The following is a 107,238-nucleotide window of genomic DNA, read 5'->3' on the forward strand; positions in this document are numbered from 1 at the left end:
GGGGGCACGCCGTTGGTGGGGGGCTGGCCGGACGCCGCCGGCACCCCAACCGGGCGGGAGCGCCCGCATAGCCCGGACCACCCGCCCCCCGGCGGCCGCCGGGGCGGCTGATCCACCCGGCCGCCCCCGGTCCCCGCGGAGCCGGCGCCTGGCGCCGGATCCGCTTCGTTGTGTCCCCTCTTAAGGAAGACCTTTCATGCGTAACCAACACTATTGGATGGCGGTCGGCGGCCTGTTGCTGATCGGCGCGCCGGCGGCCCACGCCGCCGCCACCGACAACGGCCAGTTCAGCCTCTCCGCCGGCGCCGACTACAGCAGCGGCAAGTACGGCACCACCAGCACCACCGACATCTGGTCGGTGCCGTTCACCGCCGAGTACCAGTCCAGCAACTGGACCTTCAAGCTGGTCGTGCCGTACATCAACGTCAGCGGCCCCGGCAACGTGATCCCCGGCGTGGGCAAGACCAACAACGGCAACCCGCACGGTCGCGGCCTGGGTCATCTGGTGGGCGGCATCGTGAGCCCCGGCGGCACGGGTACCGGCACCACGACCACCAGCGGCTCGGCCTCGGGCCTGGGCGACGTGGTGGCCTCGGCTGGCTACCAGGTGTTCACCAGCAGCGACCAGACTTTCGGCGTCGACCTCACCGGCAAGGTGAAGTTCGGCACCGCCGACGAGAACAAGGGCCTGGGCACCGGCAAGAACGACTACGGCCTCTCGCTGGACACCTACAAGGTGATCGGCAACACCACCGTGTTCGGCGGCGTGGGCTGGATGAAGTACGGCAGCTCGCAGTACATCAAGCTCAAGAACGGCTTCAACGCGAACGTCGGCGCCCAGTACAAGCTGAGCGCCAGCGACAGCATCGGCGCGTACTACTACTACCGCGAGCGCATCGCCGAGGGCGGTGCGCCGCAGAGCGAGCTCTCCGGCTACTGGAACCACAAGCTGGGCGACAGCTGGCGGCTGCAGGCCTACGTGATGGGTGGCTTCGCCGACGGCAGCCCGGACTACGGCGCGGGTGCCACGCTGAAATACACGTTCTGAGCAAGCCCGCGGCGCCGCGCATGGCGCCGGCGCGCGGAGCAGGCGGCCGGTTCGTCCGGCCGTTTGCGTTTGTGGCTTGCCGGCAGGGCGGTACCTCGTGGCGCCGCAGGCACGTTCGCTGCCGCGCCAGCCGCATCTGCGCGGACGCGCTGAATGCCGTTGGCCGGCGCCGACACCACTGCCCGGGCGGTCGCTGCGCGGCGGCGGCCTGCATACGTATTCAAGGGGACGGCGCGACGGCGGGGCGGCAAGAATCGGAGGCTTGCAGGCGGGCACGCCGAGGGGAGAACGCGATGAGCGCAGTGGGCAGCGTGGAAGGGATGGGCGGGCAGCGCGCGACGGCGCGGGTGGTGTTGATCGCGGCGGCCGCGGCGCTGGGCGGGTTCCTGTTCGGCATGGACACGGCGGTGATCAACGGCGCCGTGGACGCGGTGCGCGCGGGCTTCGGCCTGGGTGCGGGGCAGATCGGTTTCGCGGTGTCCTGCGCGCTGCTGGGTTCGGCGCTGGGCGCCTGGTACGCGGGCCCGCTGGCGGACCGCTGGGGCCGCGTGCGCACCATGCAGGTGGCGGCGGCGCTGCTGGCGGTGAGTGCGCTGGGCTCGGGCCTGGTGCATGGCGTATGGGACCTGGTGCTGTGGCGCCTGATCGGCGGCACCGGCGTGGGCGTGGCTTCGGTGATCGCGCCCGCCTACATCGCCGAGGTGTCGCCGGCGGCGATCCGCGGCCGGCTGGGTTCGATGCAGCAGCTGGCGATCGTGCTGGGCATCTTCGCGGCGCTGCTCAGCGATGCCTGGCTGGCCGGCACCGCGGGCGGCGCGGAGAAAACCTTGTGGCTGGGACTGGAAGCCTGGCGCTGGATGTTCCTTGCCGCGGTGGTGCCGGCGCTGGTCTACGGCACGGTGGTGCTGGGCGTGCCGGAGTCGCCGCGCTACCTGGTGGCGCGCGGCCGGCTCGCCGAGGCGAAGGTGGTGTTGCGCGAGGTGCTCGGCCTGGCCGACGAGGCCGCGCTGGACGGCAAGCTCCACGACATCGGGCACAGCCTGCGCATGGAATACCGCCCCCGCCTCGCCGACCTGCGCGGCAAGTGCGCGGGCCTGCTGCCGGTGGTGTGGATCGGCATCGCGCTGTCGGTGTTCCAGCAGTTCGTGGGCATCAACGTGATCTTCTACTACTCGTCGACCCTCTGGCATTCGGTGGGCTTCAGCGAGGCGGACTCCTTCAGCATCACCGTGGCCACCTCGGTGGTGAACGTGCTGGTGACCCTGGTGGCGATCGCCCTGGTGGACCGGATCGGCCGCAAGCCGCTGCTGGTGATCGGCTCGGCGGGCATGACGGTGACGCTGGCGCTGATGGCGTGGTGCTTCTCGCAGGCCACCGGCAGCGGCGCCACGCTTGCCTTGCCGCACGGCACGGGCATGCTGGCGCTGGTGGCGGCGAACGCCTATGTGGTGTTCTTCGGGGTGAGCTGGGGTCCGGTGGTGTGGGTGTTGCTGGGCGAGATGTTCCCGAACGGCATCCGCGCGATCGCGCTGGCGGTGGCGGCGGCGGCGCAATGGCTGGCCAACTTCGCGATCACCAGCAGCTTCCCTGCGCTGGCCGAGCTGGGCCTGCCGTTCGCCTACGGCCTGTACGCGGCGTTCGCGCTGCTGTCGTTCCTGTTCGTGCTGGGCGCGGTGCGCGAGACGCGCGGGATGGAGCTGGAGGAAATGCGCGCGTAAGGTCTTGCGCGTCGCGACACGGTAGGATGGGGTGCTGGGCGGCGAGTCGCCGCCCGCGCCACGCATCGGGTCGCGGATGAAGGGAAAGGCCACATCGTTCGACATCGCCCATCTTGCCGGGGTCTCGCAGTCCACGGTGTCGCGCGCGCTGCGCGGCAGCCCGCTGGTCAGCGAGGAGACCCGGCGGCGCATCCAGTCCGCCGCCGACCAGCTCAACTACAAGGTGGACAAGAACGCCTCCAACCTGCGCCGCCAGCACACCGGCACGCTGGCGCTGCTGCTGTTCGAGGACCCCACCGCCGACGACTCGCACATCAACCCGTTCTTCCTGTCGATGCTGGGTTCGATCACCCGCGCCAGCGCGCAGCAGGGCTACGACCTGCTGATCTCGTTCCAGCAGTTCTCGCGCGACTGGCACGCCGACTTCGCCGGCTGCCAGAAGGCCGACGGCCTGATCCTGCTTGGCTACGGCGACTACCAGTCGCACCGCGACAAGCTGGAGAAGCTGGTGGCGCAGGGCACGCGCTTCGTGCGCTGGGGCGCAGTGCTGCCCGGCCAGCCCGGCGTGTCGATCGGCTGCGACAACCACGAGGGCGGCCGGCTCGCCACCAGGCACCTGCTTGAACAAGGCTGCCGGCGCATCGCCTTCCTCGGCGACGCCACGCCGCACTACCCGGAATTCCACGAGCGCTACCGCGGCTACGCGGTGGCGCTGCGCGAGGCGGGCCTGGCGGTGGACGGGGCGCTGCAGGCCGACGCCGAAACGACCGAGCGCGCCGGCTACGAGGCGGCGGAATGGCTGCTGGAGCGCGGCATCGCGTTCGACGGCATCTTCGCCGCCAGCGATCTGATCGCCATTGGCGCCCTGCGCGCGCTGGCCGAGCGCGGCATCGCGGTGCCTGACCAGGTGGCACTGGTCGGCTTTGACGACATCCCGATGGCCAGCTTCGTCAACCCCGCGCTCACCACGGTGCGCCAGGACACCGGCAAGGCCGGCGAGGTGCTGGTCGAACAGCTGCTGCGGCTGATCCGCCGCGAGGGCGCCGAGAGCGCGATGCTGCCGGCGGAGCTGAAGGTGCGGCGGTCGAGCCAGCGCCGCTAGCGCTTCACGTTGCCGTGCTCCTGGCGCTGGCATAACCTGCCACCAGCGCAGCCACGCGACGAGTCGGCGTGTCCCATGGAGCGTAGCCAGTCCCAATCGGCGGCCGAACGCGCCTTCGAGCGCATCGCCGAGGCGTACGTGGCACTGGGCGCGGACTGGCGCTGCACCTACGCCAACGCGGCGGCCTGCGCCTTCCTCGGGCGCCGTGCCGGGGAACTGCTCGGCAGGCACATCTGGACGGAATTGCCGGAAGACGCCAGCCGTCCGCTCCGCGAGGCCTGCGAGCGGGCGATGGCCGCGCAGCGGCCGCGCACGGTCGAGATCCGGCTCCAGCCGCTGGGCCGCTGGTTCGAGAGCCGCGTGCATCCCGCGCCCGACGGTCTCACGATCTCATTCCAGGACATCGACGAGCGCAGGCGTGGGGAGGAGCGCCTGCGCGCGCAGCAGCGCCTGATGGAGCAGGCCCAGCGGCTGGCCCGGGTGGGCAGCTGGAGCTGGGAAGTCGCGGCCAACCGGGTCGCCTGGTCGGACGAGCTGTACCGTATCTACGGCGTGGACCCGGCGCGGCACACGGCCACCTTCGAGGCCTACCTGGAGCGCGTGCACCCGGATGACCGCGCGCGCGTGCGCGACACCATCGAACGGGCGCTGCGCGAGGGCGGCACGTTCGAGTTCGAGGAGCGCATCCGCCGCCCCGATGGCGACGAGCGCGCGCTGTACAGCCGGGGCATGGTGGAAACCGATGCGGAAGGCCGCGCTGTGCGCATGCAGGGCATCTGCCAGGACGTCACCGAGCGCAAGCGCGAGGAGCGGATGGCCGCCGGCGTGCATGAGATCCTCTGCGGCATCGCCGCGCAGCGGCCGCTGGCCGAGAGCCTGGCGCGCATCGCCCGACTGCACGAGGAGCAGAACCCCGGCGCGCTGTGTTCGCTGCTGCTGCTCGACGCCGACGGCCGCCACGTGCTGCACGGCGCCGCGCCCAGCCTGCCGGAAACCTACAGCCGCGCCATCCATGGCATGGAGATCGGCGAAGGCCACGGTTCCTGCGGCACGGCGGCGTGGCGCATCGAGCGGGTGGTGGTGGGCGACATCGCCAGCCACCCGTACTGGGCGGACTATCGCGAGCTGGCGCTGGCACACGGGTTGCGCGCCTGCTGGTCGACGCCGGTACTCGGCAGCCACGGCGAAGTGCTGGGCACCTTTGCGGTGTATTACCGCGAGCCGCGCGAGCCGCGGCCGGCCGAGCTGGCCGACATCGACCGCATGCTGCCGGTTGCCAGCATCGCGATCGAGAGCGAACGCCTGCTGGGCCGACTGCGCGAACGCAACCGCTTCTTCGAGATGGCGCAGGAGGTGTTCTGCATCCTCGACCCGCGCCGCGGGCGGCTGGTGCAGTTCAACGCCTTCCTGCAGCACCTCACCGGATGCAGCGCCGACGAGCTGCGCGAGCGCAACTACCGCGAATTCCTGCTGCCGCTGCCCGGCAAGGAGTCGGCCAGTTCGATCCTGGGGCCCACTGGCTTCGGCGCGTCGGCGCGCGAGTCGATCACCCGCTGCGTGGCCAGGGACGGCAGCGAATCCCTGCTGGAATGGACCGCGTTCGCCACGCCCGATGGCTTGCTCTACGCCGTGGCGCACGACATCACCGCGCGTCGCATTGCCGAGCAGAAGCTGCAGCACGCGGCCAGCCACGACGCGATCACCGATCTGCCGCGCCGCCAGCAACTGGAACAGGCGCTCGCCGAACTGCTGCGGGACGGCGGCGCGCCGGTGTGGCTGCTGGTGGTGGGCCTGGACCGTTTCCAGGTGGTCAACGAGTCGGTGGGGCACCTGATCGGCGACGACGTGCTGCGGCGCGTGGCCGGTCGGCTGCGCGCGGCGCTGGGCGTGCAGTGGCAGATCGCCCGCATCTCCGGCGACCGCTTCGCGATGGCGGCCGGCGGCCTCGGCCGGCAGGCGGCGCTGGAGCTGGCCGAACGCCTGCGCAGCGTGGTGGCGCGACCGATCGAGGGACAGGATTACCGCCTGCTGCTCACCGCCAGCGTGGGCATCAGCCACTCGCCCGAACACGGCGACACGCCGGCGACGCTGCTGCGCAGCGGCGTGGCGGCGATGCTGCAGGCCAAGCGCGACGGCCGCGACCGCGTCGGCGAGTTCAGCGCGGCGGAGAAGCGTGCGCTGGAGGAGCGCGTGCTGCTGGGCAGCCGCCTGCGCGACGCCGTGCGCCGCGACGAGCTGGAGCTGTACTACCAGCCGCAGTACAGCGCGCTCGACCACGCGCTGACCGGGTTCGAGGCGCTGCTGCGCTGGAACTGCGGCGAGCTGGGACGGGTGATGCCGGCCCGCTTCATCCCGGTGGCCGAGGCGCTGGGCCTGATGCCAGAGATCGGCGGCTGGGTATTCGCGCAGGCGGCGCGGCAGCTGCGCGAGTGGCTGGATCGCGGCCACCGCGGGTTCACGCTGGCAGTGAACGCCTCGGCACAGCAACTGCAGCACCCGCGCCTGGTCGAGCAGGTGACCGCCGCGTTGCAGCGCCACGGGGTGCCGCCGGCGATGCTGGAGATCGAGATGACCGAGAGCGCGCTGATGGAGAACGTGTCGCGCGTCCGTTCCACGCTGACCGGCCTGAAGACGCTGGGCGTGCACCTGGCGCTGGACGATTTCGGCACGGGCTATTCCAGCCTCGCCTACCTGAAGCAGTTCCCGATCGACAAGCTGAAGATCGATCAGAGTTTCGTGCGCGAATTGCCGGACAACGTCAGCGACGGCGCCATCGCGCAGATCATCATCGAGCTGGCCCACCAGTTGCACATGCTGGTGGCGGCAGAGGGCGTGGAGACTCCGGCGCAGGCCGCCTTCCTCGCCGGCCTGGGTTGCGACGAGCTGCAGGGCAACGGCCTGGGCGCGGCGGTGCCGGCCATCGAGGCGGTGAGGTCCTTCGTCGCGGCGCGCGGCGCCTCCTCGGCGTGAGCGCCGTGTTGGCTGGCGCGGGTGGTCGGCCGGCGCGGCGTCAGGCCGCCTCGCCCGCGCCGGCGGGCGTCTCGCACGGCTCCTGCACGCGCAGCGTGCACAGTCCCGCCACCAGCAGGCTGGCGCCGCCCAGCCCCAGCGCCCAGATCGGCTGGTCGCCGAAGAACAGCTTCAACAGCACGCCCAGCACGCTGGCCGCCATCAGCTGCGGAATCACCACGAAGAAATTGAAGATGCCCATGTAGATGCCCATCTTCGCCGCAGGCAGGTTGTCCGACAGCATCGCGTAGGGCAGCGTGAGGATCGAGGCCCAGGCGAAACCCACGCCGACCATCGAGGCGATCAGCCAGTGTGGGTCGCGGATGAACAGGAACGACAGCAGGCCCAGCCCGCCCAGCCACAGATTGACCAGGTGACTCCAGCGCAGGCCGCAGGCGCGCACCAGCAGCGGGATCGCGATCGCCGCCAGCACGCCCACGCCGTTGTAGGTGCCCATCAGCACGCCGGCCCAGTTCGCGCCTTCGTTGTAGGCGGCGGAGGTGGTGTCGCTGCTGCCGTAGAAATGGCTGGCGACGGCGGGAGTGGTGTTGATCCACATCGCGAACATCGCGAACCACGAGAAGAACTGCACCCAGTTCAGCCGGCGCATCGCGCGCGGCATGCCGTACAGGTCGCCCATGATCTGGCGCAGCGCGCCCCGGCGGCGCGTGCGCGCCAGCCACACGAACAGCGCGCCGGCGCCGGCGAGGCCGCCGGCCAGCAGGTAGAGCTCCTCGCGCAGCGCGTAGTGCCGGATCAGCACCAGCAGCGCGACGCCCAGCAGCAGGAACAGCGCGCCGGGCTTCCACGCGTCCGCCACGGTCGCCGGTTCCTCCGCCACGTGGCTGTCGGCGAAGGACTCCAGCTGCTCCGGCGGATATTCGCGCGTGCTGAGGATGGTCCACAGCATCGCGCCGAGCAGCACCACCGCGCCTGCGTAGAAGGAATACATCACCGAGTGCGGCACCTCGCCGGCCGGCGCGGTGTTGGCCACGCCGAAGCGGGTGAGCACGTAGGGCAGGAACGACGCGACCACCGCGCCGACGCCGATGAACACGCTCTGCATCGCGTAGCCCAGCGGCCGCTGCTTCGGCGGCAACTGGTCGCCCACGAAGGCGCGGAACGGTTCCATCGACACGTTGAACGAGGCATCCATGATCCACAGCAGGCCGGCCGCTACCCACAGCGCGGGCGAGTTCGGCATCGCCAGCAGGGTCAGCGTGGCCAGCACGGCGCCGGCGAAGAAGTATGGCCGGCGGCGGCCGAAGCGGCCCCAGGTGCGGTCGGAGCAGTAACCGATCAGCGGCTGCACGATCAGGCCGGTGAGCGGTGCGGCGACAAACAGCACCGGGATCTGGTCCACGTTCGCGCCCAGCGTCTGGAAGATGCGGCTGACGTTGGCGTTCTGCAGCGCGAAGCCGAACTGGATGCCGAGGAAGCCGAAGCACATGTTCCAGATCTGCCAGAAGGACAGCTCGGGCTTGCGCGTCATGGAGCGCTCCCCGCGGCCGGCAGCGGCACGATGCGCAGCGCGCCCACGTCGGCGTCGTTCAGCGGGCCGCCGCTGCCGCCCGCGCCGCCGGTGTAGTGCGCGTTGTGCGCGAGGTAGCTCATGTTGAAGCCCCGTTCGAGTGCGAAGCGGCAATGCGCGCCCGCGTTGGCGCTGAATTGCGCGGTGGTGGACAGCTGCTCGCCGATGCTGTGCGGCATCACCATCGGCACGGTCTGCACCGGGCTGCCCTCGCAGCGGATCACGAGTTGCTTCACCGCGGCGGTGATGCCGGTGTTGATCGGGCCGTGGTCGTTGCGGTAGCGCAGCGCCACCTGGTAGCGGCCGGCGGCGGGCGCGATCCATGTGCGCGGCCAGTGGCCGTCGACGCTCGCGAACGGGCCTTCGCACCGCGACGGACTCTGCAGCGATTCGAGGTGGTCGGCGCCGGTCTGCGTGACGCTGAAGCACTGCAGTGCCTCCGCGGCGGGCACCGCGAGCGTACCGGCTATCGTGCCCACGCGTCGTCCGTTGAGGTAGAGCACGCCGGGTGCGGCGGCGTGCACCTGCCAGTTCGCGCCGTCGCGCGTCACCTCCGGTGCGGCCGGGGCGGGCGGCGCGAACGGCGGCACCTTGCCGCGCAGCGGGAGTTCGGCCACCTTGACCGCCTTCAGCCAGACCACGCTGTCGTCGCCGTGCCGCTCGACGCGGTCGGCCACCAGCAGGTTGCCGGCGAGCTTCTGCGGGCGTTGCAGCGTGATGCGGCCGCCCGGCAACTGCAGGCTGATCGTGTCCTTGTCGCCGAACAGCATCGGCACCAGCGCAACCGGCAGCTTCGGCTCGATGCGGCCGTCGGATTCGAGCCCGAACACACCCTCGCCCACCATTGCCAGGTAGCCGGCCACCGACCACAGCTGGCGCGGCGAATCCACCACCGGACCGCTGAGCTTGCCGTCGTCGACGTGGGTGGCCTCGGTGGTGAGTTCGTAGTTCTCCATGTTGGAGCCGGCCAGCGCGGCGCCACGCATGATCGAGGCGATCTCGAACGCGATGTGCGCGGGGTCGTCGAGCTTGCGCGCGGCGCGCAACGCGTAGGCGCTCACGAACGGCCAGATCGCGCGGTTGTGGTAGATCGGCTGGTCGGCGCGCTCGGGCCAGACCACCGGGCTGCCGGCCGGCCACACCGGGTAGTTCGCCAGCGCCTGGCGGGCACGGTCGCCGTCGGCCACGCCGCTGTCGATGGCGAACGCGATGCCGAGCAGGTCGTAGGTGTCGTACGGCGCGCCGTCGCCGCCGATGTAGCTCATGTACATGCCGCGGTCGTCGCGCCAGAAGTGCGCGTTGATCGCCGCCTTCAGCGCGTCGGCTTGCGCCTGGTAGTCCGCCGCACGCGCGTCGTGGCGTTCGCCCGCCAGGCGCGCGGCGAGCAGCAATGCCTGGTAGTGCAGCACGTTGGTGGACAGCGAGAACGACTGCGCGATCGGCACCACGTCGTTCTGCGTCCACGCGGGATAGGTCTGCTCGCGCCAGTCGAGGAAGGAGGTCTCGCCGCGATACAGGCCCATGCGCGCGTCGAACGCGTACTCACGATCCTGCGCCAGCGTGTTGGCGAGCGCCTGCCAGGTGTCGCCGGCGAACGCGGCGTCATCGAGCAGGTGGCGCGCGCCGAGGAACCACGCCACGCGGTCGGTGCTCACCGGCCAGCTGCCGCCCGAGCCGGTGTCCTGCATCGCGAAGGGTCCCTTCGGCTCGCCGGGCACGCGGGTATCGGAAAGCTTGAACAGCAGGCCGTTGCGCGAGCGAGCGGCGTCGTAGCGCCACAGGCCGAGGTCGATCGAGAACGACAGGTCGCGCGTCCACACGTACGGCCACTTCTCCCCGGTGGCGAAGCAGTGGCAGGGAATCGGCTGGTTGTGGTCGTAGGCGCCGTCGCGGATCGCGTCCACGGAGTCCTGCCGCAGGTCGTCCTGCGCCATCGCGTAGAGGCCGTCGAACAGCGGGCTGGCGGTCTGCGCCGCATACCGCGGCGCGGGGATCGTGCGCTTGCCGTGCGCGGCCCGCAGCAGGAAGCCGCCGCCGGGCTGGACCTGCACGCTGGCGCCCTGGCCGCGCCAGTGCAGGCTGTCGTGCCACAGCGGGCCATGCGCGGCGGCGGTCAGCGCCAGCATCAGGTTGCCGAAGATGCTCATGCGGCGGTCCTCCGCCGGGCGTGGCGCGCGATGGCGTGCGTGACGGTCTTGCTCATGTCGGTCTTCCCTCGATCCGGCCGACGGGCCGCGGCCTCATGCGCTGGCCCGTCGTCTGCGTATCAGCGGCCCCCCGTGGCCGGACGGCCGCAGGCACGTGCCTGCGGCCAGGTCCGGGGCCAGTGTACGCAGATATAGCCGTGCTTGTGTCGGAAACCCTTCCGCCGCGGGAAGGAAGGGGGCGGCTCATTGCGCCAGGATCACGCCGTAATGGCCCTCCACGTTTACCGTGACGTTGCCGCCGCTGACCGTGTACTTGTTGCCGGTGATCAGGTCGGTGACCTGGCTGCCGTTGGTCATGCTGAGCTCGTACACCGGCACCGTCACCGTCTCGGTGTTGCTGGTGCCGTTCAGGGCCACCGCGATGCGGTTGGTCTTGTCCATGCGGCCGAACGCGTAGATGTCGTGCGTATCGTCGGTGAGCAGGGTCATGAACGAGCCGGTGCGCAGCGCGGGGTACTGGTTGCGGATGCGGATCAGCTGCTGGGTCAGCGCCACCGCGGCGTTGCCGGTGGTGGCCTGGCTCCAGTCGAAGGTGCGGCGATTGTCCGGGTCGGCACCGCCCTGCATGCCGTACTCGTCGCCGTAGTAGATGGTGGGCGTACCGACGTAGGTCATCTGGAAGATCAGGCCCAGGTAGGTTTTCCAGATGTCGCCGCCGCAGCGCGTGGCGAAGCGCGAGGTGTCGTGGCTGCCCAGGAAGTTGGTCATGGTCTGCTGCACGTCGACGGGCAGGTCGGCGCGCGTGCCGTGCAGCCAGCTGTCGAGCTGGCTGGGCGTGAGCGAGGCGCTGTTGCCGCTTTCGTCCACGCCGCAGATCCACTCCGACACCGGCTGGGTGAAGCCGTTGTAGTTCATCGCGCCGTCCCACTCGGCACCGTCGTCGAGCCAGGACGAGGCGTCGCCCCAGTACTCGCCGATGATCGTGGCGTTCGAGTTCGCCGATTTCACCGCCGTGCGCATTTCCCGCATGATCTGGTGGTTGGTGGCGTCGCTGCCGTTGTTGCCGCCGGCATCGAGGTATTGCGCCGCGTCCAGGCGCCAGCCGTCGATGCCGTAGGGCGGCGCCAGCCAGGTCTGCACCACCGAGCCGGAGTTGCCGTAGATCTGGTTGCGCGTGGCCGAGCCGCTGGCGCCGTAGTCCAGCTTGGGCATGCTGGGGATGCCGAAGAACGTGGAGTAGCTGCCGGGCCAGCTCTGGAACGTGTAGTAGCTGTAGTACGGGCTGGACTGCGACTGGTAGGCGCCCTGCTGCGGGCAGGAGATCGAGCCGTAGCTTGCCTTGCCGAACCAGCAGCTGCTGTCGCCGCTGTGGTTGAACACGCCGTCGAGGACGAGGTAGCCGCGCGGCCCGTTGCTGCTGCTGTGCACGTCGCCGATCAGCTGCTGCAGCGTGCTGTTGCTGCCGAAGGCGGGATCGACCGTGTAGTAGTCCTGGGTGTCGTACTTGTGGTTGGTGGGCGAGGAGAAGATCGGGTTCAGGTAGATGATGTCCGCGCCCAGCGTGTTCTTGATGTAGCCCAGCTTCTGGTCGACGCCGGCGAGGTCGCCGCCGAAGAACACCTCGCTGTTGCAGCCGCTGACGTTGGCGGTGACGCCGGTGCCCCAGGCGTGTTGTTCGGTGGCGCAGCCGGCGTAGGTGTACTGGCCGTTGGTGACGTCGTTGGCCGTGTTGCCGTCGTAGAAGCGGTCGGGAAAGACCTGGTACATCACGCCGTTCTTTATCCAGGATGGCGTCGTGAAGCCCGGGACGACGAAGAAGTCGCCGGACGACGGCTCGCTGCCGGTGATGCCGGCCGCGTTGTACCAGGCGACCGCGCTGCCGTCGTTGATCTGGAAGCGATAGTACTTCTCCGACGAGCTGGCCGGGATGGTGCCCTGCCAGAGGTCGTAGGTGCCGGTGGCGTCGTTGGCCACCCAATGCATCGCCACCCAGTGGAACTGGCCGTCGGCGCTGTCGTAGTACTTGATGTTGGCGCTGGTGATGTCGCCCTTGTAGGTGCGGAAGGTGAGCGCCACCGGCGTGCTGGCGGTGGGTTCGGGGGCGCTGTCGTACAGCGGGCCCTGGTCGTGGAACAGGCCGGCCCATTCCACGTTGTTGTCGTTGCTGGCGGCGTGTGCGGCGGTGCTCCACAGCGATGCGCCGGGCAAGGCCAGCGTCAGGCACAGTGCGAGCGGCAGCCTGCGCAGGCCGTGGCGAGCGCGCTTCATCGGATGCTTCATCGAAACCCCTCCCGGATCGGACTGGGCGAATGCCGCCACGCTGGCCGGGGCCCAGGGCCGGCGTCTCCTCGCGTGGCGGCGATGGTGGCCTTGTCCGGCCGCGAAGCTCCCGTGCGCCGCGTGCTCATGCACGCGGCGCAGTCCCCCTCAATGCGTGGCGCCGGCGTGCAGCGTCAGCGCGCGTGCCGTGCCCGCGTCGAGCTTGAGCACGGTGAGCGGACCGTAGCGGTCGTTGCCGGCGACCCAGCCTTCGCCGTCGGCGGCGGCCAGTTCGGCCGGCGTCGCGTACCGACGCAGCGTCGCACCGCCGGCGTCGACGCTGCCGGCCGCGATGCCGTGCACGCGCACCAGCCAGCGGCTCAGCGCGGGGCGGTAGCTGCCTTGCGGCGCCGCGGCGCTGAAGCTCACGGTGTCGCCACTGCGCTGCGTGGCGAGGCGCTGCAGGTAATAGACGCCGCGCTGGTAGGCGTAGGTTTCGCCGTCGTCGTCGTAGTAGTCGAAGTGGCTGGTTGTGGCGGCGGGGAACACGTCCACCGCGACGACGGCAACCGGATGCTGGCCGACATGGTCCATCACCGGCTGGGTGGGGATGATCGCGCCGGCGCGGACGAACAGCGGGATGTCGCGCCAGGTCTTCGCGTCCGTCGCCACGGTGATGGTCTGGCCGCCCGGGTAGACCTTGCCGCTGGCCCAGTCGGTCCAGGTGCCCGCGGGCAGGTAGATGCGTTTGGAGGTCTGGCCCTGCTCGACCACCGGCGACACCAGCATCCAGTCGCCGAACAGCCAGGCGTCCACGTCGTTGCGCGCGGTCGCGTCGTGCGGCCAGGCGAAGCTGAGCGGCTGCACCAGGCCCACGCCCTGCGTGCTGGCGCGGTGCTGGTAGCTGTAGATGTAGGGCATGAGCGCGTAGCGCAGGCGGATCGCGCGCGTGGCCGCCGCCTCGGCCACCGGGCCGTAGCGCCACGGCTGGCGCTTCTCGTCGAGCTCGCCGTGCACGCGGAAGATCGGCGTGAACGCGCCGAACTCGATCCAGCGCGCGTAGTTCTCGTCCGAGGGATGGCCGTGGAAGCCGCCGCCGTCCATGCCCCACTGCATCTCGCCCACGTCGATCGCGCTGAGCATGCGCGCGCGCTGGCCGGCCATGCTGGCCCAGCCGGTGGGGATGTCGCCCGACCACAGGCCATAGGCGTAACGCTGCGCGCCCAGCCAGAAGTCGCGGTTGATCGACCACACGCGCTGGCCGGAATGCGCGCGCTGGCCATCGAACGTGGCGCGCTGCATGTTGAGGAACTGCGTGTTGCTCCGGGTGGTGTCGGCCTCGTCGTTCCACCAGCCCACGATGCCGGTATCGAAGCTGTGCGCGAGCTGCGGGCTGAACCACCACGCGCGCGCGGCCGGCTTGTCGAAGTCGATGTCCTTCACCGGCAGGTGCGAGAAGTAGTCCGGGCTGGCCTTCTCGCCGGGCAGCCACAGGTCGTGCGCGGTGGCGTAGCGGCCCTCCACCGTGTTCACGTGCACGCGCGGCTTCATGATGCCGGTCATGTGCACGCCGAGCGCGTCCATGTCGGCCTTCAGCTTGCCGCTGGCGCCGTCGGGGAACTTCACCGGGTTCCAGCTGAACTCGCCCCAGTCCTTGCCCCAGTCCTTCCAGTCGAAGTCGAAGGTGAAGGCGTCGAGCGGGATGTGCTTGGCACGGTAGGTGGCGACGATCCGGCGGAACTCGTTCTCGTCGATACCCCACTGGCTGTTGATGAAACCGTTGGCCCACTTCGGGAACAGTGGCGCGTGGCCGCTGAGGTCGGCCAGTTCGCCGAACAGCTCGGCGGGCGTGCCGGCGAGGAGGTAGTAGTCGGCGTCGGGGCGTGCGTACCCGCCGATGCTGATGCGCCCGCCGGCAAGGTCGAAGTCGGCGCCGTCGCAGTCCACCAGCACGCCGTAGCCCGCGCTGCTCCACACGAACGGCGCGCCGGCATGGCCCTGCTCGCCGGCCTTCGCCACCTGCCTGCCCTTGCGCAGCAGGCCGGCACCCGCGTTCTCGGTGGCGTTGTAGCCGCCGATGCCGTACAGCGCGTCGCCGGGCGCGTGTTCGAGCACGATGCGGCCCTGCGCCAGCGCGGCGAAGTCGGCCTGGCGCAGCAGCGGATGGCCCTGCGCATCGCTCACGTCGAGCTTGCCGCTGGCGCGGTGCCAGGTGGCGACGAGACGGTCGGAGCGCAGCGTCACCGTATCGCCGCTGCGCTGCACCTGCGGCTGGAACCGCGTCGCGCTGGCCGCGTGCGGGTCCATCACCAGGCTGGCGGGCGTGGCGCCGCCTTTCGGCAGGTAGTGCACGTGCAGCACGCCGGGCGCCGGCATCTGCAGCGCGAGCGTGCCGCTGCCCAGGGGCAGTTGCAGGCCGTCGCTGCCGGCGCGTTGCGCCGGCGCGGTGGCGGCGTCCGGCGCTGCGAGTGCGAGCGGGGCGAGGCCGAGGCCCAGCAGGACGGCCAGGGCGAACGCGTGCAGTTTCGGTGTCGTCATCGTGCGGTTCCGGGTTGGCTGGTCTGGTTTTCCCCCGCGCGCAGGCGGAGATCGGCGGTGGCGGTGCGGGCGCCGGGTGGCGCCCTGTCCGGCCCGCCGCTGCAGGCAGCGGCGGGCGCGTCGTCTATTGCAGGATCGCGCTGCCGTAGGCGGGCAGCAGCAGACGATCGCCGGCGATGCGGGTGCCTGGCAAGCTGTGCTTCAGCAGGCTGCGGAAGCGCGGCGCGGGCAGTGTCACCGTCTGCGGCTGGCCGGAGAGGTTGTGCAGCACCAGCACGTCGCCGTGCGCGTCGTGCAGCTCCCACGCGGCCACCTGCAGGTTGGCGTCGCGCCAATCGCGCAGCGCGCCGTCGCGCAGCGCAGGGACGTCGCGCCGCCACTGGATCAGCATGCGGTACCAGTTGAGCAGCGAATGCGGATCGGCCTGCTCGGTCTGCACCGACACGGCGCTGCCGTCGCCCGCGCTCCAGCCTTCCCACGTCGTCTCGCCCGCGCCCTTGCCGGCGCGGTACCAGCGCATCGGCTCGCGCAGGTGCGGGTCGGGCTTCTCGCCGCGCATGCCCAGCTCCTCGCCGTAGTAGACGAAGGGATGGCCGGGCAGGGTGAGCAGCATCGCGGCGGCGGTGCGCATGTGCTCTGGATTGCCGTCGAGCTGGCTCATCACGCGTTCCTGGTCGTGGTTCGACAGGAACGGCGCGTCGTCGAAGCGGCCGTTCGCGGCCTTCCGGTAGGCGTCGCTCATGCGCTGCAGCGTGGCGCCGAGGTCGCGGTCGCGCTCCTGCTGCGCGCTGTCGATCAGCCGCGTCGCCAGCGGGAAGTTGAACACCGCGTCCAGCGAGGCCATCCACGGCACCAGGTTGTCGGGGTTGTGCCGCGCCACCTCGCCGACCACCCAGGCATGCGGGTTCGACGCGTCGATGCCCTGGTGGAATTCGCGCCACCACGCGAGGTTCTTCTTCAGCGCGACCGGGTTGTCGCCGTCGGTCTCGCGGTCGTCGTAGACGTGCTGCGCGGCGTCGAGGCGGAAGCCGTCCACGCCCTTGTCCAGCCAGAACCGGCCCACCTTGATCATCTCGGCGCGCACGGCGGGGTTGTCGTAGTTCAGGTCGGGCATCTGCGCGGTGAACACGCCAAGGTAATGTGGCCTTGAAGCCGCCTGCCCGCCGCCTGCCGCATGCCAGAGCGGGCCGCCGGTGGCGCTGATCTGCTTGAGGTCGGTGGCCGGCGTGGCCCAGCTGTACCAGCCGTGGTAGGGGTTGTGCGGGTCCTGCGCGGCCTTGAACCAGGGCGACTGGTCGCTGGTGTGGTTGATCACCAGGTCGAGCACCACCTTGATGCCGCGCTGGTGCGCCTCGCGCACGAGCCGCTCGAAGTCGGCCATGGTGCCGTACTGCGGGTTGATCGCCTCGTAGTCGGTGATGTCGTAGCCGTGGTAGCTGGGCGAGGGGTTGATCGGCATCAGCCAGATGCCGTCCACGCCCAGCGACTTCAGGTAATCGAGCTTCGCGGTGACGCCGTTGAGATCGCCGATGCCGTCGCCGTTGGTGTCGTACCAGCTGCGCACGAAGATTTCGTAGTAGGTGTCGGAGGGTGCCTGCGCCGTGGCGGTGGCGGTGGCGGGTGCGGCGGCCAGTGCCGGCGTGGCCGGCAGCAGCAGCGTGGCGGACAGCAGGAGCAGACGGCGTAGCAAGGTTTTCAAGGGGTTTTCTGCCATGGTCAGGCCTCGGCGGGCGTGGGCGTGCCGCAGTGGCGCGCCACGAACTCCTGGTGCGGCGGCAACGTGCTTGCTGCGCGGCCGACCAGGGTGCGGATGTCGGCGAGGAACTGGTCGAGCTGCTGGTCGCCCAGCTCGTCGGCCAGCGGGTGGTGGCGCGCCGGCTCGATGCGCTGGCCCAGCAGCACCTGCAGCCAACCGGTCTCGGTGAACAGCTCGTCGGCCTCGCGGAAGATCATGCCGGCGCGGCGGAACAGCTCGATGCGGCGCGCCAGTTCCGGTGGTATCTCCATCGCACCACACTGCCGCCAGAATGGTGTGTCGGTGCGTTCGGTGGCCTTGTAGTGCAGGATCAGGAAGTCGCGCACCCGCTCGTATTCGAAGCGGGTCTGGCGGTTGTACTCGTCCGCCAGTGCCGGGTCGCAATGGCGGTCGGGGAACATCGCCAGCAGGCGGTTCACGCCCGACTGCACCAGGTGGATGCTGGTCGATTCCAGCGGCTCCATGAAGCCGGCGGCGAGGCCCAGCGCGAGGCAGTTGCGGTTCCACGCCAGCCTTCGCATGCCGGTGACGAAGCGCAGCGGGCGCGGATCGCCCAGCGGCTCGGTCTCCAGGTTGGCCAGCAGCTGCGCGGTGGCCTCGTCGTCGCTGATGAAGCCGCTGCAGTACACGTGGCCGTTGCCGGTGCGGTGCTGCAGCGGAATGCGCCACTGCCAGCCCGCGGTGCGCGCGCTGGCCTGGGTGTACGGGCGCATCGGCCCGCCCGGCGCGCTGCCCACCGCCAGTGCGCGGTCGCAGGGCAGCCAGTGCTGCCAGTTCTCGTAGCCGGTCCTCAGTACGCCCTCGATCAGCAGACCGCGGAAGCCGGAGCAGTCGATGAAGAAGTCGCCCTCGACCGTCGCGCCGCCGTCCAGCAGCAGCGACTCGATGTGGCCGTCGTCGGCGCGCAGGCGCACGTCGACCACCTTGCCCTCGATGCGCTCCACCACGCCGGGCTGGATGCGCCCGCGCAGGTACTGGCCGTACAGCGAGGCGTCGAAATGGTAGGCGTAGCGGATGCCGCCCAGCGGGCTGTTCGGCACCGTGTCCATCCGCGCGAAGCGGTTCCGGGCGGCAGCGGCCGCATTCAGCGAATGTGCCCACAGGCTCTGCGCGCCGGGCCGGCCGCGGCTGCGCAGCCAGTAGTGGTGGAACGGCGTCAGGCCCAGCGGCAGGCCCAGGTCGCCGAACGCGTGGATGTAGGAATCGCCCAGCCGGCCGAAGTCGTTGAGCTGCACACCCAGCTTGAAGGTGCCGTGCACGGCACGCAGCATGTCGTCCTCGTCGATGCCGAGGAAGCGGTTGATGTGCAGGATCTGCGGGATCGTCGCCTCGCCCACGCCGACGGTGCCGATCTCGGCGGATTCCACCAGCTTGATCTGCAGTTGCGAGCCCAGCGCGCGCGCCAGCAGGGCGGCGGTCAGCCAGCCGGCGGTGCCGCCGCCCACGATGACGAGCTGGCGGATGCGCGTGTCGCCGGTGTCGCCCATGCGCTGGCTCCTGTGCTGCCCGCCGCACGCGGCGGGGATGGAGAGAAAAATGCCCCGCCGGAATCCGCACGGCGGGGCATACGGGGAGTCAAGCTTGTCAGAACATCACTGGAACTTGTACGACACGCCCAGCGAGTAGGTGCGGCCGTAGCGTTCCCACATCAACACCTGACGCGGATCCTTGTTCTGGAACGTGGTGAAGAGCTTGTTCGACAGGTTCGAGCCCTGCGCGATCAGGGTCAGGCCCTTGAAGCGGCCGCTGTCGAACGTGTAGCTCACCTGGGCGTCGTAGGTGCTGCCGCCCTTCAGCGTCTGCTCGATGCGCGTGGCGCTGATGCCCGCCACCTCGCCCAGGAAGTCCGAGCGGTAGCTGTCGCTGATGCGCGCCTCGAAGCCGTCGTGCTGGTAGTACAGCGTGCCGTTGGCGACCCACTTCGACAGGCCCGGCACGGTGATCGGCGTGGCATTGCCGGAGTAGACCAGCGAGCTCTTGTTGCGGTTGGCGGTGAGGATCATGCCGAAGCCGTCCAGCGGCTGGGCGATCAGGTTGAACGGCAGGTTCAGGGTGCCCTGGATGCCCTTCACGTAGCCGTGGCCGTCGTTGGTGGGTCCGGAGACGATGCCGTAGGGGGTGCCCAGCTGGCTCAGCTGTGCCGGGCTGAGGGTGAACGGCAGGAAGGCGCTGAAGTCGTACAGGAAGGACGCGCTCGGGTTGATGTAGTCGTGCAGCCCGATGAAGTAGCCCGACACCGAGAAGTAGCCGCCACCGCCGCCGCTGCGGCACAGGTCCGAGTTCTTCTGGTCGGTGGAGTTGCACTGGTAGCCCGAGGCCGGCGCCGAGAAATAGTGCTCGTAGCTGACGTTGAAGTTGTCGGCCATGATGGGTGTCAGCTTCGGGTTGCCGCCCGAGGCGCTGAAGAACGCCTGGTTCGGGTCGGTGCTGGACAGGTGCGTGACGTTGCCGCTCACCCCGAGGCTGGCATTCATCTGGTCCATGCGCGGGCGGGCCAGCGTACGCGCGGCGCTGACGCGCAGATCGTCGTTGTCGGTGAAGCCGAAGATCAGGTTCGCGCTGGGCAGGTAGCGGGTGTAGCTGGTGCTGCCGGTCACCGGGATCAGCGTGATCGCGTTGCCGGTGATGGCGCTGCCTGGCGCCACGCGCTCGCCGGTGGCGCGCTGGGCGGTGTGCTGCATCTGCATGCCGAAGTTGCCGCGCAGGCTGATGCCGCCCAGGTAGGTGTCGATGTTGAACTGGAAGTACGGGGTGAAGACGTTCTCGTGCGTCTTCCAGTTCGGCGGCATGCCGGTGTTGGAACCGAACGTCGGCACGTTGACCAGGGTGCCGTTGTCGATCAGGGCGAACGGGTTGTAGCAGAGCTGCGGGCCGATGCCCATCCACGACAGCGGATCGCAGCTGCTGCCGCCCTGGATCGGCGCGCTCGTGACTGCGCTGCCGCCACTGATGGTGCCGCCGCCCAGGGTCAGGAAGGCCTGGTCGATGTGGTAGGTCTTGTTGCGGTTGCTGTTGCTCACGCCGAAGTCGACGCTGGAGAACGGACCGCTGGCGAAGCTGCGTTCCACCGCGATGCGCAGGTTGGCGAGGTAGTCGACGGTGCGCGGCGCGTTGATGAAGCCGGCCTGCACCACGTCGTTGCCGCCACCCCAGCCCTGCGGGTCGGTCAGCACCACGCCCTGGGTGTTGTCCAGCGACGGGTCGACGTACAGCAGGCCGTTGCCGAGCTCGCTGAAGCCGATGGTGTCGGTGGGGCCGCTCTTGTTGAAGCCGAAGCCCGAGTAGCTTTCCAGGTTCACGTCATGGCGCGTGGCGCGCGAGTAGTTCCCGTCGACGTCCACCGACCAGTTCTCGTTGATCGTGAACTTGTTGTCCCAGTTGAAGTTGTAGACCCGGGCGCTGGTGCTGTTGTAGTCGTTGCGGATCACGGGCGACACCCCGGTGTAGGTGCCGCTGGTGTCGAATCCGTTGGATGCCGTGGCCGAGGCGAGCGGGGCGCCGCCCCACCAGAGCGGCAGCTCCATGCCCTTGGCCTGCTGGACTTCCTTGAAGTTGTCGTAGGTGAGGTCGATGGTGCCGGTGTAGAACTCGTTCGGCTGCCACTGCACGGTGGCGAGCACGCCGTTGCGCTTCATGGTGTCGGTGATGCCGTAGTTCTTCGAGCCGCCCACCACGAGGTTGCCGTTGTTGTCGTTGGGATAGCCCCACGGCGCCTGGTGCTGGATCTGCGAGGGGTTGTCCTCGAGGTCCACGCCCAGGGTCACGCCGATCGTGTGGTCGGCGAACTGGTTCACCCACACGCCGTTGAGGTCGTGGCCCTTGTTGCTGACGCCCTTGCCTGGCGCCAGCTCGGACATGTCGTTCCAGATGTACTTGGCATTCACCGCCGCCTCGGGGCCGCTCTTCTCCAGCGGGCGGATCGTGTGCATGTCCACCGTTCCGGTGAGGCCCTGGCCGATCAGGTCGGCCTCGGGGCTGAGGTGCACCACCACGTTGTCGAACCAGCTCGACGGGTACTGGTCGAACTGCACGTCGCGGTTGTTCGAGGTGGACACCTGCTGGCCGCCGTTGATCAGCGCGGTGGAGAAGTCGGGGCCGAGGCCGTGGATCGTCAGCACCTGCGGGCGACCATTCAAGGTCTGCACCGCGAGGCCGGGCAGGCGGCCCAGCGTGTCGGCGATGGAGGTGCCGGGCAGCTTGCCGACCTGCTCGGCCGAGACCGCCTCGACGATGGTGCTGGCGTTCTTCTTCAGCGCCGTGGAGTTCTCGATGCTGCTGATGAAGCCGTTCACCTGCACGGCCTGCATCTGCTTCGCCTGCTGCTTCTCCTTGCGGCTGCTCTTGTCGGCCTTGGAGTTCGCGTCGGCGGTCTGGCCGCTGCTGGTGTTCTGCTGGCTGTCCTGCTGCTGCGCGGCGGAAGCCGGCGCGTTGGCGGCGCTGGCCACGGCGCACGTGCCGAAGCAGGCCGACGCGATCGCCATGGCCAGCAGCTTGTGTTTCATCAACATGTCTCGTCTCCCCACGAAATGGTCGGTGTCTGTCGTTGTCGCGGCGTGAACCGTCCGGCGATTCCATCGGCGGCAGTTGTCGGCAGCCGGCTTGCGCCTGCGCACCTCGTCGCGTGATTGCATGGTAGGCCGGCGTTTTCGGCGCGAACGATTCGTGCATACGTATTCATGGCACGGCAGGAACGCATTCGCTGCAGCGCAACATTTCGCTTCCGCGATGGTTCCCGCAGAGCGGCGCGGGGCGTGCGAAGCCGCGGCGCGCCTGCATCGGCGCGCCTCTCCGTCATCGAAATGAAATCGTTTGGACGTCCATCTGCAAAAGACGCATGACGCGGATGCAGCATCCATGAATACGTATGCAGCACTGTGCGGAACCGGCATGCCCTGCCACTAAGCTGGGCGCCGTTCGACGGCAGACGGCCCGGATGGCCGCCTGTCTCACGTCATGGGGTCCAGCAATGACCGACACACCGTGGTGGCGCGGAGCCGTCATCTACCAGATCTACCCGCGCAGCTTCCTCGACACCGACGGCGACGGCGTGGGCGATCTTCCCGGCATCATCGAGCGGCTCGACTACGTGGCCGGGCTGGGCGTGGACGCGATCTGGATCGCGCCGTTCTTCCGTTCGCCGATGGCCGACTTCGGCTACGACATCGCCGATCCCTGCGACGTCGATCCGCTGTTCGGCACGCTTGCCGACTTCGACCGCCTGCTCGCCGCGGCGCATGCGCGCGGGCTCAAGGTGATGATCGACCAGGTGCTCAGCCACACCTCGGAGGAGCATGCCTGGTTCAAGGAGAGCCGGCAGAGCCGCGACAACCCGAAGGCCGACTGGTACGTGTGGGCCGACGCGAAGGAGGACGGTACGCCGCCGAACAACTGGCTGTCCATCTTCGGCGGACCGGCCTGGCGCTGGGAGCCGCGGCGCGGCCAGTACTACCTGCACAACTTCCTCGCCGCGCAGCCCGACCTCAACTTCCACCATCCGGAAGTGCGCGCGGCCGTGCTGGACAACCTGCGCTTCTGGCTGGACCGCGGCGTGGACGGCTTCCGGCTGGATTCGATCAACTTCTGTTTCCACGACGCACAGCTGCGCGACAACCCGGCGAAGCCGAAGGAGCAGCGCACCGGGCGCGGCTTCAGCGCCGACAACCCCTACGCGTTCCAGTACCACTACTACAACAACACGCGGCCGGAGAACCTCGCCTTTCTCGAGGAGCTCCGCGCGCTGATGGACCGCTACCCCGGCAGCGCCACGCTGGGCGAAATCTCCTCGGAGGATTCGCTGGCGACGATGGCCGAGTACACCAGCGGCCGCCGCCTGCACATGGGCTACAGCTTCGAGCTGCTCACCGACGACTTCAGCGCCGCCTATATCCGCGACACCGTGCGCGCGCAGGAGGCGAAGATGAGCGAGGGGTGGCCGTGCTGGGCGATCTCCAACCACGACGTGGAGCGCGTGCTGAGCCGCTGGGGCAACGGCCACGCCTCGGCCGCGATGGCGAACCAGCTCACCGCACTGGTCTGCTCGCTGCGCGGCTCGGTCTGCGTGTACCAGGGCGAGGAACTCGGCCTCACCGAGGCGGAGTTGCCCTACGAGGCGCTGCGCGATCCCTACGGCATCGCGTTCTGGCCCGAGTTCAAGGGCCGCGACGGCTGCCGCACGCCGATGCCGTGGAGCGACGACGAGCACGCCGGCTTCAGCAGCGCCACGCCGTGGCTGCCGGTGCCGCCCGAGCATCGCACGCTGGACGTGGCACGCCAGCAGGCCAACCCTGCCTCCGCGCTCAACGGCTACCGCCGCTTCATGCAATGGCGGCGCGCCCAGCCCGCGCTGCGCCACGGCGCGATCCGCTTCCTCGACACTCCCGAGCCGGTGCTGGCCTTCGTGCGCGAGCTGGGCGACGAGCGCGTGCTGGCGGTGTTCAACCTGTCCGCCGCGCCGGTGGAGTTCGCGCTGCCGTTGCCCGGCGACCTGCAGCCGCTGGATGGCCACGGCCTGGTCGCCGGCACGCTCGACGGCGAGCGCCTGCGCCTGCCGGCCAACGGCAGCCTGTACGCACGGATCCTCTAGCACCGCGGCGCAACCCTGCTGCCAGCCTCTGTCAGCAGCATCGGACCGGCGGGATGGGCTTTGCGCACGGGCGCAGGCATCATGGCGACCCCTCTTCGCCGGTCATCGCCCGTGTCTGCGCACACCTCCCGCGCTTCCGTGCTGTTCGCGGTCGGCATGCTGCTGGTCAGCATGGCCTCGTACCAGCTGGGTGCCGCGCTGGCCAAGCAACTGTTTCCCGCGATCGGCGCACAGGGCGCCACGGCCTGCCGGCTGGGCCTGGGCGCACTGATCCTGCTGCTGGTGCGGCGGCCGTGGCGCTCGTGGCAGCGGGGCCGCGACCTGCGCGCGCTGTGGGGCTACGGCCTTTCGATCGGCGTGATGAACCTGGTGTTCTACCTTTCGCTGCGCACGATTCCGCTGGGCATCGCGGTGGCGCTGGAATTCACCGGGCCGCTGGCACTGGCACTGTTCGGCTCGCGCCGCCTGCTGGATTTCATCTGGATCGCGCTGGTGGTGGCGGGCCTGCTCCTGCTGCTGCCGTTGCGGGGGCAGGCGCACGCGCTCGACCCGGTCGGGGTGCTGTACGCGCTGGCCGCGGGCGTGGGCTGGGTCTGCTACATCGTGCTGGGTCAACGCGCCGGCAGCGCGCATGGCGGCGACGCGGTGACGTGGGGCACCTCGATCGCGGCGCTGCTGGCGATCCCGGTGGGCGTGGCGCACGCCGGCAGCGCGCTGTTCGATCCCGTATTGCTGCCGTTCGCGCTGGGCGTCGCCCTGCTCAGCTCGGCCTTGCCGTATTCGCTGGAGATGATGGCGCTGACCCGCCTGCCGACACGCAGCTTCGGCACCCTGCTGAGCCTGGAACCGGCCTTCGCCGTGCTGGCCGGCGTGGCGCTGCTCGGCGAACATCTCAGCCTGCTGCAGTGGCTGGCGATCGCGGCGATCATCGTGGCGGCGGCGGGCACGGCGCTCAGCGTGCGCCGGCCGGTGGCGGAGCCGCTGGTGAATTGAGGGCGGGGCTTGTGTGCGCTAGCGCTCGCCCTCGGTTTTCTGGCTTGGGCGTTTGCTGACGCAAGTAACGAAGCAGTTTCGAGCGCCTGCCGGCGCCCGGGTGACTTTTCTCTTGCGTGGCCAAGGGAAAAGTAACCACGAGAGAAGGCCACCCCGGTTGGTGCTTGCCGTCCATCCATGCCGCTGCGCGGCACGCCGGCGAAGCGTTGACGCGCGTGCCTTTCTCCCTCTCCCTTTTTGGGGGGGGCGGGGCGGGGTGAGGGGGGGACTCTTGCTCGTGCGTCTTCGCCAGCGACAAAGCGGTTTCGTCCACCTGCCGGTGGCCGAGTGACTTTCTCTTTGCGTGGCCAAAGAGAAAGTCACCAAAGAGAAAGGCCACCCCGGTTGGCGCTTTCCGTCCATCCATGGACGGAAAGTCCGTGAGGCGGGCCCGGGCTTTTCGAGCGGGCTCCTGCCCGCGCGAAAAGGCGAGCCCATCCGTGGGCTCGTCCGCTGCGCGGCCTCTTCGTCCCCGCCTCACCGCCGCCCAGGGGCCCCGGAGTAGCAGTGCGCTCCCAGCGCGCAGAAGCAACCTCAACAGCAACAGCCAGGGCGAGACGAACGCAAAGCCAAAGCGGCGCACCGCGCCGCGAGGCTTTGCCCCCTCACCTCAGTTCCCAGATACGTTGCGGCGTGGCCGCCCCGTCTATCGCGTAGGCGGGGCTGGTTCCAATCCCCTCGACACGTCGCGCTTGTGGTTCCGGCGGATCGAACCAGAACATTTCTCTTGGTTCCTTCTCTTGACCCCAGGCATCCTGCCCTCCGCCCTTGCGGGCCGGCTTCGCCGTTCGCCACCGCTCCTGCGGTGGCGTGGGCCAGCAAAGAGAAGGAACTCGGGCGCCGGCAGGCGCTCGAAACAGCTGTGTTCCTTGCGGCAGGCGTCCAAAACCGCTTTGTCGCTGGCGCCAGGCGTCCGAACCCGCCGTATCCCCTGCGACCAATGCAACGTCAGTGGGAAGGCATGTCAGCGTCCGCGGGCATGACGCCCTGCGCTGCCTCAGCGCCGCCGCGACCCCTTCAGGCTGCTGAGCGAGAAACTCGCCACCTCGCCGCCACCCGGCAAGCGCCGCGACTGTCCCGGCGGCGGACCCCAGGCATGGGCGGTCACCACTTCCCACGTGGCGGGAATGCGGCCGTCGACGCGCATCGCCTCGTAGGCGGCGAGCATGGCGCGGTAGTGCGATTTGCCGGTGAGGTGGCGTTCGCGTGCGGCGTCGGCGTGGGTGGCGCCCAGCCCGCGCAGTTCCTCCAGCAGCTTGCGCGGTTCGCTGTAGGTGAGCGTGTAGCGCGTCACGTCCAGCACCGGGTCGCGCAGGCCGGCGTTGATCATCGCGTCGCCGATGTCGTGCATGTCGAGGAAGCGGCTGACGTGCGAATGGCCGTCCACGGCGGCCCAGGCCGCACGCAGTTCCTTCAGCGTGTCGGGGCCGAAGGTGGAGAACGCGAGCAGGCCGCCGGGTTTCAGCACGCGGCAGCATTCGCCGAACAGTGCGGTGAGGTTGTCGACCCACTGGAAGCACAGGTTGGAGTGCAGCACGTCCATGCTGTGGTCGGGGAAGGGCAGGGCGGTGGCCTCGGCGCAGACGCGGCGGAACGGCTTGAGCCAGCCGCTGTGCGTTTTCGCCTCGCGCAGCATCGGCAGTGCGAGGTCGACCGCGATCACCTCGGCCTTGGCGTAGCGCTGCTTCAGCAGCGCCGTGCCGCGGCCGGTGCCGGCACCCACGTCGAGCACGCGTGCCGGCGTTTCCAGGTAGAAGCCCAGCCGGTCCAGCAGCGACTGCTGCACTTCGCGCTGCAGCGCGTCGTGCCGTTCGTAGCTGCGCGCGGCGCGGCCGAAGTTGCGGCGCACCTGGGCGCGGTCGAGATGGAATTCGCTCATGAAAAGCTGTCCAGCAAGGGTTGCAGCGCCCGCGCGACTTCATCGGCGTGCGCGACGAACGGCGCGTGGCCGGCGTGTTCGATCTGCGTGTAGTAGCCGTGCGACTGTCGCGCCGACCACTCCATCGCCTGCGGATGCACCAGGCGGTCGCGGCGGCCCGCGATCCACGCGCTGGGCTGGCGCAGTGCGGGCAGCCGGGAGCGCAGGTCGTGCGTCTCGAGGATGCGGATGCCTTCCTGCAGCACGCGCAGGTCGGGTTCGCCGTGGGCGAAGGCCAGTTCGCGCAGGCGCCGCAACTCGGCACGCGGGTCGGCACTGCCCATCGCCTCCAGTGCGAGGAAGCGGTCGATGGTGCCGTGGTAGTCCGTTTCCAGGTCCAGCGCGAGCTGGTGCACCAGCGGGCGGTCGCTGCCCCAGGGCCAGTCGTCGTCGCGCGCGAACTTTGGCGTGGCGCACAGCATCGCGAGGCCCTGCACCTGCTGCGGCCGTTCCAGTGCGCCGGCAAGCGCGACCAGTCCGCCCAGCGACCAGCCCAGCCAGATCGCCGGCGGCGTGGCGGCGGCGATCGCCGCGGCGCAGGCGGAGGGTTCCAGCGGCAACCCGCAATCGCGCGAGCGGCCATGGCCGGGCAGGTCCACCACGTGCATCGTGCAACGCGTGGCCAGCGCCTCCACCAGCGGCGCCAGCACGCCGCCGTGCATCGCCCAGCCGTGCAGCAGCACCAGCGGGATGGGACCGTGGCCTGCTTGTTCGATGAAGAGCTTCACGCCGCGCCCCAATCGGACCACGCGCTTCCTGCGATCGCTTCCTCTCCGCTTTGGGGAGAAGACCGAGGTGAGGGGCGGGTGCTCGCGGTGTTGCTGTTCAGAGCCAGCTTTGATGTGAGGTCATCGCAAGAGCCGCCCCACACCCCATCCCTCTCCCCGGAGGTTGGAGGTGGCCGATGTGCTGGCCTGAGGCCTGCATCCACCGCGCCGCGCCCGTCGAACACGAAGCAGTCTCCCTGCCAGTGCGCACCGTCGGTCAGTTCCAGGTACTTCAGGATGCCGCCCTCGAGCTGGTGCACGCGTTCGATGCCGAGGTCCTGCATGTGCAGCGCGGCCTTCTCGCAGCGGATGCCGCCGGTGCAGTACGACACCACGGTCTTGCCCGCGAAACGCGCGCGATCGGCGGCCACGGCGGCGGGGAAGGCGGTGAAGCTGGCAATGCGGTAGTCCACCGCATGCGCGAACTTGCCCACGTCGCACTCGTAGTCGTTGCGCGTGTCCAGCATCACGAGTTCGCGGCCGTCGTCGTCGTGGCCCTGGTCCAGCCAGCGCTTCAGCGTGGGCGCATCCACCGCCGGCGCGCGACCGCGTTCGGGGCGGGACGCCGGCACGCGCATGGTGATGATCTCCTTCTTCAGGCGCACGCGCAGGCGGCCGAACGGCACGCCGACGGAGACCGACTCCTTTGCTTCCATCCCGGCGAAGCGCGGCTCGCAGCGCAGCCAGGCCATGAACGCATCCACCGCCTCGCGCGGGCCGGCGAGGAACAGGTTGATGCCCTCGGGCGCCAGCAGCACGGTGCCCTTCAGCGCCAGCGCATGGGCGTGCCCGAGCACACGCTCGCGCAGCGCCGGCAGGTCGTCGAGGCTGACGAAGCGGTAGGCGGCGATGTTGACGATGGACATGGCGGGGAGGGAGACGGCGAGCGCGCCATTATACGGGCCGGCCCGCGGAGCCGCCCCGCGGCAGCGCGGCGAGCGCGTCCAGCAGGCGATCCACGTGCTCGTCCTCGTGCGCCGCGGAGAGCGTGATGCGCAGCCGCGCCTGGCCCTGCGGCACCGTGGGCGGGCGGATCGCGGTGACCAGCAGGCCACGCTCTTCCAGCCTCCGCGCGGCGTCCAGCGCGGCCTGCGCGTCGCCCAGCAGCAGCGGCTGGATCGCGCTGTGCGACGCCATCAGCGGCAGGCCGAGCTGTGCCGCGCCGCTGCGGAAGCGGGCGATCAGCGCCTGCAGCCTGTCGCGGCGCCAATCTTCGTCGCGCGCGATGGCCACCGCGGCGCAGGCGGCCGCGGCCAGTGCCGGCGGCATCGCGGTGGTGTAGACGTAGGGCCGCGCGAATTGCACGAGCCCATCGATCAAGGCGGCGGGGCCGGCCACGAACGCGCCGCTGCAGCCCAGCGCCTTGCCCAGCGTGGCCATCAGCACCGGCACCTCGCGCTGGCCGAGGCCGGCGGCCTGTACGCTGCCGGCGCCTTCCATGCCCAGCACGCCCAGGCCGTGCGCGTCGTCCACCATCAGCGTGGCGTGTTCGCGTGCGCACAGCGCGGCGAGTCCGGCCAGCGGCGCCGCGTCGCCGTCCATGCTGAACACACCGTCGGTGGCGAGCAGCGCGGCGGCCTCCGGACGGCTCTGCAGCTGGCGTGTGGCGGCTTCGACGTCGGCATGCGGATAACGCTTCAGCTCGGCGCCGGCCAGTTGCGCGCCGTCGAGCAGGCAGGCGTGGTTGAGCTTGTCCTGCACGCACACGTCGCCGCGCGCGAGCAGCGCCTGCATCGCGCCGAGGTTGGCCATGTAGCCGGTGGAAAACAGCAGCGCGCGCTCGCGCCCCGTCCACTCGGCCAGCATCTCCTCGAGTTGCGCATGTTCGCGGCGGTGGCCGCAGATCAGGTGCGCCGAAGCGCTGCCCGCGCCCTCATCGTCGGCCGCGCGCTTCAACGCGGCGATCAACTGCGGGTGCTGCGCGAGGCCCAGGTAATCGTTGCTGCAGAAGCCGAGCAGGCGGCGCCCTTCGCTTTCCAGCCAGGGGCCTTCCACGTGCTCGACGGTGCGCAACCGGCGACGCAGGTTCGCGCGTTCGCGTTCAGACGTCTGGACGGCCAGGCGCTCGAGCAGATCAGCGCGAGTCATGGGCATTCATGGTTGAAGAGCGACCCCGCCCCAACCTTCCCCTGCTTGCAGGGGAGGGGTGATTCACGCCGCCGCACTGCAGCCGCACCCGTGCCCGCAACCCGCCGGGGCGGCTTCCATGATGTCCGCATGCACGGTGCCTGTCTCCTCGACCACTTCCATTGCATGCAGGTCGAGCCGACGGAACAGCGTGCGGTCGTGCTCGGTGTCCGGGTTGCCGGTGGTGAGCAGCTTCTCGCCGTAGAAGATCGAGCCGGCGCCGGCGTGGAAGCACAGCGCCTGCACCGCGTCGTCCATCTGCTGGCGGCCGGCGGAGAGGCGCACGATGGACAGCGGCATCAGGATGCGCGCCACCGCGATGGTGCGCACGAACTCGAACGGGTCGAGCTTCTCCGCGTTGCCCAGCGGCGTGCCCGGCACCGGCACCAGCTGGTTGATCGGCACCGAGTGGGGATGCTCCGGCAGGTTGGCCAGCGCCTGCAGCAGGCCGGCGCGCTGCTCGCGCGTCTCGCCCATGCCCACGATGCCGCCGCAGCAGGTCTTGAGGCCGGCGTCGCGCACCTGTTCCAGCGTGGCGAGGCGGTCCTGGTACTCGCGGGTGTGGATGATCTCGCCGTAGAACTCCGGCGCGGTGTCGATGTTGTGGTTGTAGTAGTCGAGGCCGGCGTCCTTGAGCTGCTGCGCGTGGCCGTCGCCGAGCAGGCCCAGGGTGGCGCAGGTCTCCAGGCCGAGGTCCTTCACCGCGCGCACGATCGCGGCCACCTTGGGGATGTCGCGGTCCTTCGGCCCGCGCCACGCCGCGCCCATGCAGAAGCGGCTGGCACCGGCGGCCTTGGCGGCCTTGGCGCGCGCCAGCACGGCTTCGACCTCCATCAGCTTCTGCGCCGCGACGCCGGTGTCGTAGCGCGCCGCCTGCGGGCAGTAGGCGCAGTCCTCGGGGCAGCCGCCAGTCTTGATCGACAGCAGTGTGGAGACCTGCACCGCGTTCTCGTCGTGGTGCGTGCGGTGCACGGTGTGCGCGCGGTGCAGCAGCTCGTTGAACGGCAGCGCGAACAGCGCGACGACTTCCTCGCGGCTCCAGTCGTGGCGGACGATGGCTTCGGGCATGGGGTGGCTCCGTGGCTGAGGCCGCGAAGTGTGGGCGGCACACGTGCCGTCGTCAACTTCGAAGGCAGGCCATCAGGTTGACGAAAGCTGCCAAACGCCGGCCCGAAGCCGTCTCGCGGGAAGGGGCGGCACGAAGGCGCGCCCCGTCCCCTGCCTCACTTGCCCCTGGCCGCCTTCACCTGGTCAGCGGTGATCAGCCTGGCCTGGTTGCCCCACGAGGTGCGCTCGTGGTTCGCGATGTCGGCGATGTCTGCGTCGCTCAGCGCGGCGGCAAACGGCGGCATCACGCTGGGGTAGGTCGTGCCGTTGATGGCTACGCCGTGCAGGCCGTTGAGGATCGTGGCGATCTGCCTGGCGGGGTCTCCGCTCAGCACGGCCGGGTCGTTCTTGAGCGGCGGAAACGCGCCAGGCAGGCCCATGCCGGTGGCCTGGTGGCAGGCCGCGCAGTTCGTGGCGTAGAGCTGCGCGCCGCGCGCGGCGTCGAAGTTGTACGGGCCAGTGGCGGCGGCCGGCGGCGGGGTGGGCGCGGCAACGGCCGCCTTGCTGATATCCGGCTTGGCGACCGGCACACCAGCTGGCGCCTGCACGCTCAACACGCCGATCGCACCCAGCACGGCGTGCGCCATCGCGTGATCGACAAAGGGATACTTGCCGGGCTCATCCAGCTTGAGATCGAACACCGCGCCTTCGCCCGGGCCCACCGACCAGGTGGAAACGCCGTCGATCGCCTGCGCCGGGTTGCCGCCGGGGTAGACCTTGTCGAAGATCGCGCCGATCACGTGGAACGCGCTCCACAGGCTGGGGCCGGCGTTGACCATGTAGATGCGCACGAGCTCGCCAGGCCTGGCGGTCAGCGGATGGTCGCGGTACTGGAACGCGGCACCGTTGAACACCACTTCGTCCGGGCGCATCTCCTGCATCTTCTCGTAGTTGCCGGCCATCAGCTTGCCGGCCACCTGCTGGGTGTACCACTCGCCCTGCACCAGCACATAGCTTTCGGCAGCCGGCGGCAGCGGCGTGGCCGGATCCACGATGATCGCGCCGTACATGCCGTTGGCGATGTGCAGCAGCACCGGCGGCGTGCCGCAGTGGTAGAGGAAGGCGCCCGGCACCTTCGCCACGAACGAGAACTTGATCGACTCGCCCGGCATGATGTCCACGTAATGCAGGCTGGGCGGCGTGATCGCGGCGTGGAAGTCGATCGAGTGCTGCATGGTGCCGTGGTTGGTGAGCACCACGTTCACCGTCTGCCCCTGGCGCACGTGGATCACCGGCCCGGGCACGCTCTTGCCGAACGTCCAGGCCTGGTACTGCACGCCGCTGGCGATCTCCACGGTCTGGTCGGAAACCACGATGTTCACATCCGTGCTGGCGCCGGGAGCCAGCGGCGGCAGGCGGGCGTCACGGGCCGCGCCGAGCGGCCGGCTGGATGCCAGCGACAGCGGCGTCACCGCGGCGGCAGCCGTCGCGGGGCTCGCCGACTTCACGTGCATCGCGCTGTGCAGGCCGGCCAGCAGCAGCGCCACCAGCAGCAGCACGCCCGCCAGCGCCGGCGCCTGCACGCGCCAGGACAGATGCCGTACCTGGTCCAGCGGCAGGCTGTCGTTCCAGTCGGCGAACCTGCGCCAGCCCGGGTAGCGGCTTTCGATCAGGTAGTCCAGGCTGTACGGGCTGGGGCCGGAGCGCAGGTTGATGACGATCAGTGCGGCGAAGATCAGCACATAACTGATCGCCGCGCCGATGTTGTTCGCGCCCACCGAGTAGGGGCCACCGAAGCCTTCGGCCGTGCTCCAGATCAGCAGGCTGAACAGGATGCCGACGACGTAGGTGATCTTGCGCGCGAACCCCAGCAGCAGGGCCAGCGCCAGCGCGGTCTCGGCGATGCGCGTGGCCCACACGAAGAAGCCCGCGTGCGGCGTGACCAGGCCGATCCACAGCTGGAACCACCACGCCGACCATGCCGGCTGCCCGGTGGCGGCGTTGTGCAGGTAGCCCACGTAGTGGCTGGCGAAGTCGGACGTCCACGTCAGCGCCGCGCTCACGGCCCAGATGATGCCGAAGGCCACGCGCAGCGCGGTGCCGGCGACGGCCGGCCAGGTCGAAGGGGTGGAATTGCCGTCGTCGGGCGCGGCCATGCGAAGCCTCCGGGAATGGTTGGGTGGTTGGGTGCAGACGGGTGCGGTGTCGATGCATCTGTCCTCGACAGCGTCGGAGTGTACGGCGGTGGCGCCGGCGCCGGGAGACATGCCCCGGCGGGCTTGCCGTTACCATCGGCCGCAGGAACGGGAGGACGCATGGACAAGGCCGGCCTGCTGCAACCCTGGCACGCGCTGTCGCGCTGGCTGCTGCCGTTGCGCTGCCTGCTGTGCGGCGCTCCCGGCGAACAGGGCGTGGACCTGTGCGCGGCCTGCGCCACCGAGCTGCCGCGCAACCGCAGCTGCTGCGCACGCTGCGCCCTGCCGCTGCCCGCGCCGGCCGCACTGTGCGGCGAGTGCCAGCGTCACGCGCCGCCGTGGCAGGCGGCGTGGGCGCCGTTCCGCTACGGCTGGCCGCTGGACCGGCTGGAGTCGCGCTTCAAGTTCGGCGGCGACCTCGCCGCCGGCCGCACGCTGGCCATGCTGTGGCGGCGTGAGCCGATGCCCTTGCCGAAACCCGACCTGCTGCTGCCGGTGCCGCTGCACCGCGCCCGCCTGCGCCAGCGCGGCTACAACCAGGCCCTGGAACTGGCGAGGCCGATGGCGCGCCACTGCGGCCTGCCACTGCGCCACGACGCGTTGCTGCGGCGGCGCGGCACCGCCGCGCAGACCGAACTGGATGCCGTCGGCCGCCGCCGCAACGTGCGCGGCGCGTTCGTCGTGCGCGCGGGTGTTGCGCTGCCCGCGCACGTGGCGATCGTCGACGATGTGATGACCACCGGCGCCACCCTCGCCGAATGCGCCCGCGTGCTGAAGCGCGCCGGCGTGGCGCGGGTGGATGTGTGGGCGCTGGCGAGGGCGCCGTCGCCACGCGGCTGATGCCGGGTTCCTTCGCTGGCCAAGTCGCGCCGACCGCCGCTAGTATGGGACTCGGCCGATACAGCCTGCCGCCTGCACCCGCTTCGGGAACGGTGAATGTATCTGCGGCACACCGCAACTCCTTCGTCATGGCGAACGGATCGGCAACGCAGGCACCGATGCATCCACTTCGTTCGCCACGAAACGGAGGAGTCAGCATGCGCAACTATCTCGACGCCAAACTCATGGCGAAGCAGCTGCGTGAGCGGTTGGCAGAGAAATCGATAGAACTTGGTCACGGCGAATGCCTGGAACTGGTTGCGAGCCAGTTTGGTTATGCCGACTGGAACATGCTGGCGGCACGCATCGCGCTGACAAAACGACGCGACGCCGATGGCGAGACCGGCATCCGGTTCAAGGCGGCTGCACCGATTTTGCGCATTTTCTCGCGCGACAAGGCTCGCGAATTTTACCTGGATTATCTCGGTTTCCACCTGGACTGGGCCGATGCGCCGCTCACGGCCAATGCCGGCCCCGCGCCGCAGTACACGCAGATCTCGCGAGACAAGCTGGTGATCCACCTGTCCGAGCATCACGGTGATGGCAGTCCCGGTGCTGCCTGCTGGATCACCATGAAGGGAATCGACGCGTTCCATGCCGAACTTGCCGCAAAGGAGTATCCCAACATGCGTCCGGGAATCGAGCCGATGCCACCGCGGTTACGCGTGATGGAAGTGATCGATCCGTTCGGAAACCGCCTGCGTTTTGGCGAATTCACCAGCCGGCGAATCAGGGAGGACGGTAGCCCGGTCTGAGGTATCGCGCGAGTGCCGCAGGCAGGGTGCTCGCGCCGCTCAGCGTACTGCCAGCGCCAGCACGATGCCGATCCATACCGCCAGGCCCCACCAGTTGTTGTGGCGGAACGCCGCGAGGCAGGGGCCGCGCTCGCGCTTGCGGATCAGCCACAGCTGGTAGGCGAACAGGCCGGCGGCCACGAGCAGGCCCAGCCAGTACGGCCAGCCGAGGTGCGCACGCTGGCCCACGAACAGCATTGCCAGCAGCAGCGTCGCCATCAGGATGCCGATGATCGGCAGGTCGGCGTCGCCGAACAGGATCGCGGTGGACTTCGCGCCGGCCCGGAGGTCGTCCTCGCGGTCCACCATCGCGTACTCGGTGTCGTACACCACCGACCACAGGATGTTGGCGATGAACAGCAGCCAGCCCAGCGGCGGCACCGTGCCCTGCACCGCGGCGAACGCCATCGGGATCGACCAGCCGAACGCCGCGCCCAGCACCACCTGCGGCAGGTAGGTCCAGCGCTTGGTGAACGGATAGATCACGGCCAGCGCGGCACCGGCGAACGCCAGCCGGATCGTCAGCGCGTTGGTGAACAGCACCAGCACGAAGGCGAACGCGAGCAGCGCGGCGAACACGAGCAGCGCCTCGCGCGGCGTCACCCGCCCGCTGGCGATGGGGCGGCCCGCGGTGCGTTCCACCTGAGGGTCCAGCGTGCGGTCGGCGTAGTCGTTGATCGCGCAGCCCGCCGCGCGCATCGCGAACACGCCCAGGGTGAAGATCGCCAGCGGCTTCAGCGGCGGCCAGTCGCCTGCCGCCAGCCACAGCGCCCACCACGTCGGCCACAGCAGCAGCAGCGCGCCGATCGGCCGGTCCATGCGGGTGAGCACCAGGTAGTCGCGCGCCTTGCCGCGCCAGCGCGGCGGCAGGCGGCCCAGCAGCCAGTCCAGCACGCTGGTGGCGCGCGCCGAGCTGTCGGCCGGACGTGCGGCGGCCACGGCGGGCGCCTTCGCGATGCGCGGCGAAGCCGGGGGAGCTGATTTGCGCCGCTGGCGCTTGCGCGATGGGGAAGCCATCGGCGCAGTTTAGCGTGCGTGGGCGAGGGGCATGGCGTGATGCAGTACGGCGGAATGACAATGGAGTATCCCCGGCGTGCGGGCAGTGGTGTTCGCTTGCGCGCAGCCCACACATGTCGCTGCCGTGCGCGGCGAAACCCGCGGCCAGGCAGGACGCGGCGGCCCGTTTCGCGGGATGGGCAGGGAAGGCTGGAACCTGCTGTCTGGAGGCGGACCATGTTGGCGACAATCTCCGAAATCGTGGTGGTGCTGGTTGCGCTGCTGCATGGCTGTTTCCTGGTGCTGGAAATGTTCCTGTGGGACAAGCCGGCCGGGTTGAAGGCGTTCGGCCAGTCGAAGGAGCGCGCGGCGGCCACCGGGGTGCTGGCGGCGAACCAGGGCCTGTACAACGGCTTCATCGCCGCGGGGTTGCTGTTGGGCGTGTTCCACGGCGCGGCGGGCTACGGGTTCAAGGTGTACTTCCTGTCGTGCGTCGTCGTGGCAGGCATCTATGGCGCCGCCACGGCGAGCCGCGGGATTCTCTACGTGCAGGCGTTGCCCGGCCTGCTGGGCCTGTTGCTGGTGCTTCTCGCGCGCTGAACGCCGCGCCCCCCGCGCATCGCGTTTTCATCTGGCTGTAGGCGAATTTTCACAAAGCGGATTCACCATGCCGCAGGCCGTCGTCGACGGTCGTCGAATCCCCTGTCGCCACATGCGGCGTCCTCGCGAGGCGCGCCGCGAAGGATGCCTGCGCATGTTCAGCCGCCGTACCTCGATCCAACTGTCGGGCCTCGCCCTGGCCATCCTCGCGACCCTGCACGGCAACGTCGCCGCGGCAGCCGACGATGCCGCCGCCGCGCCGGCGGCCGCACCTTCCAAGGCCAATGCCACCGCATTGACCGCGGTGTCCGTGGTGGCGACCGGCGAGACGCGCCAGATCCAGACCATCGGTCGCAAGGACATCGAGGCGGCCGCGCCTGGCACCAGCGCGCTGAAGGTGCTCAACGAACTGCCCGGCGTGAACTTCCAGTCGTCCGACCCGTGGGGCGCCTACGAATGGTCCACGGCGATCAGCCTGCACGGCTTCGACCAGAGCCGCCTCGGCTTCACCCTGGACGGCATCCCGCTGGGCAACATGTCCTACGGCGTGAGCAACGGCCTGCAGGTGACCCGTGCGATCAGCTCGGACAACATCGCCTCGGTGCAGCTGGCGCAGGGTGCCGGCGCGCTGGGTACGCCGTCCAACACCAACCTCGGCGGCACCGTGCAGTTCTACTCCGCCGATCCGGACATGGAGCCGGGCGCGCGCTTCAACCAGACGATCGGTTCGGACAGCACGCTGCGCAGCTATGCGCGGCTGGATACCGGCGACTTCCACGGCTTCTCGATGTACGTGTCGTTCGACCACGCCAACACCGACAAGTGGAAGGGCTACGGTTCGCAGGAGTCCAACCAGGCCAACCTGAAGGCGGTCTACCAGTGGGGCGACGGCGACCGCATCAGCCTGTTCGTGGACAACTCGCGGCGCAAGGAATACGACTACCAGGACCTGTCGCTGACCAGCCAGCGCGTGCTGGGCTGGAACTTCGACTACTGGCAGCCGGACTGGAACACCGCGCTGCAGGCGGCCAACGCCTACCACACCAGCGGGCAATACAGCGGCGTTGCCAACGGCTACCCGGCCTCGCTGGCCGGCCTGCCGGCCGACTACGACTGGCTGGACGCGGATTACTACGCCGGCGGCGGCATCCGCAAGGACAACCTGGTCGGGCTCAGCGGCAGCTTCAACTTCGGCGAGAACCTGACCTGGAACGTGGGCAGCTACTACCACGGCGACCGCGGCGAAGGGCAGTGGGTGACGCCGTACACGTCGTCGCCGGCATCCGGCCTGCCGCTGGCCATGCGCACCACCGACTACGGCCTGGACCGCTACGGCGTGACCAGCTCGCTGCAGTACACCCTCGGCAACAACGACATCGAAGTGGGCGTCTGGGGCGAGAACTCCAGCAACCACGTCGAGCGCAACTACTTCAACCTCGCCGGCCAGTACACCGGCCTGTGGACGTTCTACGACGGCGAGACGCCGTTCCTGCGCGGCTTCCTGCAGCACTACACCTACGACACGCGCATGGCGTATGCGGAAGACACCCTGCATTTCATGGACGACCGCCTGACGGTCAACGTCGGCGCCAAGTCGCTGCGCTCCACCAGCACCGCGGATTCGCTGGTGGCCACCAGCGCGTTCGCGCAGGGCAGCATCAAGGCCAGCAAGGGCTTCCTGCCGCAGGCCGGCGTGGACTACAAGCTGGACGCGCGCCAGGACATCTACGCCTCGTACAGCAAGAACATCGACGCCTACGGCGCGCTGCCCTTCGCCACCTCGCAGGCGACGTTCGACGCCAGCAAGAGCACGCTCAAGCCGGAAGGCTCGCAGACGCTGGAGGCCGGCTACCGCGTGCACGGCGAAACCTTCGAGGCGGCGGCCGACCTGTACTACACGCGCTTCAGCAACCGCCTGCTGCAGACCACGCCGTGCTCGGCGGTGCAGACCTGCGCCAGCCAGCTCGACAACGTCGGCAGCGTGGACAGCAAGGGCGCCGACCTGTCGCTGATCTGGCGCCCCGTCGAGGGCCTGCGCTGGCTCAACACGCTGTCCTGGGACAGCTCCAAGTACCAGGACGACTACCTCAACGGCGGCGTGGTCGCCACCCGGGGCAAGTACGTGGTGGGCATCCCGAGCTGGATGGCCACCTCCAGCGTGAACTACCACGTCGGCGCCTGGGACTTCACGCTCGACGGCAAGTACACCGGCCGGCGCTACATCACCTACACCAACGATTCGCAGGTGCCGTCGTACTGGCTGTTCAATGCCGGCGCGAGCTACGACCTCGGCGCGCTGGCGGGCTTCAAGGACATCCGCCTGGCGCTCAACGTGACCAACCTCGCCGGCAAGCATTACTTCGCCACCACCGGCACCAACGGTTACGTCGCCGCCGACCCGAACGGCTACAACCAGACCCTGCAGGCCGGCGCGCCGCGGCAGGTGTTCTTCAACATCAACGCGCGGCTCTGACGCAAGCATGCGCGTGCCGGCCGATCCGCGCCGGCACGCGCGAGACGTGCGGCCCGCGCGCTGAAGCGGCGCCACGTCCACCGCACGCAAACCTGTTCGCGTCCTTCCATTTTCAGGGATCGCCATGAAACGTCGCCTGTTGCCCCTGGTCCTGCTGTTCGCGCTGGGCGGTTGCGCGCGCGATGCCGCGGTGTCGCATCTCGCCGTCAGCGGGGTGGTCGGCGGCGCGCTGCCGGTGGCGGGTGTGCCGGTCACGGCCACCGACCACGCGGGCCATCGCACGGTGTCCGGCGTGACGGACGCGCAGGGCCGCTACGCGCTGGTGCTCGACGGGCCCGGCCCCTTCGTGCTGACGGCACCGTTCAACGACGACGACGGCACCCCGGCCACCTTGTCCGCCGCCGTGGCGCCCGCGTCGGGCCAGGCATCGGCGGTGGCGAACCTCGACCCGCTCACCACCTTGCAGGCGCAGCGCGCGCTGGGCACGGTGCTGGATGGCGCACCGGACGCGGCGAAGATGGCCGGCCTCGACACCGCGCGCATCGCCGCGGCGGGGCGCGACGTCGCCACCGCGTTCGCGCCGCTGTACGCGGCGTTCCACGTGCCTGCCGACGCGGCGAAGGATCCCGCGGCCGATGCGTCGTTCCACGCCGATGCCGGGAATCCGCTGGGCGCGCTGTTCTCGGTGGTGCACTTCGACGTGCGCCGGGGCAGCGCCAGCATCGGCAGCGATGCCGACCGCGCGGTGGTCTCGGTGCCCGCGCAGGGCGCGCCTTCCGCCGCGGTGCCTGCGCGCGCGGTGGCGTCGGCGCAGGCGCTGGCGCACGGGCCGACCACCACGCCGATCCGGCACGTGATCGTGGTGATCGGCGAGAACCAGACCTTCGACGGTCTGTTCGGCGGCTATGCGCCACCCGCGGGGCAGTCCGTGCGCAACCTGCTGTCCGAAGGCATCATCAAGGCCGACGGCACGCCCGGGCCGCACTTCGCGCTGGCCGCGCAGAGCAAGGCCGCGCCGCTCAAGGTCTACACCCTGCAGCCCGCGCGTGCGGGCCGCTACGCCACGCTGCCCCAGCCGCTGCAGACCGGCGAAATGAATCCGGTGACGTTCCAGAGCGCAGCGGGCGTGCCGGACACGCGTTTCCCCGCCGACCTGCCCAACGGGCCGTTCCAGATCACCCGCTACGTGCCGTACCGCATCGACGGCAAGGACGCCTTGGCGTCGGCGGTGAGGACCGGCGATCCGGTGCACCGCTTCTTCCAGATGTGGCAGCAGACCGGCGGCGACAACGCCAAGCACGACATGTTTGCCTGGGTGGCCGCCAGCACCGGCCAGGGCGGCGACACCCCCGGCGTGAGCCCGGCCAACCCGGAGCAGGGCGGCGAGCTGATGGGCTTCATGAACATGTCGGCCGGCGACGCGCCGCTGTTCGACAGGCTGGCGCGGGACTACGCGCTCAGCGACAACTACCACCAGTCCATCATGGGCGGCACCGGCGCCAACTTCTTCGCCGTCGCCACCGCGGACGTGCCGTTCTTCAACCGGGACGGCAAGGTCGCCGTGCCGCCGGCCAACCAGATCGAAAACCCGGACCCGATGCCGGGCACGGCGGACTTCTACACCCGCGACGGCTACCAGGGCGGCTCCTACGTCGACTGCTCCGACCCCAAGCAGCCGGGCGTGGCGGCGATCCGCGCCTTCCTCGACGCGCGGCACATCGCCAGCAAGTGCGCGCCCGGCGCCTACTACCTGCTGAACAACTACAACCCGCCCTACGACATGGACGGCCGTCCGCAGCCGATCGGCCCGGACAACTACAACTATCCGCCGCAGACCGTGCCCACCATCGCCGAGCTGCTGGCGAAGCACGGGGTGAGCTGGAAGTGGTACACCGGCGGGCGCGACGCGGCGGACGTCGCCGCCGAGGCGGCCGCGCTGCACATGCCGGTGGCGAAGGCGCAGATGCTCCAGTACAACAACATCGGCGATCCGCTGGCGGCCTCCGCCAGGGTGATGGGCGATCCGGCGCTGAAGTCGGGCCTCGCCGGCCTCGCCACGCTCGACAGCGACCTCGCCCACCACACGCTGCCGGCGGTGTCCTTCGTGGTGCCGAAGAACCTCGACAGTGGCCATCCCGGCTATTCGGCGCCGGCCAGCTACGAAGCCTTCCTCAAGGACCTGCTGGCCAAGGTGCAGGCCGACCCGGCGCTGTGGGCGCACACCGCGATCCTGATCACCACCGACGAGGGCGGCGGCCATTTCGACACCGGCTACATCCAGACGCTGGACTTCTTCGGCGATGGCCCGCGCATCGCGATGCTCGCGGTGTCCCCGTATGCGCGCAAGGGCGCGGTCGACCACGCGTACGGCGATCACGCCTCGATATTGAAGTTCATCGAGCGCAACTGGCGTTTGCCGCCGCTGTCGCCGCGCAGCCGCGACAACCTGCCCGACCCGGTGACCGTGGCCGGCCATTCTTACCGGCCGATCAACGGCCCGGCGGTGGGCGACCTGATGTCGATGTTCCGCTTCTGAGCGCTCGCCGCAGCGACGGTCGCCGCAAGGCAGTGGCAGCCATGCGTCTTGTGCGCGGCAAGCGCGACGGGATCGCGCCCGCCATCGTCGCGACGCTGGCCTTGCTCGCCATCGGCCTTGCGGGCGCCTGCCTGCCGGCCGCAGCGCGCGGGCCGGCTGCCGAAGCACCGCAGGCAGCGCGCGATGCCGCCATCCGCCGCTGGGTGCGCTATCCGCCGGTGCCGTCGCGCCTGAGTCCGCAGGCCGAGCTGGGCAGGCAACTGTTCTTCGATACCGCGTTGTCCGGCTCCGGGCGGATGTCCTGCGCCAGTTGCCACGACCCCGCGCATGCCTATGGCCCGCCGAATGGTCGCGCGGTACAACCGGGCGGCAGGGACCTTCGCCACGCGGGCACGCGCGCGGTGCCCTCGCTGCGCTACCTCGACCACACGCCGCTCTTCAGCCTCAACGCATTCATCCCCGGCTCCGCAGACGCCGAATACGAAGGCCCCAGCGGCGGCTTCGACCGCGACGGCGCGGCGGCCTCGCGCCAGCAGCAGGCCGCCGGGCCGCTGCTCGATCCCAGCGAAATGGCCAACGCGTCGCCCGCCGCGGTGGTTGCCGCGGTGCGCGACGGCGCCTATGCGCAGCAGTTCGCGCAGGTCTTCGGTGCCGACGTGTTCCGCCATCCGCGGCAGGTGTTCGACGATATCGGCACGGCGCTGCAGGCCTTCCAGGCCGAGGACCCGAGCTTCCACCCCTACACCAGCAAGTTCGACGCGGTGATGTCCGGCCACGCGCGCTTCACGGCGCAGGAGCTGCGCGGCTACGCGCTGTTCAACGACCCGAAGAAAGGGAATTGCGCCTCGTGCCACATCGACGTGCCCGGCCCCGGTGGCCGACCGGCGGCGTTCACCGACTACGCCTACGAGGCGCTGGGCGTGCCGCGCAATCCGCAGATCCCGGCCAACAGCAACCCGCACTACTACGACATGGGACTATGCGGCCCCAGGCGGCATGATCTCGCGAAGCAGACGCCGTACTGCGGCATGTTCAAGACGCCGACCCTGCGCAACGTCGCCACACGCCACGTGTTCTTCCACAACGGCTACTTCCACACGCTGGACGCGATGATGCACTTCTACGTCGAGCGCGACACCGACCCGCGCAAGTGGTATCCGGTGGTGCGCGGCAAGGTGCAGAAATTCGACGACCTGCCGCCGCGCTACCGCGCCAACGTCGACCGCAGCAACGCGCCGATGGACCGCAGGCAGGGCGGCAAGCCCGCACTCGACGCGCGCGAGATCGCCGACGTCATCGCCTTCCTGAAGACGCTGGACGACGGATATTCCGACAAGGCGGGCGGAGTGCCGTAACCATTCGGTATGTGCGGGTTGCGATATCACCGTGCCGGGAAGCGCGCCGTATGTGTCTGTGTTGCGGTGCCTGGCGTAAGATCGTCACCCACAAGCACCATCACCATGGAGCGGCGATATGGTTCAAGCCTTCGATTTCATCAAGCGCAAGGCCGCGGCTGCGCATCTGGGATACCTGGTGCCACGGGCACAAGCATCGACATGAAAGCCAGCGACGCCTGCGCCGCGAAACAGCAAGGGCCATCATGATCGCGTGACTGAAAACAAGGGAGCTGTTTGATGAAGCCAAGACACTGGATCGGTCTATGCGCGCTGGCGCTGCTGTTCGCCGGTTGCAGCCAACCTGGATCGGACGACACAGGCAGCGCTTCGACTGCCGCGCCGGGCCGGCTGGCCGGTTGGTACTCCGTGGAGAAGGCCTTCAAGGATCCGCAGGCGCAGGCGCTGGCCCGCGCGGCGCAGGACAACAATGTCGCCGAAGTGCGGCGGTTGATGAAGGACGAGCACGTCAATCCGGACGTGCTGTTCAGCGACGACGGCGCGCGCACGCCGCTGGTGGCGTGGCCTGTGCTGACCCGAAGCCTGGCGGGCCTGAAGGCGATGCTGGACAACGGTGCCAACCCCAATGCGCGCGATCCGAAGACGAAGCAAGAGTGCGTTGGCACTTTCGGATGCGAAACCTTTCACGTTTACGACAACGCCATGGTTTACGCCGCCAAGGCCGAAGACCCGGCCTATCTTCAAGCATTGCTGGAGCACGGTGGCGATCCCAATACGCGCAACATCGATCAGGAGTCGCTGTTGTTCGGGGCCTACATCTGGCACAACCAGTGGCCGAACGTGCAGGTGCTGGTGGAGCATGGGGCAGACGTCAATGCGACGACCCAGGGGGCAACCATCCTTGGGGATTACACTCGTGAAGGCGACTTCAAGAAAGCCTATTGGCTGCTCCAGCGGGGAGCCAACCCGAAAGCACTCGATCCTTCCTACAAGCCACGTGCCGATGAAGTGGTCGACTACCTGATGGTGGACGACATTTACTGGTATCCCGCCAAACCGGATTTCATCGACGCCCAGCGGCAGTGCCAACATTGGCTGCGGGACCGTGGCATCGGGCGACCGCCAATGTCCAAATATTATCGTGAGATGCGCAAGCGCGTAGGAGCGCCTACCGAAGAAAAAGACATTCCTCTGCTGTAACCCACCCACAGATCAAGGAGCGACCTGATGCCTACCGAACTCGAACGCGAGCAAGCCGAACTGCAGCAACTACGCGGGGATGGCGACGCTGCCGCACAGCGCGAAGCGGACCAGTTGCAGAAGCTCTACCACGACCGCCAGATGGATAGTTTGGCCAAAGACGTGTACCACGTTGCCGCGGGGGACAAGGGTGGGCCGCCAGCCGGCTGGACACGGCTGAGCGAGCATCCGGAGTCGATGACACAGTATGCGGGGCGGTTGAATATTCCGGCAGCGGAATTGCGACGCACCTTGCACCCCGATGATTCGGGCTTCCGTGCCGAAATTTACCTGCCCGACGCCGCCCTGCAACGGGCGGGCTACCAGCCCACGCTTGCGTTCAAGGGCTCCTCCGGCAAGGTGAAGACGTCCGATGGCCAGACGCACGACACCACGGCGGAAGATTTCGGCGCCAACAACTTTCCGCAATCGGTCGGTCTGGAGACTGACTACTACGACCGTGCGATGAGTTTGGGCTACCAGCTAAAGCAAAATGGGGTGAACTTCGAAACCACCGGCCATAGCTTGGCCGGCGGAATGGCCGCGGCCGTTGCCGCGGTGACCGGCACGCACGCCACCACTTTCAACGCCGCCGGCCTCAATCCCGTCACCACCGAACGTTTCGCCAGGCAACACCCGGGTGTGGTGGTGTCCCACGACCTGCATCGCCTGATCACCAACTACCAGGTGCAGGGCGAGCTGCTCAGCGACGGCGTGCAGAACAACATCCACGACATGGACGCGCTGCGTCGCATGGAACTGGGCGCCACCCTGAAGGAGACCTGCGACATCCTGCAGCGGGTGCCGGAGGCGAACGCCCTGCTGAGGCGGAAGCTGAGCGAAGGCATGGATGCCAGGTACGCATCCTATGCTCCCGCGGCGGTGAGTGCGTTCGTGGACAAGGTCGCCACCGGCAACGTGGATCAGATGCTCCGCGACCTGCCATTGGCGGCCGGCGAGCAGCACGTGGTGACGGCGATGACGCGCGATGGCCACGGCAACCTGGTGCCGCGCGTGCAGGTGACCAGCCTGCCGGAAACCACCCGGCTGGCCGCGCCGGTGCTGGAGTCGCTGGCGATGGTGTCCGCCGGCGCGCGGTTCGGCGAACGCGGTGGCGAAGCGATGGCGGCCGGCGGACACCTGGAAGCTCAGGGGCTGCATGCCGCAGGGCGTGGTCTGGACGGCGGTGCGAATGCCTTGGGTAGCGGCGTCCATGCAGTAACGCAGGCTGAAGCTGCCGTGGCGCAGGCGGGCGAGCACGCCATCGGCGCCACGCTGGCACACGCGCGCATCGCGCAGGCCGAACTGACGGCGCAGGTCGATGAGGGACTGGGCCGGGTCAGGCAGTGGAGCGCCGACTTCGATGCGGCGCTGCTGCGAGGTACGGGTCATCTGCTACCCGAACAGGCGCAGCACGCCGCACAGGTCGCCGCCACACGGCTGGAACAGGCGGGCGTGGAAGCCCATCGTCAGGGCGCGATGGCCGCCGCGGCCGATCGCCAGGCAGGTCGGACCGATGCCATGGCGATCCACAGTGTCACTCGTGCGCTGGAAACAGCCACCGGTCGGGACGCAGAGGCTTACGGCGCCGCGCAGCAGGCCGTGATCGACGGCGCCGGCCACCAAGTGCATGGGGGACTGGACGCTGCCGCGCGCGGGATCGAAGACGCGACCCGGGCCGCACCGGCCGCATTTGGCACGGCCGGTGCGGTTGCCGGCCTGGGCATGGCGGGTGCGGTGGAACTGACGCCGGGCAACTTCCCGCGCCTGTTCGCCGCCGCCCAGGCCGGCCGCGCCGTCGCCGGCGGCAATGCGGTCGAGGCGTTCGAGCGTCATCTGATGGATACCATGACGCCGAGCCTGGATGCGCATATCGTGGCGAAGGAAAAGCAGGCGTTGCGGATGTTGCAGCACGATGCTCCGGCCCGAGCCGCCGAACCGGAAGTGCCCGGCGCTGCGCACCGGCAGCAAACGCGAAACGGCGTGGCAGCATGCGAGGCGCCATTGACGGCGCCGGCCGTGCCGGACCCTGCGCGCGATGATCCACGCCATCCTGCCAATGCCGACCACGCGCTCTATCAGGAATTGCGCGAACGCATCCCTGACGCCGGCGAAAAGCGCCTGCTGCAGTTCACCGCGGCCTGCCATGCGGGCGGACTCGACCACCGCAACCTCGGTCTGATCGCCTACGACGAACATCGCGGCGTCATGTATTTCATGCCTGCCGCGGAACCCAGGCCGCCCGTCGCGGTGGACGTGAAAGCACCCTCGCCCGAACCGCAGCAGTCGATTCAACATATCCAGCAGGCTGATCAGTTGCAGGCCCATATCCATGCCTTGGCCCAGGCCCACGGCACGCAGATGGGCCAACAGCAGGTTCCGGGTCCATGAGCGACATCTGGCGCGGAACGGCCTGACACCGCTGACGTCGCATGCCTCCGGGCACGGGAAGGTGCGCGCGGAGCAGGGTCGCTAGCCGGGCGATGCGGGACAGCACCGGCGCGGCCGATGGTCCGTCAGGGTGGCGGCACGGGCCAGTTGCCGCAATGGCAATCGGCAAGTTCCTGGTGTCTGGCAAGGTGTCGCCTTCATGCCGGTGACGCTCTACGATGTGTTTCCCCAAGAGCGGTGAGTGACGAAACCATGCTGCAATACGCGTTCAAGGTCATTGTCTCGGCGCTCGTCATCGTGGTCGTGTCGGAGCTCGGGAAACGCAGTTCGTTCTGGGGCGCGCTGCTCACGTCCTTGCCGCTGACGTCGCTGATGGCGTTCATCTGGATCTGGCGCGACACGGGCAACGTCGCGGCCATCGCTTCGCTGTCGCACGGCATCTTCTGGATGGTGATCGCCTCGCTGCCGCTGTTCCTGGTATTGCCGGCGCTGCTCAGGAACGGAGTGGCGTTCTGGCCAGCACTGGGGCTTTCCTGTGTTGTCGTCATCGGCATGTATTTCGCGCTGACGCGGGTGCTGGAGCGCTTCGGCGTGCGCCTCTGAGATTCCACGCAACTCCTGGGGAGCCGCCATGCCCACGTCGCTCGATCATGTCGCCCTGGTGGTGCGCGACCCCGCGCGCAGCGCGTCGTTGTTCGCGCAGTTGTTCGACGACGCGCGGGTGCAGCCCGGCGCGGGCGATCACGACACGCTGGTCTGGCTGGGTGGCGTGTGCCTGGTGCTGGTGCGCGGCACGCCGCAGGCCGCGCGCAACGGCGATCACATCGCCTTCGCGGTGGACCAGGCCGAGTTCGCGCGTTGTGCGGAGCGCCTGCGCGCGGCGGGTATCGAATGCCTGATGGCGCGCGGCGACAGCGCGCTGTATTTCGACGACTACGACAACCACGTGTTCGAGCTGGACGTGATGGCAGCCGGCTGACGGTGCGCCACGACGCCATGCCGGTCTTGGCTGGCGCATGGCATCGCGCTGTCAGGCCGGTGTTTCGCCGGCGTGTGCCGTGCCCAGCCGGCCGAGATCGCGCACCGCGCCGTTCGCCGCGTTCGAGGCCATCGCCGCGTAGGCCTGCAAGGCCACCGAAACCGGACGCGCACGGTTCGCCGGCTTCCATGCGCTGCGGCCGCGCGCGTCCATCGCGGCGCGGCGAGCGGCGAGCGCTTCTTCCGGCAGGTCGAGGCGGATGCTGCGGTGGGGGATGTCGATGGCGATGGGGTCGCCGTCCTCGACCAGCGCGATCAGGCCACCCTCGGCGGCTTCCGGCGAGACATGGCCGATGGAGAGGCCGGCGGTGCCGCCGGAAAAGCGGCCGTCGGTGATCAGTGCACAGGCCTTGCCCAGCCCCTTCGACTTCAGATAGCTGGTGGGGTAGAGCATCTCCTGCATGCCGGGGCCGCCGCGCGGGCCTTCGTAGCGGATCACCACCACGTCGCCGGCCTTCACCTTGTTGCCGAGGATGCCGCTCACCGCGGCCTCCTGGCTTTCGTATACCCTGGCCGTGCCGTGGAACACGAGGATGGATTCGTCCACGCCGGCGGTCTTCACGATGCAGCCTTCCGGCGCGAGGTTGCCGAACAGGATGGCAAGGCCGCCGTCCTGGCTGAAGGGATGTTCGGCAGAGCGGATCACGCCGTGCTCGCGGTCGGTGTCCAGCGTCTCCCAGCGCGCGGACTGGCTGAAGGCGACCTGGGTGGGCACGTTGCCGGGGGCGGCGCGGTAGAAGTGCTGCGTGGCTTCGTCGCTGCTGCGCCGGATGTCCCACTGCGCCAGCGCGTCGCCCAGCGTGGGCGCGTGCACAGTGGGGCGGGTGGTGTCGATGAGTCCCGCGCGGTCCAGCTCGCCCAGGATGCCCATGATGCCGCCGGCGCGATGCACGTCTTCCATGTGCACGTCGGCCTTGGACGGCGCCACCTTGCACAGGCAGGGCACGCGGCGCGAGAGGCGGTCGATGTCGGCCATGGTGAACTCCACGCCGCCCTCGCGCGCGGCGGCGAGCAGATGCAGCACGGTATTGGTGGAGCCGCCCATCGCGATGTCGAGGCTCATCGCGTTCTCGAACGCGGCGCGGTCGGCGATGCCGCGCGGCAGCGCGCTGGCGTCGTCCTCTTCGTACCAGCGGCGGGCGAGCTCGACGACCAGGCGCCCGGCGCGGCGGAACAGCTGCTCGCGGTCGGCGTGCGTGGCCAGCACCGAGCCGTTGCCGGGCAACGCCAGGCCCAGCGCCTCGGTGAGGCAGTTCATCGAGTTGGCGGTGAACATGCCGGAGCAGGAGCCACAGGTGGGGCAGGCCGAGCGCTCCAGCGTCGCCACCTCGGCGTCGCTGTAGCTGTCGTCGGCGGCGGCCACCATCGCGTCGATCAGGTCCAGTGCCTTCCTCGCGCCCTTCACCACCGCCTTGCCCGATTCCATCGGTCCGCCGGAAACGAACACGGCAGGGATGTTCAGCCGCATCGCGGCCATCAGCATGCCGGGGGTGATCTTGTCGCAGTTCGAGATGCACACCAGCGCGTCGGCGCAGTGCGCGTTGGCCATGTATTCCACACTGTCGGCGATCAGCTCACGCGAGGGCAGCGAGTACAGCATGCCGCCGTGGCCCATCGCGATGCCGTCGTCCACCGCGATGGTGTTGAACTCCTTGGCCACGCCGCCGGCGGCTTCGATCTCGCGCGCCACCAGCTGGCCGAGGTCCTTCAGGTGCACATGGCCGGGCACGAACTGGGTGAAGCTGTTGGCCACCGCGATGATGGGCTTGCCGAAATCCCCGTCCTTCATGCCGGTGGCGCGCCACAGGCTGCGCGCGCCCGCCATGTTGCGGCCGTGGGTGCTGGTGCGGGAACGGTAGGCAGGCATGCGGTTCGTGCTCCGTGGTTCTATGGGGATGTTCGGTGCGGATGTCGGTGGCGTCAGCTGCGCAGCAGCAGCCGGTAGGCGGCGTTGTCGCTCTCGTCGCAATGCGGGTAGCCAAGTGTCGCGAGGAAACGGCGCAGCGCGGCCTGTTCGTCGGCCGGCGCCTGGATGCCGACCAGGATACGGCCGTGGTCGGCGCCGTGATTGCGGTAGTGGAACAGGCTGATGTTCCAGTCCGGGTGCAGTTGCGCGAGGAAGTCGGGCAGCGCGCCGGGGCGCTCGGGGAAGTCGAAGCGGTACAGCCGCTCGTCCTGCGCCAGCGGCGAGCGTCCGCCCACCATGTGGCGCAGGTGCAGCTTGGCCAGCTCGTCGTCGCTGAGGTCGAGCACGGCAAAGCCCTGCGCGCGGAACGCGGCGGCCAGCGCGGCGCGCTCGTCGCGGCTGGCGGTCTGCACGCCCACGAAGATGTGCGCCTGCCGCGCGTCACCGATGCGGTAGTTGAACTCGGTGATGCCGTGCCGGCCCAGCGCGGCGCAGAAGCGGCGGAAGCTGCCGCGCTCCTCGGGGATGGTCACCGCGAACAGCGCCTCGCGCTGTTCGCCGGCCTCGGCGCGCTCGGCCACGAAGCGCAGCCGTTCGAAGTTCATGTTCGCGCCGGAGACGATCGCGGCCAGCGTGGCGCCCTGCAGCCCGTGCGCGGCGACGTACTGCTTCAGCCCCGCCAGCGCCAGCGCGCCGGAGGGCTCGGGCACGCTGCGGGTCTCCTGGTAGACGTCGCGCATTGCGGCACACAGCGCGTCGCCGTCCACGCGCAGCACCTCGTCCACGTGGCGGCGGCAGAGCTCGAAGGTGAGCGCGCCAACCTGCTTCACCGCGGTGCCGTCGGCGAAGAGGCCCACCTCGGGCAGCGTCACGCGCGCGCCGGCTTCCAGCGAGCGCGCCATCGCATCGGAGTCGGCCGCCTGCACGCCGATCACCTTCGTCTGCGGCGACAGCGCCTTGACGTAGCCGGCCACGCCGGCGAGCAGCCCGCCACCGCCCACCGGCACGAACACCGCGTCGGGCGGCGTCGACGACTGGCGCAGCAGTTCCATGCCTACCGTGGCCTGGCCGGCGATCACGTCGAGGTCGTCGAAGGGATGCACGAACACCAGGCCGCGCTCGGCCTCGATGCGCGCGGCCGCGGCCTGCGCGTCGCTGTACGAGTCGCCGGCGAGCAGCACCTCGACGAAGTCGCCGCCGAAGCGGCGCACCGCGTCCACCTTCACCAGTGGTGCGGTCACCGGCATCACGATCACCGCGCGGATGCCGAGCCTCGCCGCCGCCAGCGCCACGCCCTGCGCGTGGTTGCCGGCGGAGGCGGCGATCACGCCGTTCGCCAGCTCGGCGGCACCCAGCGCAGCCATCCTGTTGTACGCGCCGCGCAGCTTGAACGAGAACACCGGCTGCAGGTCCTCGCGCTTCAGCAGCACGCGGTTGCCCAGGCGCGCGGAGAGCAGTTCGGCGGGTTCCAGCGGCGTCTCGCGCGCCACCTCGTACACGCGCGCGGCCAGCGTGCGGCGCAGCAGGTCCAGCCCGGACGGCGCCTCGTCGGCTGTCGCCGGCGTGGCGAGGCGTGCGTTCATGCCGGCGTGGCGGTGGCCAGGCGGCTGCCGTCGCGGCTGCCCACCAGCGACAGGCTGCTCGCGTCCAGCACGTCCACCAGCTTGCGCAGCTGGCGCAGGATCTGTTCCAGCGTGCCCTCGTCGCCGTGCATCACCAGGGTGAGCTGCGACATCGCCGGGTCGTGGGTGGTCGCCACGGTGAGTGCGTCGATGTTGACGTGGCGCGCGGCGAACAGGCCCGCCACGCGCACCAGTGCGCCGGATTCGTTTTGCAGCAGGATGGACAGGGTGTGTCTCATGGCAACGCTCCGCATGCAGCGACGTGAACCTTCGTGGATGGAACCGTGCGCCCCGAGGGGGACGGGGAAACTCAGAACATCGACGTGGCCGGAGCCGCGCCGGTTGCGGCCGGCGCCTCGCTGCGCGAGGCGATGAACTCGCCGGTGATCATCTGCGCGTAGGTGGCGCCAGGTCCCACCATCGGATACACGCCGGCATCGGGGTCGATCACCACCTCCAGGAAGGCCGGACCGGGGCAGGCAAGGAAGTCGGCGATGGTGGACTCCAGCTGTGCCTTGTCGTCCAGCCGGCGTGCCCAGGCGAAACCGTCGGCCTGTGCGGCGAGCACGAAGTCCTTCTTGTGCAGGCTCTTGTCCGAGGCGGCGAAGCGGCGGCCGAAGTACAGCTTCTGCCACTGCCGCACCATGCCGTCGCCGCTGTTGTTGAGCACCACGATCTTCAGCGGCAGGCCGTAGGTGGTGACGGTCTCCAGCTCGCCGAGGTTCATGCGGATGCTGGCGTCGCCGTCGATGTCGATCACCAGCGCATCGGGCTGGGCGAACTGCGCGCCGACCGCGGCGGGCAGGCCGAAGCCCATCGTGCCCATCGAACCGGAGGTGAGCCATTGCCGCGGCGCGCGGAAGTCGAAGTACTGCGCCGCCCACATCTGGTGCTGGCCCACGCCGGTGCTGACCACGGCGCGGCCCCTGGCATGGCGGTTGATCGCCTCGATCACCGCCTGTGGCTGGATCAGCGGGTTCGCGCGGTCCCAGTCCATCGCGTGCGCCCGTTTCAGCGCGGCGACGTGGGCGTGCCAGTCGTCCAGCGCGGGGCGGATGCCGCGACCCTGGCCGTAGCGGGTCAGCCGTTCCAGCGCGACGCGCAGCGGGCCCACGTGCTGCCAGTCCACCGCCTTCACCTTGCCGATTTCGGCGGGGTCGATGTCGATCTGCGCGATGAACTTCGCGCGCGGCGCGAACTTCGCGGGCACGCCGGCCACGCGGTCGTCGAAGCGCGCACCCAACGCGAGCACGAAGTCGCAGTCCTCCACCGCATAGTTCGCATAGGCGGTGCCGTGCATGCCCAGCATGTGCAGCGCCAGCGGCTCGGTGCTGTCGAATGCGCCCAGACCCATCAGGGTGGTGGTGACCGGCAGGCCGAACGCGTCGGCGAACACGCGCAGTGCCACCGCGGCCTCCGCCGCGATCACGCCGCCGCCGGCGTAGACCAGCGGGCGCTTCGCCTGCATCAGCGCGTCGAAGAACGCGGCGCAGGCCGCATCGTCCAGTCGCGCTTCCTCCACCGCGCGCAGCCGTGCGCGGTAACCGGGAATGGGCAGGCGGCAGGCGCCGTCGAAACGCAGCGTGGCGTTCTGCACGTCCTTGGGCACGTCCACCACCACCGGGCCGGGGCGGCCGCTGCGCGCGATCTCGAACGCGGTGCGCAGCGTGGCTTCCAGCTGCGCGACGTCGGTGACCAGGAACACGTGCTTGGCGCAGGCGCCCATGATGTTGCTGACCGGCGCCTCCTGGAACGCGTCGCTGCCCAGCGACGAGGTGGGCACCTGGCCGCAGATCGCCACCAGCGGGATCGAGTCGGCCATCGCGTCGCGCACCGGCGTCACCATGTTGGTGGCGCCGGGGCCGGAGGTGACGATGGCCACGCCCACCTTGCCCGAGGCGCGTGCATAGCCCGCGGCCATGAAGCCGGCGCCCTGCTCGTTGGCGGGCACCACCAGCGGCATCGGCTCGCGGCCTTCGGCCGAAGCGTGGTCGGCGTTGTAGCGGAACACGGCGTCGTACACCGGCAGGATCGCGCCGCCGGAATAGCCGAACAGCACGCCGGTGCCTTCGTCGGCCAGTACCTGCACGATCGCCTCGGCACCGGTCATGGCGTGGCCGGCGAGCGGGTGCAGGTGGATGGCGGGGGCCGCATGGGCGGTCTGCGTGGTGGCGGTCACGGCGGATTCCTGGTGGATGGGCGGGGCTCCGCTCCCCTGCGTGCAGGGGAGGGAGACGAGTCAGTTGCGGATCAGCTCGCGCTCGACGGCGGGATGCACCGGCACGCCGAAGGTGGCGATGATCTGCAGGTCCTGCTCCAGCGTGGAGAAGCGCTCCCATGCGATGCCGTTCACGTCGGTGCTGCTGCTGAAGCCCGGCGCGTCGTCGTCCTCGAAGCCGAGCTGGCAGATCTGGCCGGCCTTCTCGGGTTGCTGGCGGATCGAGAAGTTGAGGATGTCGGTGCGCCACATCGCGTAGATGCCGTAGACCAGGGCCTGCGGCGGCTGGCCCAGGCGCTTGCTGTAGTCGGCGATGGAGGCGTCCAGGTCGGCGACGGCCAGGGCGATATGGAAGCGTTTCATGGCGTACCTCGTGTTGCTCGCGATGCGTGGTGGAAGGGGCCGCGCGGCGCGCGGCCCGGCGCCGGCGTCAGCCGACCTTCTTCAGCGGTTCGGCGGCCGGCTTCGGCGTGCCGGCCTGCAGCCAGGGCATGCGGGCGCGCAGCTTTGCGCCCACCTGCTCGACCGGATGCTCCAGGTCGGCCTGCTTGAACTTCTTGTAGTTCGGCAGGCCGGCGTTGTACTCGGCGATCCAGTTGCGCGCGAAGGTGCCGTCCTGGATGTCCTTCAGCACGCCCTGCATGCGCTGCTTCACGCCGGCGTCGATCACGCGCGGGCCGCTGACGTAGTCGCCGTACTGCGCGGTCTCGGAGACGAACTCCAGCATCTTGGTGATGCCGCCCTCGTAGAACAGGTCGACGATCAGCTTCAGCTCGTGCAGCACTTCGTAGTAGGCGATCTCGGGCTGGTAGCCGGCTTCCACCAGGGTCTCGAAGCCGGCCTGCACCAGCGACGAGGCGCCGCCGCACAGCACGGCCTGCTCGCCGAACAGGTCCGTCTCGGTCTCTTCCTTGAAGTCGGTCTTGATCAGCATCGCGCGGCCGCCGCCGATGCCGTCGGCATAGGCGTGCGCCTTCGCCTCGGCCTGGCCCGACACGTCCTGGTGCACCGCCCAGATGCACGGCACGCCGCGGCCGCGCTCGTACTCGGTGCGCACCAGCGCACCGGGGCCCTTCGGCGCCACCAGGATCACGTCGATGTCCTTGCGCGGGTCGATCTGCTTGAAGTGCACGTTGAAGCCGTGCGCGAACAGCAGCGCGGCGCCGGGCTTGATGTTCGGCTCGATCGCTTCCTTGTACAGCCTGGGCTGCACCATGTCGGGGGTCAGCACGGCGACCAGGTCGGCGCCCTTCACCGCCTCGCCCGGCTCGGCCACGGCGAAGCCCTCGGCGCGCGCCTTCTCCCACGAGGGGCCGCCCTTGCGCAGGCCGACCACCACGTCGAGACCGGAGTCGCGCAGGTTGAGGGCGTGGGCGCGGCCCTGGCTGCCGAAGCCGAGGACAGCGATGCGGGCCTTGGCCAGCGTGTCGTTGGTGGTGTGCGTGCTGTTTGAGGTCGGGCTCATGCGGTGACTCCTTCGTTGGCGGTGACGTGGTTGCGTGCGGTGGTGTGCGGTCGGGTGCGGCGGGTGTGGGTTGCCTCCCCTGCGCGCGCCACGGCGCCGGACAGGGGGCGGCGACGGAACCACGCTGGGGAGTGGGCGTTCGTCGTCGATGGCGCCGCGGACGGCGCGCAGGGGAGGGCAGGGGTGGCGCAGGCGTGACCGCCTTTGCCGTGAGGGCGCGGGCGCATGCTCAGCCGCATGAGCGTGCTCCGCTGAAAAAGGCGTGCTCGTTGCCGGCGTGGGCTTCCAGCGCAGCCAGCACGGCGTCGCGTACCTCGGCGGTGCCGGCATGGCCGCCGAGGTCGCGGGTGCGCGGGCCGTGCTGCAGCACGTGGTCGACGGCTGCCTCCACTGCCTGCGCCTCGGTCTCCAGCTGCAGCGAATGGCGCAGCAGCAGCGCGGCCGACAGCATCGCGCCGACGGGATTGGCCACGCCCTTGCCGGCGATGTCGGGCGCGGAGCCGTGGATCGGTTCGTACAGGCCGTTGCTGCCTTCGCCCAGCGAGGCCGAGGGCAGCAGGCCCAGCGAACCGGCCAGCGCGGCAGCCTCGTCGGTGAGGATGTCGCCGAACAGGTTCTCGGTGACCACCACGTCGTAGCTGGCCGGGCGGGTCAGCAGCAGCATCGCCATCGAGTCGACCAGCTGGTGCTCCAGCGTCACGTCGGGGTAGTCGGCAGCGACGCGCGCGACGGTGCGGCGCCACAGCCGCGAGGTCTCCAGCACGTTGGCCTTGTCCACCGAGGTGACGTGCCGGCGGCGGCCTCGCGCCAGCTCGAAGGCGCGGCGCGCGACGCGCTCGATCTCGGCCTCGGTGTACCGGCATTCGTCGGTGGCGTAGTCGGCGCCCCTGGTCTTCGCGCCGAAGTAGGCGCCGCCGGTCAGTTCGCGCACGAACAGCACGTCGACTTCCTTCAGCTTCCCGTCCTTCAGCGGCGACAGCGCGGCCAGCGCGGGATGCACGGTGAGCGGACGCAGGTTGGCGTACACGCCCAGCGCCGCGCGCAGGGCCAGCAGGCCCTGCTCGGGGCGCACCGGCGCGTTCGGGTCCGACCACTTCGGGCCGCCCACCGCGCCCAGCAGCACCGCGTCGGCGGACTGGCAGGCTTCCAGCGCGGCGGCGGGCAACGGCTCGCCGGTGGCGTCGATCGCAGCGCCGCCGATCAGCCGCTCGTCGAAAGAGAACGCGTGCTCGTAGTGCGCGGCCACCGCCTGCAGCACGGCGACCGCCGCGGCGGTGACCTCGGGGCCGACGCCGTCGCCGGGCAGGGTGACGATGTTCGCTTTCATGCATTCACTCCATTCGGTAGCGGCTTTTGTTGAGGAGTGCGGCCATGGATGGCCGCTTCTTGATCCTCGCGTTCACGGACGAACGCATCAATTAAGCCGGCGTTCTGCAGCAGGTAGCCGAGCTGGTCCACGCCGTGCAGCAGGCAATGGCGCGCGAACGGCTCCAGTTCGAAGCCGACGCGGCCGCCGTCGGGCAGCGCGATGTACTGGCCCTCGACGTCGATGGTCAGCTCGACGCCGGGGTGCGCCAGCAGCCAGCGGTGCTCGGCGGCGGAGATCACGATGGCGAGCAGGCCGTTCTTCAGCGCGTTGTTGCGGAAGATGTCCGCAATCTCGCTGCACAGCACCGCGCGGATGCCGTAATCCAGCAGCGCCCACGGCGCGTGCTCGCGCGAGGAGCCGCAGCCGAAGTTGCGGCCGGCCACCACGATGGCGCAGCCCTGCGCTTCCGGCCGGTTGAGCGGGAAGGCGGGGTTGTCGCTGCCGTCGGGCAGGTAGCGCCAGTCGTTGAAGCAGAGCCGGCCCAGGCCCTCGCGCGTGGTGGTGGTGAGGAAACGCGCGGGGATGATGCGGTCGGTGTCGATGTTCTCGTCCGACAGCACGGCGGTGCGCGAGTGGATGCGGGCGACGGGCTTCATGCAGCTTGCTCCTGCGTCAGGTACTCGCGCGGATCGGCAATGGCGCCGGCCACGGCGGAAGCGGCGGCGGTGGCGGGGCTGGCCAGCACGGTGCGCGCGCCCTTGCCCTGGCGGCCCTCGAAGTTGCGGTTGGAGGTGGAGACGACCAGCTGGCCCGGCTGCGCCAGGTCGCCGTTCATCGCGATGCACATCGAGCAGCCGGGCACGCGCCACTCGGCGCCGGCGGCGCGGAACACTTCGTGCAGGCCTTCCGCCTCGGCATCGCGGCGCACCGCCTCGGAGCCGGGCACCACCAGCATGCGCACGCCGGCGGCGACGTGGCGGCCGCGCAGCACGTGCGCGGCTTCGCGCAGGTCGGACAGGCGCGAGTTCGTGCAGCTGCCCACGAACACCACGTCCACCTTGGTGCCCTGCATGGGCTGGCCGGCGCGGCTCTGCATGTAGTCCAGCGCGCGCTGCTCCATCGCATTGCGCGCGGCGGGCACCGGCGCGTCCATCGCGATCGCCATGCCGGGATGGGTGCCGTAGGTGACGGTGGGCTTCACCGCGCCGGCGTCGATGCGCACCTCGCGGTCGTAGCGGGCGCCGTCGTCGGTCTTGAGCTGGCGCCAGTGCGCCACCGCGTGGTTCCACGCTTCGCCCTGCGGCACGCGCGGGCGACCCTTGAGCCAGGCGAACGTGGTTTCGTCCGGCGCGATCAGGCCCGCCCGCGCACCGGCCTCGATCGACATGTTGCACACCGTCATGCGCTCCTCCATCGACAGCTTTTCGATGGCCGCGCCGCGGTACTCGATGACGTGGCCGGTGCCGCCGTCCACGCCGATCGTGCCGATGATGTGCAGGATCAGGTCCTTCGCGCCCACGCCCGGCGGCAGTTCGCCGTCGACGTGGATCGCCAGCGTCTTCGGCCTGCGCTGCAGCAGGCACTGGGTGGCCATCACGTGGCTCACCTCGGTGGTGCCGATGCCGAAGGCCAGCGCGCCGAACGCGCCGTGCGTGGAGGTGTGGCTGTCGCCGCAGACGATGGTCATGCCCGGCCGGGTGGCGCCAAGCTCGGGGCCGATCACGTGCACGATGCCGCGCTCGGCGCTGTCCCAGCCGTGCAGTTCGACGCCGAATTCGCCGCAATTCTTCTCCAGCTGCGCCACCTGCGCCTGCGCTTCCGCGTTCGCGTACGGACGCGTGCCGTCGGCGTTTGCCGGCAGGGTGGGCGTGGAATGGTCCAGCGTGGCCAGCGTGCGGTCCGGGCGGCGCAGCTTGAGGCCGCGCGAGCGCAGCTCGTCGAAGGCCTGCGGCGAGGTGACCTCGTGCACCAGGTGCAGGTCGATGTAGAGGATCGCCGGGGTGTCGGCGGTCTCGGGCGCAACCACGTGCGCGTCCCAGATTTTCTCGAAGAGAGTCTTTGCGCTCATGCCGAGGCTTCCAGAGTTATTTCCTGCGCTCGTCCATGAGCGCCGGAGTTGAGTGATGAACCGTTGAGGGCCTGGTCAGGGACGACCGCGCTGGCAAACCCCGCCGCGCGGGTCGGGCCAACCAGCTCCAGCCAGCCCCACTTGTCGTGCGTGCGGCCGTCGAACAGGCCGAAGAACGCCTCGCGCAGCGCGCGCGTCACCGGGCCGGGCTTGCCGCTGCCCACCGGCTTGCGGTCCACCGAGCGCACCGGGGTGATCTCGGCGGCGGTGCCGGTCATGAACACCTCGTCGGCGGTGTACAGCGCTTCGCGCGGCAGGTCGCGCTCCTCCACCGCGATGCCCAGTTCGGCGGCCAGCGTGAGCACGCTGTCGCGGGTGATGCCGGCGAGGATGCCGGCGCTGGACGGCGGGGTGAGCAGCTTGCCGCGCTTGACCAGGAACAGGTTCTCGCCCGCGCCCTCGCTGAGCAGGCCGTTCACGCCCAGCGCGATGCCTTCGTCGTAGCCGCCGCGGCGCGCCTCCAGGCCGATCAGCTGGCTGGACAGGTAATTGCCGCCGGCCTTGGCCCAGCTCGGGAAGGTGTTCGGCGCGGGGCGGTGCCACGAGGACACGCAGACGTCCGCGCCGCGCTCGGCGGCGTCGCCCAGGTAGGCGCCCCATTCCAGCGCCATGATCGCCACCTCCACCGGCGCGCCATCCCTCGGCAGTACGCCGAGGCCGCCGGCGCCGCGGAACACGATGGGGCGCACGTAGGCCGACTGCAGACCGTTCGCGCGGATCACCTCGTGACAGGCCGCGTCGATCGCGGCTTCGCCGTAGCCGATCTCGATCTCGTACACCCTGGCCGACTCGAACAGGCGCCGCGTGTGGTCGGCGAGGCGGAAGTACGCCGGTCCGTTCGGCGTGGCGTACACGCGCTCGCCCTCGAACACCGAGGAGCCGTAGTGCAGCGCGTGTGCGCTGACGTGGACGCTGGCTTCGGCCCACGGCTTGATGCGGCCGTTGTGCCAGAGGAAGGGGGTGTTCATGCGGTGGCTCCCTGGGCCTTGGTGCTGCGGGGGGATGGGGTGGAAGTCGCTTGCTGCTGGGCGATGCGGTTGACGATGGCCAGCGCGGCCTGTGCTGCGGCCTCGACGATGTCGGTGCTGACGCCGTGGCCGTTCCAGTCGCGGTCGCGGTGGCGTGCGGTGAGGCGTGCCTCGCCCTGGGCGTCGCCGCCTTCGCCCACCGCCTGCACCTGGAAGCGGGTCAGTTGCAGCGCGGTATCGGTGGCGCGCTCCATCGCGCGCAGCACCGCGTCCACCGGACCGTCGCCCAGCGCGGCCTCGGCAACGGCGTGGCCGTCGTCGTGGACCAGCTTCACCGTGGCGGACGCGCCTGCGCCCAGGTGCGCGCTGGTGTCCAGCCGGGTCAGCCGCCACGGGCCGGCCGCATCGGGATCGCGGCCGCGCGCCAGCGCGTCCAGGTCGTCGTCGTGGATCTCGCGCTTCCTGTCGGCCAGCGCCTTGAAGCGGGCGAAGATGTCGTCCATGGCCGCGTCGTCCGGCGCGTGGCCCAGCGCCTCCAGCCGCTGGCGCAACGCGGCGCGGCCGGAATGCTTGCCCAGCACCAGCCGGGTCTCGGCGATGCCGACGTCCTCGGGGCGCATGATTTCGTAGGTGCCGCGGTGCTTCAGCATGCCGTGCTGGTGGATGCCCGATTCGTGCGCGAACGCGTTCTCGCCCACGATCGCCTTGTTGCGCTGCACGTTCTGTCCGGTCAGTTCGCTGAGCAGGCGCGAGGCGGGGTACAGCTTGCGGGTGTCGATGCGGGTGTCGGTGCCGAACCAGGCGCCGCGCACCTTCATCGCCATCACCACCTCTTCCAGCGAAGCGTTGCCGGCGCGCTCACCGACGCCGTTGATCGTGCACTCCACCTGGCGCGCGCCCGCGCCCACGGCGGCGAGGCTGTTCGCCACCGCCAGCCCCAGGTCGTTGTGGCAGTGGCTGGAGAACACCACGTGCGGGCCGCGCCGCACGTTGGCCAGCAGCCAGGCGAAGCGTTCGGCGATCTCGGCGGGCGTCATGTAGCCCACCGTGTCCGGCGCGTTCAGTGTGCTGGCGCCGGCGGCGGCGGCGGCCGAGAACACCTCGGCCAGGAACTCGGGCTCGGTGCGCATGGCGTCCTCGGCCGAGAACTCCACCTCGTGCGCCAGTTTCGCGGCGCGCTCGACCCCGGCGACCGCGGCGTCAAGCACCTGCTGTTTGCTCATGCCGAGCTTGTGTTCGCGGTGCAGCGGGCTGGTGGACAGGAACACGTGGATGCGCGAGCGCCGCGCATGCTCCAGCGCGCGGCCGGCGCTGTCGATGTCGCCCGGCACGCAGCGTGCCAGCGCGCAGGCGGTGGTGTGCTGCAGTGCGCCGGCGATCTGTGCGACCGCAGCAAAATCGTCCGGCGAGGCCTGCGGGAAGCCCGCTTCGAGCACGTCCACGCCGAGCGCCTCCAGCATCTGCGCCATGCGCAGCTTGGCGCGCCGGTCCATCGAGAAGCCAGGCGTCTGCTCGCCGTCGCGCAAGGTGGTGTCGAAGATGCGCACGTGTCCGGCGGCTACGTCGCCGTTGTCGCTGCGTTCGTTGTGCTGCGGGTTTTTCATCGCTGGCTCCGTTGCGGGACGGGCCTTCGGGCAACAAAAAACCCCGCGCCATTTCTGGTGCGGGGTTCTTCGGGTGTTTTCAGGTTCGTTTTCTAGCTACCTGGACACATGCCCTCAGCCCGCACCTCCGTTGGTAATAAGGAGTACGAGGGAAAGGCTAATAAGGCTCGGGGCAACAAGGAGCGCGCCGCGAAGCCGCAGCAGGCCGGCGACCGTCGCGAGACGGGTCATTTCGGCGATGCGGCGGTGGCTGTTGCGCTGCGGCATGTCATCGACACTACGTCAAGCCTTCCCGGCTTGTCAAACCTTTTTTCATGACAATTTTTCAGATGCGGGCTCAGGTGGAACTCTCGGACGTATGGGCGGCTAGGCGTCCATACGTCCGTACGGGCGACGCCGCTGCGCCATCCGGCGCGCCGCGGCTTGCCCCTGGATGATGCGAGTCGTCGCGAGCGCGGCGGCCGGTCGGGTCGGCGGTGTCGGACACGGGGCCGGGCGCCATGGAAGCGTTTTCCGGAAAATCGCCGATTTCCCCTTTTGACCGCTGGCGAGTGGACAAGCCGCTGACAGCAGCAGGCACGGCGATGCTGTGATGCGGCAAGGCGATGTTCCGCCGTTCCATCCTTGTTTCCATGGGTTTCGACCCATGGTTACGGCCATGCCGGCGACCTTTTGCCGTATTGCGGCACAGATACATGCCTACGTCACTTTACAAGCTCGCATGAAAACGTTTACGTTCGCCGCCCATGCGCCCGGGAAGCGCTCGGGCGGCGGGAGGAGCATCCAGGTGACGGCAACGATCAAGGACGTGGCACGCGAAGCCAAGGTCTCGGTGGCCTCGGTGTCGCGCGCCCTGAACGGCATGGGCGGCGTGACACCCGCGACCGAGCGGCGCATCCGCGAGGCGGCCGCGCGCCTGCGCTATGTGCCGCACGGCGCCGCCCGCAGCCTGATCACCCGGCGCACGCACACCGTGGGCGCGCTGATGCCCGACCTGCACGGCGAGTTCTTCTCGGAGCTGATCCGCGGCATCGACCTGGAAGCGCGCTCGCACGGCCTGCACCTGCTGGTTTCCAGTTCGCACAACAGCGCGGACGATGCGGCGGCGGCGCTGCGCGCGATGCAGGGCCGCGTGGACGGCATCGTGATCCTGTCCTCGCCGGGCGTGGATGCGGACTTCCTCAACGCCAACCTGCCGGAAGGCCTGCCCACCGTGCTGCTCAACAGCGACGTGAAAGGCGGCGCCGCAGCCGTGCTGAACATCGACAACTTCGCCGGCACCTACGCCATGGTGCGCCACCTGGCGGGACTCGGGCACACGCGCATCGCCTTCATCGCCGGGCCGAAGGACAACTTCGACGCCCGGCAGCGCGAGGCGGGCTTCCGTGCGGCGATGGCCAAGCTGGTGCCGGGTGCGCCGCCGACGGTGGTGCGCGGCGACTTCGGCGAGTCGTCCGGCTACCTGGCCGGCAACCAGCTGCTGGCGGCGAAGGCACGCCCGCAGGCCGTGTTCGCCGCCAACGACATGATGGCCGTGGGCTGCCTGCAAGCCTTCAAGGAAGCCGGCCTCGACGTGCCGGGCGACATCGCCCTGGCCGGCTTCGACGACATCCCGATCGCGCGCTACGTCACGCCGCCGCTCAGCACGGTGCGCGTGCGCATCGCGGAATTGGGCAAGAACGCCATGGATCTGCTGGCCGACCTCATGGAGCGCCCCGGACTGTCGGCAGCATCGGTGCATACGCTCGGCTGCGACATCGTCGTGCGCGATTCCTGCGGGGCACAACGGGGCGGAGCCACAACCATCACAACCAAGAGATCACGCCGTCCATCGACTCGATGACGGCATTGGAGGGGAGACCATGAGCAGTCACAAGCCTTTCAAGAAGCGCCTGCTTCCGGCAGCGGTCGCGGTGGCGATGGCCGCCACGGCGCCGGGCATCGTCTGGGCGCAGTCGGCGGACGCCACGCTGCGCGGCAGCGCCGCGCCGGAAACGACCATCACCGCCAGGAACATCGCTACCGGCGCCACGCGCGTCACCCGGTCGAGCAAGGACGGCAGCTTCGCGCTGGTCGGCCTGCCGCCGGGCACCTACCAGGTGGACGCGGGCGCGGGAATCAGCCGGACCGTCACGCTTTCGGTGGCCTCGACCGGCACCATCGACCTGCGGGCCGCCGCGCCGGCGGCGCCGGCACCGGCGGGCACCAAGACGCTGGGCGGCGTGACGGTATCCGCCACCACCCTGCCCGACGTGACCACCTCCGAGGTGGGCAACATCGTCTCGCTGCGCGACATCGCCGCGCTGCCGGCGGCTTCGCGCAACTTCCTGGAGTTCGCGGACATCGTGCCGGGCATGGTGTTCACGCGCGACGCCAACGGCAACACCAGCCTGCGCTCCGGCGCCCAGGCCAGCAGCAACATCAACGTGTACATCGACGGCGTCGGCCAGAAGAACTACGTGCTGCCCGGCGGCATCACCGGCCAGAACGCCAGCCAGGGCAATCCGTTCCCGCAGCTGGCGATCGGCGAGTACAAGGTGATCACCTCCAACTACAAGGCGGAGTACGACCAGATCTCCAGCGCGGCGGTGACCGCCGAAACCAAGTCCGGCACCAACGAGTTCCACGGCGACGTGTTCGGCAGCTTCACCAACACGCGCATGCGCGCGATGACTCCTTCGGAGGAGGCCGCCCACCACAAGACGCAGTCGCACGAGAAGGACTACGGCTTCGACCTCGGCGGCCCGATCGTGCAGGACATGGCGCACTTCTTCATCGCCTACGAGGGCAAGGAGTTCGACAGCCCCACCACCATCGTGCCCGGCGTCACCGGCGTCACCGGCTACCTGCCTGCCGGCGTGCAGTCGCAGCTGGGACCCGGGAGCCTGCCGTTCAAGGAAAACGACTGGTTCGGCAAGATCGACTTCGAGCCCACCGCGCACGACCGCTTCGAGGCGAGCGGCAAGTACCGCCACGAAACGTCGATCAGCGGCGTCGGTGGCGTGAGCACGGCCACCGCGGGGCTCAACACGATCAACACCGACAAACGCTTCGACCTGCGCTGGGATCACAGTGCCTACAGCTGGTTCAACCGCCTGCAGCTGACCTACGAGGATGCGTTCTTCACGCCGACGCCGATCGTCCGCGGCGCGGGCAACACCTACACGCTCACCGGCGCGCAGCTGAACACCACCATCCTGCAGACCGGCAACTCGCCGCTGGCCCAGCAGAACAAGGGCCAGAAGGGCCCGGCGATCCAGGACGACCTGACCTTCAACGACCTGGAGTGGAACGGTGACCACGTCATCAAGATGGGCTTCAAGTACAAGGCGGTGAAGCTCACCGCGCAGGACGCAGGCGATTCGAATGCATTGTTCAGCTACGCGGTGACGCCCGCCGGCACGGAGGCGATCCCGTACCAGGTGCAGTTCGGTTCGCCCACGCCCGGCATCAGCCCGGTGGCGACCAGCTCGGACAAGCAGTTCGGCGTCTACATCCAGGACGACTGGGCGGTGGACGACCACCTCACGCTGAACCTCGGCGTGCGCTGGGACTACGAGAAGACGCCCTCCTACCTCGGCTACGTGACCCCGGCGAACGTGGTGGCGGCGTTCCAGCAGCAGGACCCGAACGCGCCGGCCGGGCAGACCTACGCGCAGACGCTGGCGCTGGGCGGGGTGAACATCAACGACTACATCAGCACCGGCCACAACCGCCACGCCAAGACGAACGAGTGGCAGCCGCGCTTCGGCTTCTCCTACGACATCAACGGCGACCAGCGGCACGTGGTCTTCGGCGGCGTCGGCCGCTCCTACGACCGCGACCTGTACGAGTCGCTGCAGGTGGAGCAGACCAAGCAGTCGCTGTCGCAGCCCACGTTGTACTTCAACACGCCCGACGTACCCTGCACGGTCGGCGTGAACAGCTGCTATGCGTGGAACCCGGCCTACCTCGACATCCCCACCCTGCAGGGCCTGGTGGCCGGCAGCAACGTCGGCAAGGAAGTCGACCTGGTCACCAACAACCTCAAGGCGCCGTATTCCGACCAGTTCAGCATCGGCATGCGCAACCAGGTGGGCGACTGGAACACCAGTGCGACGCTGGCCTACATCACCAGCCACGACGGCCTGGTGTACACGCTGGGCAACCGCTACCCGGACGGCGCGTTCTGGAAGAACGGCAGCCAGCCCTGGGGCAACGGCATCCCCGGCTTCGGCAGCCTGATCATCGGCAACAACGGGCTGGAGACGCACACCAAGCAGTTGCTGCTGTCGGCCACCAAGCCCTACACGCACGAATCGCACTGGGGCGCGACGATCGCCTATACCTACTCGGACACCGAGCAGAACAACGACAACAACGATCCGACCGACCAGTACGCGTTCGACTACGAGTGGATCGGCAACTACCCGTTCACCGGCTCCGGCGTGGCCAAGCATCGCCTGGTGATGACCGGCACGCTGGATGGCCCGTGGGGTTTCACGCTGGGCGCCAAGCTGACCCTGGCCACGCCGATCCCCGACCTCAACCTCGCGTGCTACGGGGCCGCGCCCACCAACGTGGACAGCGGCGGCATCGCCGGCAGCGGCTGCCGTTCGGCGTCGGTCGCGCCACCGGGCACCGGGCGCTTCCTGATCGGCGGCAAGATCTTCGGCTACCGCGACCTGGACTTCCAGGCGACGAAGAACTTCAAGGTCTACGGCAACCTCGACGCCTACGTGCGCTTCGACCTGATCAACGCGTTCAACTGGCACAACTACACCAACTACCTGGAGAACTGGGGATCGAATAGCGCCTACAACCCGGTCGTGACCTACAACCCCACCGGCGACATCACGGGCTATCCGCGCACGGTCAAGCTCACGATGGGCGTGAGCTTCTGACCGCCGCGGCCGGGGTGCCCGGCGCACCCCGGCCGCGGCACCGGACCGGCTGCCGTCGAGGCGTTTCATGACCGACATGCGCATCAAGGAGATCGTCATCGCCGGCGGCGGCACCGCCGGCTGGATGGCGGCCGCGGCGTTCGCCAAGGTGCTCGGCAACGAGTGCACGATCCGGCTGGTGGAGTCCGAGGAAATCGGCACCGTCGGCGTGGGCGAAGGCACCGTGCCGCACCTCAAGCTGTTCAACAACCTGCTCGGCATCGACGACGTCGAATTCGTGCGCAACACCCAGGGCACGTTCAAGCTCGGCGTGCAGTTCAACGACTGGGCGCGGCTGGGCGACAGCTACGTGCACGGCTTCGGCGAGATCGGCCACGACATCAGCCTGCTGCCGTTCCACCAGTTCTGGATCAAGGCGATGCAGAAGGGTGTGGCCGCGGACATCGGCGCCTATTCGTTGAACACGGTGGCCGCGCCGCGCGGGCGGTTCATGCCTTCCGCGACCGACGTGCCCCCGAACTCGCCGCTGGCAAACGTCGCCTACGCCTACCATTTCGACGCCGGCCTGTACGCGCGGTTCCTGCGCGGCTACGCCGAGCAGCGCGGCGTGTGGCGCACCGAGGGCCGGATCGCCAGCGTCGAGCTGCGGCCGCACGACGGCTTCGTGGCGGCGCTGGTGATGGAGGACGGCGAACGCATCGAGGGCGACCTGTTCATCGACTGCTCCGGTTTCCGCGGGCTGCTGATCGAACAGGCATTGCATACCGGCTTCCACGATTTCTCGCACTGGCTGCCGTGCGACCGCGCCGTGGCGGTGGGCTGCGAACGGGTGGCGCAACTCACGCCGTACACGCGCTCGACCGCGCGACCGGCCGGCTGGCAATGGCGCATCCCGCTGCAGCACCGCACCGGCAACGGCCACGTGTACTGCAGCGTGCACATGAGCGACGACGAAGCCGCCGCCGTGCTGCTGGCGAACCTGGACGGCGAGCCGCTGGGCGAGCCGCGCCTGCTGCGCTTCACCACCGGTGCGCGCAAGCAGGCATGGAACCGCAACGTGGTGGCGTTGGGGCTGGCCGGCGGCTTCCTGGAACCGCTCGAATCCACCAGCATCTACATGATCCAGTCCGGCATCGCGCGCCTGCTGGAGATGTTCCCGCAGCGCGATTTCAGCCCGGTGCTGATCGAGCGCTACAACGCGCGCGCACGCTTCGAGTACGAGCGCATCCGCGACTTCCTGATCCTGCACTACCACGCCACCGAGCGTGACGACACGCCGTTCTGGAACTACTGCCGCACGATGCCGGTGCCGGAACAGCTCGACGGGTACATCCGGCTGTTCCGCGACAGCGGCCGCTTCTTCCGCGATGGCGAGGAGATGTTCGCCACGCCGAGCTGGGTGCAGGTGATGCTGGGCCAGCGCATCCTGCCGCGCAGCTACCACCCGCTGGTGGACCAGATGCCGGAGAAGGATCTCGCCGGTTTCATGGCCAGCGTGAGCCAGGTGGTGAAGGCCTGCGTGGAGGCGATGCCGATGCACCAGGCGTTCATCGACAAGGTCTGCCCGGCGCCAGCGATGGCGACGGCCTGAGATCCGGGCTTCGCCGTGGCGTCGGCATCGCGTCGCGCGGCCACCGGTCCCCCCCACCGACACGAGGTTCGAATGCTTTCATCCGGATGGCGCCACCTGCATGTCCTCGCGGCCGTCGCCCTGGCGGTGCTCGTCGCCGGCGCGCCGGTGCGCGCGGAGCAACCGGTCGCGCCCCCGCAAGCCGACACGCTGAGCTACGCGAAGCTGGCGCCCGGCCAGAAGGCCTTCATCGACGACCTCGAACGCCGCACCTTCGACTGGTTCTGGCAGAGTGCGGATCCGTACACCGGCCTGGTGCCGGACTCGTGGCCGAACCACACGTTCTCCTCCATCGCCGCCATCGGCTTCGGCCTGACCGCGTACGGCATCGGCGCCGAACGCGGCTACGTCACGCGCGGCCAGGCGGTGCAACGCACGCTGGCCACGCTGCGCTACCTCGCCACCGCGCCGCAGGGCGACGGCGAGGACGACACCAGCGGCTACCACGGCTTCTTCTACCACTTCCTCGACATGCGCACCGGCCTGCGCGAGGGCCGCTGGGTGGAGCTCTCCAGCGTGGACACCACGCTGCTGATGGGCGGCGTGCTGTTCGCCGAGAGCTACTACGACCGCAACACGCCGCAGGAGCGCGAGATCCGTCAGCTCGCCGACCAGCTCTACCGCGCCGTCGACTGGCCGTGGATGCAGGTGCGCAAGCCACTCATCAGCATGGGCTGGACGCCGGGCGGCCAGTTCATCCCCGCCGACTGGAAGGGCTACGACGAGGGCAAGCTGGTCTACCTCCTCGCGCTGGGTTCGCCCACGCACCCGGTTGAGGCGGACGCCTGGGCCGCGTGGTGCGCGACCTACCCGAAGCAGTGGGGCAGGTTCCAGGGCTACACCTTCCTCAACTTCGCGCCGCTGTTCGGCCACCAGTACAGCGAGTCCTGGGTGGACTTCCGCGGCATCCGCGATGCCTGGGGCCGCGCGCACGGGCTGGATTACGCGCAGAACGGCCGGCTGGCGACCTGGGCGCAGCGCGCCTACGCGATCGCCAATCCCGGCCACTGGACGGGTTACGGCGCCGACGTGTGGGGGTTGACCGCCAGCGACGGACCCGGCGACGTGACCGTGAACTCGCCGCAGGGCGTGCGCCGCTTCAGCGCCTACATGGCGCGCGGCGCCGGGCTGGACGAGATCACCGACGACGGCACCATCGCGCCCACCGCGGCGGGTGGCTCGATCGCGTTCGCGCCGTCCATCGTGGTGCCGGCGCTGATGGCGATGAAGCAGCGCTACGGGCGCTATATCTACGACCGCTACGGTTTCGTCGACGCCTTCAACCCAAGCTTCCACGGCACGCCGAAGGACGGCCACACCTATCCCGGTTTCGGCTGGGCCGACAACCAGCAGCTGGGCATCGACCAGGGGCCGATCCTGCTGATGATCGAGAACTGGCGCAGCGGCCTGGTGTGGAAGGTGATGAAGAAGAACCCGTACATCCGCGGCGGCCTGCGACGCGCCGGCTTCACCGGCGGCTGGCTGGAGCGCCACTGAGGCGACGACGATGGGCATGCATGCGAGGCACGGCGCGCCGTGGCGGTGGGCATCCATCGTCGTCGTGCTGTGCCTCGCCGCGTGCGCCCGCCGGCACGACGACACGCTGGTGTTCTGGACGTTCGGACCCGAGGGCGACGCCGTCAGGACGCTGCTGCCGGACTTCGAGCGCGCGCATCCGGGCATCCGCGTCGAGGTGCAGCAGCTGCCGCTGAGCGCGGCGCACCAGAAACTGCTCACCGCGATCGCCGGAGGCACCACGCCGGACATGGCGCAGCTCGGCAACACCTGGCTGCCGGAGATGGTGGCGCTGCATGCGCTGGCTCCGCTGCAGCGGCGCGTCGATGCGTCGACCGCGGTGGCGCCGCCGGATTACTTCGCCAGCATCTGGGCCACCAACGTCGTCGACGGCCGGCTGTACGGCATCCCGTGGTACGTGGACACGCGCCTGCTGTTCTATCGCAGCGACCTGCTGAAACAGGCGGGCTTCGATGCGCCGCCGCGCGACTGGGCCGAATGGCGGCGCATGCTGGCCGCGCTCAGCCATCCCGCGCGCAAGGTCTACGGCATCCTGCTGCCGACCAACGAGTACGAGCAGCTGCTGTCGCTGGCGCTGCAGCAGCCCGATCCGCTGCTGCGTGACGACGACAGCCGCGGCAACTTCGAAAGCGCCGGCTTCAAGCGCGCGCTGCGCTTCTACGTGGACACCTTCCGCCTGCAGCAGGCACCGACAGTCACCAACGTGGAAGTGGCCAACCCGTGGGAGGAGTTCGGCCGCGGCACCTATGCGTTCTATCTGTCGGGGCCGTGGAACATCGGCGAGTTCCGCAGGCGCCTGCCGGCGGGCGAGCAGGGCGACTGGGCCACCACGCCGCTGCCCGGTCCGGAAGGGCCCGGTGCCGGCCTCGCGGGCGGCGCCAGCCTGGTGGTGTTCCGCGCATCGAGACGCCAGCACTCGGCGTGGGCGCTGCTCGAATACCTGTCGCAGCCGCGGGTGCAGCAGCGCTTCTACCGGCTCACCGGCGACATGCCGCCGCGGCGGAGCAGCTGGGACAGCCCGCGGCTGCGGAACGACCCGGCCATGCATGCGTTTCGCGACCAGCTCGAACGCGTGAAGCCCACGCCGGCGGTGCCCGAGTGGGAGCGCATCGCGGTGATGATGCAGCAGGTTGCCGCGCGCGCCGTCGCCGGCGAGCTGACGGTGGACCAGGCCGCGGTGGAGATGGACCGCCGCGCCGACGCCATCCTGGCCAAGCGGCGCTGGCTGCTTGCGAGAAAGGAGGCACGGCGATGAAGGCTCCGCGCGTGGCGTGGCTGTTCCTCGCGCCGGCGCTACTGGTGCTGGTCGTGTTCTTCCTGCTGCCGGTGCTCGGTGCGCTCGCGCTGAGCTTCACCGACTACGACCTCTACGCGCTGGCCGACCTGCACAACCTGCGCTTCGTGGCGCTGGGCAACTACTGGATGCTGCTGCACCGGCCGCCGTTCTGGGCCGCGCTGGGGCACACGTTCTACTTCGTCGCGGTGGGCGTGCCGCTGTCGCTGGCCGTTTCGCTGGGCGCGGCGTTGCTGCTGCATTCGCCGCTGGCGCGCTGCAGGGCGTTCTTCCGCGCCGCGCTGTTCGTGCCGGTGGTGACCACGGCGGTGGCGACGGCGGTGGTGTGGCGCTACCTGTTCAACACGAGGTACGGCTGGGCCAACCATCTGCTCGGCATGCTGGGCATCCATCCGGTGGACTGGCTGGGCGATCCGCACTGGGCGATGCCCGCCATCATCCTGTTCGCGGTGTGGAAGAACTTCGGCTACAACATGATCATCCTGCTCGCCGGCCTGCAGGCGGTTCCCGGCGAACTGTACGAAGCCGCGCGCATCGATGGCGCCTCGGCCTGGCGGCAGCTCCGCCACATCACCCTGCCGATGCTGGGGCCGACCCTGCTGATGGTGGCCATCCTCACCGTGTCGGGCTATTTCCAGCTGTTCGCCGAGCCCTACGTGATGACCGAGGGCGGCCCGCTGGAGAGCACCACCAGCGTGCTGTACCTGATGTACGAGGACGGCTTCGAGTGGTGGAACCTCGGTACCGCCACGGCAGAGGCGTTCGTGCTATTCCTGGTGATGCTTGCGGTGACCGCGGCGATGCTGCGGCTGTCGCCCCGGGAGCGGGCGGGAGAGGCGGCATGAACCCGCGGCTGGCGAAGGCGCTCGTCAACGGCCTGCTGCTGGGTGGCGCGGCAGTGGCGCTGTTTCCGCTGCTGTGGATGCTCGCGGTGTCGTTCATGCCGCCGGGCACCTCCAATGCACTGCCGCCGCCGCTGTGGCCGGCACACCCCGTGCTGGACAACTACCGGCAACTGTTCGCGCACGCGGGCATGGGCCGCTACGTGCTCAACAGCCTGCTGATCTCCGGCGCGATCACGCTGCTGTCGCTGGCATTCAACGTGCTGGCGGGCTACGCCTTCGCCAAGCTGCGCTTCGCGGGGCGCGAACGCCTGTTCCGCGCGCTGCTCGGCCTGCTGGTGGTGCCGGCGCAGGTGGCGATGCTGCCGCTGTTCCTGCTGTTCAAGTACGCCGGCCTGGTGGACAGCTATGCGGGCGTGGTGCTGCCGGGCATGGCCTCGGTGCTCGGCATCTTCCTGGTGCGCCAGTACGCGCGCGGCTTGCCCGACGAACTGCTGGAGGCGGCGCGCATCGACGGCGCCGGCGAGGTGCACATCTTCGTGCGCATCGTGCTGCCGCTGCTGCGGCCGGTGGTGGCGACGCTGGCGATCCTTACCTTCCTCACCGCATGGAACGACTTCATGTGGCCGCTGATCGAGCTGACCGGGCAGGGCCATTACACGTTGCCGCTGGGGCTGGCCTCGATGGCGCGCGAGCACACGGAAGGCACCGAGCAGATGATGGCCGGCTCGGTGCTCACCGTGCTGCCGGTGCTGGCATTGTTCCTTGCCATGCAGCGGCATTACCTCGATGGGTTGTTGCTGGGGAGTGTGAAGGGATGAGTGTGTATTCGCCCTTTGTCTTGTCGCCAGCGACAGAGCGTTTTCGTCCGCCTGCCGGCGGCCGAGCTACTTCTCTTTTGCTTGTCCAAAAGAGAAGTAGCCAAGAGAAAACGACACCCCGCGGCGCCGCTCTCCGCCCATCCATGGGCGGAAAGTGCGTGAGGCGGCGCCGGGCTTTTCGGCCGGGCTCCTGCCCGGTCGAAAAGGCGTTGCCATCCCTGGCAACGCCTGCTGCGCGGCCTTATCGTCCCCGCCTCACCGTCGCCGAGGGGCCCCGGGTAGAGCAGGCGCGCATCGTGCGCGCCAGAAGCAAGAGCGTCGCGAATCCGCAGTGCTTCGGTTTTTCTGAAAGTACGCGCTGGGAGCGCGCTGCTTTACCCGGGGCCCCTATGGCGCGGCGGGCGGGCGAAGGAAAGCCCGCAGGGTGGCCGGCATGGATGCCGGCCAGTTTTTCGCCGGCACAGGATGTGCCGTCGAAAAACCCCGTAGGCCGCCCGCGCACCCGCAGGGCAGGATGCCCGGAGGGCGCGCCATCGGGGTGGCCTTTCTCTTGGGTTACTTTCTCTTTGGCCACGCAAAGAGAAAGTGACTCGGGCGCCGGCAGGCGCTCGAAACCGCTTTGTCGCTTGCGCAGTCACCAAGTAGAAGACATCCCCTGCAGGCTCGCAAGAGAGGACGCACGCGCCTCAGCCGATCCGCGCTCCATCGCGCGGATCGAAAAAGTGCAGGCGCCGCGTGGCGACGCCCAGGCGCACGGTTTCGCCCGGTGCGCAGGCGATGCCCGGCGGCGTGCGCGCGACCAATGGCAGGTCACCATAGCGCAGGTTGAGGAAGACTTCGTTGCCCACCGGCTCCAGCACTTCCAGCCGTGCTTCCACCGCGCCGGTGGGATCGTCGGCAGCAAGCGGGTGCAGGTCTTCCGGCCGCACGCCGAGTACCACTTCGCGCCCGCGCCAGCCATCCAGCGCATCCGTCTGCAGCGGTGTGCCGAGCCGGATCATGCCGTTCGTGGTGGCCAGCGCAAGGCCATCGTCCGCATGCAGCGTGCCGCGCAGCAGGTTCATCGCGGGGCTGCCGAGGAAACCGGCCACGAACAGGTTGGCGGGGCGCTCGTAGAGCCGCATCGGCGTATCTATCTGCTGGATCGCGCCGCGGTCGAACACCACGATGCGCTGGCCCAGCGTCATCGCCTCGACCTGGTCGTGGGTGACGTAGACCGTCGTGGTGCGGAAGCGGCGATGCAGCCGGGCGATCTCCACCCGCATCGACAGACGCAGCCGCGCATCCAGGTTGGACAGCGGTTCGTCGAGCAGGAACACCGCGGGCTGGCGCACCATCGCGCGGCCCAGCGCCACGCGCTGGCGCTGGCCGCCGGACAGCGCGGCGGGACGGGCGTCCAGCTGCTGATCCAGTTCCAGCAGGCGGGCCACGTCATTCACGCGCTGCGCGATCTCCGCGCGCGGCATGCCGCGCAGCCGCAGGCCGAAGCCGAGGTTCCCGGCCACCGTCATGTGCGGGTAGAGCGCGTAGTTCTGGAACACCATCGCGATGTCGCGATCCTTCGGCGCCACCTCGTTCACCACGCGACCAGCGATGCGCAGCGTGCCGGCGCTGATGGTTTCCAGTCCGGCGATCATGCGCAGCAGGGTGGTCTTGCCGCAGCCGGAAGGGCCGACCAGCACCAGCAGCTCGCCGTCGGCGATGTCGAAGCTGGCGCCGGCGACGGCGACGTGACCGTTCGGATAGACCTTGCGCACGTTGTCGAGACTGACGGTGGCCATCGGCGTTGTGTGCTCCCTGGTGGTCATCGCGCTGCGGTGGTCGCCGTCGCAGGAAAGGGCGTGCATCCCGGGACGGCGTTCGGCTATTCTCGGGATGTAATCGATTACATCAAGCCGCAGTGCGGCATTCGAGAGTTTCGCCATCCATGACTCCACGCTACCGCTTTCCGGACGGCTTCCTGTGGGGCGCGGCCACTTCCGCCTACCAGATCGAAGGTTCGCCGCTGGCGGATGGCGCCGGCCCCAGCATCTGGCAGCGCTTCGCGCACACGCCGGGGATGATGGCGAACGGCGATCACGGTGACGTGGCCTGCGACCACTACCGCCGCTACAAGGACGACGTGCAGCTGATGCGCGCGCTGGGCCTCAAGAGCTACCGCTTCAGCGTGAACTGGTCGCGTGTGCTGCCCGAGGGCACCGGGCGGGTCAATCCGAAGGGCCTGGACTTCTACTCGCGGCTGGTCGACGAGTTGCTGGAAAACGGCGTCGCGCCGAACGCCACGCTGTTCCACTGGGATCTGCCGGCGGCGCTGGACGACCGCGGCGGTTGGCTCAACCGCGACAGCGCGCACTGGTTCGCCGAGTACGCGGCGACGATGTTCAAGGCGCTGGACGACCGCGTGCCGTACTGGTCCACGCTCAACGAGCCGTGGGTGGTGGTCGATGGCGGCTACCTGCGCGGCGCGCTGGCGCCGGGCCACCGCAACCTGTACGAGGCGCCGATCGTCGCGCACAACCTGATGCGCGCCAGCGGCGCCGGCATCCAGGCCTATCGCGCGCACGGCCGGCATGCGATCGGTGTGGTGTTCAACATCGAGCCCAAGTACCCGGCTTCCGACAGCGCGGAAGACCTTGCCGCCACGCGGCGCGCGGACGCCTACATGAACCTGCAGTTCGCCGATCCGGCCCTGCTCGGCAGCTATCCGCCCGAGCTGCGCGAGGTGTACGGCGACGCCTGGCCGGATTTCCCAGCGGACGACTTCCGGCTCACGCGGCAGCCGATCGACTTCGTCGGCCTCAACTACTACACGCGCGCCGTGGTGCGGCACGACGCCGGCACCTTGCCGCTGCGCGCCGCACCGGTGCATCAGCACCATCGCACCCACACCGAAACCGGCTGGGAAGTCTATGAACAGGGCCTCGTCGACATGCTGACCGGTTTTCGCCGGCGTTACGGCGACGTCCCGCTCTACGTCACCGAGAACGGCGCCGCGTTCTACGACCCGCCCACGGTCGAGGGCGACGTGCTGGACGATCCGCTGCGCACGGACTACCTGCGCCGACATCTCAGGGCCGCGCACGCGGCGATCGCCGCCGGCGTCGATCTCCGCGGCTATTACGCGTGGTCGCTGCTGGACAACCTGGAGTGGTCGCTGGGCTACGCCAAGCGCTTCGGCCTGTACCACGTCGATTTCGCCACCCAGCAGCGCACGCCCAAGGCCAGCGCGAGGCTCTATGCGCGGGTGATCGACAGCCATGGCGAGGCCCTGGGCGAGGCATGAACCGTCGAACGATGCGCACGAAGGAGACGAACCGATGAAAACCAGACTGAAGCCGTGGCGGGTCGCGCTGGGCCTGCTGGCCGCGTGCCTGTTCGTCCCCGGCGCCGTGCAGGCAGGGCCCGCCGCCGGCGACGTCGTGCAGATTCGCGTCGATGCCAAGGCGCCGGGCACGCCGTTCCCGCACTTCTGGGAGCGGATGTTCGGCTCCGGCCGCGCCGTGCTGTCGCTGCGCGACGACTACCGCAAGGACCTCGTCGAGGTGAAGCAGGCCACCGGCTTCGGCTACGTGCGCTTCCACGGCATCTTCGACGACGACGTGGGGCTGTTCCACCTGGGCCGGAACGGGCAGCCGTTCTACAACGCCGCCGACAAGTCGGGCAAGGACGGCCGGCCGGTCTACAACTTCTCCTACGTGGACCAGATCTACGACGGCCTGCTGGCGCGCGGCGTGCGTCCGTTCGTGGAGCTGGGCTTCATGCCGCAGGACCTGAGCTCCGACCCCAGGGCGCTGCAGGATTTCTGGTACCACCCCAACGTGGCGCCGCCGAAGGACTACGCGCTGTGGGACGGCATGATCCGCGCGTTCGCGCGGCACCTGGTCGCGCGCTACGGCATCGATGAAGTGTCGAAGTGGTACTTCGAGGTGTGGAACGAGCCGAACATCGGCTTCTGGGCGGGCAACCCCAAGATGCCCACGTATTTCACCCTGTACGACCACACCGCGCGCGCGCTGAAGTCGGTGAGCCCGCGCCTGCGCGTGGGCGGGCCGGCCACGGCGCAGGCCGCGGAGGTCGCCGACTTCCTGAGGCACGCGCACGACGCGGGCGTGCCGGTGGATTTCGTCAGCACCCACGTCTACGGCGACGACACCGCGGACAACGTGTTCCACACCAGCGAGAACATCCCGCGCAAGGACATGGTGTGCCGTGCGGTGGACAAGGTGCACAGGGAGATCCTGGCCTCGCAGTACCCGAAGCTGCCGTTCATCATGAGCGAGTTCAACGCCTCCTACGCCAACCTGCCCAACGTCACCGACACCGTGTACATGGGCCCGTGGCTCGCCAACACGATCCGCGCCTGCGCCGGCAAGGTGGACGCGATGAGCTACTGGACGTTCTCCGACGTGTTCGAGGAAGGCGGCGTGGTGCGCTCGCCGTTCTACGGCGGCTTCGGCCTGATCGCCGAGGACAACATCCCCAAGCCGTCCTTCAACGCCTTCGCGATGCTGCACCGGCTGGGTGACGTGCAACTGCCGGTGGCCTCCGATTCCGCGCTCGCCACCCGCCGTGCCGACGGTACCCTGGTGCTGGCGCTGTGGAACTACGCGCCGCCGGTGGGCGACACCGCCAGCTACACGGTGGGCAAGCCGGCGGGTGCGGTGCGGCATTTCCGGCTCGACCTGTCGTCGCTGCGGGCGGGGGCCGAGGCCCGCGTGTGGCGGCTGGACGAAAAACACGGCAACGCCGTGGCCGCGTTCGACCGCATGGGGCGGCCGGATTTCCCCAGCCGCGAGCAGATCGCGCAGCTGCGCAAAGCCGCCAGGCCGGGCGCGCCGGAGCGGGTGGCACTGCGCGATGGCGTGCTCAACCTGGATATTCCGCCACAGGGGCTGGTGGTGGTCGAAGTGAAGTAGCGGCGCGGCGGCCGCGATCGCCGTCGCCGTCGCTGCCGCCACGGTCGACAGCACGGTCGACGCCAGGGCGAACCCGGCTGATCGGCGCGTCGGACGCACGGATCGTGCTCCACGGAACCCTGGCCCGCGGCGCGATGGCGCTGCCTGTGGCGGGTGGTGCCCGACCCGGATCGAGATCGCCGCGAAGGTGAGATAGGTCAAGCTGCCGCCAGCGCGCGGCGGCATGCTGCGGGCGCGTAAGGGCGGCCGGGGGCGTAATCTCGCCCGTGGCCGCGATAACGGAGGGAGCGCCGTGGAGCTGCTCGATCGACCGGTGTGGTCCAGCCTGGCCAGCCTGCATGCGGAGCTGGCGCTGGGCGATGCGCTGGCGAAACGCTACCGGGCGGAGATCAACCGCTTCGCCTCCGCACGGGATGATGGAGATGCCGCGCTCACGGCGCTGACCCGGCTGGTGCGGCCGGCAGAGTCGGTGTTCGTGCTGCAGGTGCCGGAGATCCGCGTCCCGCCGGGCCTGGTGGCGAGCCAGCGCGCCATCGGTGTGCAGATGGTTGCCGCAGAGCGCATCGCCCCGGAAGCAGGCCCCGACGCCGTGCTCGCGCTGGGCGACGCGGATGCGCAGGAGATGCTGGCGCTGGCCACGCTCACCCAGCCCGGACCGTTCCTGCGCCACACCCATCGCATGGGACGCTTCGTCGGCATCCGCATCGACGGACGGCTGGCCGCGATGGCCGGCGAGCGCTTCCGTTTTCCCGGGTACACCGAGGTCAGCGGCGTGTGCACGCATCCCGACTTCCGGGAGCGCGGGCTGGCCCGGCGCCTGTCCCGGCACGTCGCCGCCGGCATCGCCGCGCGCGGCGACAGGGCTTTCCTGCACGCGTGGAAGAGCAACACCGCGGCCATCCGCCTGTACGAATCGCTGGGCTTCCGTTTGCGCTGCGAGGTGAACGTGGCGGTGCTGGAGCGCGCCGCCGGGCCGGGCTGAGCCCGCGTGCCTCGGCCGCGCCGGTTGGCGGGGGACGGGCGCTGGCTTCACACCGATTTACGATATCCGGATTTACATTATGCTAACGTCGAAGTCTCAAATTCAGGGGGAGGGACCGCCATGAAGCGCTGGATTGTGCTTGTTGCACTGGTTTTCGCTCTTATACTGTCCGGTTGCTCTTCGGTATCTCCATCGACCCGGCCGCCCAGCATCAACACCGACGCCATGGCCGTCAGCGCCTACCGGATCGGCGTGGACGACCAGGTGCAGGTCACCGTGTGGCACAACCCCGACCTCAGCGTGTCGGTACCGGTGCGCCCGGACGGCAAGATCACCGTGCCGCTGATCGGCGACGTGCAGGCCGGCGGGCAGACGCCGGAGGAAGTGGCCGCCACGATCAAGGACAAGCTCAAGGCCTACGTGCGCGACCCGCAGGTGGCGGTGATCCTGACCCAGCTGCGCAGCCACGAGTACCTGGCCCGCGTGCGCGTCACCGGCGCCGTGCGCACGCCCGTCTCGCTGCCTTACCGCCAAGGCATGACCGTGCTCGACGTGGTGCTCGCTGCCGGCGGCGTCACCCAGTTCGCCTCGCCCGACCGCACCGAGCTCTACCGCCATGCCGGCAAGGGGGACAGCCAGGCGTATGCCGTGCGCCTGGGCAAGATCCTCAACGACGGCGACCTGGCCACCAACTATCCGCTGCAGCCCGGTGACGTGATCACGGTGCCGCAGCGCAGCTTCTGAAGCAGACGCCCGAGGGGGCCTCAGGGAGAAGAGGCGAGCGCCATGAACGAACAAGCGATTTCACTGCAGAGCCTGCTGCCCGTGCTGCTGGAGGAAGGGCGTCGCCGGCGCATCGCGCTGGCGCTGATCTTCGCCGCGATCACGCTGGCGGCCCTGGTGGTCGGCGTGCTGTGGCCGAAGAAATACGAGGCCTCCACCACCATCCTGGTGCAGGAGAGCAACATCATCGCGCCGCTGATGAAGGGCGCGGCCACGCCCACCGCCAACGCCAACCGCGCCGACATCGCGCGCGCAGTGATCCTCAGCCACAAGGTGCTGGACCAGGTACTCGCCGCGGGCGGCTGGCTGGCCAGCCATCCCAGCCCGGTGGAGCTGGATCGCATCACCAACGGCATCAAGTCGCGTACCGTGGTGAGGTTCTCGCGCGACAACCTGCTGACCATCAGCTACTTCGACTCCGATCCGGTGCGCACCTACAAGGTCACCCGCCTGTTCGGCCAGCTGTTCATCAGCGAGAGCCTGGCCTCCAAGCAGCGCGAGAGCCGCGACGCCTTCGACTTCATCAACAGCCAGGTCGAGGCCTACAAGCGCAAGCTCACCAGTGCCGAGGACAAGCTCAAGGCCTACCGCGAGAACAATGCCGATGCGCGCCCGGGCAGCGAGGCCGCGACCGCCGGGCGCATCAACGAGTTGCGCTCGCAGGTGGAAAACGCGCGCATGGACCTGATGGAGAAGCGTTCGCAGGAAGCGTCGCTGGTGGCGCAGTTGTCCGGCGAATCGGAGGTCACCGCGGTGCAGACGGCCGAGGGCGTCTATCGCGCGCAGCTCGCCGAGCTGCAGGCGCAGCTGGACAAGCTGCTGCTCACCTACACCGATGACTACCCTGACGTGGTGCGCGTGCGCCACCAGATGCAGGATCTGCAGCAGCAGCTCGCGCGGGCCGAACAGCACCGGCAGAACCCGGCCGACGGCAAGTCGATGGCGCTGGACGCCAGCGTGCAGTTCAATCCGCTCTACCAGCAGCTGAAGAGCCGACTGGCGGACCTGCGCGGCCAGATCGCCGCGACCGCTGCGCGGATGAGCGCCAGCGAGGCGATGCTGCAGTCCGAACTCGACCGCAGCCGCCGCATCGCCGGCTCCGAGAACGCCACCGCCGACCTGACCCGCGACTACGACGTCAACCGCGACGTCTACCAGGACCTGCTGAAGCGCCGCGAGAACGCGCGCGTGTCGATGGACCTGGACGCCACCCAGCAAGGCCTGACCTTCGTGGTGCAGAACCCGGCGATGATGCCGCTGATCCCTACCGGCCTGCGCTTCATGCATTTCGCCGTGGGCGGCACCGCGCTCGGTCTGGCCTTGCCGCTGGGCCTGCTGTTCGGCATCGCCCGCTTCGATCCGCGGGTGCGTTCGGCCGAGCAGCTCGAACGCCTCACCGGCCTGCCCGTGCTGGTCACCGTGCCCTACTACGCCACGCCGCAGGACCGGCGCCGCATGCAGCTGCGCAACCTCGCGCTGGCGCTGATCCTGGCGGTGGTGGCACTGTCCTACCTCACGCTGCTCGTGCTGAAGCTCAAGGGGGCGGCATGAAGCCCGAAGAATCGATCTCCGCCACCGTGCGGCCAGCCCGGATGGACGGTGGCGACCACCTGCCGCAGCCGGCCTCCGAGCATTCCATCGCGCTGATGGCCGAGCCGCGCGCGCTGGCGCCGCGGCAGCTCGAAGAGCGCCGGCTGATCCATCGCGAGGCTTCGTCGCGGCAGCAGTCGGACGCCTTCCGCGAACTGCGCACCCGCCTGCTCAGCCTGGGCGGCACCGGCAATTTCATCACCCTGGTGGTCGCGGTCAGCCCGCGCTCGGGGGCCAGCTTCGTGGCGCGCAACCTGGCCGCCGCGTTCGCCTTCGACGAGGCCCGCACCAGCCTGCTGATCGACTGCAACCTGCGTTACCCGGAGCAGCACCGGGCGCTGGGCGTCGATCCGGCCAACGGCGGCCTGATCGACTTCCTCGAGCACCCCGCACAGGGCATCGCGTCGAGGATCTACGCCACCGGCGTGCCGCGCCTGCGGCTGATCCCGGTGGGCGAGGTGCGCGAGGGCAGCGGCGAGCACTTCTCCTCGTTCCGGATGCACGCGCTGCTCGACTCGATGCGCCACCGCTACCCGGACCGCTACCTGTTCCTGGACGGCCCCACCATCAAGGGCTCGCCGGACGCGCGCATCCTTTCCGATCTCGCCGACTTCGTGGTGGTGGTGGCCGGCTACGGTCGCGACACGCCTGCCGCGATCAGCCAGGCGGTCGCCCATTTCGAGCCGGAGAAACTGGCCGGCGTGGTGTTCAACCAGGCGCCCTGAGGCCGCGGCGGGCGGCCACCCGGGCAGGACGACGGGTGGATTTCGTCGCCGCGCCATCCATCGCAGGAGGCATCCATGTTCCCATCCACCCGGCTTGCCCGCGCCATTGCGCTGGCGCTTGCATTCACCGCTGCGCCGGCGCTCGCCGGCCAGCTCGACTACTCGTTCTACGGCGGCGTCGAGCACAGCGACAACATCAACCTCAGTGCCACGGCGCCGGACAGCCAGTGGGTGCTGATCCCCGGCTTCGGCTTCGATTACACCGAGCAGGGCGCCACGCTGCAGACCCACCTGACCGGCGCGGCGGAATACCGCGACTACATGGGCGGCCCCTACTCGAACCAGAAGCTCGGCGAGCTGGCCGGCCTGGCGAACTGGACGGTGCTGCCCGGGCGGCTGGATTTCACCGCACAGGACTATGCCAGCGTGCAGCCGATCTCCACGCTGTCGAGCGACGCGCCGGGCAACCAGCAGCAGACCAACGTGCTCGCGGTGGGTCCGACCCTGCACTTCAACCTGGGCAGCGCGTTGCGCGGGCAGGCGGAGCTGCACTACATCAACAGCCGCGCCTCGCGCACCACCGACTTCAACTCCTCGCGCGGCGAGGCCGCGTTGCGGCTGATCCGCGACGTCTCGCCGACCGGCCAGCTCTCGCTCAACCTGGAAACGCAGAAGGTCAATTTCGACAACAGCGGCGAGGTGGACTACCGCCGCGACGAGGCGTTCGTCCGTTTCGTGCGCAAGCTCGCGCACCTGGATCTCGACATGGCCGCGGGCTGGTCGCGGATCCACCTGGGTGGCGGCATGGGTTCGTCCTCCGATCCGCTGGTGCGCGCCAGCGTCCTCTGGCACGCGAGCACCCGCAACGCGTTCGGGGTCTCGTTCGCGCGCGGCTATTCGGACGCCGCGCAGGACCTGATCAACCTGGCCGGACCGGTGGAAGCCGGCGAGCCGGTTTCCGCCCCGCTGAGCATCCAGACCGGCGGTGCGGTGATCGGCAGCGGGATCTACCTCGAGCGGCGCCTCGACGCCCACTACAGCTACAGCGGCGAGCGCTTCACCCTCAGCGTGTCGCCGTGGTATCGCAAGCTGCATTACGTGGAAGGCACCCAGCCGGACGAGACCGGACGCGGCGGCGACGCCGGCGCGGATTACCGTCTCAACCCGCGGCTGACGCTGTCGGCGTTCGCCAACTACGAACGGGAGAGCTACACGACGCTGGCGCGCCGCGACACCACGCGCAACGTCGGCGTCGCGCTGCGCCAGCTCATCAACAGCCACTGGAGCTGGCGCGTGTCGCTGGTCGACCGCCGCCGCACGAGCACCGCTCCCGACGCGGGCTATCACGCGAAGGAAGTCTATCTGGGGGTCGTCTACCAGCGATGACACCGGCACCGGAGCCCTGCCAGTTCGGCCACGATGGAGCGCTGATGGGCATGTACCACGGCGTGGCCGGCCATGCGCCGGTAGGCATGCTGCTGTGCCCGCCTCTGGGTCAGGCGCTGCTGCGCACCCATCGCGTCTACCGCCAGTTGGCCGGGGGCCTGGCTGCGCGCGGCATCGGCGTGCTGCGTTTCGACTACCGCGGTACCGGCGATTCCGCCGGCGACAGCCTGGCGCTGGACTGGCAACAGTGTCTTGACGACGTCCGCAGCGCGGCGGCCGAGCTGCGCGTGCGCAGCGGCTGCGCGACGGTGATCGGCTTCGGCGCGCAGCTGGGCGGCAGCCTTGTGCTGGCGGCGGCGTCCGCGACCGGCTTCGCACAGCTGATCCTGTGGGACCCGGTGCTGGACGGCGCGCGCCACGTGGCCGAACTCGACGCCTGGCAGGAAGCGCTGCGCACCGATCCGCTGCACTACGCCCGGCCGCGCAGCGCGGAGGATGCGGCCGGGCAGTGGCTGGGCTTCCCGGTCAGTCCGCACTGGCGTGCGCAGGTGGCGGGCTGGCGCGCAGCGCCGGCGCGCGCGCCGACGCTGATCCTGGATTCGCGCGCCGCGCCGGCGGCAGGCGACTGGTCGCCGCTGGCCGAGGCCGGTGCGCGTGTGCTCGCCATGCCTTCGGTCACGCATTGGGGCGACCTGAACCGGCTGGAGCACGCCATCCTCGCCCCCGACCTGCTGCGCGTGGTGGGCGAGGCCGTGGAGCAGGCCGCATGATGGCCGAGCGTGCCTTCCGCTTCGGTCGCGCCCGGCACCTGGTGGGCATGGTGGGGCTGCCGCCTGCCACGTCCGGCACGGTCGGCGTGATCGTGCTCAACACCGGCTTGATGCATCGCGTCGGTCCGTTCCGTCTGCACGTGGACCTGACCCGCCGGCTCAACGCACGTGGCTATCCCACCCTGCGCTTCGACCTGTCCACCATGGGCGACAGCGGGGCCAGTGCGGAAGCCGGCTCGCGCGAGCAGCAGATCCGCGCCGACGTGCGCGACGCCGCCGCACTGCTCGCCGGCCAGGCCGGCTGCACGCGCTTCGTGCTGATCGGCCTGTGCCGCGGCGCGCAGAACGCGCACATCGCCTGCAGCGAGGCGGGGGTGGCCGGCGCGGTCTTCCTCGACGGCTACATCTACCGCACCGCCGGCTTCAAGCTGCGCCACTACCTGCCGCGCATGCTCAGTCCCGCGCGCTGGCGGAGCTTCTTCGCGCGCAAGCTGCGCCAGGCGGTGGCTCCCGAGGAGGTCGTCTTCGGCAGCGTCTATCCGCCGCGGGCCCAGGTGCGCGGCGAGCTCGCCGCCATGCTGGCGCGCGGGCTGATGCTCTATTTCGTCTACAGCGGCGGCATCGGCGAGCAGTTCAACCATCCGCGCCAGTTCCGCGAGTGCTACGGCCGCGGCGTGGCCGGGCACCCGGCGCTGCGCATGGACCTGCTCGACGGCACCGACCACACCTACACCCTGCTGTGCGACCGCGAGCGCCTGTTCGGCCACGTCGAGGCCTGGCTGCTGGAACACTTCCCGCCGGCGCCGGCGGGCTGAGTCAGCCCGCCGCCTCGCGCGCGGCTGCCGTCGATCCGGCGCACCGCCGGTGCGGTGGCGGCGGCAGCGAGAAATCGCGCCAGTCGTCGGGGTTGCCGGTCTTGCCGGCCTCGGCGGCCTTGATGATGTTGTACATCTCGCGTGCGGTGACGTAGTGCAGCACGTGGCGCGTGCCGTCGTTGTACCTGCGCTCCAGGTGCGTATGCATGCGCTCGGCCGCCTCGCCCAGCAGCGTGTCCATGTCGCGCTCCTGGGTGCCGTGCGTGTGCACCTTGACGAAAATCCACTCGGGCCGGCCCTCGACGTGGATGCCGGTGCGCACCCAGTGGTCCACACGCGCCGGCGTGGGTGGACAGCCGCGGCGCACGTCGGCGTTCTCGATGCGCGGCAGTAGGCCCAGGCGCCGTTCGCGCCAGTTCAGGCCCAGCGGCCCCTGCACGATCATCAGGTCGCCGCTCGGTGCGCCGCCCACGCGCACCGGCACGCCGGTGTCGTGCGACTTCGGCCGCGCGGGATCGTCGGTGGCGTAGTAGATGCTGTTGACCATGCGCGTCTGCGTGTCGCTGGGCGCGGAGGGCAGGGTGAAGTCGGCGTAGCAGCCCAGCTCGCGCAGCAGGATCAGCTCGTTGTTGAGCCCGCACCAGCGCCCGTCGGCGCGCGAGTTGTCCAGGCACCAGTTGCCGTGGATGAAGCCGAAGCGCAGCTGGCCCGTGGCGGGATCGCGCGGCAGCGCGCCGTGGCGCTCGTGCAGCAGCCGGTTGAAGCGGTCGATGGTGGCGGTGAAGTTCGCCGCCGTGTCGTTGTCATGGTGCAGGTGGATCTCGATCTCGCCGTAGCCGTCGGCGCAGAGCGCGGCGAGCTTGTCCAGGTGTTCCTCGACGTATTCCTCCTCGGGGTAGAAGAAGCTGTGCTGCGGCGGGCGGCCGTCGGCGTCGCGGTGGCGGCCGGCCAGTGCGCGGTAGTCACGGCACCAGCGGTCGACGCGGGCGCGCTGGGTGGCCAGGTCGACGCGGCCCCAGTTCGGCTCGAAATGGTCGACGAAGCAGAACATCACGTGCACCGGCCCGTGCGCCGGGCGCCGCGGCGGCCGGCGGCGCAGGTAGCTGCCCAGCCAGGTCTGCATGTTGCGCGAGCGGATCGCCAGCGCCGCCGCCACGGCGAGCAGCGCGAGCATGGCAAGGGCGGCGAGCACGGCGATCATCGCCGCGCCTCCGGCAGCAGGCCGAGCAGCTGCTCGGCGTTGTTGCGCCACTGCCGTTCGCGCACGATGTACTCGCGCGCGGCCGCGCCCACGCGTCGGCGTTCGCCGGGCCGCGCGGCCAGCTCCAGCACGCGCTGCACGCAGGCCTGCGGCTGGCGCCGCGGGAACAGCCAGCCGGTCTCGCCGTCGCTGACCACTTCGGCGACCGGCGCGTAGTCGGGCGCGACCATCGCCACGCCCATCGCCATGAACTCGAACAGCTTCACCGGCGAACCGTAATGGTTGGAGTCGGGCAGCACGGCGTAGTCCATGCAGGCGATCCAGGCGGGAATCTCCTGGTGCGGCACGCGGCCGGGCAGCAGGATGCGGTCGGCCAGGCCGCGTGCCTGCACCAGCGCGCGCACCTCGGGCAGGCTGCGGCCATCGCCCACCAGCACCAGCACCAGCTCGGGCGCCTCGGCCAGCCGCGCGGCGACCGCCTCGACGAAACCGTTGACGCCGTGCCAATGCACGAAGGCGCCGACGTAGCCGCATACCACGCGTCCCGCCACGCCGCGCTCCGCGCGCAGCCGTTCGCGGTCATGCCGCGCCGGATCGAAGCGGGCGAGGTCGGCGGCATTGGGCGAGACCACCGACGGGGCGAGGTCGCCGTAGGCGGCCTCGGCCTGCTGCCGGAACCAGCTGGAGATGAACACCAGCCCGGTCGCCCGGCGCAGGCACCAGCGCTCCATGCGCCGCGCCAGCGATTTCAGCCAGAGCGGGCGCACCCGCTCGACCAGCGCCGAATCGTTGATCTCCAGGATCACCGGGATGCCGCGCCGTCGCGCCAGCCACACGGTGGCGCACAGGAACAGCGAGTAGCGCTCGTAGACCAGCTGCGGCCGGAACCGCGCGAACGCGCGCCGCATGCGCGCCAGCACGACCAGGTTGTAGCCCAGTTCCAGCACCTCGAACAGCACGCCAGGCATGCGCGAGACGGCCGCGCCGAGACGGCTGCGCCCCTGCGGCCGCGCGGCGCCGGCAACCGGCTCCTGTTCCGGGTCCGCGCCGGGGAACGACATCACCCTGACCTCGTGGCCCAGCGCGCGCAGTGCGCCGACCACGCCGCGGATGTGCACGCCCTCGACATCGCGTCCGCGCGTGCGGTGGTGGTAGAGGATCCTCATGCGCGCGCCGCCGGCAGGGCATGCAGCCGGCGGCCCTCGTCGCGCCACGCGGGCAGCAGGCGCGCGAGGATCTGCGCGGCGCAATCGCTGTCGTCGTGCATCAGCACCACCTCGCCGTCCGCCGGCGGCTGCCGCTGCAATCGCGCGGCCAGCTCCGCGGCCGGGCGCTGCTGGTAGTCCAGACTGTCGTAGGACCAGTAGGCAAGGCTGCGGCCGCGCCGGGCGAAGGCCAGCAGCAGCGGCAGCGACACGTCGCCGCGCGGCGGCCGGAAGCGGTGCGCGCCGGCGCGGTCGAAATCCTGCAGCAGCCGGTCGGTGCGCTCCACCTCGTCCAGCTGCGCGCGCAGGCCGAGCCGGTGGAACTGCCGGTGGCTGTACGAGTGATTGCCCAGGGCATGGCCCTCCGCCACGATGCGCTCGACCAGCGCGGGATGCTGCTCGATCCGTTGGCCGACCAGGAAGAAGCTGGCCCGCGCGCCGTGCCGGGCCAGCAGGTCCAGCAGCCGGGGCGTGTGCAGCGGATGCGGACCGTCGTCGAAGCTGAGATAGAGCGCGCCCGGCTCGCGCGGGCCGTGCACCAGCACCAGGCGTGCGGGCAGCAGGCCCAGCAGTTGCTGCCGCGTGGGCCTGATCCTCATCGCGGCACCTCCGCCGCGACGCCGGCACGGAGCGTCTGTCGCAGGATGGCGTCGAGGCGGTCGATGTTGGTGTCCCAGTTGAAGCCGCGCGCGTGCTCCGCGATCGCGGCGTGGTCCCAGGCCTGCGCCGTCGCCTTCACCAGCGCGTCGGCCAGCGCGTCGCGGTCGCCCGGCGGCACCAGCCGGCCGGCGTAGGCGGGCACCACCTCGGGAATGCCGCCCACCCGCGTCGCCACCACCGGCGTGCCGCAGGCCATCGCCTCCAGCACCACGTTGGGCACGCCCTCGTTGTGGCTGGGCAGGCACAGCAGGTCGGCGGCGCGGAACCAGTCGGGCAGCGCCTCGTGCGGCATCGCGCCCGCGAGCCGCACGCGCGTGGCCACGCCGAGCACCTGCGCGCGCGCGGCCAGCGCGGCGCGGCACGCGCCTTCGCCCACGTAGGCCAGGCGCGCCTGCGGTTGCGTCGCGGCCAGCGCGGCGAAGGCCTCCAGCAGGTCGAGGCAGCCCTTGCTCTCCTTGAGGTTGCCGACGTAGAGCAGCAGCGTGCCGCCGTCCTCCAGGCCGAGCCGCGCCCGCGCCGCCGCCCGGTCGCCGGGCGCGAAGCGCCGGCCGTCGACGCCGTTGTAGATCGCGTGCACGCGCGCCGGGTCCGCGCCCAGCGCCACGGCCTTGCCGGCCAGCGCGCGGCTCACCGCCACCACCGCGGCGGCGCCGCGCAGGGCCGCGGCGATCTGCGGCCGGCGCAAGGCATGGGTGGCCTGCACGTTGAGGTCGCTGCCGTGCACCTTCACCACGTACGGAATGCCGAGCAGGCGCGCCAGCCAGCCGGCGGCCACCGCATCGGGATAGGCCCAGCTGGCCAGGATGCCGTCGTAGCCGGCCGCGCGCAGCCGCCGGCCGCGCTGCAGCAGCAGCGAGAGCAGCCAGCACGCCGCGTGCAGCGCGCGGCCGAACCGCGGCGGGTAGACGAACACGAAATGGTCGGTGGCCAGCCCCGGCACCCGCACCTCGCCGCATCGGCCGCGCAGGCGCTCGCGGAAATCGACTGCGGTGAGCACCTGCACCTCGTGGCGCCGGCCCAGCCGCTCGAACTGCTGGCGGTTGAACGCGCCGCGCAGCGGATCCCAGGGCGTGGGAAACAGGTTGGTCAGCACCAGCAGCTTCATGCGCGCGGACTCCCCGCCTCGTAGAGCGCGGCGTAGCGCAGCGCCATCGCCTCCAGCGAGCCGCCGGCTTCCATCATCGCGCGGGCGGCCGCGCCGAGGCGGGCGGCGTGTTCCGGGTTGCGCAGCAGGCCGAGGATCGCCTGCGCCAGCGACTCGACGTCGCGCGCCGGCACGATGGCGCCGGTGGTGCCGTGCCGCACGATCTCGCGGTTGCCGCCGACGTCGGTGGCCACGATCGGCAGCGCGGTGGCGGAAGCTTCCAGCAGCGCCATCGAATAGCCCTCGCTCACCGAGGACAGCACGAACACGTCCAGCCCCTGCAGCAGCTCGCGCACGTCGTCGCGCTCGCCGAGGAAGCGCACCGCGCCGGCCACGCCTTCCTCGCGCGCGCAGGCCTCCAGCTCGCGCCGCAGCGTGCCCCCGCCGATCAGTACCAGCACGCTGTCCGGCAGCGCCGCGCGCACGCGGCTGAAGGCGCGGATCAGGCTGACCTGGTCCTTCGCCCAGTTGAGCCGCCCCACCGTGCCGACCACGCGCGCCTCTGGCGGCAGGCCGAGCGCCTGGCGCAGGCGCTCGCGGGCGGCCGGCGAGGCAACGGCGAACTCCTGCACGCGCAGGCCGTTCGGCACCACCCGCAGCTTGCGGCGCGGCACCAGCCGATGTTCGAGGGCGCCGTCGCACGCCGCCGCGCACACCATCGCCACCGCATCGGTGCACGCGAGGCTGGCGCGATAGAGCATCTCGGCGCGATTCCAGCGCTGCATGCCGCCCATGCCGTGGCGGGTGTTGATGACCTTGCCCACGCCCAGCCCGAGGCTGGCCAGCACTGCCAGGTAGTGCGCCACCGCGTTGTGGCTGTGCAGCACCTCGGTGCGGTGGGCGCGGATCAGCTGCCGCACGCGCGACAGCGCGCCGAGGTCCAGCCCGCGGCGCTTGCCGCAGGCGTGCACGGGGATGTTTGCGGCATCCAGTTCCTGCGCCAGCGCGCCGCGCTCGAACACGCACACCACCTGGCAGCGATGGCCCTGCTGCTGCTGCAGCTTGACCAGGTCGAGCACCACGCGCTCCAGCCCGCCGCGGTTGAGGTTTTCCACGATGTGGGTGATGTTCATCGATGCGTTCATTCGGCCGGGGCGGCGAGGGTGGATACGGTGACGCGCAGCTTGCCGCTGGGCGTCAGGGGGATGTCGTCGACGATGCGGCAGTCGAGCGCGACGCGGTCGCCGGCCACCCTGGCCACCTCGCGGCGGATCCAGGCCATCGAGGCGTCGTCGAAGCGCTCGTCGCAGACCAGCGCCAGGTCGAGCCGGTCGAGCCGGCGCTGCACCAGCTGGAAGCGGCGCAGGCCCGGCACGTCCTTCAGCATGTGCGGGAAGAACTCGCCGGGCAGCAGACGGCCGTCCGGCGTGCGGATGGCGTCCAGCCTGCGGCCATCCACGTGCGCCAGCAGCGGCAGGCCGCGCCCGCACGGGCAGGCCGCGGTGTCGGCGGTGGCCATGTCGCCGTTGGCATAACGCAGCAGCGGCATGCCGTAGTTGGACAGGTCGGTGAGCAGCACCTCGCCGCTGTCGCCCGGCGTCGCGGCGCCGTGCAGCTCCACCACCAGGTGGTCGGCGTTGACGTGCAGGCCGTGGCGGTGCTCGCACTCGGAGGCGATCAGCATCACCTCGCGGCAGCCGTAGGTGTTGTAGGCCGGGCAGCCGAACGCGCGTTCGATCAGCTCGCGCTGGAACCCGTGCAGCGCCTCGGCCGCGCCGAGCACCGACGCCGGCCGCGCCACCGTGCGCCGGTTCTCCAGCAGCCACTGCGCCAGGCGCACCAGCGGGCCGACGTAGCCCACGATCACCTCCGGCCGGTAGGCGTCGATCGCATCGGCGTACTCGCCGAGGTTGGCGTCGGTCATGTGGAAGCTGTTGAGCATGCGGCGCGCGAACGCCGCGTGGTACATCCGTTCCTTCAGCTGGTGCAGCCGCTGCGGCTCGCCCACCGCGCCGCCCCACAGGAACAGCGTGCGCCGGCCCATGCGCGCGCCGGCCCAGCCGTAGCCGCGCCACATCACGGCGGTGCGCCGCTCGTTGCTCTCGCGGGTGTAGCCGAAGCGCAGCGGCTGGCCGGTGGAGCCGCCGGTGGCCTTGTACAGCAGATGGTCGTGCCAGCCGTCGGCCTTGAACTCGTCGAAGTGTTCGCGGATCTCGTCCTTGCCCAGTACCGGCAGGCGCGCGTAGTCGTCGAGGCTGCGGATGTCCGCTGCCGCGATGCCGAGTTCGCGCCAGCGCCGGCGGTACCAGGGCACGTGTTGCTCGCAGTGCCGCAGCAGGTCCTGCAGGCGTTGCAGCTGCAACGCGCGGATCTGCTCGGGCGCCAGCCACTGGTCGCGCTCGTAGCCGGCGAGCCAGGCCAGGGTGCGGCGCCGGCGCAGGCCCGTTTCGTAGGCCGGATAGAGCACGTGGCGAAACAGCTGCTCGTAGGCGCTCATGGTTGCGGCCCCGTGCGCGCACCCGACCAGTCCAGCAGGCGCCCCAGCAGCAGCGGGCGCCCCGCCGCGAAACGCCGGTGCAGGCCCTGCAGCTGTTCGATGTCCGCGTGCGTCCAGCAGCGCAGCCACAGCGTCAGCGGCAGGTAGGCCGCGACCAGCAGCGGGCCGCCCAGCAGCAGCGTCGCCAGCGGCGGCAGGTGCAGCGGCAGCACCAGCGAGGCAATCGCGCCGGCGAGCACGGCGGCCAGCGCGATGCGCGCGAGCCGGCGCCACTCCAGCGGCGAGCCGCCCACGCGCATGCCGAGCAGCAGGTAGGCCGAGGAGCTGACCAGCGCGGCGACGACGATCGCCGCCATCGCGCCGTGCAGCCCGAAATGCCGGACCAGGGTCACGTCCATGGCGATCTTGAACACGCCGAACAGCAGGGTGAGCGCCAGGATCACGTGCTGGCGGTCGGCGCTCACCAGCAGGCTGGTCGCGCCCTGGGTCGAGGTGTACAGCGCGCTGGCCAGCATGCACAGCGCGAACACCGGCGCCGCCGCGGCGTAGGCGGCGCCGTACAGCAGCTCGATCACCGCGGTCGCGAAGCAGGCGCCGAAAACCACCACCGGCGCGCTGAGCATGACCAGGTACGAGGTCACCGCCACGAAGCGTCGCCCGCCGGCGGCACGCCCCTCGCTCAGCGCCTTCGCCATCATCGGCAGAAGCACCGCGCCGAACACGCCGGGCACCAGCAGCATGATGCCGCTGGCCAGCTGGTAGGCCACCTTGAAGTAGCCCGCGGCGGTGGCGCTGGCGAACAGGTTGAGGAACAGGATCTCCACGTCGCTGGCGATCAGGAAGCTCACGATGATGGTCAGCGAGACGATCTTCAGGTGCCGGCGCACGCGCCGCAGCAGTTCGTGCGGCAGGCCGCCGTGGCGCGGCAGCGGCGCCAGCAGCCGGTGCACCTGGTACTGCGAGGCGAGCAGGAACACCGCGCTGGAGATCGCATACATCACCACGAACCACAGGATGTCGCCGTGCAGCAGCATCGCGGTGACCACCAGCACCAGGTTGGTCGGCGCCGCCACCAGGGTGATCCGGGCGGTGGCGTCGAAGGCCTCGAAGCCCTTGGCGATCGCCACGTTGAACATGTACGGCGCGCGCATGCCCACCGCGGCCGCGAGCAGCGCGAATTCCGGTGCGTCCAGCTCGGCGGCGTAGCGCTGCCCGAGCAGCAGGTACAGGCACAGGCCGAGGCCCAGCACCACCAGCAGGTGCCAGCGCTGCACCTTGCGCATGTGGGCCAGCATCGGCCGGATCAGCTCCGGCTGCCGGCTGCCGCGCAGCTCCGCCACGAACTTGATCACGCCGGTGGTGATGCCCGAGTTCGTCACCACGATGCCGATTGCCGCGAACCAGATGAACAACCCGTAGATGCCGTAGTGCCGCGGCCCCAGGTGGCGCGCGATCAGCACCGCGCAGACCATGCCGAGGAAGTACTCGACGTAGATCCCCAGCGAGGAGAACAGCGTATTACGCAGGGTGAGCGAACGTGGGGTCATGGCATGCGCAGCAGGACGGCGACCAGCACGTAGAGCGCGATCACGGCCATCAGGGAGATCGGCAGCCAGCGCCAGCCGCTGGCCGAGAGGGTGAAACGCGGCAGCGTGTCGTGCCGCAGGCGCATGCCGGTGTAGTGGCCCACCACGATCGCGGCCAGCGTGTAGAGCATGATGTTGTAGCTGCGGCTGAGGAAGAACGCAGCGGTGAAGAAGCCGCACAGCGCGCAGAACAGGGTCAGCGACAGCGCCTGTTCGGCGCGGGTCCGGCGACCCTCCGCCGCGGCGCCCTCGCGGTCCGCCGCGGCACCGGCGCCACCCGCCGCGACGAGCGGCACGCGCGCCGCGGCGATCCGGCGGCGCTGCGGCAGGATGGTGCCGGCGCCCGCGGGCAGCGCCGGCACCAGCGCCAGCCGCGCCGGCGGGCGCATCGCCGCCACCGCGCGCACCGAGGCCCGCAATGCCAGCGCCAGCGCGGACTGCAGACGCAGCAGGCGCCACATCATCCAGAAGCAGTAGCCGACGAAGGCCAGCCAGGTCACGAAGCCCAGGAAGCCCGTCTCGGCCAGCACCAGCACGAAGGAGTTGTGCGCGGTCAGCGCGTTGTAGTCGGTGAAGTTGCCGAAGCCCACGCCGAGCAACGGGTGCGTCTTGAACATGTCGAAGCCCTCGTACCACGCGTCCACGCGGCCGAAGGCGGATTCCTCGTCCGGGTCCAGATCGTCCATGCGCGTGGACGGCAGCAGCATCAGCCCGAGCAGGCCGACGCAACTCAATGCGCCGGCGGTGAGCAGTCCGCGCCGCTGCCACAGCCAGACTGCGCCCATCATCAGCACCGCCAGCTGGGTGCCGCGCGACTTGGTCAGGTAGACGCCGGCGAGCAGCAGCACGATGCCGGCGCGCCAGAACCAGCGGCCGAGGAAGCCTGCGCGCGAGGCGAGGCAGAACAGCATCGGCAGGGCCATCACGAACAGCAGGCCGAGGTCGTTGGGGTCGTTGAAGATGCCCACGTAGCGGATGCGCCCGTCCTCGCCCAGGGTCATGCCGGTCCAGCCCACGCCGTGGGTGGCCTGCTGCACGCTGTGCACGGCGAGCACCATCGCGCACAGCCCGATCACCGCGAAGGTGGCGGCGGTGCGGCGCGTGCTGTCGAGGGCGCTCGCCAGCACGAAGAACACGATCAGCGACGGCCCCAGCTGTTCCACCACGAACTCCGCGCCGCCGACCCAGCCGTTGACCGCCAGCGACACCATCGCGATCAGCACGAACACCGGCAGCAGCAGGAACTGCGGTGCGCCGGGCGTGCGTGCGCCGCGCAGCAACCAGCCGACGAAGGCCAGCAGCAGGGTGACCGACATCACCGGTACCCCCGCCATGCCCGGCAGGAAGTCCTGCGGTCGGACGATCGCGAAGCCGAGGTAGACCAGGATCAGCAGGAACATGCGCACTCCCTCCGCCGCGCGTCCGCGCGTGCACCGTTGCATGTCGCCGGCCGGGCCCGGCCACTCCAGTCGATCACCACAGGTGCAGCCTCCGGTTGCGTGCGAACGCCAGCAGCGCCTGCGCGGCGAACAGGTTGAGATAGCAGAACGCCGTCAGCAGCCGGATCGGCAGGCGCGCGCCCAGCGCCGGCAGCAGGCGGCCGGCCACCACCGCGGCCACCACCGCGAGCAGGCCCAGCGCGGTCAGCGCGAACAGCGCATGACGCGGCGCCAGCGCCGCGGCCGACAGCGCCAGCGCCAGCAGCAGCCACGGCGCCAGCAGGCGCAGCAGCTTGTGGCTGACGAAGCGGAACCACAGCGGATTGCGCCAGGGCAGCAGCAGCCACGGCGCCAGCTGCACCAGCTGGTAGTTGCCGGCCAGCGTGCGGATCTTGCGGCGCTGCTCCTCGCGCGGCTGCTGCGAGCTGCCGTCCCAGGCCACCGCCGCCGGTTCGTACGCCACGCGCCAGCCGGCCGCGGCCACCTGCATCGGCACCAGCACGTCGTCCAGCACGGTGCCGGGCGGCAGCGGCCGGAACAGCGAGCGGCGCACCGCGTAGAGCGCGCCGCTGACGCCGATCGCCGAGCCGGAGCGGCTCTCGCTGGCGCGGAGCAGCGTCTCGTAGCGCCAGTACGCGTCGATGCCGCGGGCGAAGCCGGTCTGCGCGTCGAACAGGCGCAGCTGCCCGCTGACCGCGCCCACGTGCGGATCGCCCAGCACGGCGACCAGCCGGCGCAGCGCGTCCGGTTCCAGCCGCTGGCGCACGTCGGTCATCAGCAGCACCTCGCCACGTGCCTGCGCCACCGCGTCGTTGAGGCAGGCGGCCTTGCCGCGGCGCGTGGCGAACTCCAGCACGCGCACGCGCGCGTCGCCGAGCTGCCGGCAGCGCGTGGCGCTGTCGTCGCGGCAGCCGTCGCAGGCCACCACGATGTCGAGCAGCGCGGGCGGATAGTCCAGCGCGAGCAGGTTCTCCAGCTTGGCGCGCACGTGCTGGGCGCCGTCGTGCACGGCGAGCACCGCGGTGACGCGCGGCTTCCATGCGCGCGGCTGCAGCGGCCGCGGCCGCCAGCGCGCCAGCGCCAGCATCCACAGCGGGTAGCCCACGAAGACGTGGGCGAGGCCCAGCGCCGAGAGGGCGAAGACCAGCACGGCCAGGTCCGTCATGGCCGCATCCCCGCGTCGTTCGCCGCGCGCGTCATCGGACCCACCCCAGGCGCCGGCGCAGGCGCTGCAGCAGCGAGTCCGCCGCGGCGTCCGCGGGCCGTTCCGGCAGCTCGCTGGCCAGCGTCGCCAGCGTGCCGGAAGCCACGTCGAGCAGGTGCAGCCGCACCGCGGTTTCCCGCTGCACGCGTGCCACGAATTCCGCCGCCAGCAGCGAGTGGCCGCCCACGTCGAAGAAGTTGTCGTTGGCGTCCACGTGCTCCACGCCGATCAGCTCGCGCCAGATCGCCGCGAGGTGGGCCTGGCGCGGATCGGCCAGCTCGCCTGCCGGCGCCCGCCCGCCGCGCGGCGCGGCCGCGGACGGCTTCGGCAGGGCCTTGCGGTCGATCTTGCCGTTCGGCGTCTTGGGCAGGGCCTGCAGCCGCTCGATGCGCTGCGGCTGCATGTAGGCGGGCAACTGCCGCTGCAGGCGCGCACGCAGGCGTTCCGCCAGCCCGTCGTCCGCGGCGGCCGCCACGTACAGCACCAGGCGCAGGTCGTTGTCGCCGAAGGCCTGCGCCACGGCGACGCACTCGCGCACGCCGGGTTCGGCGGCGGCAGCGGCCTCGATGTCGCCGGGCTCGATGCGGTAGCCGCGGATCTTGATCTGGTCGTCGGCGCGCCCGCCGAAATACAGCTGGCCGTCGCGCCAGCAGCCGCGGTCGCCGGTGCGGTACATGCGGCCGCCCGCGAACGGATCGTCCACGAAGCGCTCGGCCGTGAGGTCGGGGCGGTTGAGGTAGCCGTCGGCCACGCCGTCGCCGGCGATCCACAGCTCGCCGAGCACGCCCGGCGGCACCGGCTGGCCGCGCTCGTCCAGCACGTAGATGCGCGTGTTGGCGATCGGCTTGCCCAGCGGAACCGGCTCCATGCCCGGCTCGATGCGCGCCACCGAGGACCAGATCGTGGTTTCGGTGGGGCCGTAGAGATTCCACAGCTCGCGGCAGTTCCCCGCCAGCGAGCGCGCCAGCGCCAGCGGCATCGCCTCGCCGCCCACGAACAGGCGCAGCCTGCGCACCACGTCTTCGCGGCCGATGCCCTGCAACAGGCGTAGCAGCGAGGGCGTGGTCTGGAATACCGTGCAGCCGCTGCGCGCCATCAGCTCGTACAGTGCCGGCGGATCGCCGTGTTCGGCGGCGGTGGCGATCACCATGCGCCCGCCGCTGACCAGCGGCAGGTACAGCTCCAGGCCGGCGATGTCGAACGACAGCGTGGTGACCACGCACAGCGTGTCGTCGGCGCCGTAGCCCGGCCGTTCGCGCATGCTCTCCAGGAAGTTGACCAGGTTGCGGTGCAGGATGCGCACGCCCTTGGGCTGGCCGGTGGAGCCGGAGGTGAACAGCACATAGGCGAGATCGTCGCCACGCACGGCGGGCAGCGGCGCATCGTCCGCCGCCTCGGCGGCCAGCGCGCCCACCGCGAGGCATTCGCGCCCCGCGGCCAACGCCGGCGGCGGAGGCAGCGCGGGCGCGACCAGCAGGTGGCGCAGGCCGGCGTGCCCCGCCATGTAGCCGAGCCGCTCCTGCGGGAATTCCGGGTCCAGCGGCACGTAGGCGGCGCCGCTCTTCAGGATGCCCAGCACCGCGACCAGCATGTCCAGGCTGCGCGGCACGTACACGCCGACCAGGTTGCCCCGGCCGATGCCGCGGCGCCCCAGCGCCAGCGCCAGCGCGCGCGTGCGTTGTTCAAGCGCGGCGTAGTCCAGCGCCTCGCCGGCGCATTCGACGGCGGTGCGCAGCGGCGAGCGTCGCGCCTGGGCGGCGATCAGCGCGGGCAGCGCCAGGTCGCGGTCGTAGTCGCGGGCGGTGTCGTTCCACGCGTGCAGCACCTGGGCGCGCCCGGCGGCGTCCAGCAGGGGCAGCGCAGCGACCGGCAGCGTCGCCGGATCGCGCGCCTCGGCGAGCGCCTCCAGCAGGGTGGCGTAGTGGCCCAGCCAGCGCTGCAGCGTGGCGTCGTCGAAGCGCGTCGCCGCGCCGTGGAACTCGATGGTCAGGGCGTCGCCTGCCGGCGCCACGCGGGCCTGCAGCTCGCCCAGCAGCGCGACGCATCCGCCGTCGAGCACGCGGTGGCGCAGGCCGGCGAAGGCAAACTCCGGCAAGCCGGGGTCGAACTCGAACGAGACGCCGGTGAGGGCCGCCTCCGCGCCACGGCGGTGCAGGTCGAGCGCGCGCAGCAGGCCCATCACCGTGACGTCGCCGTGCGTCTTGGCGTCGCGCAATGCGCCGGCCACCCGGGCGAGCAGCGCGGCCACGTCCTGCGCCGGCTCGATGTCCAGGCGCAGCGGCAGGACGTGCAGCGGGCCGCCATGCATGCCGACCGGCGCGCCGACGGCGAAGTCGCGCTGTCCGCTCATGCGTATGAGGAAGGCCGCGTAGCCGCCCAGCAGCACTTCGTGCAACGTCAGGCCGCAGCGTTGCGCCAGCCGGCGCAGGCCGGCGACGGTGTGTGCCGGCAGCTCGCGCCGTGCGCCGGCGGCGTCGAACTGCGGCCGCGGCGGCGCGGGCCGGTCGGCGGGCAGGGCCAGCGGATCGGGCAGGCTGGCGTAGCGTGCGCGCCACCACGCGAGCGATGCCGCAGGCGCCTCGTCGTCGGACGGCGGCAGCGGCGCCGGCGGCGCCGCCGGCTGCCGGCCCGCGACGAGCGCGCCATAACCATGCGCGAGTTCCGCCAGCAGCCGGCCGGTCGCACGGCGATCGAGCACCAGCTCGTGCGCGTGCAGCAGCAGCGCATGCCGCTCCTCGCCCAGCCGCACCAGCGCCAGCTGCAGCAGCGGCGGCCGGGCCGGGTCGAACGGCGTGTGCAGACGCACCTGGATGTGGGCAGCGAGGCGCGCCTCCGCGGCTTCGCCGTCGGACGAGAAATCGTGCCGCGCCCACGGCAGTGGCAAGCGGTCGTACACGTGCTGCATGCGCCCATCGGCGGACAGCCCGATGCGCAGGGTGGCGTGCCGCCGCCACAGCAGGGCGGCGGCCTGCTCCAGCGCCGCGGCGTGCAGCGGGCCGTCCAGCCGCACCACCGTGAGATGGGCGAGCGCCAGCATGGCACCGTCGCCGTACTGGCCGGCCAGCCATTTCTCCTTCTGGATTTCGCCCAGCGCAAGCGCGGAATCGGTGTGCGGTTCCGCGGCTCGGCCATCATGGATGTCGTTCATGCGGGTTCCTGTTTCGAGCAATCCCCTGTGCAACGCTCATTGACCGAAACGGCGTCTTCATCATGGCCACGACGCCCCGCGACGGTGGCGGGCGGGGCGACGTGGCCGGGCGCGCGCGACACGCATCAGCGCAGCCCCAGCAGCCGCCGCAGGCGGTGGCCGAACGGGTTGTTCTGTCCGGCTGCCGCGGGTTCGGGCAGCTGCCCGGCCAGCGTGGCCAGCGTGCCGCTCGCGATGTCCAGCAGGTTGAGCCGCACGCCGGTCTCGCGTTGCACGCGCGCAGCCAGTTCCACCGCCAGCAGCGAGTGCCCGCCCACATCGAAGAAGTTGTCCTGCGGCGACACGGCGGACACGCCGACCAGCTCGCACCACACGGCCGCCAGATAGCGGCGGCGCGGATCGTCGTCCGTGCTGCCGGGCGCCGGGCCGCGCCCGCCCGCCACCGCCGTGGGCAGCGGCAGCGCCTTGCGGTCGAGCTTGCCGTTCGGCGTCTGCGGAAACGCCTGCAGCCGCAGGATATGCTGCGGCCGCATGTAGCCAGGCAGCTGCGCCTCCAGCGCGGCACGCAGGCGCGGCAGCAGCGTGGCTTCCGCCTCGTCGGCGACCACGTAGAGCACCAGGCGCTGGTCGCCGGCGGCGAACTCATGCACCACCGCCGCGGCATCGGCCACCGCGCTGTCCTCGCGGGCGATCGATTCGATCTCGCCAGGCTCGATGCGGAAGCCGCGGAGCTTGATCTGGAAATCGGCGCGGCCGAGGTGCTCGAGGTTGCCGTCGGCACGCCAGCGGCCGCGGTCGCCGGTGCGGTAGAGGCGGGCGCCGGGCAGGTCGGAGAACGGATCGTCGACGAAACGCTCGGCGGTGAGTTCGGGGCGGTGGAGGTAACCGAGCGCCACGCCGGCGCCGCCGATCCACAGCTCGCCGGGCACGCCCAGCGGGCAGGGCTGGCGGCGCTCGTCGAGCACCCACACGGAGGTGTTGGCGATCGAGGTGCCGATGTGGATCGGCTGATCCGGCTCGACCCTGGCGCAGGTGGACCACACGGTGGTCTCGGTGGGGCCGTAGAGGTTCCACAGTTCGGCGCAGCGCGGCAGCAGGGCCGCGGCCAGGTCCGGCGCCAGCGCCTCGCCGCCGCACAGCGCGCGGAAGCGGGCGCTGCCCTGCCAGCCGGCCTGCAGCAGCAGGCGCCAGGTGGCCGGGGTGGCCTGCATCAGGGTGACGCCGTGGTCGGCGAGCAGGGCGGCGAGCGCGCTGCCGTCGAGCGCCTGCTCGCGCGTGGCGAGCACCACCTCGCCGCCGACGCCGAGCGGGCCGAGCAGCTCCAGCACGGCGATGTCGAAGGACAGCGTGGTGACCGCGAGCAGGCGATCGTCGGCGTGCAGCCCGGGCCGTTCGGCCATGCTGGCGAGGAAGTTCGCCACGGCGCGATGGAGGATGGCCACGCCCTTGGGGCGGCCGGTGGAGCCGGAGGTGTAGATGACGTAGGCGATGGAGGACGGATCGACGGCGAGCGCGGGCGCGGAGGTGGGCAGCGCGTCCCAACCGGGCGGCGGGGCGTCGAGCGCGATCAGCGGACGGCCGGGCAGGTCGAAGCGTGCGGCCAGCGACTGCTGGGTGAGCAGGGCGGCGAGTCCGGCGTCGGCGACCATGTAGGCGAGCCGCTCGGCGGGGAAGCCGGGATCGAGCGGCACGTAGCCGGCGCCGGCCTTGAGCGTGCCGAGCAGGGCGGCGAGCATGGCGGGGCCGCGCTCGAGCGCGATGCCGACCAGGTCGCCGGGGCGGACGCCCTGGGCGATCAGGCCGTGGGCGATGCGGTTGGCGCGTTCGTCCAGCGCGCGGTAGCTCAGCGTCTCGCGGCCGCAGCGCAGCGCCGTGCGCTCCGGCGTGGCCGCAGCCTGGCGTTCGAAGGCGCCGTGCATGGTCGATACCGGGATCGCCGCGGCGGTGGCGTTCCAGCGCCGCAGCTGGGCCAGCTCGTCCGCCGGCAGCAGCGACAGCTGGGCGATCGGCCGGCGCGGATCGGCCAGCGCGCTTTCCAGCAGGGTCTCGTAGCCGCGGCGGTAGCGCGCGGCGGTGGCCGGTTCGAAGATGTCGGCGTTGAAGATCATGCCGCCGAGCAGGCGGTGTTCCAGCTCCACGAACCACAGGCCGAGGTCGTGGGCGCTGCCGCGCTGGAACACCGGCAGGCGCTCGTGGCGCAGCCCGCCCCATGAGCACGCGCGTCCGCGCACGTCCTGGTAGGAAAACATTGCCTGCGCCAGTGGCGGCCGGCTCTCGTCGCGCGGCAGCCGCAGCGCCTTGACCAGGTGCTCGAACGGCACGTCCGGGCAGGCGAAGGCGTCGAGCACCACGGTGCGCACCGCGTGCAGGGTGTCCAGGAAGCCGGCCTGCGGGTCGATCGCGAGGCGCAGCGGCAGCGCGTTGACGAAGAAGCCCATCACCGGCTCCAGCTCCACCGCGTCGCGGCCGCGCACGGGCGTGCCCACGATCAGGTCGCGCTGGCCGCCGAGCCGGTGCAGCAGCACGTAGTAGACCGCGAGCAGCACCATGAACGAGGTGACGCCGGCCTGCCGGGCCAGCGCACGCACGGCGTCGAGCCGTGCGGCCGGCAGCTCGACCCATTCGGTGGCGCCGGCGCCGGACATCCGCGTCGGCCGCGTGCGGTCGGCGGGCAGCTCCAGCGGCTCGATGTTGCCCCTGAGGCGTGACAGCCAGTGGCCGAGCTGGCGCTCGAGTTCCTCGCCCTGCATCCACTGCCGCTGCCACGCGGCGAAGTCGCCGTACTCCACCGCGAGCGGCGGCAGCGGATCGGGGCGGCCGGCGCAGAACGCGGCGTACAGCGCGGTCATCTCCTGGTAGAACAGGTCGAATGACCAGCCGTCCCAGATGATGTGGTGGGTCATGAAGAAGAACACGTGTTCCTCTTCGCCCAGCCGGAACAGCCGGGCGCGGAACAGCGGCGGCACGGCCAGGTCGAACGGCTCGGCGATCAGCGCGTCGAGCCGGCGCCTGAGCCAGTCCTCGCGCTCGTTCGCCGGCAGGCTGGAGAGATCCTCCCGCGGCAGTTCCACCTCCAGCGCGGCGTGGATACGCTGCGTCGCGCCGCTCTCGCCGGGTTCGATCGAGGTGCGCAGCACCGGCTGGCGCCGCACCATCGTGCGCAATGCCTGCTCGAAGGCGGCCAGGTTCAGCGCGCCGTGCAGGCGATGCGCCGACGGCGTGTGGTAGGTCACCCGGCCGGGTTGCAGCTGTTCGAGGTACCACACGCGCTGCTGCATCAGCGACAGCGGCGCGTGCTCGCGGTCGGCCAGGCGCGCGATGGCACGCGGCGCCGGCTTGCCGGCTGCGCCGGCTGCGCGGATCGCCGCCGCCAGCCGGGCCACGGTCGGCGCCTCGAACAGGGTGCGCAGCGGCAGTGCCAGGCCGAGGTCGCGGTTGAGCCGCGCGGTGAGCTGCGCGGCGAGCAGCGAATGGCCGCCGCGTTCGAAGAAGTCGTCGTCCAGACCCGGCTCCAGGCCGCCCAGCACGGCGGCCATCGCCTGCGCGACCTGGCGTTCCAGTTCGTCGCGCGGCGCGGCGTGCGCGCCGACCGGCGCGGCGGCGGCGAGCGGCGCCGGCAGGCGGGCGCGGTCGATCTTGCCGTTGGGCAGCAACGGCAGCGCGGGCAGCACCACGAAGTGCTGCGGCAACATGTATTCGGGCAGGCGTTCGCGCAGGCGGCTGCGCAGTGCCGCTTCGTCCACCGGCGTTTCGCTCACCAGGTAGGCCACTAGGCGTGCATCGCCCGGCCGGTCCTCGCGCATGACGACCAGCGCCTGCGTCACCGGCGGCTGGCCGGCGAGCTGCGCTTCGATCTCGCCAGGCTCGATGCGGAAGCCGCGGAGCTTGATCTGGAAATCGGCACGGCCGAGGTGTTCGAGGTTGCCGTCGGCGCGCCAGCGGCCGCGGTCGCCGGTGCGGTAGAGGCGGGCGCCGGGCAGGTCGGAGAACGGATCGTCGACGAAACGCTCGGCGGTGAGCTCGGGGCGATTGAGGTAACCCTGTGCCACGCTTGCGCCGCCGATCCACAGCTCGCCGGGCACGCCCGGCGGGCAAGGCTGGCGGCGCTCGTCCAGCACCCACACCGTGGTGTTTGCCACCGGGCGGCCGATCGAGATGCCGCGTTCGGGATGTTCGACCTTCCACATCGTGGCGTACACCGTGCACTCGGTGGGACCGTAGCCGTTCCATACCGCGCCGCAGCGCGCGAGCAGCGCGGCGGCCAGATCCGGCGCCAACGGTTCGCCGCCCGATACCGCGGTGAAATCGGCGCGCCCTTGCCAGCCCGCGCCCAGCAGAAGCCGCCAACCCGATGGCGTGGCTTGCAGGTACGTGGAGTCGCTGGCCTCGACCAAGCGGCGCAGCGCGGTGCCGTCGCGCGCCTCGTCGCGGGTCGCCATCACCATGCAGGCACCCACGGACAGCGGCAGCATCAGCTCCATGAAGGCGATGTCGAACGACAGCGTGGTCACCGCGACGAGACGATCCTCGGTGCGGATCGACGGTGTCTGCTGCACGGCGTGCAGGAAATTCGCGGTGGCCCGGTGCGGCACTGCCACGCCCTTGGGCTTGCCGGTGGAACCGGAGGTGTAGATCACGTAGGCGATGGTGTCGGGCGTCGCCGCGTCGGCATCGGTCGGCAAGGGCGTGGCCGGCAGCGCCGCCAGTTCTTCCGCCATCGCATCAAGCGCCAGCACTGGGCGACCATGCAGGTCGAAGCGCGAGACATGCGCGCCCTGCGTCAGCAGGACGGCCAGTCCGGAGTCGTCGGCCATGTGAGTGAGGCGTTCGGCCGGGTAGGACGGATCCAGCGGTACGTAGCCGGCGCCGGCCTTGAGCACGCCGAGCACGCTGGCGACGAGGTCAGTGTCGCGATCCAGCGCGAGGCCGACCAGCGCGCCGCGCCGCACGCCACGCGCGCGCAAGGCGTGGGCGATGCGGTTCGCGCGCGCTTCGAGCGCCGCGTAGCTCAGGCTGCCTGTGCCCGCGCGCACGGCCTCGCGTTCCGGGGTGCGCGCGCATTGCGCCTCGAAGTGCTGGTGGGCGAGGCGATTGGCATCGAACGGCGTCGGCGCGGGTTGCAGCGCGGCGAGTTCCTCACGCATGGCCGCATCGGCGATCGGCAAACTGCCGAACTCCGCATCCGGCTGCGCCACGGCGGCGCGCAGCAGGGTTTCGTAGGCGCGCAGCCAGCGGCGCACGGTGGCGGCGTCGAACAGGCCGCTGTTGTACTGGCATTCCAGGCGCAGGCCGCCGTGCTCCTGCACCGCGTTGACGAACAGCTCGAAGTTCTCGTAGCGGCGCGGCACGCTGGCGAAGTCCAGCCGCAGTCCCGGGAAGGCCGCGGCCTCCTGCTCCAGCGCCTGGTCGATGTTGAACAGCACGCTGACCAGCGGCAGGCGGGCCGGGTCGCGCGCGATGTCCAGCTGCTGCAGCAGGCGGCCGAAGGTGCAGCGCTGGTGTTCCAGCGCATCGAGCAGTTCGTTGCTCGCCGCGGCCAGCACCTGCGCGAACGGCAGCGCGGGGTCGGCGCTGCAGCGCAGCGGCAGCAGGTTGACGCCGTGGCCCACCAGGTTGCCCAGGCCCTCGTTCGCCTGCGCCGCCGCAGGGATGCCGAGCACCACCTCGTCCTGTCCGGCCAGCCGGCCGAGCAGGCCGGCGAAACTGCCCAGCAGGACGGCGAACAGGCTCGCGCCGTGGCGCGCACCCAGCTGGCGCAGCGCGCCTACCACGTCGGCATCGAGCAGGTGGTCCTCGCGGGCGGAGGCGAAGCCACGCCGCGGCGGCCGCGGGCGGTCGCCCGGCAGGTCCAGCGCCGGCGCGCGATGCGCGTGGTGCGCCACCCACCAGGCCTCGTCGGCGGCGCTGGCGCGGCGGTCTGCCGGTTCGGCAAGCCGCAGGGCGTAGTCGGCGAACGAGGGCGCCGGCGGCAGCGCCGCACCGCCGGCGCCGGCGCCGCTGCGCAGCCCGTACAGCGCGCCCAGCTCGCGCACGATCACCCACCACGACCAGCCGTCGCAGACCAGGTGGTGCGCACACAGCAGCAGCACGTGCTCGCGCTCGCCCAGGCATACCAGCTCGGCGCGGAACAGCGGGCCGGATTCCAGCTCGAACGGCTGCAGCACGGCAGCGGTGCGGCGTTCCTCCAGCGCGGCGGCGCGTGCGGCCGGGTCGAGCGCGTCCAGCGCGGTCTGCCGCACCGCCAGCGTGACGCCGGCGGCCACGCAGAAGGTCTCGCCGTCGGGGCCGAAGCTGGCACGCAGCGCATCGTGGCGATCGACCAGCGCCTGCAGCGCGTCCAGCAGCGCCGCGCGGTCGAGCGCACCGTGCAGGTGCAGCGCCACCGCCTCGTTGTAGGCCAGCGAGGCCTGTTCGCCGAGCTTGGCGGCCAGCCAGATCTCGCGCTGCGCCTCGGTGCTGGGCACCACGCGCTCCAGTGCGGGACTGGCGAACGGGTCGTAGTCGACCGCCGAAAGGGCGGCGTGCGCATCCATGGGCGTCTTCATGGTTCCACCTTCATGTATTTGCCGGGTCGCTCGGGATTGGGCACGAACCAGCACGGCCGTCCGTCGGGTTCGCGGCCGAGCCGCGCGCCGGGCACGGGCGGCTTGCCGGCGTCCATCACCGTCGGCGCCGTGGTGACGTTGCGCGGCAGGAAGCCGGCATCCTGCAGCTCCAGCACCGACTCCTTGAACGCGCGGGTGATCGCCTGGAAGTCCGCCTCGGTGTGCGCGGTGGTGAAGAAGCAGGGGAAATTGTCCAGGATGTGCACGCCGCGGCTGCGCATCATCGCGAACAGCAGGTCCTGCAGCGGGTGCTCCTCCAGGAACTGGGTGCGCCACAGCGAGGCGAACTGCTTGACCGCGAGCGGTGCGCCCACTTCCACCAGGAAGCCGTTGAGCTCGTCGGCCATCGCCGCGGTGCGCGCGTTGAGCTGCTCCTGCAGCGCGGGGCCGGCGTCGCGCAGGTGTTCGAGCACCGCCTTCGCCGCGGCCAGCGCCAGCGGATGGCGCACGAAGGTGCCGGCGAAGTAGGTGACGCCCACGGTGGGGATCGAGTCGTCGCCGTACTGCCACTGGCCGCCGTCCAGTGCGTCCATGTACGCGCGCCGTCCCGCGATCACGCCGATCGGGTAGCCGCCGCCCACCACCTTGCCGTAGGTGGCGAGGTCGGCGCGGATGCCGAACAGCGCCTGGGTGCCGCCGGGATGGCAGCGGAAACCGGTGACGATCTCGTCGAAGATGCACAGCGCGCCGCTGGCCTCGGTGATCGCGCGCACCTCGCGCAGGAACTCCACCGGGCGGAAGTCCGGCCGCCGGCTCTGCACCGGCTCGATCAGCACGGCGGCCAGCTCGTGCGCACGCTCGCGGATCACCTGCAGCGATTCCGGCGTGCCGTAGTCGAGCACCAGCACGTGCTCGGCGGTGTTGCGCAGGATGCCCGGCGCCGCCGGCACCGCACGCAGCTTTTTCGTGCCGCGCACGATCACTTCGTCGTTGATGCCGTGGTAGGAGCCGGTGAACAGCGCCACGGTCTCGCGCCCCGTCACCGTGCGTGCGATGCGCAGCGCGCCCAGCACCGCCTCCGAGCCGGTGTTGCACAGCGCCGCGCGCTCGTGTCCGGTGAGCTCGCAGAGCAGTCGCGTCACCTCGCCGGCGAGCGGATGTTGCGGGCCGATCTCGTAGCCCAGGTCGAGCTGCCGGCGCACCGCCTCCAGCACGAAGTCCGGCTGCCAGCCGAACAGGCTCATGCCGAAGCCGTTCAGCGCGTCGACGTATTCGTTGCCGTCGAGGTCCCACAGGCGCGCGCCGCGGGAGCGTTCGATCACCAGCGGGTAGACGATCTCCTTGGTCAGCGGGCGGAAGCCGTTGACCACGCGCGGGTCGGCCATGTGCGGGCGATGCGCCTGGGTGTACTCCTTCGACTTGCGCGTGCGTGCCACGTAGCGCTCGACGAAGCGGTCCAGCCGGCCCTGCTGCCGCGGCGACAGCTCGGACTTGCCGGTGTCGATGCGCGCGATCGCGCCGAAGGCCTTCTTCACGTCGTAGCGGGTGTGCGCCAGCGCCGCTTCCTCGTCGGCGGGCGCCGGTACCGCAGCCGCCATCGCCGTCGCGGCTGCGAGCGGCGCGCGTGCCAGTTCGGCTGTGCCGGCCGTGGCCGGCGCCGCCGGCGCGCCGGCCGCGCCGCCGAGCAGGGCCAGTTGCTGGGCCATCAGCTGCATCTGCTGGGCGATCACCTGCTGCACGTAGCCCTCCGGCATGGCGGCGGCTGCCGGCGTCGCTGCCGCCGGCGCTGCGGCCTGCGGCGGGGGCAGCGTCGCGACCGGCGTCGGCATCGGTGCCGGCGTGGCCGGGGCTTCCGGCGGCAGTTGCGCGTCGAGCAGCGCGGCCAGCTGCGCGAAGCTCGCGCAGTCGCCCATCAGCTGGCGGAAGGTCACCGGCACCGCGAACGCCTTGGAGACGTGCAGCGCCACCTGGGTCAGCATCAGGCTGTCCAGGCCCAGTTCGATGAAGTGGCTGGCGGGATCGGCATCGGCGAGGTCGAGGCCGGAGATGTCCTCGAACGCCGCCTTCAGCTGGTCGATCAGGCGGGGCCGGCGATCCATGGACGACACGGCGGGGGTAGGCATGGGCGTTCCTTCGGCAGGCGGCAGCGAGGCGACGGGTACAGGCACGGGTGCGGGTTCGCGCGATGCCGGCGCGGCCTCGACCCAGTGGCGCTGGCGTTCGAACGGGTAGGTCGGCAGCACGATGCGCTGGCGGCGGGCACGCCGGTCGAGCGTCGCCGGGTCGATCCCGACGCCGCGGCACCACGCCTCGCCGGCTGCGGCGAGCAGGCTGGCGGGCTCCGCCGCCGGGTTGTCGGCCAGCGTGGCGAGCGCCTCGACCGCGCCGCGTGCCGCGCCGAGCTGCTGGCGCGCCAGCGTGCTCAGCGTCGCGCGCGGACCGACTTCGAGCAGCACGCGCGCCGGCGCGTCGAGCAGGGTGCGCAGCGCGGCGGAGAAGCGCACCGGCTCGCGCAGCTGCCGTGCCCAGTAGTCCGGCGACATGGCTTCGGCGGCGGCGAGCGGCATGCCGCTCACGCTCGACACGATCGGCAGCGAGGGTTCGCTGCGCGCGGTCGCCGCGACGGCGGCGCGGAACGGCTCGACCGCCGCATCCATCATCGGCGAATGGAACGCGTGCGAGGTGCGCAGCGGGCGGCAGGCGACGCCCTCGCGTTCGAGTTCGGCCTGGAACGCGGCGATCGCGGCAGCGGGTCCGGAAACCACGCAGGCCGTCGGCGCGTTCTCCGCGGCCAGCGCGAGGCCGGCCGGCAGCCGTTCCTGCAGCGCGGTCGCCGCCAGCCGCACCGACAGCATCGCGCCGGCCGGCTGCGCCTGCATCAGCTGGCCGCGCCGCGCGACCAGCCGCGCCGCGTCGGCCGGGGCGAACACGCCGGCCAGCGCCGCCGCGGCGAACTCGCCGACGCTGTGGCCGAGCATCGCGGCCGGCACCACGCCCAGGCTCATCCACCAGCGCGCGAGCGCGTACTCGACGGCGAACGTGGCCGGCTGCATCACCGCGGTCGGCAGCAGCGCGTCGGCGTCGTCGGCGAAGCAGCGTTCGCGCAGGTCGAAGCCGAAGTCGCCGCCCAGCGCATCGGCGCATTCGTCGAACGCGGCGCGGAACACCGGCTCGCGGCGGTGCAGTTCGCGGCCCATGCCGGCGTACTGCGCACCCTGGCCCGGGAACAGGAACACCACGTCGGCGGCCTGCGCCGCGGGGGGGGGCGCCGCCGCGGGCGGCCGGCGCCGCGCGCGCCCCCCCCCGCCCCCCGCGGGGACGCCGGCGGCGGCCCGCGGGCGGCGGTGGGGGGACCCCCGGCGGGCCGGCCCCCGGCGCCCCGCCGCGGCGGCGCGGGT

70 protein-coding genes are annotated in these 107,238 nt (G+C 70.4%); 32 read left to right on the top strand and 38 right to left on the bottom strand.

Features of this window, described 5'->3' with window-relative positions; genetic code table 11:
- Positions 1 to 196: 196 nt before the first annotated feature.
- From ACQGNW_RS00160 to ACQGNW_RS00175, 4 genes are all read left to right on the top strand, one after another.
- Positions 197 to 1,048 (top strand): transporter, encoded by an 852-nt coding sequence (locus ACQGNW_RS00160; RefSeq protein ID WP_426661038.1) that lies wholly within the window; start codon positions 197 to 199, stop codon positions 1,046 to 1,048.
- Positions 1,049 to 1,341: 293 nt separating this feature from the next.
- Positions 1,342 to 2,766, top strand: coding sequence for a sugar porter family MFS transporter (locus ACQGNW_RS00165; RefSeq protein ID WP_426661039.1), 1,425 nt, complete (start codon positions 1,342 to 1,344; stop codon positions 2,764 to 2,766).
- A gap of 76 nt (positions 2,767 to 2,842) precedes the next feature.
- Positions 2,843 to 3,868, top strand: a complete 1,026-nt coding sequence (locus ACQGNW_RS00170; protein WP_426661040.1) for a LacI family DNA-binding transcriptional regulator — start codon at positions 2,843 to 2,845, stop codon at positions 3,866 to 3,868.
- A gap of 75 nt (positions 3,869 to 3,943) precedes the next feature.
- Positions 3,944 to 6,838, top strand: coding sequence for an EAL domain-containing protein (locus ACQGNW_RS00175; RefSeq protein WP_426661041.1), 2,895 nt, complete (start codon positions 3,944 to 3,946; stop codon positions 6,836 to 6,838).
- A gap of 40 nt (positions 6,839 to 6,878) precedes the next feature.
- On the opposite strand, the gene ACQGNW_RS00180 is transcribed toward ACQGNW_RS00175, so the two are convergent.
- From ACQGNW_RS00180 to ACQGNW_RS00210, 7 genes are all read right to left on the bottom strand, one after another.
- A complete protein-coding gene (locus tag ACQGNW_RS00180) occupies positions 6,879 to 8,369 on the bottom strand; it encodes an MFS transporter (RefSeq protein ID WP_426661042.1) in 1,491 nt (496 codons plus the stop codon).
- Complete coding sequence (locus ACQGNW_RS00185; protein WP_426661043.1) at positions 8,366 to 10,555, bottom strand: alpha-L-rhamnosidase-related protein; 2,190 nt, start codon at positions 10,553 to 10,555, stop codon at positions 8,366 to 8,368. The genes ACQGNW_RS00180 and ACQGNW_RS00185 overlap by 4 nt, the downstream gene beginning before the upstream one ends.
- 243 nt (positions 10,556 to 10,798) lie before the next feature.
- Positions 10,799 to 12,823, bottom strand: coding sequence for a glycoside hydrolase family 13 protein (locus ACQGNW_RS00190; RefSeq protein WP_426661044.1), 2,025 nt, complete (start codon positions 12,821 to 12,823; stop codon positions 10,799 to 10,801).
- Positions 12,824 to 12,982: 159 nt separating this feature from the next.
- Positions 12,983 to 15,352: a glycoside hydrolase family 31 protein gene (locus ACQGNW_RS00195; protein WP_426661045.1), complete on the bottom strand. Its 2,370-nt coding sequence runs from the start codon at positions 15,350 to 15,352 to the stop codon at positions 12,983 to 12,985.
- Between the two features lie 124 nt (positions 15,353 to 15,476).
- Entirely contained in the window at positions 15,477 to 17,051 is a 1,575-nt protein-coding gene (locus tag ACQGNW_RS00200; RefSeq protein ID WP_426661046.1) for an alpha-amylase family glycosyl hydrolase, read from the bottom strand.
- A gap of 17 nt (positions 17,052 to 17,068) precedes the next feature.
- The gene (locus ACQGNW_RS00205) at positions 17,069 to 18,595 is read right to left on the bottom strand and encodes a tryptophan halogenase family protein (RefSeq protein WP_426661047.1); all 1,527 of its coding nucleotides are present in this window, start codon (positions 18,593 to 18,595) and stop codon (positions 17,069 to 17,071) included.
- Between the two features lie 105 nt (positions 18,596 to 18,700).
- Entirely contained in the window at positions 18,701 to 21,616 is a 2,916-nt protein-coding gene (locus ACQGNW_RS00210; protein ID WP_426661048.1) for a TonB-dependent receptor, read from the bottom strand.
- A 458-nt stretch (positions 21,617 to 22,074) separates the two neighbouring features.
- Here ACQGNW_RS00210 and ACQGNW_RS00215 point away from each other — a divergent pair, with 458 nt between their 5' ends.
- Together ACQGNW_RS00215 and ACQGNW_RS00220 are read left to right on the top strand one after the other, a co-directional pair.
- A complete protein-coding gene (locus tag ACQGNW_RS00215; protein WP_426661049.1) occupies positions 22,075 to 23,691 on the top strand; it encodes an alpha-glucosidase family protein in 1,617 nt (538 codons plus the stop codon).
- Positions 23,692 to 23,847: 156 nt separating this feature from the next.
- Positions 23,848 to 24,684 carry an EamA family transporter gene (locus ACQGNW_RS00220; protein WP_426661103.1) on the top strand — a complete coding sequence of 279 codons (837 nt, stop codon included), beginning with the start codon at positions 23,848 to 23,850 and terminating at the stop codon, positions 24,682 to 24,684.
- Positions 24,685 to 25,720: 1,036 nt separating this feature from the next.
- Here the strand turns inward: ACQGNW_RS00220 and bioC are convergent.
- The 6 genes from bioC to ACQGNW_RS00250 all read right to left on the bottom strand — a co-directional run bounded on the left by bioC (position 25,721) and on the right by ACQGNW_RS00250 (position 32,738).
- A complete protein-coding gene (bioC, locus tag ACQGNW_RS00225; protein WP_426661050.1) occupies positions 25,721 to 26,602 on the bottom strand; it encodes a malonyl-ACP O-methyltransferase BioC in 882 nt (293 codons plus the stop codon).
- The gene (gene bioH, locus ACQGNW_RS00230; RefSeq protein WP_426661051.1) at positions 26,599 to 27,369 is read right to left on the bottom strand and encodes a pimeloyl-ACP methyl ester esterase BioH; all 771 of its coding nucleotides are present in this window, start codon (positions 27,367 to 27,369) and stop codon (positions 26,599 to 26,601) included. Before bioH ends, bioC begins: the two co-directional genes overlap by 4 nt.
- Positions 27,366 to 28,274 carry a sulfurtransferase gene (locus ACQGNW_RS00235; protein ID WP_426661052.1) on the bottom strand — a complete coding sequence of 303 codons (909 nt, stop codon included), beginning with the start codon at positions 28,272 to 28,274 and terminating at the stop codon, positions 27,366 to 27,368. The genes bioH and ACQGNW_RS00235 overlap by 4 nt, the downstream gene beginning before the upstream one ends.
- Before the next feature lie 28 nt (positions 28,275 to 28,302).
- Positions 28,303 to 29,496 carry an 8-amino-7-oxononanoate synthase gene (bioF, locus tag ACQGNW_RS00240; RefSeq protein WP_426661053.1) on the bottom strand — a complete coding sequence of 398 codons (1,194 nt, stop codon included), beginning with the start codon at positions 29,494 to 29,496 and terminating at the stop codon, positions 28,303 to 28,305.
- A 63-nt stretch (positions 29,497 to 29,559) separates the two neighbouring features.
- The gene (bioB, locus tag ACQGNW_RS00245; protein WP_426661054.1) at positions 29,560 to 30,603 is read right to left on the bottom strand and encodes a biotin synthase BioB; all 1,044 of its coding nucleotides are present in this window, start codon (positions 30,601 to 30,603) and stop codon (positions 29,560 to 29,562) included.
- A gap of 155 nt (positions 30,604 to 30,758) precedes the next feature.
- Positions 30,759 to 32,738 (bottom strand): multicopper oxidase domain-containing protein, encoded by a 1,980-nt coding sequence (locus ACQGNW_RS00250; protein ID WP_426661055.1) that lies wholly within the window; start codon positions 32,736 to 32,738, stop codon positions 30,759 to 30,761.
- A 159-nt stretch (positions 32,739 to 32,897) separates the two neighbouring features.
- Here ACQGNW_RS00250 and ACQGNW_RS00255 point away from each other — a divergent pair, with 159 nt between their 5' ends.
- Both ACQGNW_RS00255 and ACQGNW_RS00260 read left to right on the top strand, forming a co-directional pair.
- Positions 32,898 to 33,617, top strand: coding sequence for a ComF family protein (locus ACQGNW_RS00255; protein ID WP_426661056.1), 720 nt, complete (start codon positions 32,898 to 32,900; stop codon positions 33,615 to 33,617).
- A 197-nt stretch (positions 33,618 to 33,814) separates the two neighbouring features.
- Positions 33,815 to 34,411: a glyoxalase superfamily protein gene (locus ACQGNW_RS00260; RefSeq protein WP_426661057.1), complete on the top strand. Its 597-nt coding sequence runs from the start codon at positions 33,815 to 33,817 to the stop codon at positions 34,409 to 34,411.
- Positions 34,412 to 34,450: 39 nt separating this feature from the next.
- Here the strand turns inward: ACQGNW_RS00260 and ubiA are convergent, their stop codons facing one another.
- Positions 34,451 to 35,344 carry a 4-hydroxybenzoate octaprenyltransferase gene (gene ubiA, locus ACQGNW_RS00265; protein ID WP_426661104.1) on the bottom strand — a complete coding sequence of 298 codons (894 nt, stop codon included), beginning with the start codon at positions 35,342 to 35,344 and terminating at the stop codon, positions 34,451 to 34,453.
- 342 nt (positions 35,345 to 35,686) lie between these two features.
- On the opposite strand from ubiA, the gene ACQGNW_RS00270 reads away from it, so the two are divergent.
- The 8 genes from ACQGNW_RS00270 to ACQGNW_RS00305 all read left to right on the top strand — a co-directional run bounded on the left by ACQGNW_RS00270 (position 35,687) and on the right by ACQGNW_RS00305 (position 47,019).
- Positions 35,687 to 36,046, top strand: coding sequence for a DUF1304 domain-containing protein (locus tag ACQGNW_RS00270; RefSeq protein WP_426661105.1), 360 nt, complete (start codon positions 35,687 to 35,689; stop codon positions 36,044 to 36,046).
- 112 nt (positions 36,047 to 36,158) lie between these two features.
- Positions 36,159 to 38,519: a TonB-dependent receptor family protein gene (locus ACQGNW_RS00275; RefSeq protein ID WP_426661058.1), complete on the top strand. Its 2,361-nt coding sequence runs from the start codon at positions 36,159 to 36,161 to the stop codon at positions 38,517 to 38,519.
- A gap of 124 nt (positions 38,520 to 38,643) precedes the next feature.
- Positions 38,644 to 41,055, top strand: a complete 2,412-nt coding sequence (locus ACQGNW_RS00280) for an alkaline phosphatase family protein (RefSeq protein ID WP_426661059.1) — start codon at positions 38,644 to 38,646, stop codon at positions 41,053 to 41,055.
- 41 nt (positions 41,056 to 41,096) lie between these two features.
- A complete protein-coding gene (locus tag ACQGNW_RS00285) occupies positions 41,097 to 42,410 on the top strand; it encodes a cytochrome-c peroxidase (protein WP_426661060.1) in 1,314 nt (437 codons plus the stop codon).
- 279 nt (positions 42,411 to 42,689) lie between these two features.
- Entirely contained in the window at positions 42,690 to 43,610 is a 921-nt protein-coding gene (locus ACQGNW_RS00290) for an ankyrin repeat domain-containing protein (protein WP_426661061.1), read from the top strand.
- Between the two features lie 27 nt (positions 43,611 to 43,637).
- Positions 43,638 to 46,040 carry a Tle-like phospholipase domain-containing protein gene (locus tag ACQGNW_RS00295; RefSeq protein WP_426661062.1) on the top strand — a complete coding sequence of 801 codons (2,403 nt, stop codon included), beginning with the start codon at positions 43,638 to 43,640 and terminating at the stop codon, positions 46,038 to 46,040.
- Between the two features lie 237 nt (positions 46,041 to 46,277).
- Positions 46,278 to 46,643, top strand: coding sequence for a DUF3147 family protein (locus ACQGNW_RS00300; RefSeq protein ID WP_426661063.1), 366 nt, complete (start codon positions 46,278 to 46,280; stop codon positions 46,641 to 46,643).
- Positions 46,644 to 46,671: 28 nt separating this feature from the next.
- Positions 46,672 to 47,019 carry a VOC family protein gene (locus ACQGNW_RS00305; RefSeq protein ID WP_426661064.1) on the top strand — a complete coding sequence of 116 codons (348 nt, stop codon included), beginning with the start codon at positions 46,672 to 46,674 and terminating at the stop codon, positions 47,017 to 47,019.
- Positions 47,020 to 47,070: 51 nt separating this feature from the next.
- Here ACQGNW_RS00305 and ilvD read toward each other — a convergent pair whose 3' ends face one another.
- From ilvD to ACQGNW_RS00360, 11 genes are all read right to left on the bottom strand, one after another.
- Positions 47,071 to 48,945: a dihydroxy-acid dehydratase gene (gene ilvD, locus ACQGNW_RS00310; RefSeq protein ID WP_426661065.1), complete on the bottom strand. Its 1,875-nt coding sequence runs from the start codon at positions 48,943 to 48,945 to the stop codon at positions 47,071 to 47,073.
- A 53-nt stretch (positions 48,946 to 48,998) separates the two neighbouring features.
- A complete protein-coding gene (gene ilvA, locus ACQGNW_RS00315) occupies positions 48,999 to 50,567 on the bottom strand; it encodes a threonine ammonia-lyase, biosynthetic (RefSeq protein WP_426661066.1) in 1,569 nt (522 codons plus the stop codon).
- Entirely contained in the window at positions 50,564 to 50,845 is a 282-nt protein-coding gene (gene ilvN, locus ACQGNW_RS00320; RefSeq protein WP_426661067.1) for an acetolactate synthase small subunit, read from the bottom strand. The genes ilvA and ilvN overlap by 4 nt, the downstream gene beginning before the upstream one ends.
- Before the next feature lie 71 nt (positions 50,846 to 50,916).
- On the bottom strand, positions 50,917 to 52,716 hold the full coding sequence (ilvB, locus tag ACQGNW_RS00325; protein WP_426661106.1) for a biosynthetic-type acetolactate synthase large subunit: 1,800 nt from the start codon (positions 52,714 to 52,716) through the stop codon (positions 50,917 to 50,919).
- A gap of 129 nt (positions 52,717 to 52,845) precedes the next feature.
- Entirely contained in the window at positions 52,846 to 53,187 is a 342-nt protein-coding gene (locus ACQGNW_RS00330) for a VOC family protein (protein ID WP_426661068.1), read from the bottom strand.
- Positions 53,188 to 53,254: 67 nt separating this feature from the next.
- Entirely contained in the window at positions 53,255 to 54,289 is a 1,035-nt protein-coding gene (gene ilvC / locus ACQGNW_RS00335) for a ketol-acid reductoisomerase (RefSeq protein WP_426661069.1), read from the bottom strand.
- 229 nt (positions 54,290 to 54,518) lie between these two features.
- Complete coding sequence (gene leuB / locus ACQGNW_RS00340; RefSeq protein ID WP_426661070.1) at positions 54,519 to 55,616, bottom strand: 3-isopropylmalate dehydrogenase; 1,098 nt, start codon at positions 55,614 to 55,616, stop codon at positions 54,519 to 54,521.
- Complete coding sequence (leuD, locus tag ACQGNW_RS00345; RefSeq protein WP_426661071.1) at positions 55,613 to 56,254, bottom strand: 3-isopropylmalate dehydratase small subunit; 642 nt, start codon at positions 56,252 to 56,254, stop codon at positions 55,613 to 55,615. Before leuD ends, leuB begins: the two co-directional genes overlap by 4 nt.
- Positions 56,251 to 57,666, bottom strand: a complete 1,416-nt coding sequence (gene leuC / locus ACQGNW_RS00350; RefSeq protein ID WP_426661072.1) for a 3-isopropylmalate dehydratase large subunit — start codon at positions 57,664 to 57,666, stop codon at positions 56,251 to 56,253. Before leuC ends, leuD begins: the two co-directional genes overlap by 4 nt.
- On the bottom strand, positions 57,663 to 58,694 hold the full coding sequence (locus ACQGNW_RS00355) for a branched-chain amino acid transaminase (RefSeq protein ID WP_426661073.1): 1,032 nt from the start codon (positions 58,692 to 58,694) through the stop codon (positions 57,663 to 57,665). The genes leuC and ACQGNW_RS00355 overlap by 4 nt, the downstream gene beginning before the upstream one ends.
- Positions 58,691 to 60,298: a 2-isopropylmalate synthase gene (locus tag ACQGNW_RS00360; protein ID WP_426661074.1), complete on the bottom strand. Its 1,608-nt coding sequence runs from the start codon at positions 60,296 to 60,298 to the stop codon at positions 58,691 to 58,693. The genes ACQGNW_RS00355 and ACQGNW_RS00360 overlap by 4 nt, the downstream gene beginning before the upstream one ends.
- A 721-nt stretch (positions 60,299 to 61,019) precedes the next feature.
- Between ACQGNW_RS00360 and ACQGNW_RS00365 the strand changes: the two genes are divergently transcribed.
- The 7 genes from ACQGNW_RS00365 to ACQGNW_RS00395 all read left to right on the top strand — a co-directional run bounded on the left by ACQGNW_RS00365 (position 61,020) and on the right by ACQGNW_RS00395 (position 71,304).
- Positions 61,020 to 62,141 (top strand): LacI family DNA-binding transcriptional regulator, encoded by a 1,122-nt coding sequence (locus ACQGNW_RS00365; protein WP_426661075.1) that lies wholly within the window; start codon positions 61,020 to 61,022, stop codon positions 62,139 to 62,141.
- Between the two features lie 19 nt (positions 62,142 to 62,160).
- A complete protein-coding gene (locus tag ACQGNW_RS00370) occupies positions 62,161 to 65,181 on the top strand; it encodes a TonB-dependent receptor (protein WP_426661076.1) in 3,021 nt (1,006 codons plus the stop codon).
- 67 nt (positions 65,182 to 65,248) lie between these two features.
- Entirely contained in the window at positions 65,249 to 66,772 is a 1,524-nt protein-coding gene (locus ACQGNW_RS00375) for a tryptophan halogenase family protein (protein ID WP_426661077.1), read from the top strand.
- A gap of 72 nt (positions 66,773 to 66,844) precedes the next feature.
- Positions 66,845 to 68,308, top strand: coding sequence for a glucoamylase family protein (locus ACQGNW_RS00380; RefSeq protein ID WP_426661078.1), 1,464 nt, complete (start codon positions 66,845 to 66,847; stop codon positions 68,306 to 68,308).
- 16 nt (positions 68,309 to 68,324) lie between these two features.
- The gene (locus ACQGNW_RS00385) at positions 68,325 to 69,602 is read left to right on the top strand and encodes a sugar ABC transporter substrate-binding protein (RefSeq protein WP_426661079.1); all 1,278 of its coding nucleotides are present in this window, start codon (positions 68,325 to 68,327) and stop codon (positions 69,600 to 69,602) included.
- On the top strand, positions 69,599 to 70,486 hold the full coding sequence (locus tag ACQGNW_RS00390) for a carbohydrate ABC transporter permease (protein WP_426661080.1): 888 nt from the start codon (positions 69,599 to 69,601) through the stop codon (positions 70,484 to 70,486). The genes ACQGNW_RS00385 and ACQGNW_RS00390 overlap by 4 nt, the downstream gene beginning before the upstream one ends.
- Entirely contained in the window at positions 70,483 to 71,304 is an 822-nt protein-coding gene (locus ACQGNW_RS00395; RefSeq protein ID WP_426661081.1) for a carbohydrate ABC transporter permease, read from the top strand. The genes ACQGNW_RS00390 and ACQGNW_RS00395 overlap by 4 nt, the downstream gene beginning before the upstream one ends.
- Before the next feature lie 686 nt (positions 71,305 to 71,990).
- Here ACQGNW_RS00395 and ACQGNW_RS00400 read toward each other — a convergent pair.
- Positions 71,991 to 73,085, bottom strand: coding sequence for an ABC transporter ATP-binding protein (locus tag ACQGNW_RS00400; RefSeq protein WP_426661107.1), 1,095 nt, complete (start codon positions 73,083 to 73,085; stop codon positions 71,991 to 71,993).
- A gap of 146 nt (positions 73,086 to 73,231) precedes the next feature.
- Between ACQGNW_RS00400 and ACQGNW_RS00405 the strand changes: the two genes are divergently transcribed.
- From ACQGNW_RS00405 to ACQGNW_RS00445, 9 genes are all read left to right on the top strand, one after another.
- A complete protein-coding gene (locus ACQGNW_RS00405) occupies positions 73,232 to 74,587 on the top strand; it encodes a GH1 family beta-glucosidase (protein ID WP_426661082.1) in 1,356 nt (451 codons plus the stop codon).
- Positions 74,588 to 74,621: 34 nt separating this feature from the next.
- On the top strand, positions 74,622 to 76,220 hold the full coding sequence (locus ACQGNW_RS00410; protein WP_426661083.1) for a GH39 family glycosyl hydrolase: 1,599 nt from the start codon (positions 74,622 to 74,624) through the stop codon (positions 76,218 to 76,220).
- A 292-nt stretch (positions 76,221 to 76,512) separates the two neighbouring features.
- Positions 76,513 to 77,202 carry a GNAT family N-acetyltransferase gene (locus ACQGNW_RS00415; RefSeq protein ID WP_426661084.1) on the top strand — a complete coding sequence of 230 codons (690 nt, stop codon included), beginning with the start codon at positions 76,513 to 76,515 and terminating at the stop codon, positions 77,200 to 77,202.
- Between the two features lie 225 nt (positions 77,203 to 77,427).
- Positions 77,428 to 77,946 carry an XrtA/PEP-CTERM system exopolysaccharide export protein gene (locus tag ACQGNW_RS00420; RefSeq protein ID WP_426661085.1) on the top strand — a complete coding sequence of 173 codons (519 nt, stop codon included), beginning with the start codon at positions 77,428 to 77,430 and terminating at the stop codon, positions 77,944 to 77,946.
- A 42-nt stretch (positions 77,947 to 77,988) separates the two neighbouring features.
- Positions 77,989 to 79,536: an XrtA system polysaccharide chain length determinant gene (locus ACQGNW_RS00425; protein ID WP_426661086.1), complete on the top strand. Its 1,548-nt coding sequence runs from the start codon at positions 77,989 to 77,991 to the stop codon at positions 79,534 to 79,536.
- Positions 79,533 to 80,300, top strand: a complete 768-nt coding sequence (locus tag ACQGNW_RS00430) for a P-loop NTPase family protein (protein ID WP_426661087.1) — start codon at positions 79,533 to 79,535, stop codon at positions 80,298 to 80,300. Before ACQGNW_RS00425 ends, ACQGNW_RS00430 begins: the two co-directional genes overlap by 4 nt.
- Before the next feature lie 75 nt (positions 80,301 to 80,375).
- Positions 80,376 to 81,686 (top strand): surface lipoprotein assembly modifier, encoded by a 1,311-nt coding sequence (locus ACQGNW_RS00435; RefSeq protein WP_426661088.1) that lies wholly within the window; start codon positions 80,376 to 80,378, stop codon positions 81,684 to 81,686.
- A 44-nt stretch (positions 81,687 to 81,730) separates the two neighbouring features.
- Positions 81,731 to 82,456 (top strand): alpha/beta fold hydrolase, encoded by a 726-nt coding sequence (locus tag ACQGNW_RS00440; RefSeq protein WP_426661089.1) that lies wholly within the window; start codon positions 81,731 to 81,733, stop codon positions 82,454 to 82,456.
- Positions 82,453 to 83,271: an alpha/beta fold hydrolase gene (locus tag ACQGNW_RS00445; RefSeq protein ID WP_426661090.1), complete on the top strand. Its 819-nt coding sequence runs from the start codon at positions 82,453 to 82,455 to the stop codon at positions 83,269 to 83,271. The genes ACQGNW_RS00440 and ACQGNW_RS00445 overlap by 4 nt, the downstream gene beginning before the upstream one ends.
- A 1-nt stretch (position 83,272) precedes the next feature.
- Here ACQGNW_RS00445 and ACQGNW_RS00450 read toward each other — a convergent pair whose 3' ends face one another.
- From ACQGNW_RS00450 to ACQGNW_RS00505, 12 genes are all read right to left on the bottom strand, one after another.
- Entirely contained in the window at positions 83,273 to 84,472 is a 1,200-nt protein-coding gene (locus ACQGNW_RS00450) for a hypothetical protein (RefSeq protein ID WP_426661091.1), read from the bottom strand.
- Positions 84,469 to 85,638, bottom strand: a complete 1,170-nt coding sequence (locus ACQGNW_RS00455; protein WP_426661092.1) for a glycosyltransferase family 4 protein — start codon at positions 85,636 to 85,638, stop codon at positions 84,469 to 84,471. Before ACQGNW_RS00455 ends, ACQGNW_RS00450 begins: the two co-directional genes overlap by 4 nt.
- Positions 85,635 to 86,276: a polysaccharide deacetylase family protein gene (locus ACQGNW_RS00460; protein ID WP_426661093.1), complete on the bottom strand. Its 642-nt coding sequence runs from the start codon at positions 86,274 to 86,276 to the stop codon at positions 85,635 to 85,637. The genes ACQGNW_RS00455 and ACQGNW_RS00460 overlap by 4 nt, the downstream gene beginning before the upstream one ends.
- Positions 86,273 to 87,442: a glycosyltransferase gene (locus tag ACQGNW_RS00465; RefSeq protein WP_426661094.1), complete on the bottom strand. Its 1,170-nt coding sequence runs from the start codon at positions 87,440 to 87,442 to the stop codon at positions 86,273 to 86,275. Before ACQGNW_RS00465 ends, ACQGNW_RS00460 begins: the two co-directional genes overlap by 4 nt.
- Entirely contained in the window at positions 87,439 to 88,554 is a 1,116-nt protein-coding gene (locus ACQGNW_RS00470) for a glycosyltransferase (RefSeq protein ID WP_426661095.1), read from the bottom strand. The genes ACQGNW_RS00465 and ACQGNW_RS00470 overlap by 4 nt, the downstream gene beginning before the upstream one ends.
- Before the next feature lie 8 nt (positions 88,555 to 88,562).
- The gene (locus ACQGNW_RS00475) at positions 88,563 to 89,918 is read right to left on the bottom strand and encodes a phenylacetate--CoA ligase family protein (protein WP_426661096.1); all 1,356 of its coding nucleotides are present in this window, start codon (positions 89,916 to 89,918) and stop codon (positions 88,563 to 88,565) included.
- Positions 89,915 to 91,465, bottom strand: coding sequence for an oligosaccharide flippase family protein (locus ACQGNW_RS00480; protein WP_426661097.1), 1,551 nt, complete (start codon positions 91,463 to 91,465; stop codon positions 89,915 to 89,917). Before ACQGNW_RS00480 ends, ACQGNW_RS00475 begins: the two co-directional genes overlap by 4 nt.
- Positions 91,462 to 92,904 carry an O-antigen ligase family protein gene (locus ACQGNW_RS00485; protein WP_426661098.1) on the bottom strand — a complete coding sequence of 481 codons (1,443 nt, stop codon included), beginning with the start codon at positions 92,902 to 92,904 and terminating at the stop codon, positions 91,462 to 91,464. The genes ACQGNW_RS00480 and ACQGNW_RS00485 overlap by 4 nt, the downstream gene beginning before the upstream one ends.
- 73 nt (positions 92,905 to 92,977) lie before the next feature.
- Positions 92,978 to 94,108 carry a glycosyltransferase family 2 protein gene (locus ACQGNW_RS00490; protein WP_426661099.1) on the bottom strand — a complete coding sequence of 377 codons (1,131 nt, stop codon included), beginning with the start codon at positions 94,106 to 94,108 and terminating at the stop codon, positions 92,978 to 92,980.
- 31 nt (positions 94,109 to 94,139) lie between these two features.
- On the bottom strand, positions 94,140 to 97,295 hold the full coding sequence (locus ACQGNW_RS00495) for a non-ribosomal peptide synthetase (protein ID WP_426661100.1): 3,156 nt from the start codon (positions 97,293 to 97,295) through the stop codon (positions 94,140 to 94,142).
- A 125-nt stretch (positions 97,296 to 97,420) separates the two neighbouring features.
- A complete protein-coding gene (locus ACQGNW_RS00500) occupies positions 97,421 to 103,840 on the bottom strand; it encodes an amino acid adenylation domain-containing protein (RefSeq protein WP_426661101.1) in 6,420 nt (2,139 codons plus the stop codon).
- Positions 103,837 to 107,079 carry an aminotransferase class III-fold pyridoxal phosphate-dependent enzyme gene (locus tag ACQGNW_RS00505; RefSeq protein WP_426661102.1) on the bottom strand — a complete coding sequence of 1,081 codons (3,243 nt, stop codon included), beginning with the start codon at positions 107,077 to 107,079 and terminating at the stop codon, positions 103,837 to 103,839. The genes ACQGNW_RS00500 and ACQGNW_RS00505 overlap by 4 nt, the downstream gene beginning before the upstream one ends.
- Positions 107,080 to 107,238: the final 159 nt, after the last annotated feature.

Source organism: Rhodanobacter aciditrophus, assembly GCF_050026795.1.
Classification (GTDB): Bacteria; Pseudomonadota; Gammaproteobacteria; order Xanthomonadales; family Rhodanobacteraceae; genus Rhodanobacter_A.

Coding starts and splice junctions, on each gene's coding strand:
- ACQGNW_RS00160 (WP_426661038.1), top strand. CDS start 197: ATGCGTAACCAACACTATTGGATGGCGGTCGGCGGCCTGTTGCTGATC.
- ACQGNW_RS00165 (WP_426661039.1), top strand. CDS start 1,342: ATGAGCGCAGTGGGCAGCGTGGAAGGGATGGGCGGGCAGCGCGCGACG.
- ACQGNW_RS00170 (WP_426661040.1), top strand. CDS start 2,843: ATGAAGGGAAAGGCCACATCGTTCGACATCGCCCATCTTGCCGGGGTC.
- ACQGNW_RS00175 (WP_426661041.1), top strand. CDS start 3,944: ATGGAGCGTAGCCAGTCCCAATCGGCGGCCGAACGCGCCTTCGAGCGC.
- ACQGNW_RS00180 (WP_426661042.1), bottom strand. CDS start 8,369: ATGACGCGCAAGCCCGAGCTGTCCTTCTGGCAGATCTGGAACATGTGC.
- ACQGNW_RS00185 (WP_426661043.1), bottom strand. CDS start 10,555: ATGAGCATCTTCGGCAACCTGATGCTGGCGCTGACCGCCGCCGCGCAT.
- ACQGNW_RS00190 (WP_426661044.1), bottom strand. CDS start 12,823: ATGAAGCGCGCTCGCCACGGCCTGCGCAGGCTGCCGCTCGCACTGTGC.
- ACQGNW_RS00195 (WP_426661045.1), bottom strand. CDS start 15,352: ATGACGACACCGAAACTGCACGCGTTCGCCCTGGCCGTCCTGCTGGGC.
- ACQGNW_RS00205 (WP_426661047.1), bottom strand. CDS start 18,595: ATGGGCGACACCGGCGACACGCGCATCCGCCAGCTCGTCATCGTGGGC.
- ACQGNW_RS00210 (WP_426661048.1), bottom strand. CDS start 21,616: ATGTTGATGAAACACAAGCTGCTGGCCATGGCGATCGCGTCGGCCTGC.
- ACQGNW_RS00215 (WP_426661049.1), top strand. CDS start 22,075: ATGACCGACACACCGTGGTGGCGCGGAGCCGTCATCTACCAGATCTAC.
- ACQGNW_RS00220 (WP_426661103.1), top strand. CDS start 23,848: ATGCTGCTGGTCAGCATGGCCTCGTACCAGCTGGGTGCCGCGCTGGCC.
- bioC (WP_426661050.1), bottom strand. CDS start 26,602: ATGAGCGAATTCCATCTCGACCGCGCCCAGGTGCGCCGCAACTTCGGC.
- ACQGNW_RS00235 (WP_426661052.1), bottom strand. CDS start 28,274: ATGTCCATCGTCAACATCGCCGCCTACCGCTTCGTCAGCCTCGACGAC.
- bioF (WP_426661053.1), bottom strand. CDS start 29,496: ATGACTCGCGCTGATCTGCTCGAGCGCCTGGCCGTCCAGACGTCTGAA.
- bioB (WP_426661054.1), bottom strand. CDS start 30,603: ATGCCCGAAGCCATCGTCCGCCACGACTGGAGCCGCGAGGAAGTCGTC.
- ACQGNW_RS00250 (WP_426661055.1), bottom strand. CDS start 32,738: ATGGCCGCGCCCGACGACGGCAATTCCACCCCTTCGACCTGGCCGGCC.
- ACQGNW_RS00255 (WP_426661056.1), top strand. CDS start 32,898: ATGGACAAGGCCGGCCTGCTGCAACCCTGGCACGCGCTGTCGCGCTGG.
- ACQGNW_RS00260 (WP_426661057.1), top strand. CDS start 33,815: ATGCGCAACTATCTCGACGCCAAACTCATGGCGAAGCAGCTGCGTGAG.
- ACQGNW_RS00275 (WP_426661058.1), top strand. CDS start 36,159: ATGCGGCGTCCTCGCGAGGCGCGCCGCGAAGGATGCCTGCGCATGTTC.
- ACQGNW_RS00280 (WP_426661059.1), top strand. CDS start 38,644: ATGAAACGTCGCCTGTTGCCCCTGGTCCTGCTGTTCGCGCTGGGCGGT.
- ACQGNW_RS00285 (WP_426661060.1), top strand. CDS start 41,097: ATGCGTCTTGTGCGCGGCAAGCGCGACGGGATCGCGCCCGCCATCGTC.
- ACQGNW_RS00290 (WP_426661061.1), top strand. CDS start 42,690: ATGAAGCCAAGACACTGGATCGGTCTATGCGCGCTGGCGCTGCTGTTC.
- ACQGNW_RS00295 (WP_426661062.1), top strand. CDS start 43,638: ATGCCTACCGAACTCGAACGCGAGCAAGCCGAACTGCAGCAACTACGC.
- ACQGNW_RS00305 (WP_426661064.1), top strand. CDS start 46,672: ATGCCCACGTCGCTCGATCATGTCGCCCTGGTGGTGCGCGACCCCGCG.
- ilvD (WP_426661065.1), bottom strand. CDS start 48,945: ATGCCTGCCTACCGTTCCCGCACCAGCACCCACGGCCGCAACATGGCG.
- ilvA (WP_426661066.1), bottom strand. CDS start 50,567: ATGAACGCACGCCTCGCCACGCCGGCGACAGCCGACGAGGCGCCGTCC.
- ilvN (WP_426661067.1), bottom strand. CDS start 50,845: ATGAGACACACCCTGTCCATCCTGCTGCAAAACGAATCCGGCGCACTG.
- ilvB (WP_426661106.1), bottom strand. CDS start 52,716: ATGACCGGTGCCGAGGCGATCGTGCAGGTACTGGCCGACGAAGGCACC.
- ACQGNW_RS00330 (WP_426661068.1), bottom strand. CDS start 53,187: ATGAAACGCTTCCATATCGCCCTGGCCGTCGCCGACCTGGACGCCTCC.
- ilvC (WP_426661069.1), bottom strand. CDS start 54,289: ATGAGCCCGACCTCAAACAGCACGCACACCACCAACGACACGCTGGCC.
- leuB (WP_426661070.1), bottom strand. CDS start 55,616: ATGAAAGCGAACATCGTCACCCTGCCCGGCGACGGCGTCGGCCCCGAG.
- leuD (WP_426661071.1), bottom strand. CDS start 56,254: ATGAAGCCCGTCGCCCGCATCCACTCGCGCACCGCCGTGCTGTCGGAC.
- leuC (WP_426661072.1), bottom strand. CDS start 57,666: ATGAGCGCAAAGACTCTCTTCGAGAAAATCTGGGACGCGCACGTGGTT.
- ACQGNW_RS00355 (WP_426661073.1), bottom strand. CDS start 58,694: ATGAACACCCCCTTCCTCTGGCACAACGGCCGCATCAAGCCGTGGGCC.
- ACQGNW_RS00360 (WP_426661074.1), bottom strand. CDS start 60,298: ATGAAAAACCCGCAGCACAACGAACGCAGCGACAACGGCGACGTAGCC.
- ACQGNW_RS00365 (WP_426661075.1), top strand. CDS start 61,020: ATGAAAACGTTTACGTTCGCCGCCCATGCGCCCGGGAAGCGCTCGGGC.
- ACQGNW_RS00370 (WP_426661076.1), top strand. CDS start 62,161: ATGAGCAGTCACAAGCCTTTCAAGAAGCGCCTGCTTCCGGCAGCGGTC.
- ACQGNW_RS00375 (WP_426661077.1), top strand. CDS start 65,249: ATGACCGACATGCGCATCAAGGAGATCGTCATCGCCGGCGGCGGCACC.
- ACQGNW_RS00380 (WP_426661078.1), top strand. CDS start 66,845: ATGCTTTCATCCGGATGGCGCCACCTGCATGTCCTCGCGGCCGTCGCC.
- ACQGNW_RS00385 (WP_426661079.1), top strand. CDS start 68,325: ATGCATGCGAGGCACGGCGCGCCGTGGCGGTGGGCATCCATCGTCGTC.
- ACQGNW_RS00390 (WP_426661080.1), top strand. CDS start 69,599: ATGAAGGCTCCGCGCGTGGCGTGGCTGTTCCTCGCGCCGGCGCTACTG.
- ACQGNW_RS00395 (WP_426661081.1), top strand. CDS start 70,483: ATGAACCCGCGGCTGGCGAAGGCGCTCGTCAACGGCCTGCTGCTGGGT.
- ACQGNW_RS00400 (WP_426661107.1), bottom strand. CDS start 73,085: ATGGCCACCGTCAGTCTCGACAACGTGCGCAAGGTCTATCCGAACGGT.
- ACQGNW_RS00405 (WP_426661082.1), top strand. CDS start 73,232: ATGACTCCACGCTACCGCTTTCCGGACGGCTTCCTGTGGGGCGCGGCC.
- ACQGNW_RS00410 (WP_426661083.1), top strand. CDS start 74,622: ATGAAAACCAGACTGAAGCCGTGGCGGGTCGCGCTGGGCCTGCTGGCC.
- ACQGNW_RS00420 (WP_426661085.1), top strand. CDS start 77,428: ATGGCCGTCAGCGCCTACCGGATCGGCGTGGACGACCAGGTGCAGGTC.
- ACQGNW_RS00425 (WP_426661086.1), top strand. CDS start 77,989: ATGAACGAACAAGCGATTTCACTGCAGAGCCTGCTGCCCGTGCTGCTG.
- ACQGNW_RS00430 (WP_426661087.1), top strand. CDS start 79,533: ATGAAGCCCGAAGAATCGATCTCCGCCACCGTGCGGCCAGCCCGGATG.
- ACQGNW_RS00435 (WP_426661088.1), top strand. CDS start 80,376: ATGTTCCCATCCACCCGGCTTGCCCGCGCCATTGCGCTGGCGCTTGCA.
- ACQGNW_RS00440 (WP_426661089.1), top strand. CDS start 81,731: ATGGGCATGTACCACGGCGTGGCCGGCCATGCGCCGGTAGGCATGCTG.
- ACQGNW_RS00445 (WP_426661090.1), top strand. CDS start 82,453: ATGATGGCCGAGCGTGCCTTCCGCTTCGGTCGCGCCCGGCACCTGGTG.
- ACQGNW_RS00450 (WP_426661091.1), bottom strand. CDS start 84,472: ATGATCGCCGTGCTCGCCGCCCTTGCCATGCTCGCGCTGCTCGCCGTG.
- ACQGNW_RS00455 (WP_426661092.1), bottom strand. CDS start 85,638: ATGAGGATCCTCTACCACCACCGCACGCGCGGACGCGATGTCGAGGGC.
- ACQGNW_RS00460 (WP_426661093.1), bottom strand. CDS start 86,276: ATGAGGATCAGGCCCACGCGGCAGCAACTGCTGGGCCTGCTGCCCGCA.
- ACQGNW_RS00465 (WP_426661094.1), bottom strand. CDS start 87,442: ATGAAGCTGCTGGTGCTGACCAACCTGTTTCCCACGCCCTGGGATCCG.
- ACQGNW_RS00470 (WP_426661095.1), bottom strand. CDS start 88,554: ATGAACATCACCCACATCGTGGAAAACCTCAACCGCGGCGGGCTGGAG.
- ACQGNW_RS00475 (WP_426661096.1), bottom strand. CDS start 89,918: ATGAGCGCCTACGAGCAGCTGTTTCGCCACGTGCTCTATCCGGCCTAC.
- ACQGNW_RS00480 (WP_426661097.1), bottom strand. CDS start 91,465: ATGACCCCACGTTCGCTCACCCTGCGTAATACGCTGTTCTCCTCGCTG.
- ACQGNW_RS00485 (WP_426661098.1), bottom strand. CDS start 92,904: ATGTTCCTGCTGATCCTGGTCTACCTCGGCTTCGCGATCGTCCGACCG.
- ACQGNW_RS00490 (WP_426661099.1), bottom strand. CDS start 94,108: ATGACGGACCTGGCCGTGCTGGTCTTCGCCCTCTCGGCGCTGGGCCTC.
- ACQGNW_RS00495 (WP_426661100.1), bottom strand. CDS start 97,295: ATGAACGACATCCATGATGGCCGAGCCGCGGAACCGCACACCGATTCC.
- ACQGNW_RS00500 (WP_426661101.1), bottom strand. CDS start 103,840: ATGAAGACGCCCATGGATGCGCACGCCGCCCTTTCGGCGGTCGACTAC.